The sequence below is a fragment of the Staphylococcus taiwanensis genome (genome assembly GCA_020544305.1).
Classification (GTDB): Bacteria; Bacillota; Bacilli; order Staphylococcales; family Staphylococcaceae; genus Staphylococcus; species Staphylococcus taiwanensis.
Genome location: CP058667.1, coordinates 1,730,140 through 1,845,482, shown reverse-complemented (window position 1 = coordinate 1,845,482; position 115,343 = coordinate 1,730,140). Strand labels below are relative to the sequence as shown.

General features: G+C 33.5%; 134 protein-coding genes, 1 tRNA gene, 1 pseudogene and 1 riboswitch (1 of these 137 running past the window's edge). Of the genes and pseudogenes, 112 read left to right on the top strand and 24 right to left on the bottom strand.

The window, feature by feature from the left end:
* Positions 1–46: the start of an ECF transporter S component gene (locus HYI43_08820; GenBank protein ID UDI78648.1), read on the bottom strand. It extends 530 nt beyond the left edge of the window; 46 of the gene's 576 nt are visible here — the first part of the coding sequence; it begins with the start codon at positions 44–46; the stop codon falls past the left edge of the window.
* Between the two features lie 85 nt (positions 47–131).
* A riboswitch (TPP riboswitch) is annotated at positions 132–231 on the bottom strand.
* A gap of 579 nt (positions 232–810) precedes the next feature.
* On the opposite strand from HYI43_08820, the gene HYI43_08815 reads away from it, so the two are divergent.
* From HYI43_08815 to ptsP, 5 genes are all read left to right on the top strand, one after another.
* Positions 811–2,106, top strand: a complete 1,296-nt coding sequence (locus HYI43_08815) for a hypothetical protein (GenBank protein UDI78647.1) — start codon at positions 811–813, stop codon at positions 2,104–2,106.
* 373 nt (positions 2,107–2,479) lie between these two features.
* Complete coding sequence (locus tag HYI43_08810; GenBank protein UDI78646.1) at positions 2,480–3,652, top strand: class I SAM-dependent rRNA methyltransferase; 1,173 nt, start codon at positions 2,480–2,482, stop codon at positions 3,650–3,652.
* A 57-nt stretch (positions 3,653–3,709) separates the two neighbouring features.
* Positions 3,710–4,252, top strand: coding sequence for a DUF697 domain-containing protein (locus HYI43_08805; GenBank protein ID UDI78645.1), 543 nt, complete (start codon positions 3,710–3,712; stop codon positions 4,250–4,252).
* Between the two features lie 340 nt (positions 4,253–4,592).
* Positions 4,593–4,859 carry a phosphocarrier protein HPr gene (locus HYI43_08800; protein ID UDI78644.1) on the top strand — a complete coding sequence of 89 codons (267 nt, stop codon included), beginning with the start codon at positions 4,593–4,595 and terminating at the stop codon, positions 4,857–4,859.
* Positions 4,860–4,861: 2 nt separating this feature from the next.
* A complete protein-coding gene (ptsP, locus tag HYI43_08795; GenBank protein ID UDI78643.1) occupies positions 4,862–6,577 on the top strand; it encodes a phosphoenolpyruvate--protein phosphotransferase in 1,716 nt (571 codons plus the stop codon).
* Between the two features lie 231 nt (positions 6,578–6,808).
* Here the strand turns inward: ptsP and HYI43_08790 are convergent, their stop codons facing one another.
* The gene (locus HYI43_08790) at positions 6,809–7,042 is read right to left on the bottom strand and encodes a glutaredoxin family protein (GenBank protein ID UDI78642.1); all 234 of its coding nucleotides are present in this window, start codon (positions 7,040–7,042) and stop codon (positions 6,809–6,811) included.
* Positions 7,043–7,245: 203 nt separating this feature from the next.
* On the opposite strand from HYI43_08790, the gene HYI43_08785 reads away from it, so the two are divergent.
* The 3 genes from HYI43_08785 (at position 7,246) to HYI43_08775 (ending at position 10,395) form a co-directional block, all read left to right on the top strand.
* Positions 7,246–8,598 carry a cytochrome ubiquinol oxidase subunit I gene (locus HYI43_08785; protein UDI78641.1) on the top strand — a complete coding sequence of 451 codons (1,353 nt, stop codon included), beginning with the start codon at positions 7,246–7,248 and terminating at the stop codon, positions 8,596–8,598.
* Positions 8,598–9,614, top strand: coding sequence for a cytochrome d ubiquinol oxidase subunit II (locus HYI43_08780; GenBank protein ID UDI78640.1), 1,017 nt, complete (start codon positions 8,598–8,600; stop codon positions 9,612–9,614). Before HYI43_08785 ends, HYI43_08780 begins: the two co-directional genes overlap by 1 nt.
* A 121-nt stretch (positions 9,615–9,735) precedes the next feature.
* On the top strand, positions 9,736–10,395 hold the full coding sequence (locus HYI43_08775; protein UDI78639.1) for a TrkA family potassium uptake protein: 660 nt from the start codon (positions 9,736–9,738) through the stop codon (positions 10,393–10,395).
* 86 nt (positions 10,396–10,481) lie between these two features.
* On the opposite strand, the gene HYI43_08770 is transcribed toward HYI43_08775, so the two are convergent.
* The 3 genes from HYI43_08770 to HYI43_08760 all read right to left on the bottom strand — a co-directional run bounded on the left by HYI43_08770 (position 10,482) and on the right by HYI43_08760 (position 13,443).
* Positions 10,482–12,161: a ribonuclease J gene (locus tag HYI43_08770; protein UDI78638.1), complete on the bottom strand. Its 1,680-nt coding sequence runs from the start codon at positions 12,159–12,161 to the stop codon at positions 10,482–10,484.
* On the bottom strand, positions 12,161–12,379 hold the full coding sequence (locus HYI43_08765; protein ID UDI78637.1) for a DNA-dependent RNA polymerase auxiliary subunit epsilon family protein: 219 nt from the start codon (positions 12,377–12,379) through the stop codon (positions 12,161–12,163). Before HYI43_08765 ends, HYI43_08770 begins: the two co-directional genes overlap by 1 nt.
* A 512-nt stretch (positions 12,380–12,891) precedes the next feature.
* Complete coding sequence (locus tag HYI43_08760; GenBank protein ID UDI78636.1) at positions 12,892–13,443, bottom strand: peptide deformylase; 552 nt, start codon at positions 13,441–13,443, stop codon at positions 12,892–12,894.
* A gap of 129 nt (positions 13,444–13,572) precedes the next feature.
* Between HYI43_08760 and HYI43_08755 the strand changes: the two genes are divergently transcribed.
* The 13 genes from HYI43_08755 (at position 13,573) to HYI43_08695 (ending at position 26,312) form a co-directional block, all read left to right on the top strand.
* Positions 13,573–14,199, top strand: a complete 627-nt coding sequence (locus tag HYI43_08755; GenBank protein ID UDI78635.1) for a YkyA family protein — start codon at positions 13,573–13,575, stop codon at positions 14,197–14,199.
* A gap of 169 nt (positions 14,200–14,368) precedes the next feature.
* Positions 14,369–15,481: a pyruvate dehydrogenase (acetyl-transferring) E1 component subunit alpha gene (gene pdhA / locus HYI43_08750; protein ID UDI78634.1), complete on the top strand. Its 1,113-nt coding sequence runs from the start codon at positions 14,369–14,371 to the stop codon at positions 15,479–15,481.
* Between the two features lie 3 nt (positions 15,482–15,484).
* Complete coding sequence (locus HYI43_08745; protein UDI78633.1) at positions 15,485–16,462, top strand: alpha-ketoacid dehydrogenase subunit beta; 978 nt, start codon at positions 15,485–15,487, stop codon at positions 16,460–16,462.
* A gap of 207 nt (positions 16,463–16,669) precedes the next feature.
* The gene (locus HYI43_08740) at positions 16,670–17,977 is read left to right on the top strand and encodes a 2-oxo acid dehydrogenase subunit E2 (GenBank protein UDI78632.1); all 1,308 of its coding nucleotides are present in this window, start codon (positions 16,670–16,672) and stop codon (positions 17,975–17,977) included.
* A 3-nt stretch (positions 17,978–17,980) separates the two neighbouring features.
* Positions 17,981–19,387 carry a dihydrolipoyl dehydrogenase gene (lpdA, locus tag HYI43_08735; protein UDI78631.1) on the top strand — a complete coding sequence of 469 codons (1,407 nt, stop codon included), beginning with the start codon at positions 17,981–17,983 and terminating at the stop codon, positions 19,385–19,387.
* A 195-nt stretch (positions 19,388–19,582) separates the two neighbouring features.
* Positions 19,583–19,855 carry a UPF0223 family protein gene (locus tag HYI43_08730; protein UDI78630.1) on the top strand — a complete coding sequence of 91 codons (273 nt, stop codon included), beginning with the start codon at positions 19,583–19,585 and terminating at the stop codon, positions 19,853–19,855.
* Positions 19,856–20,028: 173 nt separating this feature from the next.
* Positions 20,029–20,568 (top strand): helix-turn-helix transcriptional regulator, encoded by a 540-nt coding sequence (locus HYI43_08725; GenBank protein UDI78629.1) that lies wholly within the window; start codon positions 20,029–20,031, stop codon positions 20,566–20,568.
* A 15-nt stretch (positions 20,569–20,583) separates the two neighbouring features.
* Positions 20,584–21,678: an ABC transporter ATP-binding protein gene (locus HYI43_08720; protein UDI78628.1), complete on the top strand. Its 1,095-nt coding sequence runs from the start codon at positions 20,584–20,586 to the stop codon at positions 21,676–21,678.
* On the top strand, positions 21,671–22,474 hold the full coding sequence (locus tag HYI43_08715) for an ABC transporter permease (GenBank protein UDI78627.1): 804 nt from the start codon (positions 21,671–21,673) through the stop codon (positions 22,472–22,474). The genes HYI43_08720 and HYI43_08715 overlap by 8 nt, the downstream gene beginning before the upstream one ends.
* A 5-nt stretch (positions 22,475–22,479) precedes the next feature.
* On the top strand, positions 22,480–23,292 hold the full coding sequence (locus HYI43_08710; GenBank protein ID UDI78626.1) for an ABC transporter permease: 813 nt from the start codon (positions 22,480–22,482) through the stop codon (positions 23,290–23,292).
* Positions 23,289–24,362 (top strand): spermidine/putrescine ABC transporter substrate-binding protein, encoded by a 1,074-nt coding sequence (locus tag HYI43_08705; GenBank protein UDI78625.1) that lies wholly within the window; start codon positions 23,289–23,291, stop codon positions 24,360–24,362. The genes HYI43_08710 and HYI43_08705 overlap by 4 nt, the downstream gene beginning before the upstream one ends.
* A 72-nt stretch (positions 24,363–24,434) precedes the next feature.
* Positions 24,435–25,643, top strand: a complete 1,209-nt coding sequence (locus HYI43_08700; GenBank protein ID UDI78624.1) for a DUF4064 domain-containing protein — start codon at positions 24,435–24,437, stop codon at positions 25,641–25,643.
* A 183-nt stretch (positions 25,644–25,826) separates the two neighbouring features.
* Positions 25,827–26,312: a DUF4064 domain-containing protein gene (locus tag HYI43_08695; protein UDI78623.1), complete on the top strand. Its 486-nt coding sequence runs from the start codon at positions 25,827–25,829 to the stop codon at positions 26,310–26,312.
* Between the two features lie 69 nt (positions 26,313–26,381).
* Here the strand turns inward: HYI43_08695 and HYI43_08690 are convergent, their stop codons facing one another.
* Positions 26,382–27,728, bottom strand: a complete 1,347-nt coding sequence (locus HYI43_08690; protein ID UDI78622.1) for an Nramp family divalent metal transporter — start codon at positions 27,726–27,728, stop codon at positions 26,382–26,384.
* A 124-nt stretch (positions 27,729–27,852) separates the two neighbouring features.
* The gene (locus tag HYI43_08685; GenBank protein ID UDI78621.1) at positions 27,853–28,464 is read right to left on the bottom strand and encodes a DUF1054 domain-containing protein; all 612 of its coding nucleotides are present in this window, start codon (positions 28,462–28,464) and stop codon (positions 27,853–27,855) included.
* 182 nt (positions 28,465–28,646) lie between these two features.
* Between HYI43_08685 and HYI43_08680 the strand changes: the two genes are divergently transcribed.
* Positions 28,647–29,462, top strand: coding sequence for an inositol monophosphatase family protein (locus HYI43_08680; protein ID UDI78620.1), 816 nt, complete (start codon positions 28,647–28,649; stop codon positions 29,460–29,462).
* 79 nt (positions 29,463–29,541) lie between these two features.
* On the opposite strand, the gene HYI43_08675 is transcribed toward HYI43_08680, so the two are convergent.
* A complete protein-coding gene (locus HYI43_08675) occupies positions 29,542–29,733 on the bottom strand; it encodes a DUF5325 family protein (protein UDI78619.1) in 192 nt (63 codons plus the stop codon).
* 97 nt (positions 29,734–29,830) lie between these two features.
* Between HYI43_08675 and typA the strand changes: the two genes are divergently transcribed.
* Both typA and HYI43_08665 read left to right on the top strand, forming a co-directional pair.
* Complete coding sequence (gene typA / locus HYI43_08670; protein ID UDI78618.1) at positions 29,831–31,678, top strand: translational GTPase TypA; 1,848 nt, start codon at positions 29,831–29,833, stop codon at positions 31,676–31,678.
* Between the two features lie 519 nt (positions 31,679–32,197).
* Positions 32,198–32,833: a stage II sporulation protein M gene (locus HYI43_08665; GenBank protein UDI78617.1), complete on the top strand. Its 636-nt coding sequence runs from the start codon at positions 32,198–32,200 to the stop codon at positions 32,831–32,833.
* 88 nt (positions 32,834–32,921) lie between these two features.
* On the opposite strand, the gene HYI43_08660 is transcribed toward HYI43_08665, so the two are convergent.
* Together HYI43_08660 and HYI43_08655 are read right to left on the bottom strand one after the other, a co-directional pair.
* Positions 32,922–33,089, bottom strand: a complete 168-nt coding sequence (locus HYI43_08660) for a DUF2197 domain-containing protein (protein ID UDI78616.1) — start codon at positions 33,087–33,089, stop codon at positions 32,922–32,924.
* A 1-nt stretch (position 33,090) separates the two neighbouring features.
* The gene (locus HYI43_08655) at positions 33,091–33,576 is read right to left on the bottom strand and encodes a hypothetical protein (GenBank protein UDI78615.1); all 486 of its coding nucleotides are present in this window, start codon (positions 33,574–33,576) and stop codon (positions 33,091–33,093) included.
* Positions 33,577–33,716: 140 nt separating this feature from the next.
* Between HYI43_08655 and HYI43_08650 the strand changes: the two genes are divergently transcribed.
* The 3 genes from HYI43_08650 (at position 33,717) to HYI43_08640 (ending at position 39,298) form a co-directional block, all read left to right on the top strand.
* Positions 33,717–33,992: a YlaN family protein gene (locus HYI43_08650; protein UDI78614.1), complete on the top strand. Its 276-nt coding sequence runs from the start codon at positions 33,717–33,719 to the stop codon at positions 33,990–33,992.
* Between the two features lie 319 nt (positions 33,993–34,311).
* On the top strand, positions 34,312–35,544 hold the full coding sequence (locus tag HYI43_08645; protein UDI78613.1) for an FtsW/RodA/SpoVE family cell cycle protein: 1,233 nt from the start codon (positions 34,312–34,314) through the stop codon (positions 35,542–35,544).
* Positions 35,545–35,851: 307 nt separating this feature from the next.
* On the top strand, positions 35,852–39,298 hold the full coding sequence (locus HYI43_08640; protein ID UDI78612.1) for a pyruvate carboxylase: 3,447 nt from the start codon (positions 35,852–35,854) through the stop codon (positions 39,296–39,298).
* 142 nt (positions 39,299–39,440) lie between these two features.
* Here the strand turns inward: HYI43_08640 and HYI43_08635 are convergent, their stop codons facing one another.
* Positions 39,441–40,352 (bottom strand): heme A synthase, encoded by a 912-nt coding sequence (locus HYI43_08635; GenBank protein UDI78611.1) that lies wholly within the window; start codon positions 40,350–40,352, stop codon positions 39,441–39,443.
* Positions 40,353–40,604: 252 nt separating this feature from the next.
* Between HYI43_08635 and HYI43_08630 the strand changes: the two genes are divergently transcribed.
* From HYI43_08630 to HYI43_08615, 4 genes are all read left to right on the top strand, one after another.
* Positions 40,605–41,516, top strand: coding sequence for a protoheme IX farnesyltransferase (locus HYI43_08630; GenBank protein ID UDI78610.1), 912 nt, complete (start codon positions 40,605–40,607; stop codon positions 41,514–41,516).
* Between the two features lie 29 nt (positions 41,517–41,545).
* Positions 41,546–42,007, top strand: coding sequence for a DUF420 domain-containing protein (locus tag HYI43_08625; protein ID UDI78609.1), 462 nt, complete (start codon positions 41,546–41,548; stop codon positions 42,005–42,007).
* A gap of 750 nt (positions 42,008–42,757) precedes the next feature.
* Positions 42,758–43,822 (top strand): SCP-like extracellular protein, encoded by a 1,065-nt coding sequence (locus HYI43_08620; GenBank protein ID UDI78608.1) that lies wholly within the window; start codon positions 42,758–42,760, stop codon positions 43,820–43,822.
* Positions 43,823–43,845: 23 nt separating this feature from the next.
* Entirely contained in the window at positions 43,846–44,280 is a 435-nt protein-coding gene (locus HYI43_08615; GenBank protein UDI78607.1) for a YlbF family regulator, read from the top strand.
* A 90-nt stretch (positions 44,281–44,370) separates the two neighbouring features.
* On the opposite strand, the gene HYI43_08610 is transcribed toward HYI43_08615, so the two are convergent.
* Positions 44,371–45,315: a glycerophosphodiester phosphodiesterase gene (locus HYI43_08610; GenBank protein ID UDI78606.1), complete on the bottom strand. Its 945-nt coding sequence runs from the start codon at positions 45,313–45,315 to the stop codon at positions 44,371–44,373.
* A gap of 204 nt (positions 45,316–45,519) precedes the next feature.
* On the opposite strand from HYI43_08610, the gene HYI43_08605 reads away from it, so the two are divergent.
* Positions 45,520–45,771: a DUF2129 domain-containing protein gene (locus tag HYI43_08605; protein UDI78605.1), complete on the top strand. Its 252-nt coding sequence runs from the start codon at positions 45,520–45,522 to the stop codon at positions 45,769–45,771.
* Positions 45,772–45,874: 103 nt separating this feature from the next.
* Here HYI43_08605 and HYI43_08600 read toward each other — a convergent pair whose 3' ends face one another.
* Positions 45,875–46,264, bottom strand: a complete 390-nt coding sequence (locus HYI43_08600; GenBank protein ID UDI78604.1) for a hypothetical protein — start codon at positions 46,262–46,264, stop codon at positions 45,875–45,877.
* 70 nt (positions 46,265–46,334) lie between these two features.
* Here HYI43_08600 and rsmD point away from each other — a divergent pair, with 70 nt between their 5' ends.
* Together rsmD and coaD are read left to right on the top strand one after the other, a co-directional pair.
* A complete protein-coding gene (gene rsmD, locus HYI43_08595; protein ID UDI78603.1) occupies positions 46,335–46,886 on the top strand; it encodes a 16S rRNA (guanine(966)-N(2))-methyltransferase RsmD in 552 nt (183 codons plus the stop codon).
* Positions 46,879–47,364: a pantetheine-phosphate adenylyltransferase gene (gene coaD, locus HYI43_08590; protein UDI78602.1), complete on the top strand. Its 486-nt coding sequence runs from the start codon at positions 46,879–46,881 to the stop codon at positions 47,362–47,364. Before rsmD ends, coaD begins: the two co-directional genes overlap by 8 nt.
* A gap of 48 nt (positions 47,365–47,412) precedes the next feature.
* On the opposite strand, the gene HYI43_08585 is transcribed toward coaD, so the two are convergent.
* Positions 47,413–48,561: a nucleotidyltransferase gene (locus HYI43_08585; protein ID UDI78601.1), complete on the bottom strand. Its 1,149-nt coding sequence runs from the start codon at positions 48,559–48,561 to the stop codon at positions 47,413–47,415.
* Between the two features lie 125 nt (positions 48,562–48,686).
* Here HYI43_08585 and HYI43_08580 point away from each other — a divergent pair, with 125 nt between their 5' ends.
* The 6 genes from HYI43_08580 to HYI43_08555 all read left to right on the top strand — a co-directional run bounded on the left by HYI43_08580 (position 48,687) and on the right by HYI43_08555 (position 55,203).
* Positions 48,687–49,244 (top strand): DUF177 domain-containing protein, encoded by a 558-nt coding sequence (locus HYI43_08580; GenBank protein ID UDI78600.1) that lies wholly within the window; start codon positions 48,687–48,689, stop codon positions 49,242–49,244.
* An 80-nt stretch (positions 49,245–49,324) separates the two neighbouring features.
* Complete coding sequence (gene rpmF, locus HYI43_08575) at positions 49,325–49,498, top strand: 50S ribosomal protein L32 (protein ID UDI78599.1); 174 nt, start codon at positions 49,325–49,327, stop codon at positions 49,496–49,498.
* Positions 49,499–49,719: 221 nt separating this feature from the next.
* Positions 49,720–50,460, top strand: coding sequence for an RNA methyltransferase (locus HYI43_08570; GenBank protein ID UDI78598.1), 741 nt, complete (start codon positions 49,720–49,722; stop codon positions 50,458–50,460).
* Between the two features lie 361 nt (positions 50,461–50,821).
* Positions 50,822–51,880 carry a phenylalanine--tRNA ligase subunit alpha gene (gene pheS, locus HYI43_08565; protein ID UDI78597.1) on the top strand — a complete coding sequence of 353 codons (1,059 nt, stop codon included), beginning with the start codon at positions 50,822–50,824 and terminating at the stop codon, positions 51,878–51,880.
* On the top strand, positions 51,880–54,282 hold the full coding sequence (locus HYI43_08560; protein ID UDI78596.1) for a phenylalanine--tRNA ligase subunit beta: 2,403 nt from the start codon (positions 51,880–51,882) through the stop codon (positions 54,280–54,282). The genes pheS and HYI43_08560 overlap by 1 nt, the downstream gene beginning before the upstream one ends.
* A 615-nt stretch (positions 54,283–54,897) precedes the next feature.
* Positions 54,898–55,203: a hypothetical protein gene (locus HYI43_08555; GenBank protein ID UDI78595.1), complete on the top strand. Its 306-nt coding sequence runs from the start codon at positions 54,898–54,900 to the stop codon at positions 55,201–55,203.
* 191 nt (positions 55,204–55,394) lie between these two features.
* Here HYI43_08555 and HYI43_08550 read toward each other — a convergent pair whose 3' ends face one another.
* Positions 55,395–56,327, bottom strand: coding sequence for a ribonuclease HIII (locus HYI43_08550; GenBank protein UDI78594.1), 933 nt, complete (start codon positions 56,325–56,327; stop codon positions 55,395–55,397).
* Between the two features lie 289 nt (positions 56,328–56,616).
* Between HYI43_08550 and zapA the strand changes: the two genes are divergently transcribed.
* From zapA to HYI43_08490, 12 genes are all read left to right on the top strand, one after another.
* On the top strand, positions 56,617–56,883 hold the full coding sequence (gene zapA / locus HYI43_08545) for a cell division protein ZapA (GenBank protein ID UDI78593.1): 267 nt from the start codon (positions 56,617–56,619) through the stop codon (positions 56,881–56,883).
* A complete protein-coding gene (locus tag HYI43_08540) occupies positions 56,884–57,405 on the top strand; it encodes a CvpA family protein (GenBank protein UDI78592.1) in 522 nt (173 codons plus the stop codon).
* A gap of 74 nt (positions 57,406–57,479) precedes the next feature.
* Positions 57,480–59,192, top strand: coding sequence for a DNA polymerase/3'-5' exonuclease PolX (polX, locus tag HYI43_08535; protein UDI78591.1), 1,713 nt, complete (start codon positions 57,480–57,482; stop codon positions 59,190–59,192).
* Between the two features lie 9 nt (positions 59,193–59,201).
* Positions 59,202–61,553, top strand: a complete 2,352-nt coding sequence (locus tag HYI43_08530; GenBank protein ID UDI78590.1) for an endonuclease MutS2 — start codon at positions 59,202–59,204, stop codon at positions 61,551–61,553.
* Between the two features lie 186 nt (positions 61,554–61,739).
* Positions 61,740–62,054 (top strand): thioredoxin, encoded by a 315-nt coding sequence (trxA, locus tag HYI43_08525; protein UDI78589.1) that lies wholly within the window; start codon positions 61,740–61,742, stop codon positions 62,052–62,054.
* A gap of 149 nt (positions 62,055–62,203) precedes the next feature.
* On the top strand, positions 62,204–63,991 hold the full coding sequence (gene uvrC / locus HYI43_08520) for an excinuclease ABC subunit UvrC (protein ID UDI78588.1): 1,788 nt from the start codon (positions 62,204–62,206) through the stop codon (positions 63,989–63,991).
* A gap of 379 nt (positions 63,992–64,370) precedes the next feature.
* Positions 64,371–64,985, top strand: a complete 615-nt coding sequence (locus HYI43_08515; GenBank protein ID UDI78587.1) for a succinate dehydrogenase cytochrome b558 subunit — start codon at positions 64,371–64,373, stop codon at positions 64,983–64,985.
* Positions 64,986–65,105: 120 nt separating this feature from the next.
* The gene (sdhA, locus tag HYI43_08510) at positions 65,106–66,872 is read left to right on the top strand and encodes a succinate dehydrogenase flavoprotein subunit (protein ID UDI78586.1); all 1,767 of its coding nucleotides are present in this window, start codon (positions 65,106–65,108) and stop codon (positions 66,870–66,872) included.
* Positions 66,872–67,735, top strand: coding sequence for a succinate dehydrogenase iron-sulfur subunit (gene sdhB, locus HYI43_08505; protein ID UDI78585.1), 864 nt, complete (start codon positions 66,872–66,874; stop codon positions 67,733–67,735). Before sdhA ends, sdhB begins: the two co-directional genes overlap by 1 nt.
* Positions 67,736–67,965: 230 nt before the next feature.
* Positions 67,966–68,763: a glutamate racemase gene (racE, locus tag HYI43_08500; protein ID UDI78584.1), complete on the top strand. Its 798-nt coding sequence runs from the start codon at positions 67,966–67,968 to the stop codon at positions 68,761–68,763.
* A gap of 24 nt (positions 68,764–68,787) precedes the next feature.
* Complete coding sequence (locus HYI43_08495; GenBank protein UDI78583.1) at positions 68,788–69,372, top strand: XTP/dITP diphosphatase; 585 nt, start codon at positions 68,788–68,790, stop codon at positions 69,370–69,372.
* Positions 69,369–69,878 carry a metallophosphoesterase gene (locus HYI43_08490; protein UDI78582.1) on the top strand — a complete coding sequence of 170 codons (510 nt, stop codon included), beginning with the start codon at positions 69,369–69,371 and terminating at the stop codon, positions 69,876–69,878. The genes HYI43_08495 and HYI43_08490 overlap by 4 nt, the downstream gene beginning before the upstream one ends.
* 541 nt (positions 69,879–70,419) lie before the next feature.
* On the opposite strand, the gene HYI43_08485 is transcribed toward HYI43_08490, so the two are convergent.
* From HYI43_08485 to HYI43_08465, 5 genes are read right to left on the bottom strand one after another with little or no spacing between them, the layout of a single operon-like run.
* Positions 70,420–71,445 (bottom strand): tyrosine-type recombinase/integrase, encoded by a 1,026-nt coding sequence (locus HYI43_08485; GenBank protein ID UDI78581.1) that lies wholly within the window; start codon positions 71,443–71,445, stop codon positions 70,420–70,422.
* A gap of 58 nt (positions 71,446–71,503) precedes the next feature.
* Complete coding sequence (locus HYI43_08480; GenBank protein UDI78580.1) at positions 71,504–72,139, bottom strand: hypothetical protein; 636 nt, start codon at positions 72,137–72,139, stop codon at positions 71,504–71,506.
* Position 72,140: 1 nt separating this feature from the next.
* Complete coding sequence (locus HYI43_08475; GenBank protein ID UDI78579.1) at positions 72,141–72,617, bottom strand: hypothetical protein; 477 nt, start codon at positions 72,615–72,617, stop codon at positions 72,141–72,143.
* Between the two features lie 18 nt (positions 72,618–72,635).
* Positions 72,636–73,097: an ImmA/IrrE family metallo-endopeptidase gene (locus tag HYI43_08470; protein ID UDI78578.1), complete on the bottom strand. Its 462-nt coding sequence runs from the start codon at positions 73,095–73,097 to the stop codon at positions 72,636–72,638.
* A 14-nt stretch (positions 73,098–73,111) separates the two neighbouring features.
* Positions 73,112–73,441: a helix-turn-helix transcriptional regulator gene (locus tag HYI43_08465; GenBank protein UDI78577.1), complete on the bottom strand. Its 330-nt coding sequence runs from the start codon at positions 73,439–73,441 to the stop codon at positions 73,112–73,114.
* A gap of 157 nt (positions 73,442–73,598) precedes the next feature.
* Between HYI43_08465 and HYI43_08460 the strand changes: the two genes are divergently transcribed.
* Together HYI43_08460 and HYI43_08455 are read left to right on the top strand one after the other, a co-directional pair.
* Complete coding sequence (locus tag HYI43_08460) at positions 73,599–73,823, top strand: helix-turn-helix domain-containing protein (GenBank protein ID UDI78576.1); 225 nt, start codon at positions 73,599–73,601, stop codon at positions 73,821–73,823.
* A gap of 13 nt (positions 73,824–73,836) precedes the next feature.
* Positions 73,837–73,998, top strand: coding sequence for a hypothetical protein (locus tag HYI43_08455; GenBank protein UDI78575.1), 162 nt, complete (start codon positions 73,837–73,839; stop codon positions 73,996–73,998).
* Here the strand turns inward: HYI43_08455 and HYI43_08450 are convergent.
* A complete protein-coding gene (locus tag HYI43_08450) occupies positions 73,991–74,227 on the bottom strand; it encodes a hypothetical protein (GenBank protein ID UDI78574.1) in 237 nt (78 codons plus the stop codon). The two genes, HYI43_08455 and HYI43_08450, sit on opposite strands and share 8 nt — an antisense overlap.
* A 64-nt stretch (positions 74,228–74,291) precedes the next feature.
* On the opposite strand from HYI43_08450, the gene HYI43_08445 reads away from it, so the two are divergent.
* Together HYI43_08445 and HYI43_08440 are read left to right on the top strand one after the other, a co-directional pair.
* Entirely contained in the window at positions 74,292–75,065 is a 774-nt protein-coding gene (locus HYI43_08445; protein UDI78573.1) for a phage antirepressor KilAC domain-containing protein, read from the top strand.
* Between the two features lie 11 nt (positions 75,066–75,076).
* Positions 75,077–75,382, top strand: coding sequence for a hypothetical protein (locus tag HYI43_08440; GenBank protein UDI78572.1), 306 nt, complete (start codon positions 75,077–75,079; stop codon positions 75,380–75,382).
* Here the strand turns inward: HYI43_08440 and HYI43_08435 are convergent.
* Positions 75,379–75,549 (bottom strand): hypothetical protein, encoded by a 171-nt coding sequence (locus tag HYI43_08435; protein UDI78571.1) that lies wholly within the window; start codon positions 75,547–75,549, stop codon positions 75,379–75,381. The genes HYI43_08440 and HYI43_08435 overlap by 4 nt on opposite strands.
* A 59-nt stretch (positions 75,550–75,608) precedes the next feature.
* On the opposite strand from HYI43_08435, the gene HYI43_08430 reads away from it, so the two are divergent.
* The 56 genes from HYI43_08430 to HYI43_08155 all read left to right on the top strand — a co-directional run bounded on the left by HYI43_08430 (position 75,609) and on the right by HYI43_08155 (position 114,081).
* Positions 75,609–75,926, top strand: a complete 318-nt coding sequence (locus HYI43_08430) for a DUF771 domain-containing protein (GenBank protein UDI78570.1) — start codon at positions 75,609–75,611, stop codon at positions 75,924–75,926.
* Positions 75,927–75,928: 2 nt separating this feature from the next.
* A complete protein-coding gene (locus HYI43_08425; GenBank protein UDI78569.1) occupies positions 75,929–76,102 on the top strand; it encodes a hypothetical protein in 174 nt (57 codons plus the stop codon).
* 4 nt (positions 76,103–76,106) lie between these two features.
* Positions 76,107–76,307 (top strand): helix-turn-helix transcriptional regulator, encoded by a 201-nt coding sequence (locus tag HYI43_08420; protein ID UDI78568.1) that lies wholly within the window; start codon positions 76,107–76,109, stop codon positions 76,305–76,307.
* A gap of 73 nt (positions 76,308–76,380) precedes the next feature.
* On the top strand, positions 76,381–76,629 hold the full coding sequence (locus tag HYI43_08415) for a hypothetical protein (protein UDI78567.1): 249 nt from the start codon (positions 76,381–76,383) through the stop codon (positions 76,627–76,629).
* Complete coding sequence (locus HYI43_08410; protein UDI78566.1) at positions 76,604–76,861, top strand: DUF2483 family protein; 258 nt, start codon at positions 76,604–76,606, stop codon at positions 76,859–76,861. The genes HYI43_08415 and HYI43_08410 overlap by 26 nt, the downstream gene beginning before the upstream one ends.
* Positions 76,854–77,504, top strand: a complete 651-nt coding sequence (locus HYI43_08405; GenBank protein UDI78565.1) for an ERF family protein — start codon at positions 76,854–76,856, stop codon at positions 77,502–77,504. Before HYI43_08410 ends, HYI43_08405 begins: the two co-directional genes overlap by 8 nt.
* A complete protein-coding gene (locus HYI43_08400) occupies positions 77,497–77,910 on the top strand; it encodes a single-stranded DNA-binding protein (GenBank protein UDI78564.1) in 414 nt (137 codons plus the stop codon). The genes HYI43_08405 and HYI43_08400 overlap by 8 nt, the downstream gene beginning before the upstream one ends.
* Before the next feature lie 14 nt (positions 77,911–77,924).
* Entirely contained in the window at positions 77,925–78,602 is a 678-nt protein-coding gene (locus HYI43_08395) for a hypothetical protein (protein ID UDI78563.1), read from the top strand.
* Positions 78,595–79,392, top strand: coding sequence for a phage replisome organizer N-terminal domain-containing protein (locus HYI43_08390; protein UDI78562.1), 798 nt, complete (start codon positions 78,595–78,597; stop codon positions 79,390–79,392). Before HYI43_08395 ends, HYI43_08390 begins: the two co-directional genes overlap by 8 nt.
* A gap of 6 nt (positions 79,393–79,398) precedes the next feature.
* Entirely contained in the window at positions 79,399–79,761 is a 363-nt protein-coding gene (locus HYI43_08385; GenBank protein ID UDI78561.1) for a hypothetical protein, read from the top strand.
* Positions 79,748–80,995: an AAA family ATPase gene (locus HYI43_08380; GenBank protein ID UDI78560.1), complete on the top strand. Its 1,248-nt coding sequence runs from the start codon at positions 79,748–79,750 to the stop codon at positions 80,993–80,995. Before HYI43_08385 ends, HYI43_08380 begins: the two co-directional genes overlap by 14 nt.
* Positions 80,995–81,216: a hypothetical protein gene (locus HYI43_08375; protein ID UDI78559.1), complete on the top strand. Its 222-nt coding sequence runs from the start codon at positions 80,995–80,997 to the stop codon at positions 81,214–81,216. Before HYI43_08380 ends, HYI43_08375 begins: the two co-directional genes overlap by 1 nt.
* Positions 81,194–81,433, top strand: a complete 240-nt coding sequence (locus tag HYI43_08370; protein UDI78558.1) for a DUF3269 family protein — start codon at positions 81,194–81,196, stop codon at positions 81,431–81,433. The genes HYI43_08375 and HYI43_08370 overlap by 23 nt, the downstream gene beginning before the upstream one ends.
* Positions 81,434–81,443: 10 nt before the next feature.
* A complete protein-coding gene (locus HYI43_08365; protein UDI78557.1) occupies positions 81,444–81,848 on the top strand; it encodes a RusA family crossover junction endodeoxyribonuclease in 405 nt (134 codons plus the stop codon).
* Positions 81,848–82,042 carry a hypothetical protein gene (locus HYI43_08360; protein UDI78556.1) on the top strand — a complete coding sequence of 65 codons (195 nt, stop codon included), beginning with the start codon at positions 81,848–81,850 and terminating at the stop codon, positions 82,040–82,042. The genes HYI43_08365 and HYI43_08360 overlap by 1 nt, the downstream gene beginning before the upstream one ends.
* Before the next feature lie 4 nt (positions 82,043–82,046).
* Positions 82,047–82,217 (top strand): hypothetical protein, encoded by a 171-nt coding sequence (locus HYI43_08355; GenBank protein UDI78555.1) that lies wholly within the window; start codon positions 82,047–82,049, stop codon positions 82,215–82,217.
* Positions 82,192–82,443, top strand: a complete 252-nt coding sequence (locus tag HYI43_08350) for a hypothetical protein (protein UDI78554.1) — start codon at positions 82,192–82,194, stop codon at positions 82,441–82,443. The genes HYI43_08355 and HYI43_08350 overlap by 26 nt, the downstream gene beginning before the upstream one ends.
* An 82-nt stretch (positions 82,444–82,525) precedes the next feature.
* The gene (locus tag HYI43_08345; protein ID UDI79294.1) at positions 82,526–82,915 is read left to right on the top strand and encodes a DUF3310 domain-containing protein; all 390 of its coding nucleotides are present in this window, start codon (positions 82,526–82,528) and stop codon (positions 82,913–82,915) included.
* Positions 82,912–83,190, top strand: coding sequence for a hypothetical protein (locus HYI43_08340; GenBank protein UDI78553.1), 279 nt, complete (start codon positions 82,912–82,914; stop codon positions 83,188–83,190). The genes HYI43_08345 and HYI43_08340 overlap by 4 nt, the downstream gene beginning before the upstream one ends.
* The gene (locus tag HYI43_08335) at positions 83,187–83,651 is read left to right on the top strand and encodes a nucleoside 2-deoxyribosyltransferase (GenBank protein UDI78552.1); all 465 of its coding nucleotides are present in this window, start codon (positions 83,187–83,189) and stop codon (positions 83,649–83,651) included. Before HYI43_08340 ends, HYI43_08335 begins: the two co-directional genes overlap by 4 nt.
* Before the next feature lie 178 nt (positions 83,652–83,829).
* Complete coding sequence (locus HYI43_08330) at positions 83,830–84,222, top strand: hypothetical protein (GenBank protein UDI78551.1); 393 nt, start codon at positions 83,830–83,832, stop codon at positions 84,220–84,222.
* Positions 84,223–84,321: 99 nt separating this feature from the next.
* Positions 84,322–84,543 (top strand): hypothetical protein, encoded by a 222-nt coding sequence (locus tag HYI43_08325; GenBank protein UDI79293.1) that lies wholly within the window; start codon positions 84,322–84,324, stop codon positions 84,541–84,543.
* Positions 84,533–84,820, top strand: a complete 288-nt coding sequence (locus HYI43_08320) for a hypothetical protein (GenBank protein ID UDI78550.1) — start codon at positions 84,533–84,535, stop codon at positions 84,818–84,820. Before HYI43_08325 ends, HYI43_08320 begins: the two co-directional genes overlap by 11 nt.
* Positions 84,821–85,171: a hypothetical protein gene (locus tag HYI43_08315; GenBank protein UDI78549.1), complete on the top strand. Its 351-nt coding sequence runs from the start codon at positions 84,821–84,823 to the stop codon at positions 85,169–85,171.
* Complete coding sequence (locus HYI43_08310) at positions 85,164–85,991, top strand: hypothetical protein (protein UDI78548.1); 828 nt, start codon at positions 85,164–85,166, stop codon at positions 85,989–85,991. Before HYI43_08315 ends, HYI43_08310 begins: the two co-directional genes overlap by 8 nt.
* 5 nt (positions 85,992–85,996) lie before the next feature.
* Entirely contained in the window at positions 85,997–86,173 is a 177-nt protein-coding gene (locus tag HYI43_08305) for a regulator (GenBank protein UDI78547.1), read from the top strand.
* 1 nt (position 86,174) lies between these two features.
* The gene (locus HYI43_08300; protein UDI78546.1) at positions 86,175–86,576 is read left to right on the top strand and encodes a hypothetical protein; all 402 of its coding nucleotides are present in this window, start codon (positions 86,175–86,177) and stop codon (positions 86,574–86,576) included.
* 337 nt (positions 86,577–86,913) lie between these two features.
* Positions 86,914–87,411 carry a terminase small subunit gene (locus tag HYI43_08295; GenBank protein ID UDI78545.1) on the top strand — a complete coding sequence of 166 codons (498 nt, stop codon included), beginning with the start codon at positions 86,914–86,916 and terminating at the stop codon, positions 87,409–87,411.
* Positions 87,404–88,627 (top strand): PBSX family phage terminase large subunit, encoded by a 1,224-nt coding sequence (locus HYI43_08290; GenBank protein ID UDI78544.1) that lies wholly within the window; start codon positions 87,404–87,406, stop codon positions 88,625–88,627. Before HYI43_08295 ends, HYI43_08290 begins: the two co-directional genes overlap by 8 nt.
* A complete protein-coding gene (locus tag HYI43_08285) occupies positions 88,624–90,048 on the top strand; it encodes a phage portal protein (GenBank protein UDI79292.1) in 1,425 nt (474 codons plus the stop codon). The genes HYI43_08290 and HYI43_08285 overlap by 4 nt, the downstream gene beginning before the upstream one ends.
* Positions 90,017–90,964 (top strand): phage head morphogenesis protein, encoded by a 948-nt coding sequence (locus tag HYI43_08280; protein ID UDI78543.1) that lies wholly within the window; start codon positions 90,017–90,019, stop codon positions 90,962–90,964. Before HYI43_08285 ends, HYI43_08280 begins: the two co-directional genes overlap by 32 nt.
* Positions 90,965–91,068: 104 nt before the next feature.
* Positions 91,069–91,653 carry a DUF4355 domain-containing protein gene (locus HYI43_08275; GenBank protein UDI78542.1) on the top strand — a complete coding sequence of 195 codons (585 nt, stop codon included), beginning with the start codon at positions 91,069–91,071 and terminating at the stop codon, positions 91,651–91,653.
* A gap of 16 nt (positions 91,654–91,669) precedes the next feature.
* Positions 91,670–92,620, top strand: a complete 951-nt coding sequence (locus HYI43_08270) for a phage major capsid protein (GenBank protein UDI78541.1) — start codon at positions 91,670–91,672, stop codon at positions 92,618–92,620.
* The gene (locus HYI43_08265) at positions 92,610–92,753 is read left to right on the top strand and encodes a hypothetical protein (protein UDI78540.1); all 144 of its coding nucleotides are present in this window, start codon (positions 92,610–92,612) and stop codon (positions 92,751–92,753) included. Before HYI43_08270 ends, HYI43_08265 begins: the two co-directional genes overlap by 11 nt.
* A gap of 5 nt (positions 92,754–92,758) precedes the next feature.
* Entirely contained in the window at positions 92,759–93,109 is a 351-nt protein-coding gene (locus HYI43_08260) for a phage head-tail adapter protein (protein ID UDI78539.1), read from the top strand.
* Positions 93,110–93,120: 11 nt separating this feature from the next.
* Positions 93,121–93,450, top strand: a complete 330-nt coding sequence (locus HYI43_08255) for a phage head closure protein (protein UDI78538.1) — start codon at positions 93,121–93,123, stop codon at positions 93,448–93,450.
* Positions 93,443–93,856, top strand: a complete 414-nt coding sequence (locus HYI43_08250; GenBank protein ID UDI78537.1) for an HK97 gp10 family phage protein — start codon at positions 93,443–93,445, stop codon at positions 93,854–93,856. The genes HYI43_08255 and HYI43_08250 overlap by 8 nt, the downstream gene beginning before the upstream one ends.
* Before the next feature lie 15 nt (positions 93,857–93,871).
* Positions 93,872–94,294, top strand: coding sequence for a DUF3168 domain-containing protein (locus HYI43_08245; GenBank protein UDI78536.1), 423 nt, complete (start codon positions 93,872–93,874; stop codon positions 94,292–94,294).
* Positions 94,295–94,296: 2 nt separating this feature from the next.
* Positions 94,297–94,830: a phage tail protein gene (locus HYI43_08240; protein ID UDI78535.1), complete on the top strand. Its 534-nt coding sequence runs from the start codon at positions 94,297–94,299 to the stop codon at positions 94,828–94,830.
* Between the two features lie 59 nt (positions 94,831–94,889).
* On the top strand, positions 94,890–95,393 hold the full coding sequence (locus HYI43_08235; GenBank protein ID UDI78534.1) for a hypothetical protein: 504 nt from the start codon (positions 94,890–94,892) through the stop codon (positions 95,391–95,393).
* 47 nt (positions 95,394–95,440) lie between these two features.
* Positions 95,441–95,731 (top strand): hypothetical protein, encoded by a 291-nt coding sequence (locus HYI43_08230; protein ID UDI78533.1) that lies wholly within the window; start codon positions 95,441–95,443, stop codon positions 95,729–95,731.
* Positions 95,732–95,735: 4 nt separating this feature from the next.
* The gene (locus HYI43_08225; GenBank protein ID UDI78532.1) at positions 95,736–98,948 is read left to right on the top strand and encodes a terminase; all 3,213 of its coding nucleotides are present in this window, start codon (positions 95,736–95,738) and stop codon (positions 98,946–98,948) included.
* 13 nt (positions 98,949–98,961) lie between these two features.
* Positions 98,962–99,903, top strand: a complete 942-nt coding sequence (locus HYI43_08220) for a phage tail family protein (GenBank protein ID UDI78531.1) — start codon at positions 98,962–98,964, stop codon at positions 99,901–99,903.
* A gap of 10 nt (positions 99,904–99,913) precedes the next feature.
* A complete protein-coding gene (locus HYI43_08215) occupies positions 99,914–101,755 on the top strand; it encodes a phage tail protein (GenBank protein ID UDI78530.1) in 1,842 nt (613 codons plus the stop codon).
* A gap of 11 nt (positions 101,756–101,766) precedes the next feature.
* Complete coding sequence (locus HYI43_08210) at positions 101,767–104,433, top strand: peptidase G2 (protein ID UDI78529.1); 2,667 nt, start codon at positions 101,767–101,769, stop codon at positions 104,431–104,433.
* Positions 104,433–105,935 (top strand): BppU family phage baseplate upper protein, encoded by a 1,503-nt coding sequence (locus HYI43_08205; protein ID UDI78528.1) that lies wholly within the window; start codon positions 104,433–104,435, stop codon positions 105,933–105,935. Before HYI43_08210 ends, HYI43_08205 begins: the two co-directional genes overlap by 1 nt.
* Before the next feature lie 10 nt (positions 105,936–105,945).
* Positions 105,946–106,290 carry a hypothetical protein gene (locus HYI43_08200; protein ID UDI78527.1) on the top strand — a complete coding sequence of 115 codons (345 nt, stop codon included), beginning with the start codon at positions 105,946–105,948 and terminating at the stop codon, positions 106,288–106,290.
* Positions 106,274–106,414, top strand: a complete 141-nt coding sequence (locus HYI43_08195) for an XkdX family protein (protein ID UDI78526.1) — start codon at positions 106,274–106,276, stop codon at positions 106,412–106,414. The genes HYI43_08200 and HYI43_08195 overlap by 17 nt, the downstream gene beginning before the upstream one ends.
* Positions 106,415–106,449: 35 nt before the next feature.
* The gene (locus tag HYI43_08190; GenBank protein UDI78525.1) at positions 106,450–106,884 is read left to right on the top strand and encodes a hypothetical protein; all 435 of its coding nucleotides are present in this window, start codon (positions 106,450–106,452) and stop codon (positions 106,882–106,884) included.
* Positions 106,868–107,263, top strand: a complete 396-nt coding sequence (locus HYI43_08185; GenBank protein UDI78524.1) for a hypothetical protein — start codon at positions 106,868–106,870, stop codon at positions 107,261–107,263. Before HYI43_08190 ends, HYI43_08185 begins: the two co-directional genes overlap by 17 nt.
* Before the next feature lie 42 nt (positions 107,264–107,305).
* Positions 107,306–109,273: a glucosaminidase domain-containing protein gene (locus tag HYI43_08180; protein UDI78523.1), complete on the top strand. Its 1,968-nt coding sequence runs from the start codon at positions 107,306–107,308 to the stop codon at positions 109,271–109,273.
* Between the two features lie 50 nt (positions 109,274–109,323).
* Positions 109,324–111,501: a BppU family phage baseplate upper protein gene (locus HYI43_08175; protein ID UDI78522.1), complete on the top strand. Its 2,178-nt coding sequence runs from the start codon at positions 109,324–109,326 to the stop codon at positions 111,499–111,501.
* Positions 111,502–111,544: 43 nt separating this feature from the next.
* Complete coding sequence (locus HYI43_08170; GenBank protein UDI78521.1) at positions 111,545–111,796, top strand: PTS mannose transporter subunit IID; 252 nt, start codon at positions 111,545–111,547, stop codon at positions 111,794–111,796.
* A gap of 11 nt (positions 111,797–111,807) precedes the next feature.
* Positions 111,808–113,220 (top strand): N-acetylmuramoyl-L-alanine amidase, encoded by a 1,413-nt coding sequence (locus tag HYI43_08165; protein UDI78520.1) that lies wholly within the window; start codon positions 111,808–111,810, stop codon positions 113,218–113,220.
* Between the two features lie 200 nt (positions 113,221–113,420).
* Positions 113,421–113,636, top strand: coding sequence for a hypothetical protein (locus tag HYI43_08160; protein ID UDI78519.1), 216 nt, complete (start codon positions 113,421–113,423; stop codon positions 113,634–113,636).
* Positions 113,626–114,081: a DUF2335 domain-containing protein gene (locus HYI43_08155; protein UDI78518.1), complete on the top strand. Its 456-nt coding sequence runs from the start codon at positions 113,626–113,628 to the stop codon at positions 114,079–114,081. Before HYI43_08160 ends, HYI43_08155 begins: the two co-directional genes overlap by 11 nt.
* Positions 114,082–114,302: 221 nt before the next feature.
* Here the strand turns inward: HYI43_08155 and HYI43_08150 are convergent.
* A tRNA-Arg gene (locus HYI43_08150) sits at positions 114,303–114,376 on the bottom strand.
* 195 nt (positions 114,377–114,571) lie between these two features.
* Positions 114,572–114,888, bottom strand: a pseudogene (locus HYI43_08145) (hypothetical protein).
* Between the last annotated feature and the right edge of the window lie 455 nt (positions 114,889–115,343).

The following is a 115,343-nucleotide window of genomic DNA, read 5'->3' as shown; positions in this document are numbered from 1 at the left end:
TCAGAACGGTTACTAATATTTCTGAAAGCTTTAAACCTTTAGACATAACATTTCCTCCTAAAAAAACGCACAACCATTCCGTAGAAAGTTGTGCGTTATAAATAACAAAATTATGTAATCGTTAATAATTATTTATTTAGGCGACACTTTCCTACGCTAGTTTTAACTAGTTCAGGTTCAAAGGGTTTGAGGATACTCCTCATCTCAGTATACACACCCCTAGTGCGTTTATTATTTGATTTAATTTTAATGTATGACTTTTGAGAATTGTTGTCAAGGTAATTTCAATTATTTTGAGAGATTACTATGCAATATGTTTAGACTAACATTTATAAAATAAAAAAAGGGTAGGACAGAATTCTTATCGAATTTGTCATAACACCAACTTACTCTGATTGCAGAATTTCTAAGTGGAATTATCTATGCTAAACATTCATCTAATCACGTGGACATAACTAAAGCTGAGAAAAGCTTAGTTTAAGCTCTTTCTCAGCTTTACATTGTGTCCTTATAAATATAAATTTGTTCCAGACAAAATATGAATCTTTAAATTAATCTAAAGTGTCTTGAACGTCTTTTTTAGTTTGTTCAATATCATCAGTTTTTTCTTCTTTTTGATCTTTTTCAGCTGCTGATTTTTTAGCATCTTCATTTGTCATAATAAAAACACTCCTCGTAAGATTATTTAATACATTTTTAGTTTACCCATTAAAAAGTTGGATAAACTTAAATAGGTCTCAAGATGTATTTTATTGTTAAATAAAGACAAGATTAACATCTTCATATATAATGAATTTTGAGGTGAACAGTATGTCTTTTCTTAAGAAACACACCGAGATAATTTATAGTTATCTTATCGGTATCGTTTCACTCTTCACGGGTCTCATTATCCTTATTAATTTACCCTTAATTGATAAATTGAAGGATAAAGATAAAGTTGAATTAAGAATTCACAATCTATGGGACTTCCTTAATGCATTTTTCAGCGAAATTATTAGAGTGATGAGTAGATTCATAGGCAACTTTCCTATTATTAGTGCAGTCATCATTATTTTATTTGGTATTCTAGTTATATGTATTGGTTATACATTGTATAGAACTACGAAATATGATTACGACATCTCAATCTTCTTTTTAATTATCGGAATTTTATACTTCCTTATAACTATTACCTTAATGACGCAAGTATATGGATTTTGGGCGGTAATATTTATTATTCCATTCGTAATACATACAGGTTACATCGTTTATAAAGATGAACTTTATGTAGAAAACAGAAAAAATCACTACTTATGGATTATTATTTCATATGGAATATGTTACTTAATTACTCAAATTTCTTTATACGGTAAAATTGATGCAAATGAAATCGCACCAATTGATATTTTAAGTGTAAACACATTCTTTTTAATAATGTGGTTATTAGCCCAAGCTTCAATATGGAACTTCTTGTTCTTAAGAAGAGCATTACCATTAACAAAAGAAGAACTTGGTGAAGAAGAACCGGAATTATCAAGAACGAGCAAAGGAAATGTTTCGAATCAGTCAAAAGTCCATTTTAAACAGCTACAAGATAAAACATCAGAATATGCACGTAAGACGAGAAGAAGTGTTGATTTAGATAAAATTAGATCTAAACGCGATAAATTTAAAAACAAATTCAAAAACGTAATAAATATTGAAGAAGATGATATTCCAAATTGGATGAGAAAACCAAAATGGATAAAAACGGCCTATGTAGAAATTTTCTGTGGTTTTATTTTATTCTTATTTACTTTTATTGAATTTAATAACAGAAATTCTTTATTTGTTTCAGGTGAGTGGGAGTTATCTCAAACACAATATGTTATTGAGTGGATAACATTATTACTACTAATGTTTATCATCATTACTTATATTGCAACTACATTCACTCATTTCTTAAGAGGTAAGTTTTATTACTTACAACTCTTTATGATAAGTATTTTATTCTTTAAATTGTTAACTGAATTTGTCAATATCATGATTCATGGTCTGTTATTGTCAATATTTATAACGCCAACATTAATATTAATGTTGATAGCAGTTATCATCGCATTCACGTTACAATTAAGAGAACGTCCTTAGATTAGTCATAAATCGTGAGGATGTCATAGTGAATTAATTTATTAGCCTTAAACTAAAAAACTAGCACGAAATTTTGGTTTGCGAATATGAATTAATTTCTCTCTGAAATAAAATAAATTAAATAAGCTACTTTGCAAATTCGCAGTAGCTGACTGAACTGAGACGACACTTAAATTAAGCTTGTCTCAGATTTAGTCATTCTTGCGGGGCTAGGACAACGAGTTCGAGATGAATTCTGTCCTAGCTCCGTTTTATTTATATTGTAATTCTGTAATGAACTTTTTAAATTTGTTAGAATGAACAAGAACATACTGTGGAAAACGATTTTCAAAAGAAGAAAAATTAATATGATTTAAATAGGAGAGTCTAAAGAATGAAAATTGCAACTTTAAATAAGGGTAAAGAAACAAAGTATTTAAATCAATATCCTCTAGTGGATGAAGAAGACATTTATAATCATGATCATTTAAAAGAAGGGGATTTATTCTATTTAATGAACGGTAATGATCAATATATTGCGACTGCCTATGTAGGACGTCAACATAAAGGATTAGGATGGGTATTGAGCTATGATCAAAATGAAGTCATCAATACGCAATACTTTGAAAGTTTATTCAAACAAGCATTAGAAGAACGTGAATATTATTATCATATTGAAGGAACAAATGCGTTTAGACTGTTTAATGCTGAAGGTGATGGTGTAGGTGGTTTAACAATTGATAATTATGATGGTCACTTACTAATTCAATGGTATTCAAAAGGTATTTATAAATTTAGATATAATGTTATTGAGGCAATTCAAAAGATATTTAACTTTAAATCCATTTATGAAAAAATGCGCTTTAAAGATGCTGAATATACAGGTGGTCATGTATTGGGAGAAAGTCCAGAATTTCCGATTGTTATTGAAGAGAATTTCACTTTTTATAATGTTGATTTAAATGATGGCTTAATGACAGGTATTTTTCTAGATCAAAAAGAAGTACGTAAGAAATTGAGAGATCATTATTCTGAAGATAAACATATCTTAAATTTATTTAGTTATACGGGTGCTTTTTCAGTTGTAGCAGCTAAAAATGCTGAGAGTACAACGAGTGTTGATTTAGCTAATCGATCACGTGGATTAACAGAGGAAAATTTTGGGTTAAATGGTATTGATCCGAAGAGCCAGTATATATATGTCATGGATACATTTGACTTTTATAATTATGCAGCGCGTCATGGGAAATCATACGACACAATTGTGATTGATCCCCCAAGTTTTGCACGTAATAAGAAAAAGACATTTTCAGTGCAAAAAAATTATGATGATTTAATTAATGGTGCTTTAGAAGTGTTAGCGCCTAATGGATCACTCTTACTATGTACAAATTCAAGTGTATTTTCGCTTAAATCATTCAAAAATGTGATTAAAAAGACATTAGAAGAAGCGAATGTCGAATATGAAATTGAAGAAGTAATGGGTTTGCCAAAAGATTTTAAAACGCATCCACACTATAAACCATCTAAATATTTAAAAGCAGTATTCATAAATATTAAGCATTAAAAGAATAAAATTGGGTATAAATGATAAATGAATGAAATACGAAAGGTGTGTCTTTAAATGGGCATTATGAATAAATTTACTAATGGCGTTACAAATGAAGTAGGTAACAGAGTATTTAATATTGAGGAAATTAAAGAAAAAAGTAACCTACCTACATCACAAGAAGAAATAGCTGAGAGAAGAGCAAAAGCTGAATCAATCGTTAAGAAAAAATCATTATTATCTTCAAGTATGAGTGTCGTACCTATTCCAGGGTTGGATTTTGGAGTGGATATTAAATTAATGAGAGATATTATCGAAGATGTTAATAAAATTTATGGTTTAGATCATAAACAAGTAAATACGCTTGGAGATGATTTGAGAGAACGTATTTTAGCAGCAGCAGCTATTCAAGGTAGTACTTTCATCGGTAAAAAGGTGTCTAGTGCAGTATTAAAAGTGGTTATTCGAGATATGGCTAAACGTGCTGCAGCTAAGCAAACTAAATGGTTCCCATTCGTGGGTCAAGCAGTATCAGCTTCAATTAGCTATTATTTTATGAATAAACTTGGAAGAGATCATATCGAAAAATGTGAAAAAGTACTTCGTGATATTATTTAAAATAAAAATGTTGTAGTATAATTAAAGTGAGCTTGTAGATAAAGCCTATACTAAAATAGTTAGAAATAATTTGTCTAATACGTATAGTTAACAATGTAATTGTTAAATCGGTTCCAAAAAAGGAAAGTAAGTTAAAATATGTGATTTAATGCATATTGAAGTATGGATTCGTGATATAACAATTTAAAACACTTGTTTATTCGTATAAACGACCAGTATAATAGTATTTTCAATGTATTAGAATTGAATTTGTTAATATATTTTGGTAGTGTTATGTTATAAAATTATGTTAGATTATGACAAATTTGAATATTCTAACTTTGCGGAGGAGAAATAGATTATGGAACAAAAATCATATGTAATTATTGACGAAACAGGTATTCATGCACGTCCTGCAACTATGTTAGTTCAAACTGCATCAAAATTTGATTCAGATATTCAATTAGAATATAACGGCAAAAAAGTTAACTTAAAATCAATCATGGGTGTTATGAGTTTAGGTGTAGGTAAAGATGCTGAAATCACTATCTATGCTGACGGAAGCGACGAAGCAGACGCAATTCAAGCTATCAGTGATGTCTTATCTAAAGAAGGTTTAACTGAATAATTATGTCAAACTTAATTAAAGGTATTGCAGCATCTGACGGTGTTGCAATTGCTAAAGCTTATTTATTAGTAGAGCCTGATTTATCATTCACTAATGAAAAAGTCACTGATACTGATGCTGAAATTCAAAAATTTAGAAATGCGTTAGAAGCTTCTAAAGTTGAATTAACAAAAATCAGAAATAATGCTGAGAAACAATTAGGTCCTGATAAAGCTGCTATTTTTGATGCACATTTATTAGTTCTTGATGATCCAGAGTTAATTCAACCTATCGAAGATAAAATTGCTAATGAGAAAGTAAGTGCGCCAGAAGCACTTAACGAAGTAACTACGCAATTTATCACTATTTTCGAATCAATGGATAATGAATACATGAGAGAGCGTGCTGCAGACATTAGAGACGTATCTAAACGTGTGTTAGCACATCTATTAGGTGTAGACTTACCAAACCCAAGTATGATTGATGAAAGTGTTGTTATCGTAGGTAATGATTTAACTCCTTCTGATACAGCGCAATTAAACAAAGAATTTGTTCAAGGCTTCGTTACGAACATTGGTGGACGTACAAGTCACTCAGCAATTATGAGTCGTTCATTAGAAATTGCTGCGGTAGTTGGTACTAAAACTGTTACTAAAGAAGTAAAACAAGGTGATATGGTTATCGTCGATGGTACGACTGGTGATGTCATTGTTGATCCAACAGAAGATGAGTTGATTGCTTATCAAAATAAACGTGAACGATTCTTTGAAGATAAAAAAGAATTGCAAAAATTACGTGACGCTGAAACAGTGACAATTGATGGTGAACATGCAGAATTAGCTGCTAATATTGGTACACCTGATGATTTATATGGCGTAATGGAAAATGGTGCTGAAGGTATCGGTTTATATAGAACTGAGTTCCTTTATATGGGTAGAGATCAAATGCCAACAGAAGATGAGCAATTTGAAGCCTATAAAAAAGTGCTTGAAACTATGAAAGATAAACGTGTCGTGGTTCGTACGTTAGATATCGGTGGTGATAAAGAGCTACCATATTTAAATTTACCTAAAGAAATGAATCCATTCTTAGGTTACCGAGCAATCCGTTTATGCTTAGACCAACAAGATATTTTCAGAACACAATTACGTGCATTATTGCGTGCATCTGCTTACGGTAAATTAAATATCATGTTCCCAATGGTAGCGACTATCAACGAATTCCGTGATGCTAAAGCTATCTTATTAGAAGAAAAAGAAAATCTTAAAAATGATGGACACGATGTTTCAGATGAAATCGAATTAGGTATCATGGTTGAAATTCCATCAACTGCTGCTTTAGCAGATATCTTTGCTAAAGAAGTTGATTTCTTCAGTATAGGTACAAATGATTTAATTCAATATACTATGGCAGCTGACCGTATGTCAGAACGCGTTTCATACTTATATCAACCATACAATCCAGCTATTTTACGCTTAGTTAAGCAAGTTATTGAGGCTTCTCACAAAGAAGGTAAATGGACTGGTATGTGTGGTGAAATGGCTGGAGATGAAACAGCGATTCCATTATTACTAGGTTTAGGATTAGATGAGTTCTCTATGAGTGCGACTTCTATCTTAAAAGCTAGAAGACAAATCAATGGTTTAAGTAAAAATGAAATGGCTGAATTAGCTAATCGTGCAATTAATTGTGCGACTCAAGAAGAGGTTCAAGATTTAGTTAATAACATTTCTAAATAAATATTTATACTGTAAAGTTGCAATTGTTGACTAAACTAAGAAGATGGTTATATATAAATTTTCTCAAGTTTTGTCATTTATTCGGGTGTGAGAATGAATTCGAAATGAATTCTATCTCACATCCTTTTTTTATTGATATTATTAAAAGCACCCAACATCATTTTGTACGAAAGATGTGGGTGCTTATTTATGAATGCTACAATAATGAATAATTTAAATATTGTAATCATCTTAATGTTGTATATTAAAAACTTCATTGATTTTATCTAAATCCACATGATACATTGGTTCATCATTTAATAGAATGAAAGGCGTTGCAAAAGCATCATAATCAATCATTTCAGAACGATATTGATGATTTTCAATGTTCTTATCGGTGAAGTTAATTTGATGGTCATTCAAATAATTTTTAACGAATGTACAAGGAGGACAATCGTTTTGTGTATAAATAGTAATATTTGACACTCGGGTACGCTCCTTTATTTAACTGTAATCCTGAAAATTACTATAAATAATTTATGACAGAATTGCAAACTGTGAATATTATGTGAAAAAGATTGTAAAATTTTTTTAAAATCTAAGCAAAAGGATTTAGTTTGAAAATCTAACATAATATAATTTAAGTCTATCGAATTTTTAATTTTATATAAAGAAAAGGTGATTAATACATGGATTCTGTTGAAATTAGCCGTTTCCTAACTGGTATGACGCTTGCAGTACATATCATTTTTGCAACAATTGGGGTAGGTATGCCACTAATGTTTGCAATTGCAGAATTTTTAGGCATAAAAAATAAGGATCCTAAATATATAGCTTTAGCTAAACGTTGGTCAAAAGGATATACAATTACAGTAGCAGTAGGGGTTGTAACTGGTACCATTATTGGGTTGCAACTTTCACTTATTTGGCCAACATTCATGAAAATGGGTGGCCATGTTATCGCATTACCATTATTCATGGAAACTTTCGCCTTCTTTTTTGAAGCTATCTTTTTAAGTATCTATTTATATACTTGGAATCGTTTCAAAAATAGATGGACACATTTTATTATTAGTATCCCAGTCATTATAGGGGGATCTTTCTCAGCCTTCTTTATTACATCTGTGAATTCATTTATGAATACACCAGCAGGTTTTGAGATGAAACATGGCAAAATGGTAAATGTTCAACCATTTGAAGCAATGTTTAATCCATCTTTCTTAGTAAGAGCCTTCCATGTAGTTGCGACAGCAGGAATGACAATGGCATTTATTTTAGCATCTATAGCTGCGTTTAAACTGTTGAAAAACAAATATAGTAAAGATGCAGAATATCATAAAAAGGCTTTGAAAATGACAATGATCGTTGGATTATTATCAACATTATTATCGATGCTAGCAGGAGATATGTCAGCGAAGTTCTTACACCAAGTTCAACCCGAGAAATTGGCTGCTTATGAATGGCATTTTGATACACAGTCAAAAGCAGATTTAGTCTTTTTCGGTGTTTTAAATGAAAAAACACAGGAAGTTGAAGGGGCAATCAAAATCCCTGGAATGCTTAGTTTCTTAGCAGATAATAACATTAACACTAAGGTTAAAGGGTTAAACGCTTTTCCTAAAAATGATTTACCACCTATGATTGTCCATTATTTCTTTGATTTAATGGTTTCGATGGGTGTGTTGTGCTTTATCATTTCAGGTGCCTTTGTCTTAAGTATGTTCATTAAAAAATTACGTAAATTTCATATGCATAAAGGTATGCTATATGCTATCTTACTTACTGGTCCAGCATCATTATTAGCTATTGAATTTGGCTGGTTCTTAACTGAAATGGGACGTCAACCATGGATTGTAAGAGGATATATGCGTGTGAGCCAAGCTGCTACTCAAGCAGGTGGTATAACCCTCGTAACAATACTATTTGGATTATTATATTTAGTGTTACTCTTTACATCAGCTTATGTATTACTACGTATGTTTAAAAATAAACCTGCTCAAGATGATGTAGACAAAGTAATTGGTGAAGGGGGTCAAAACTAATGGCTTATATTGGTATAGGTATTACTGTATTGTGGACATTCCTATTTCTATATATCATTATAGCTTCAATTGATTTTGGAGCTGGTTTCTTTACATTGCATACGAAATTAACTGGAGAAGAGAAAAAGATAAATCATTTAGTTGAAAGATATTTAAATCCAGTTTGGGAAGTTACAAATGTCTTCTTCGTCTTTTTTTTCGTTGGTTTTGTAGGGTTCTTTCCTGACTCTGCCTTATATCTGGGAACAGTATTATTAGTCCCAGGTTCAATTGCATTAATATTAATTTCAATTCGAGGTAGTTTCTATGCTTTTGAACATTACGGCCAAGATACGAAATTGCCATGGATATTTTTATATGGTATAACAGGACTTTTAATTCCTGCGTCATTAGCTACAGTATTAACTATTTCTGAAGGTGGTTACATTACAGAACGTGGTTCCCACTTCGATTTAGATTGGTTCCAATTATTCCTTAGTCCATTTGCATGGGCTGTGGTATTCTTAGCAATTACTAGTGTGTTATATATTTCGTCAGGATTCTTAACATACTATGCAGCTAAGGCTAAAGATGAAGTGGCTTATAAATATATGCGACAATGGTTTATGTTTTGGGGACCTCCAATGATAATTATTTCTTTATTTGTATTCTTATCATTGAGAATTCAAAATGCAGATCATTTTTATAGTGCTATAACAAATTATTGGTGGATGTTTGCTTTAAGTTTAATTTGTTTTATCATCGCAGGTATTTTAAATTTTATAAAGAAAAAACATGGCTTAGCTTTCATCATGGTCGTATTTCAAATGGCTTTTGCCTTTTACGGTTATGGTATGAGTAAGTTACCTTATTTATTATATCCTTATATTAAGATGTCAGATTCGGGTGTTAATGCTTCAATGGGCTTAGCATTAGTAATCGTATTTATTTTAGGTTTACTTTTATTAGTTCCATCGTTAATATTATTATTGAGATTATTTGTTTTCGATAAAGCATATGTAGAAGGCAAAAAATAATTTAGATGTAGAAGGGAGCTGAGATAATAATCATCAATGTTTTTTACTGGTTATCAGTTAAAAGTATTGTGATATTATCTCGGCTTTTACTTTGTTTTTAAAGGATAGGGGTATCTGATTAATGGAGAAAGAATACGTTGTTATAGGATTAGGGCGTTTCGGTGGTAGTATTGTACGTGAACTGAATGCATTAGATATGGACGTTATGGCTATAGATAGAGACGAAGCACGTGTTAATGAATATAGTGACATTGCTACACATGCTGTAGTAGCTGATACTACTGATGAAGCTGTAATGAAAAGTTTAGGCATACGTAACTTTGATCATGTCATCGTTGCTATTGGTGAGAATATACAATCGAGTACTTTGACTACCTTAATTTTAAAGGAATTAGGGGTTAAGAAGGTTACTGCAAAAGCTCAAAATGATTATCATGCGAAGATATTAAATAAAATTGGTGCGGATACAGTAGTGCATCCTGAACGTGATATGGGACGTCGAATTGCGCATAATGTGGCTAGTGCAAGTGTATTAGACTATCTTGAATTGGCAGATGAACACTCTTTAGTTGAATTAAAGGCAAGTGAGAAGATGACAGGTCAATCTATCATCGATTTAGATATTCGAGCACAATTCGGGATTAATATTATCGCGATAAAGCGTGGTAAAGACATTGTTGTGTCACCTGATCCAAGTATGAATATTGAATTTGGGGATATTCTCATCATGATTGGACATGATAACGACTTGAATCGTTTTGAAAAGAAAATTGTCCGTTAAAGTTAACTCGTAATTCAATATAATAAAAAAATGCGCTAAAAATCATGTTCAATGAAACATGACTTTTAGCGCATTTTATTTATAGATTAATCTTCATTCACTTTCATAATTACAGGTAATATCATAGGTTTACGAGCTGTTTTTTCAAAAAGATATGGTTGAAGTGTTTCAATAATTGAAGATTTAATTTGATGCCATTGAATATCTTTATTGGAGTTTAGTTTTGTAATAACGTCAGTTTTAATTTTACGTTGTGCGTCATAAATTAGCTGACCAGATTCACGCATGTAAACGAATCCACGTGAAATAATGTCTGGTCCAGAAAGTAATTTATTTGTATTAAAGTCAATACTTACAACTACAATTACTAAACCTTCTTCAGATAGTAATTTACGATCACGGATAACCACATTACCGATATCGCCAATACCGCTACCATCAACTAAGACATTACCAGAAGGGATACGACCAGCTTTACGTGCTGAATCATGTGTTAACGCTAGTACGTCACCAATATCAAAAATAAAGACATTATCTTCGTTAACACCACAGTCAATACCTGTTTGACCATGTGCTTTTAACATACGATATTCACCGTGAATTGGTAAGAAATATTTAGGTTGAATTAAACGTAACATCAATTGTTGATCCCCTTGAGAACCATGTCCTGATGTATGAATATTCGAGATTTTACTATGGATGACATCAGCACCAGCTTTGTATAAAGCATTAATTGTACGATTGATACTTTTAGTATTACCAGGAATAGGTGATGAACTGAATACAACTGTATCATCCGGAATAATTTTAATCTGTTTGTGTGTACCATTGGCAATTCGCGATAATGCGGCCATTGGTTCACCTTGAGAACCTGTACATAAAATAAGTAACTCGTGTTTTGGAATATTATTTATTTTATTTGGTTCTACAAATGTTTCTGGTGGTGCTTTAATGTATCCTAGCTCCATACCAATCTTAATGTTGTTTTCCATTGAACGACCAAATGTAACAATTTTGCGGTTATATTTAATTGCTGCTTCAACAGCTTGTTGCACACGATAAATATTTGATGCAAATGTCGCAAATATAATTCGTCCTTTACAGTTACGGAAAATTTTCTCAACATTTTGTCCAACTTCACGTTCACTTAATGTAAAATCGGGCACTAAGGCATTTGTAGAATCTGATAATAAGCACAATACGCCTTCTTTACCTAATTCAGCCATTTTAGCAATGTTTGCTGGTTCGCCAACAGGAGTGAAATCAAATTTAAAATCACCAGTGTGAACAATTTTACCTTCAGGTGTATCTACAATAACACCATAAGCTTCTGGAATACTATGTGTAGTAAGATAAAATGAAATTGCAAAATGTTTAGATTTAATCACTGTATCTTCAGTAATTTCATTTAGTGTCGCATTACGTAATAAATTATGTTCATCTAATTTATTACGTATTAAACCTAAAGCTAATGGACCACCATAAATAGGTACATTAATTTGCTTCAATAGGTAGGGCACACCACCTATATGGTCTTCGTGTCCATGAGTAATAAACAGACCGACAATTTTATCTTGATTTTGTTCTAAGTAAGTGTAATCAGGAATTACGTAGTCAATTCCTAGTAAATTATCGTCAGGGAATTTAATTCCAGCATCAATAATGACGATTTCATTTTTATACTCAACGGCATAAGTGTTTTTACCAACTTCACCTAAACCACCTAGAGCATATACACCTACTTCATTAGAATGTAATTGCTTCATTATTGAGCATTCTCCACATTGAAGTGATCAGAGTGTTCTTTTTCATATTCTAAATGTGCGCCCTCTAATTTAGTAATGAATTCAATATTGTAATTGCGGTCTTTTAAATAACGTCTTACTTGTTCTTCTGTTTCGCCTTCAACATAAATTGTGTTTGTATTCTCACGAACGATTACTTCGCTTTTATTATGTTGGAAAAATACTTTAAATACTGCCATATTGGATAGTTCCTCCTAGATTTTAATCATTTAATTTGAATATATTAATTTGAGACCTATACGTAACAACTTTAATGAATCAAAGCTTTTGCGTCAGATATGCCATTCATTTATCAACTTAAGATTTATATGACTTACATTTGTGTTGATTAAAACGTAGAAATGCGTTCTATCATTAGTAAACATAAATTGAATTATGAGCTTTGTTCTTATTAAAAGTGAACTAATTTAAATATAAGACACTTTTAAGGTTGCTTATAGGTAATCATTAATGTCGTTCATTGTTTGAAAATTAGTATGATACTAAGATTTCAGTTACTATTCATTTTACATTATGTATATAAATAAATAAAGCAGTTTATACCTATACGTACATTCATTAACATAGATAGAGTAGACAAATACTATCAAATAAGTAAGAATTCCTTAATATTTAAAAATAAGTAAAATGAAAAGGACTTACGATGTTTACATATTACGTAACACCATAAGTCCTGTTAACACTATACCATTTAGACCTCTACTGAATCTGGTAAAGGAATTAGTGGATTATCTTTATCAATGTAATCATAAAACATAATACCATTTAAGTGATCAATCTCATGTTGGAATACTATTGCTGGATAGCCCTTTAATCTCAATTTAACTTCTTTGCCATCAATATCAAATGCTTTAATTGTTACTCTATAATGTCTATGCACTAAACCAGGTATGTTCTCATCAACACTCAAACAACCTTCGCCAGTAGGTAGATAAGCATGTTGGACACTGTGACTCATTACTTTAGGATTAACTAACATATAATCATAAGATTTTCCTTCACCATCATCTGGTAAATAAACCGCAATCATTTTTTTAGAAACATTGATTTGAGGGGCTGCCAATCCAACACCAGAACGTAAGCCATATTTTTTAGCAGTTTCTTCATCTTGACTATTAATTAAAAATTCACGCATTTCATTTAATGTATTTTTATCTTCGTCAGATAGAGGCAAACCTACGTCTTTAGCTTTTGCGCGTAACGTAGGATGACCATCTCTAATAATATCTTTCATTGTTAACATGTCATACACCTTCCTTATAATAAAATATAACAGATTGCACATAGTTAAGTATATTATCTGATTTTATTTGATTTATAAACTATCTTTCTATATTATTACAAGCGAATGACTATGAGGAGGATAACATGAATGAAATTACGTAAAACATTTGCTATTGTAGCAGCCTCAACTGTCTTATTAGCCGGATGTACGACAGATAAAAAAGAAGTAAAAGCGTATGATGAAAATGTTCAAAAGGCATTTGATAAAGAGCAATCTATTAATAGCATAGGCAAAAAATTAAATTCACTTGAAGAAAAGAAACAAGGATTATATAAAAAAGCAAACAGTAGTAATGAAAGTACTCGTAAAAAAGCTGCTGACGATATTCTTGATAATATTAAACAAAGAGAAAAAACGTTTGATAAAGAAGTTTCTACACTTGATGACTCTGAAAAGCAATTTAAAAAAGGCGAATCACATATAAAAGAAATTAAAGATGATGATAAGAAAAAAGAAGTTAAGCAACTTGATGATGCGATTAAAGATAAGTATAAATCTCATGATAAATATGCGAAATCATATAGAAACGTACTAAGCAAAGAAAAAGATTTATTTGAATTACTTAAAAAAGATGGTATAACGCAATCACAAGTTGACGATAAAAATGACGCGCTAAATAAAGCACAAAAAGATTTCCAAAGTAAATTTAAAGCTTATTCAAAAGCAATGAATGCTGTAAATAAAGAAAAACAAGATGTCGATAATCTTAAATAATTGAATGATTAATACAGTATAGTATTAAAGACTGATACAGTTGTTAAAAACTGTATCTTTTTTAGTAATACAGAACTTTATTAAATTATTTAACAGTACTAATAAATTGTGGTACACTATGAGAGGATAAAATGAATTTCTATTATATGGGAAAGGTATGGTGAATTGAATGGCTCCTAAGTTACAAGCCCAATTCGATGCAGTAAAAGTATTAAATGATACTCAGTCGAAATTTGAAATGGTTCAAATTTTAGACGAAGATGGTAATGTCGTAAATGAAGACTTAGTACCTGATTTAACTGATGAACAATTAGTAGAATTAATGGAAAGAATGGTATGGACACGTATTCTTGACCAACGTTCTATTTCATTAAACAGACAAGGACGTTTAGGTTTCTACGCTCCAACAGCTGGACAAGAAGCTTCACAATTAGCTTCACAATACGCTTTAGAAAAAGAAGACTTCATCTTACCTGGTTACCGTGACGTGCCACAAATTATTTGGCATGGTTTACCTTTAACTGACGCTTTCTTATTCTCAAGAGGTCACTTCAAAGGTAACCAATTCCCTGAAGGCGTTAATGCATTCAGTCCACAAATTATTATCGGTGCACAATACATCCAAACTGCCGGTGTAGCATTCGGTATTAAAAAACGTGGTAAAAAAGCTGTTGCTATCACTTATACTGGTGACGGTGGTTCTTCACAAGGTGACTTCTATGAAGGTATCAACTTTGCTTCAGCTTACAAAGCTCCAGCAATCTTTGTTATCCAAAATAATAACTATGCAATTTCAACTCCACGTAGTAAACAAACAGCTGCAACTACATTAGCTCAAAAAGCTATTGCAGTAGGTATCCCTGGTATCCAAGTTGATGGTATGGATGCATTAGCTGTATATCAAGCTACAAAAGAAGCTCGTGACCGTGCAGTAAATGGTGAAGGTCCAACATTAATCGAAACAATGACTTACCGTTATGGTCCACATACAATGGCTGGAGATGACCCAACTCGTTACAGAACTTCAGATGAAGATGCAGATTGGGAGAAAAAAGACCCATTAGTTCGTTTCAGAAAATTCTTAGAAAACAAAGGTTTATGGAACGAAGATAAAGAAAACGAAGTTATTGAACGTGCTAAAGACGACATCAAGAAAGCTATCAAAGAGGCTGACAATACTCCTAAACAAACAGTTATTGACTTAATGGATATCATGTACGAAGATATGCCTCAAAACTTAGCTGAACAATATGAAATTTACAAAGAGAAGGAGTCGAAATAAGCCATGGCACAAATGACAATGGTTCAAGCGATTAATAATGCGCTTAAAACTGAATTGCAAAATGACGAAAACGTATTAGTTTTCGGTGAAGACGTTGGTGTTAACGGTGGTGTATTCCGTGTAACTGAAGGTTTACAAAAAGAATTCGGTGAAGACCGTGTATTCGATACACCATTAGCTGAATCAGGTATTGGTGGTTTAGCACTTGGATTAACTGTTGAAGGATTCCGTCCTGTAATGGAAATCCAATTCCTTGGTTTCGTGTTTGAAGTATTTGACGAAGTTGCTGGTCAAATCGCTCGTACACGTTTCCGTTCAGGTGGTTCTAAAGTAGCACCTGTAACTATCCGCGCACCATTTGGTGGTGGGGTACACACTCCAGAATTACACGCAGATAACTTAGAAGGTATTTTAGCTCAATCACCTGGTATTAAAGTAGTAATTCCTTCTGGCCCATATGACGCTAAAGGTTTATTACTTTCAGCTATCAGATCTAATGACCCAGTTGTATATTTAGAACACATGAAATTATATCGTTCATTCCGTGAAGAAGTTCCTGAAGAAGAATATACAATTGACTTAGGAAAAGCTAATGTGAAAAAAGAAGGTAATGACATCACATTAATCGCTTACGGTGCAATGGTTCAAGAATCTGAAAAAGCAGCAGAAGAATTAGAAAAAGAAGGTTACTCAGTAGAAGTTATTGACTTACGTACTGTTCAACCTATCGATATCGATACTTTAGTTGCTTCAGTTGAAAAAACTGGTCGTGCTGTAGTAGTTCAAGAAGCACAACGTCAAGCAGGTGTTGGTGCTACTGTAGCTGCTGAATTAGCTGAACGTGCAATTCTTTCATTAGAAGCACCAATCGCACGTGTTGCTGCTGCTGATACAGTTTACCCATTCACTCAAGCTGAAAATGTTTGGTTACCAAACAAAAATGATATTATTGAAAAAGCTAAAGCTACTTTAGAATTTTAATAATATTTGTTTACTCAGTTGAGTTGCTGACTAATAGAAAGAAAGTAAGCTAAATGTTTACTTTTACTCTAAGTGTGAATAATTAAGTAGAAACTAGAGCGTTAGGGCATAATAATTTTAAGTGATTTGAACATTTAAATTATTCTGTCCTACCTCTATGTTATAAATTTTTAAAGATGAATATGAAATTCTTAGGAGGACAAGAACGTGGCATTTGAATTTAGATTACCCGACATTGGTGAAGGTATCCACGAAGGTGAAATTGTAAAGTGGTTTGTTAAAGCCGGAGATACAATTGAAGAAGATGATGTATTAGCAGAGGTTCAAAACGATAAATCTGTAGTTGAAATCCCATCTCCTGTAAGTGGTACAGTAGAAGAAGTTTTAGTTGACGAAGATACTGTAGCAGTTGTAGGTGACGTTATCGTTAAAATTGATGCACCTGACGCTGAAGAAATGCAATTCAAAGGTGGTCATGACGACGATTCTTCATCTAAAGAAGAACCAGCTCAAGAAGAAGCAAAAGCTGAAGAAACATCAGCTCCAGCAGCATCAGCTTCACAAGATGAAGAAGTAGATGAAAATAGACAAATCAAAGCTATGCCATCTGTTCGTAAATACGCTCGTGAAAAAGGCGTTAACATCAAAGCTGTAGCTGGATCAGGTAAAAATGGTCGTATCACTAAAGAAGACATTGATAACCACTTAAATGGTGGCGGTGCTCAAGCTGCATCAGCTTCAAATGAAAGCGCAGCTGCTTCAACATCTGAAGAAACTTCTGCACCACAAACTCAATCAGTTCCAGAAGGCGACTTCCCTGAAACAACTGAAAAAATCCCAGCAATGCGTAGAGCAATTGCGAAAGCAATGGTTAACTCTAAACACACTGCGCCTCACGTAACATTAATGGATGAAATTGATGTTCAAGACTTATGGGATCACCGTAAGAAATTCAAAGAAATCGCAGCTGAACAAGGCACTAAATTAACATTCTTACCATACGTTGTTAAAGCACTTGTTTCTGCACTTAAAAAATATCCAGCACTTAACACTTCATTCAATGAAGAAGCTGGCGAAATCGTACACAAACATTATTGGAACATTGGTATCGCAGCTGATACTGAAAGAGGTTTATTAGTACCTGTAGTTAAAAATGCAGATCGTAAATCTATCTTCCAAATTTCAGATGAAATTAACGAATTAGCTGTTAAAGCTCGTGACGGTAAATTAACATCTGATGAAATGAAAGGTGCAACTTGCACAATCAGTAATATCGGTTCAGCTGGTGGACAATGGTTCACTCCAGTTATCAACCACCCAGAAGTAGCTATCTTAGGTATTGGCCGTATTGCTCAAAAACCTATCGTAAAAGACGGTGAAATCATTGCAGCTCCAGTATTATCATTATCATTAAGCTTTGACCACAGACAAATTGATGGTGCTACTGGACAAAATGCAATGAATCACATTAAACGCTTATTAAATAATCCAGAATTATTATTAATGGAGGGGTAAAACATGGTAGTTGGAGATTTCCCAATTGAAACAGATACTATTGTTATCGGAGCAGGTCCTGGAGGTTATGTTGCAGCAATTCGTGCAGCACAACTAGGACAAAAAGTTACAATCGTAGAGAAAGGTAACTTAGGTGGTGTATGCTTAAACGTTGGTTGTATTCCATCAAAAGCATTATTACACGCTTCACATCGCTTTGTAGAAGCTCAACATTCTGAAAACTTAGGTGTTATCGCTGAAAGCGTATCACTTAAATTTGACAAAGTTCAAGAATTCAAAAAATCAGTTGTTAACAAATTAACTGGTGGTGTTGAAGGCTTATTAAAAGGTAATAAAGTTGAAATCGTTAAAGGTGAAGCATATTTCGTAGACAATAACAGCTTACGTGTTATGGACGAAAAAAGTGCTCAAACTTATAATTTCAAACACGCTATTATCGCAACAGGTTCTAGACCAATTGAAATTCCTAACTTCGAATTTGGTGAACGTGTTATCGATTCAACAGGTGCATTAAACTTACAAGAAGTTCCAGGTAAATTAGTCGTTGTAGGTGGCGGTTACATTGGTTCTGAACTTGGTACTGCATTTGCTAACTTCGGTTCAGAAGTTACAATTTTAGAAGGCGCTAAAGAAATTCTTGGCGGATTCGAAAAACAAATGGTTCAACCAGTTAAAAAAGGCATGAAAGAAAAAGGCGTTGAAATCATTACTGAAGCAATGGCTAAAAATGCTGAGGAAACTGAAAATGGCGTAAAAGTTACTTACGAAGCTAAAGGTGAAGAACAAACTATCGAAGCTGATTATGTATTAGTAACTGTTGGTCGTCGTCCAAATACAGATGAATTAGGCTTAGAAGAATTAGGTCTTAAATTCGCTGATCGTGGATTATTAGAAGTTGACAAACAAAGCCGTACTTCTATCGACAATATTTATGCAATTGGTGATATCGTTCCTGGTTTACCACTTGCCCACAAAGCAAGTTATGAAGCTAAAGTAGCTGCTGAAGCTATCTCTGGTCAAGCATCAGAAGTAGATTACATTGGTATGCCTGCTGTATGTTTCACTGAACCAGAATTAGCTCAAGTTGGTTACACTGAAGCACAAGCTAAAGAAGAAGGTTTAGACTATAAAGCTTCTAAATTCCCTTATGCTGGTAATGGCCGTGCATTATCATTAGACGATACTACTGGTTTCGTTAAACTTATTACATTAAAAGAAGACGGAACTGTTATTGGTGCGCAAATCGCTGGTAACGGCGCTTCAGATATCATTTCAGAATTAGGTTTAGCTATCGAAGCTGGTATGAATGCTGAAGATATCGCATTAACTGTACATGCTCACCCAACATTAGGTGAAATGTCTATGGAAGCTGCTGAAAAAGCAATTGGATTACCAATCCACACTATGTAATAAATGGTCTATTAGACTAAAATAATTTTAGTAATGCTTTATACAAATTAGTTTGTAAAAGCACACTAATCATCCTGTTGGGGTGGAACTTCAAGTTCAATATTTGAACTTTGTTCCATCCCTTTTTGATTATTTAAAGAGAAAAATGGGCAATTATAAATAGTATATGATTTGTAAATGAATGGAGGGTTAACGATGGAATATCAATATCCATTGGATTTAGATTGGTCTAATGAAGAAATGGTTGATGTCATTGCATTTTTTAATAAAGTTGAAAATTATTATGAAAAAAGTGTTAACGGACAAGATTTAATGGCACATTATAAACGTTTTAAAGAAATTGTTCCAGGTAAAGCGGAAGAAAAACAATTATTTAAAGAATTTGAAGAGAAAAGTGGCTATAATAGCTATAAAGTTGTTCAAGAAGTAAAAAATAATCCTGAGACAACATCATTTAGCAATCACTAATAGAGTCAAAAACTATACACAATTATTAAATAGTATTACTTTTTAAACTGTTTATTTTTAATTAATTTCTAAAAATCTATTGAAGTTAGAGCTGTATTTTGTTATTTTTATTAAGCATTAAACAAAATGTTTGATATTACTAAACAAGATACAGCTTTTTTAAGGTGATAATTATGCAAATTGGTAGTAAATTACGAAACTTAAGACGTCAAAAGAATCTAACTCAAGAAGAATTAGCGGAACGTACAGATCTTTCAAAAGGTTATATTTCACAAATTGAAAGTCAACATGCTTCTCCTAGTATGGAAACTTTCTTGAATATTTTAGAAGTATTAGGTACTTCTCCAAGTGATTTTTTCAAAGATAAATCAAAAACAAAAGTATTACATACCAAAAATGATAGAACAATTTATGATGAATATGACAGAGGGTACATACTTAATTGGTTAGTCACGAATTCCAATGAATTTGAAATGGAACCACTTATCTTAACTTTAAGACCAGGTGCGTCATATAAATATTTTGAACCATCAGAATCAGATACGTTTATTTATTGTTTAGAGGGTTGTGTGACATTAACTTTAGGTAAATCACAGTATCGTGCTAATGAAGAAGATGTATTATATTTTAGGGCTAATGAGATACATCAATTACATAATGAAACATCTAATGTAGTAAAGATACTAATTGTTGCTACTGCATCATATTTGTAGAAGGAGAGAAGTGTAATGGAGCCATTGTTATCTTTTAAAAGTGTTACAAAGGGATATGATGACGTAGTCATACTCGACAAAATGGATTTAGAGATTGAATCTGGACACTTTTATACATTACTAGGACCTTCAGGTTGTGGTAAAACAACGATATTAAAATTAATAGCTGGTTTCGAACAACCTGATGATGGGGATATTATATACCTAAATAAATCCATTGGTGATTTACCGGCAAATAAGCGCAAAGTTAATACAGTCTTTCAAGACTATGCTTTGTTTCCGCATTTAAATGTATTTGATAATATTGCTTTTGGATTAAAACTTAAAAAGCAATCAAAAAAGGAAATTAATCAAAAAGTTAAAGATGCATTAAAGCTTGTAAAATTGTCAGGTTATGAACAAAGAAGTATTAATGAAATGAGTGGAGGTCAAAAGCAACGTGTAGCTATTGCTAGGGCGATTGTTAACGAACCAGAAATTCTGCTACTTGATGAATCGTTATCTGCTTTAGACTTGAAATTACGTACTGAGATGCAATATGAGTTGCGTGAACTACAAAAACGTCTCGGTATTACATTTATATTTGTCACACATGATCAAGAAGAAGCACTTGCACTAAGTGATTATATTTTTGTAATGAAAGATGGTAAAATCCAACAATTTGGAACACCAACTGATATTTATGATGAACCCGTCAATCGATTCGTTGCTGATTTTATAGGTGAATCTAATATTGTAGAAGGTAAGATGGTAGAAGACTTTGTGGTGAATATTTATGGTCAAGATTTTGAATGCGTAGATGCAGGTATTTCTTCTGGAAAAAATATTGAAGTAGTCATTAGACCTGAAGATATCTCTCTAATTGAAGCGGATAAAGGTTTATTTAAAGCTACCGTTGATTCAATGTTATTTAGAGGTGTACATTACGAGATTTGTTGTATAGATAGAAAAGGGTATGAGTGGGTTATTCAAACTACCAAAAAGGCTGAGGTAGGAAGTGAAGTAGGTCTATTCTTTGATCCTGAAGCAATCCATATTATGGTTCCGGGTGAAACTGAGGAAGAATTTGATAAACGTATTGAAAGTTACGAGGAATTGGAAAATGCGTAATCTTAACAAATTGCTCATCACCCCGTACATCTTGTGGATGGTAATCTTTATCATCATACCAGTTATTTTATTAATTTATTTTTCGTTTATCGATATACATGGCCATTTTAGTTTTACCAATTATGAACAAGTTTTTTCAATGAAATACCTTACTATGATGTGGGATTCAATATTTTATGCTGCACTTATTACGATCATTACGTTATTAATTAGCTATCCAGCAGCATATTTCATACGTGCGTCTAAAAATCAAAATATTTGGCTATTAATACTCATTATTCCAACTTGGATTAATCTGTTATTAAAAACATATGCTTTTATTGGATTGTTAAGTCATGAAGGAATGATAAATAAATTTTTGAATTTTTTACATATTCCTTCAGCTAATATGTTATTTACGCCAGGCGCTTTTTTACTCGTAGCAAGTTATATATATATTCCATTCATGATTTTGCCGATATTTAATAGTATGAAGGCAATACCTAATAATTTATTACAAGCCTCAAGTGATTTGGGGGCCAGTCCTTTCACTACTTTTAGAAAAATAATTATGCCATTAACGAAAGAGGGCGTAATGACGGGGATTCAAGTCACATTTATACCAGCATTATCTCTCTTTATGATTACTCGACTAATTGCTGGAAATAAAGTAATCAATATTGGTATGTCCATTGAGGAACAATTTTTAGTTATTCAAAATTATGGAATGGGTTCTACAATTGCGATTTTCTTAATTGTTTTTATGGCATTTATTCTAATTATTACAAAATCGAAATCTACAGATGAAAGAGGGTGAATGAAGTGAAATGGTACGGGAAACTATATATTGGACTACTTTTAGTGATATTATATGTTCCGATATTTTTCCTTATGTTTTATTCATTTAATTCAGCGGGAAACATGATTCATTTCGAACATTTTACCTTAGATCATTATAAAAGCTTATTTCAAAATGATCGCTTAATGTCTGTAATTTTCAATACAGTGGCTGTTGCATTAATAGCAGCCGCTATTTCAACTATTATTGGAACCTTTGGTGCTATCGCATTGTATTATCTAAGAAATAAGAAATTTAAAGTTGCATTACTAACATTAAATAATGTTTTAATGGTTTCTTCAGATGTCGTTATTGGTGCCTCATTTTTAATTATGTTTACAGCATTGGGACATTTTACTGGGCTAGGATTAGGATTTGGCACTGTGCTAGCGTCACATATCGCATTTTGTATTCCAATTGTGGTCATTGTTGTGTTGCCGCAATTATATGAAATGAATAATAATATCTTAAATGCGGCGCGTGATTTAGGTGCGACTGAAACTCAAATTCTTGGCAATGTACTTATACCTAATTTAATGCCAGCAATTATTGGTGGCTTCTTTATGGCACTAACATATTCTTTAGACGATTTTACGGTGAGTTTTTTCGTAACAGGAAATGGATTCAGTGTATTATCAGTAGAAGTATATGCTATGGCACGTAAAGGAATTAGTATGGAAATTAACGCTATTTCAACAATTTTATTCGGCGCTATCGTATTAGGTATAATCGGTTATTACGCTATACAACGTTTAGTAAAGCGACGTCAATTAACTAAGCGAGGTGTACAGCAATGAAACAGTTTTTACAATTGATTATTGGTGCAATGGTTGTTGGATTAATTTGCTTAGGCATTAGTCATTGGTTTAAAGCTCAAGATAATTCTAAGATTGGCGAAAAAATTTATGTTTATAACTGGGGAGAATATATTGATCCAGATTTAATTAAGCAATTTGAGAAGGAAACAGGTATTCAAGTTGTATACGAAACATTTGATTCTAACGAGGCAATGGAAGCTAAAATTAGAAATGGTGGTACACATTATGATGTTGCTTTTCCAAGTGAATATACCGTTCAAAAGTTAAAACGTGAGAAGTTACTAGAGCCATTGGATCATAGTAAAATTCCAAATATGAAAAATTTAGATCCAGACTATATGAATATGACATATGACCCTCATAATAAGTATTCTTTACCATATTTCTTTGGTACAGTAGGGATTCTTTATAATAAAAAAGCGTATCCAAATGAAAACTTTAATAGTTGGAGTGATTTATATCAAAAAAAATATAAAAATGACGTATTACTTGTAGATGGCGCTCGTGAAATTATGGGGTTAGCTTTAAACAAATTAGGTTATAGTTTAAATGACACTAATCCTACGCATATAAAAGAAGCGGAAAAGGATTTACGTCAACTTACTCCACAAGTTCGAGGCGTAGTTGGTGATGAAGTAACAATGATGCTTCAACAAAATGAAGGTAATATTGCAGTAGTTTGGAGTGGCGTTGCTGCACCTCTAGTTCAAAATAGTGATAAGTATAACTATGTTATTCCTAAAGAAGGATCTAATCTTTGGTTTGATAATATGGTAATACCTAAAACTGCTCAAAATAAAGAGGGTGCCTATAAATTTATGAACTTCTTACTTGATGCGAAAAATAATAAGCAAAATACTGAGTGGGTAGGCTATGCAACCCCTAATAAAAAAGCACGTGAATTGTTGCCGAAAGAAGTTCGAGATGATCATCGTTTTTATCCAACTCAAAAAGAACAAAAACGTCTTGAAGTTTATAAAGATTTAGGAGAAAAATCATTAGGAGATTATAACGAAAGTTTCCTAAACTTTAAAATGTCGTTAAAATAGACTATAAATAGTAGTTATTTTATAATTAATTCGATATAATTATTTGATAAGTAAAATAAGGAGTTGTAATACATGTCAGGAGAACGATACACGCAAATCAAACGGCCTGTGAGTCGTCTGACTGAAAAGCTATTAGGTTGGTTTAGTTGGATTTTCTTACTCATTTTGACGGTTATTACAATGTTTATTGCACTCGTGTCATTTAGTAATGATACATCAATTCAAAATCTTGAAAACTCAATGAATAATAATGAGCTAATTCAACAAATTTTGACAAATAATAGTTTAAACACTACTCAATTTGTTATTTGGCTTCAAAATGGGGTGTGGGCGATTATTGTCTATTTCATAGTGTGTCTGCTAATTTCATTTTTAGCACTTATTTCTATGAATATTAGAATTCTATCTGGATTCTTATTCTTAATCGCAGCAGTGATTACATTGCCATTGATATTATTATTCGTACCATTAATTATTCCTATTTTCTTCTTTATCATTGCAATCATGATGTTTGCAAGAAAAAGCAAAGTTGAAACTGTTCCGGCGTATGGACCAGCTCAAGGATATTATCCTAATGATGATTATCCACGAGACGAATATGGTCATCAGGGGCGTTATCATGAAGAAGATAGATATGATAATGATGGTTATGATTATGACGAACGTAATAGATACGATGAAGAAGAATATGTTGAGCCACCTCGCAAAACTAAGAAATCTGAACGTCGTACACGTCGTAAGCAACCCTATTACGATGAAGACTACGATAATAATTATCGTGATAACAACTATGAAGAAGAACAGCAAAGTAATTACAATGATGAACAAGATTTAGCAACTGACACTGAGGAAGATAAATATAATCAATATCCTAAACGTGCTGTTACTGGTGAGTATAATTCTGAAGCGGATGATGTCGAAAATACAGGTGTCCTTTCTAGACAAGCTAAGTATAAACATAAATCGAATAAAAAGCCTCAATATGATAGTAACAACGCGAATGATGAATCTTATGATTTTGCTGAGAACGTAGTTGACACTGAACCTAAGGTTGATAAAAAAGAAGAAAAAGCACAACGTAAAAGAGAAAAAGCTGAAATTAAAGCTAAGAAAAAAGAAAAGCGCAAAGCTTATAATCAACGCATGAAAGAACGTCGTAAAAATCAACCTAGTGCAACAAGTCAACGACGTATGAACTATGAAGAACGTAAACAAATCTTAAATAAAGATGACGTTCAAACAGAAGATGAATCTGAAAATGTAGAAGATAAAAATGAATAGACGCATTTAAGTAGAAATGCTTAAGTCAAACATTAGAAACTCTTTACAAAGTAGACATTGAAAAATGAAAGCTTTGTAAGGAGTTTTTGCATTTAATACTGTTTCAAAGTGTTAAGTTAGTCGCAAATCACTAATATTTTTAGTATGATTTAAGTAAAAAGAACAACATTGGAGGGAAACATAATGAATCGCAAAGTTGAAGTCATACTTGCATGGGTTGCTAGTGGTTTAAGTGTGATTTATTTAATCATGTCTTTAATATCCTTTTTTGTAGTTAAAAATAATAATAATACTGAACAATACAATCAAATGATGAAACAACTTGGAAATCAACAAGTTAAAGTAACACCTGAAATAGTTCATTTAGCCATGACTTTTTCAATAGGTACTTTAATTTTTTCAACAATCTTAGGTATTATTGGAACACTAATTATCAAAGGTCGTCCGATATTAGCAGGTAGTTTATTAATCGTAGCTGCATTAGTAGGTATCATCAATATGAGCCTTATCGCTGGGGTACTATGGATTGTTGTTGCAATTATGCTTTTCGTGAAAAAAGATCCAAATAAACCGCAACGCAAAAATAATGCTAAAACAGACGATTTTGATAAATGGCAACCAGAAAAAGAATATAATGAACGTAAAAAAGACGATCCTTATATTTATTAAAAAATAACCTCACAATATTAGAGAATGAATTCTAATATTGTGAGGTTATTCTGTATTAGATTGGTAAACTTAAGCAAAGAAATCTTTAAACGTTTCAATAATTAAAAAGACATTCAGTAAGCTTAAAACTACGATTAATGACCATGCACAAATATTAATCCAAGTTTTGTTACGAAAAGTACCCATTAATTTTTTATTACTTGTGGCCAACTGTAACGGTATCAATGAAAATGGTAATGCAATACTCAAAAATACTTGTGAAAAAACGAGAAGTTGTTCCATTTTAGCTTCATTACCATGAAAAATAATTAAGCAAGCAATTATCGGTATCACAGCTAAACCTCTCGTAATAAGACGACGCACCCAGTTAGGAATAGATAATTTTAAAAAGCCTTCCATTACGATTTGACCTGCGAGTGTACCTGTTATTGTTGAATTTTGACCTGAAGCTAAAAGTGCTACCGCAAACAACGTGCTCATTATACTGCCTAATGCTGCACCCAACATTGGTTGTGTTTTAAGTGCATGATATAAATCATAAAATCCACCTAATTGAGAAGTATTAGTTCCATAAAATAGTGCAGCACCTAATACTAATAATAAACAATTGACTACAAAAGCGACACTTAATTGTATATTGGAATCAATCGTTGCATATTTAATCGCTTGTGCTTTATCATATTGGCTTTTACGGTTATATTTACGTGATTGAACGATTGATGAATGCAAATACAAATTGTGAGGCATGATTGTGGCGCCAATAATACCTAATGCAATATATAAAATACTATGATTGGTAATGATTTGGTGATGTGGTATAAAACCATTAAGTATATCCACTAATTGAGGTGATGATATATATACTTCAAATAAGAAAATAATCAATACCGTAAATATGAGCGTGCCTACAATTGCTTCAATTTTACGGAATCCGAATTTCATAATAAATAACAGTAAGAACACATCAAAAACAGTTATAAGTGCTCCAATTAGTAAAGGGATATCGAATAATAAATCTAACGCAATGGCACTCCCAATAACTTCTGCGATATCTGTCGCAATAATCGCGAGTTCAGCTATAATCCAGAAAATGATAGCAACAGGTTTATTTAAAAATTGTCGTGTCATTTGTGCTAAATCATTACCAGTAGCAATTCCTAAACGTACCGTCATACTCTGTAATAGCATTGCTGATAAACTAGAAATGAGTATAACAAATAATAAGGTGTAACCAAATTGTGCGCCACCTTGCATAGATGTTATCCAATTACCAGGATCCATATAACCCACAGCCACAAGTAATCCAGGACCTAGAAATGCTAAAAATTTCTGACTCGTACTTTTATCTCCGCTAAAATCAACAGTATTATTAATTTCATCTAAACTTAATTGTTGTTGCTTATCTTTTGTACCCATAATAAAACTCCTTAAATACTATGTCATTATATTAACCTAATGTTTTTTTTAGGTCAACCTAATAAAATTGTAGATAAAAAATAGATAAAGTTGATTTCAACTTTATCTATCTAACAATTTTCATTTATTCATAGAATTTAAGAAATTCATCAAATGTTTCTTTTACAAAAGCTAAAAAATCTTTATCCGATTTTAATCGTGAATCACTTGGTTCTAATGTACGAGCTACAAAGAATTCACCTTTTTTAACATTTTTAACTCGATCAATTGCCTGATGTAATTCATCATCACTCATATCTTTGATGTATGATTTTTCTTGTTTCATATGATCTAAACTTACTTTATAATCTTCAGGTAAGTCTTTTAATATATCAAAATGCTTATCAAATACTTTCACGCGTTCAGCTTTATCTTTACCTTCATGCATTACACCAAACATTAAAAATAATTCATTTCTGAATAAGCCAATTTGAAAATGGGGAAGCATTTTATATCCACGTTTGTTAGGTGCGAAAGCGACCCAAGTATCAATAGGAGGATTGACACTTCTACGTGCATGTTTTGCAACATGAGGATAAAATGTATCGCCAGTTTGTGATGTGAAATAGTCGCTAAAGTAATCACCAAGTTTATTTAATTGAGGTCTAACGTATTCATTTAATGCTTCCATACGAGCATCTAAACCATCTACGTCAAACGCTTTAAAATCTTTAGGCTTAAAAGTATATTGCGTCATAGGTGGGTCTCCTTTTTCAGAAAAATTAAGTTATAGATATTGTAGCATAGAACGATGTCTTCATTCCAAAAGCGGAATTTATAAGTGACAGGGTTTAAACTAGATAGAATAAGGTATACAAAGATGTATAGATTAAAACGACAAAAAGTACTGTATAATAGGAAGCAACAGGAGATGATAAGATGTCACTATACGAATTTGCCCAAGGTTTAGTGTTAGAAGCTGGAAACCAAGTTAGAACGATGATGAAAGAAGAATTGCGTATTGAAACTAAGTCGAATCCAAATGATTTAGTAACGAACGTAGATAAAGCCACAGAGAATTATATATATGACGCTATTTTAAAAAATTATCCTGACCACCGTGTTATTGGTGAAGAGGGACACGGTCATGATATGGATAATATAGAAGGTGTTGTCTGGGTAGTGGATCCAATTGATGGTACGTTAAATTTCGTTCATCAAAAAGAAAACTTCGCGATTTCTATTGGGATTTATCGAGATGGTAAACCATATGCAGGACTCGTTTACGATGTGATGAAAGATGTATTGTACCATGCTAAGTCTGGTGAGGGTGCATTTGAAAATAAACATCAATTACAGCCTATTGAGAACACATTATTAAAACAAAGTTTAATAGGAATAAATCCCAATTGGGTTACAAAACCTAAAATCGGTCCTATTTTCTCTGAAATTGTTAATCAATCAAGAAGTTGCAGAGCATATGGAAGCGCAGCTTTAGAAATTATTAGTGTTGCAAAGGGACAACTTGCTGCATATATCACACCAAGATTGCAACCATGGGATTTTGCAGGAGGACTCATTATTTTAAATGAAGTTGGTGGCGTCGGTAGTAATTTGTTAAATGAACAACTTACTATTGCGAGTGCAAACTCAATATTAATTGGAAATTCAGACATTCATAAAGAAATAGTAGAAAACTATCTCAATCCGCACCTTGAGGTACTAACAGAAGTACATCAGCGTTTTAAAAAATAAAAATGTCTCGGTAAGTCATCAGTTGAAAGCGTTAATTACTTCCAATTATGAATTACCGAGACTTTATAGGTTTAATTTATTATAGCCAGTCGTTTTCACGATATTTCTTTTTAAGCATGAAACCGCCGCCAAATGTTGCAATGAAAAGTATAAATGTTAAAATCATCATTGGAATACTACCAGCACCAACGCTGAAACTAAAAAGCACTAAGAATATAACAGCTATAATGGATAGCACCCAAAATATGCCTTTAGATTTTGGTTTTTCCATCCCATACCCCACCTTTTTGTTATCTTTTACTAATAATATGATATAATAAAAAAGTTGTAATTAAAAGTGGGAGTTTACTCGAGAAAGGAATTATAAAATGACTAATAGAAGAGAAGATGTACGTAATATCGCAATTATTGCTCACGTCGACCATGGTAAAACGACTTTAGTTGACGAATTACTTAAACAATCTGGTATTTTCAGAGAAAATGAACATGTTGATGAAAGAGCAATGGACTCTAACGATTTAGAAAGAGAACGTGGTATTACAATTCTTGCGAAAAATACTGCAATTGACTATAAAGGTACAAGAATTAACATCTTAGATACACCTGGACACGCTGACTTCGGTGGCGAAGTTGAACGTATTATGAAAATGGTAGACGGTGTTGTACTCGTTGTAGATGCGTATGAAGGTACAATGCCTCAAACACGTTTCGTGCTTAAAAAAGCACTTGAACAAGACTTAAAACCTGTTGTGGTTGTAAATAAAATTGATAAGCCATCTGCTAGACCTGAAGGCGTAGTAGATGAAGTCTTAGACTTATTCATCGAATTAGAAGCGAATGATGAACAATTAGATTTCCCAGTTGTATACGCTTCAGCTGTTAATGGTACTGCAAGCCTTGATTCTGAGAAACAAGACGAAAACATGCAGTCTTTATATGAAACAATTATTGATTATGTACCAGCGCCAATTGATAACCACGATGAACCATTACAATTCCAAGTTGCATTATTAGACTATAATGACTATGTTGGACGTATCGGTATTGGTCGTGTATTTAGAGGTAAAATGCGTGTAGGTGACAATGTATCACTTATTAAACTAGATGGTACAGTTAAGAATTTCCGCCTAACTAAAATCTTTGGTTATTTCGGATTAAAACGTGAAGAAATTGAAGAAGCACAAGCTGGTGACTTAATAGCAGTTTCAGGAATGGAAGATATTAACGTTGGTGAAACAGTGACACCAACTGATCATCAAGAAGCATTACCTGTATTACGTATTGATGAACCTACACTTGAAATGACTTTCAAAGTTAACAATTCACCATTTGCGGGTCGTGAAGGTGATTATGTTACTGCACGTCAAATTCAAGAACGTTTAGATCAACAACTTGAAACAGACGTTTCATTAAAAGTAACACCAACTGATTCTCCAGATACATGGATCGTTGCAGGTCGTGGTGAATTACATTTATCTATTTTAATTGAGAATATGAGACGTGAAGGTTTCGAACTTCAAGTATCTAAACCTCAAGTAATTTTACGTGAAATCGATGGTGTATTAAGTGAACCGTTTGAACGTGTACAATGTGAAGTACCTTCTGAAAATGCCGGTTCAGTTATCGAATCATTAGGTGCACGTAAAGGTGAAATGTTAGATATGTCGACTACTGATAACGGTTTAACACGTTTAATCTTCATGGTACCTGCACGTGGTATGATTGGTTATACAACTGAATTTATGTCTATGACTCGTGGTTATGGTATTATCAACCATACTTTTGAAGAGTTTAGACCTCGTGTAAAAGCACAAATTGGTGGTCGTCGTAACGGTGCACTAATTTCTATGGACCAAGGTCAAGCAACTGCATACGCTATCATCAACTTAGAAGATCGTGGCGTTAACTTCATGGAACCTGGTACTGAAGTATATGAAGGTATGATTGTTGGTGAACATAACCGTGAAAATGATTTAACCGTTAATATTACAAAAGCGAAACACCAAACTAACGTGCGTTCAGCTACTAAAGACCAAACACAAACAATGAACCGTCCTAGAATTCTTACACTTGAAGAAGCGTTAGAATATATTAATGACGATGAGTTAGTAGAAGTTACACCTCAAAATATTCGACTTAGAAAGAAAATATTAAACAAATCATTACGTGAAAAAGAAGCAAAACGTGTAAAACAAATGATGCAAGAAGAACAATAAAATAAAAAATATATTTGCTTCTTAGAAGTTCATAAATGTTTTAGATTGCTGACAAAGACTACGCCTTTGTCGGCAATTTTTGTTATAAAAGAAATGTAATAGGATTGATTATCATTAACAGGTAAGCGATAGGGAGAATAATTTCAAGATAGTGATTTTAGGTGGCCAGGCCATAAAGATTATATTTTTGAAAAAATGAAAAGTAGAGCGTTTGAGACCAAAATAATGTTATGTGTTATGAGGTTACAATGAAAATTCGCAGTGGCTGACTGAATTGAGAAGGTGCTTATATCAAACTTTTCTTAACTCAATTCAACCCTGTAAGGTGAGGTGCCTATATAGAAAATCTCAAAAAGAGATTTTATAAGCAAAGTAAGTTGGGAGACTTGCTCACGAATTGATAAAAATTTGAGAAACAATTTTGTTCATTGTACGGTTCTGCTCAAATTTTTAAACGCTTTTGTCCTGACCTCAGTTTGATATGGTATAGTGAAGGTAATTAAATTAGGAGGGATATCATTGATTCATTTAGATCTTTCATCATTCATGAAAAGAACCAATCAATTTATGATATTTAATCTTAGTTTGTGTGCAGTGATTGCCATTATATTTTATATTATTGGATTGAATATTCATGATTATAGTGACTATCCTAATGCCAAGTTAAACGGCAATGTTGATAATCGTTTTAGTGGGTTAATAGAAATATTTGTTAATAATGCTTTCATAGTACCTTTGGTTTCACTTATTATTGCAATCATCCCTATACCTTATTTATATTTGATTCCGACAATATCTACACTGTTTTCACTATCAATGTCTATTGGTATTCAATTTGCTTATAAAACCAATGAAGGAATAGCTCTTTTGATAGGCATATTACCGCATAGTTTATTAGAAATTTATATTATTAGTTTAGAACTTTCAATATTATTTGTTGTAAATAGATATTTTAGAAAAGTATTAATTAACTTATTTAAAAAGGAAAAAGGACATGTACCGCATTTATTATGTATAATCAAGTTTATAGTTAAATACTATTTAATGTTTATAGTACCGTTTGCCTTTATTTGTGCGTTTATTGAAGTTTTTATTACACCTAATTGGTATAGCTTACTAAAAAAGATATTAGTTGCTCAATCAATATATTTTTAATAAGTAGTTATAAATTCATACATATGAAAAATAGAGGCGGAACAAAATTCTTTTTGAATTCATTGTCCCGCCTCTGCATGTTTGATAGTTACATATTATGATTTAAATGTAAACGTTGTTTTGGTTTGTCCAAACGGCTTTTACAATCATCACACATAAATGTGCGAATCGGGTTATTGCGCAATCGTTTAGCTTCAACTGTATTTTCATCAATTAAAACCTTACTGTCACAAATCATACATTGAACTTCACGCAAACTAAATCACCTCGATATGCGTTACATACTTAAATTCGTACGCATAACCTTTATCATCTGGATTGTAAACAAAACTATCTACAGAATTATCGTCATATAAGCGTTTACCATCTTTCGCAAATTGGAAGAATAAGTATGGTAGTAACTCTATTGGAACTTCAATTGAATCTTTGTCATTAGATAGTTTGATTGCAGTAGCGTCGTCTTTTGGCTCTGCATTTTTAAAGAAAGGTGTCATATTAATCGCAAATGAATCTTCAAGAACAGAACGTTTACGATATTTAATTTCTGAATTTAATGTTGGCGGATTAGTTTGACCTTCTAAAATTGCTCTATTCCACTCTCTATTATCATCAAATTTAATTGGTTTTGTTCCCTCAAATACGCCACTTTCAATATCTTCTATTTTTACTTTTCTATCATCAAATATCCAAGTTGTACTATCTAAAGTGATAGGGAACTTGACTGCTCCTTTAATTTGAATCATTTTATGCCCACTCCCTAATTTCGTTCTATTCACTATTTTATCACATTTAATTTATGCTATTCACTGAATAAACTTGCTTTTTAAAATGTAGTAAGATAAACTTTTTATATGAAGATATTTAATGATAGGGGGAGTATGTGATGCCGAAGCAATCGAAGATGAGTAATGTGGCATATGAACAATTAAATCAAGATGCTGATAGAATCTTACACTTAATTAAAGTTCAAATGGACAATTTAACATTACCATCATGCCCATTATATGAAGAAGTTCTCGACACACAAATGTTTGGCTTACAAAAAGAAGTGGATTTTGCGGTTAAACTAGGTCTAGTAGACAAAGAAGACGGTAAAAATTTAATGCTTCGTTTAGAGAAAGAATTGTCTAAATTGCATGAAGCTTTCACAAATGTGTAATTAATTATTAAATATATTAGCAACTCATTGCTATTTCGTTTATAAATTGTGAGATGTGTGTGCCTTATACATACTGTGAAACTCACCATATGAGTGACTGAAATATTATGACTATAATATTTTCAGTCATTTTATATTTTTAAGGAATTTATTAAATTAATAAACTATTTAAATAATACATCTAGAAATACTAAATCTATGTTTATATTTGTGAAACAGTTAGTACAAAGTATATAATAGTTTAGACAGAATTTTAGTTTTAAAAGTAATTTCAAAGAACATAAAATTTTTAAAATTTTAGAATTGGATGATCATTTTTATGAATAACTTGAAAAAAATCTTTCGATATGCGGGTAAAACGTCTAAGTTTATCGATTATCCATTATTAATTACATATGTTATTTTATGCCTATTAGGTTTAGTCATGGTATATAGTGCCAGTATGGTGGCCGCCACTAAAGGAACGTTAACGGGTGGAATAGAAGTGTCAGGTACATACTTCTATAATAGACAACTTATATACGTAATCATGAGTTTTATAGTGGTGTTTATTATTGCATTTATGATGAATATCAAGATACTTCAAAACTCGAGAGTTCAAATGTGGATTATGTCTGCTGTTTTTATATTACTTTGTTTAACTTTAGTTGTAGGTAAGAATATTAATGGTTCAAAGAGTTGGATTAACTTGGGCTTCATGAACTTACAAGCATCTGAATTATTAAAAATAGCATTTATCTTGTATATTTCTTATGTAATAAATAGAAAATTACCTCAAGTAAGAGAAAAATTAAAAGTAATACGAGCACCACTGTTTTTAATTGGTGCAAGTTTATTTCTAGTATTGTTACAAGGTGACATTGGTCAAACATTATTAATCATTATCATTATTGTTTCAATGTTTATCTTTGCAGGCATTGGTGTACAAAAACTCGTTCGTGGTCCGGTCCTTTTAATTATAGGTAGTTTTATTGCTATTGCAGGATTTTTCTTGATCAGCGGTTTGATGCCTCACTATTTAAAGGCTCGTTTCAGTACATTAATGAATCCGTTTAGTTCAGAATCTGGTACAGGTTATCATTTATCTAACTCATTGATGGCAATTGGTAATGGCGGATTGTTTGGACGTGGTTTAGGTAATGGTATTATGAAACTTGGATACTTACCTGAGGCACACACTGACTTTATCTTTGCAGTGATATGTGAAGAATTAGGTTTAGTAGGTGGATTATTTGTAATTTGTGCATTATTTTTCATTGTATATCGTGCATTTATGTTAGCTACAAAAACACCATCTTATTTTTATAAATTAATTTGCGTTGGCGTAGCAAGTTACATTGGTAGCCAGACTTTCGTTAATTTGGGTGGTATTTCAGCAACGATTCCATTAACAGGTGTTCCATTACCATTTATAAGTTTTGGTGGATCATCTATGTTAAGTTTAAGTATTGCGATGGGCTTATTGCTATTAGTTGGAAAACAAATCAAAATGGACGAAAAGCGTGCGAAGAATAATAAGAAACAAAAAATTGATATACCTAGACAATATTAATTAACCAAAACCTTTATATGACGTTAAGTGTAAACACAGCGTCATATAGAGGTTTTTTATTTATGTGAAAAATAATCTACACTTTTGTGTATAAAGTAGAAATGATTGTAATCTAATGATAATATAAAGTTATAACTAATGATAATTTTTAGTGATGATAATATACATTCTTACTCTATTAATAAACTTTATACTATTTATTCTTATTAAATACACGAAAAAATAAATATAGCTTTATTTTTAGAAGTAGTATAAAATCTTATTATCTAATTAGTTAGAATATTCAAACTTTAAAGGGGGATTCCTTTTGAACCACATAAAAAAGATATTAGTAGCCAATCGTGGTGAAATTGCAATTAGAATTTTTAGGGCAGCAACAGAATTAGATATTCAAACGGTAGCAATTTATTCTAATGAGGATAAAAATTCTTTACATAGATATAAAGCAGATGAATCTTATTTAGTTGGTAAAGATTTAGGACCAGCTGAAAGCTATTTAAACATAGAACGTATTATTGAAGTAGCTAAGAAAGCAAATGTTGACGCAATTCATCCAGGTTATGGTTTCTTAAGTGAAAATGAACATTTTGCGCAACGATGTGAGGAAGAAGGAATTACATTTATTGGTCCTCATTTAGAACATTTAGATATGTTTGGTGACAAAGTAAAAGCAAGAACCACTGCTATAAAAGCTGAACTACCTGTTATACCTGGTACAGATGGTCCAATTGAAAGCTACGATGCTGCTAAAAGATTTGCACTTGAAGCAGGTTTCCCTTTAATGATTAAAGCCACAAGTGGTGGTGGCGGTAAAGGAATGCGTATCGTCCGTGAAGAGAGTGAATTAGAAGATGCCTTTTATCGCGCTAAATCAGAAGCGGAGAAATCTTTTGGAAATAGTGAAGTTTATATTGAAAGATATATTGATAATCCTAAGCATATTGAAGTACAAATCATTGGCGATGAATATGGCAATATCGTGCATTTGTATGAAAGAGATTGTTCAGTTCAGCGACGACACCAAAAAGTAGTTGAAGTAGCACCTTCTGTTGGCTTATCAGATGATTTAAGAGAACGTATTTGTAATGCAGCACTGCAATTGATGCACAAGATAAAATACGTTAATGCAGGAACAGTTGAATTTTTAGTGTCTGGTGAAGAATTCTTCTTTATTGAAGTAAATCCGCGTGTACAAGTAGAACATACGATTACCGAAATGATAACAGGTATAGATATAGTTAAGACACAAATATTAGTAGCTGATGGCGCAAATTTATTTGACGAACGTATTGCTATGCCGAAACAAGAAGATATTCAAACATTGGGATATGCGATTCAATGTCGTATAACAACGGAAGATCCTGCTAATGATTTCATGCCTGATTCAGGTACTATCATTGCTTATCGATCTAGTGGTGGATTCGGCGTACGTTTAGATGCGGGTGATGGTTTCCAAGGTGCTGAAATATCACCATATTATGATTCTTTATTAGTTAAATTATCAACACATGCTGTTACTTTTAAACAAGCGGAAGAAAAAATGGAACGTTCTTTACGCGAAATGCGAATTCGTGGTGTTAAAACGAATATCCCATTCTTAATAAATGTAATGCGCAATGATAAGTTTAGAAATGGTGATTATACTACTAAATTTATTGAAGAAACGCCCGAATTATTTAATATTGCGCCAACGCTCGATAGAGGAACTAAAACCCTAGAATATATTGGGAATGTGACGATAAATGGTTTTCCTAATGTAGAAAAACGTGCGAAACCAGACTACGAAACAACGACAATACCACAAGTATCACAAACTAAAATTCATAGTTTAAGTGGTACGAAACAATTATTAGATCAAAAAGGGCCAAATGCAGTTGCTGAATGGGTACGAGAACAACAAGATGTATTAGTTACAGATACAACATTTCGTGATGCACACCAATCTTTATTAGCTACACGAGTACGAACTAAAGATATGATGAATATTGCATCTAAAACGGCTGAAGTATTTAAAGATGGTTTCTCTTTGGAAATGTGGGGTGGTGCAACATTTGATGTAGCATATAATTTCTTAAAAGAAAATCCATGGGAACGATTAGAAAGGTTACGTAAAGCTATTCCAAATATTTTGTTCCAAATGTTATTGCGTGCTTCTAATGCTGTAGGATATAAAAACTATGCTGATAATGTCATTGAAAAATTTGTTAAAGAGAGTGCAAACGCTGGCGTAGATGTATTCAGAATTTTTGATTCACTGAATTGGGTTGACCAGATGAAAGTGGCTAATGAAGCGGTACAAAAGGCGGGTAAAATTTCTGAAGGTGCAATTTGCTATACTGGCGATATTTTAAACCCAGAACGCTCAAATGTATTCACTTTAGATTATTATGTAAATTTAGCTAAAGAACTTGAACGTGAAGGGTTCCACATACTAGCGATTAAAGATATGGCAGGGTTGTTAAAACCAAAAGCTGCTTATGAATTGATTGGAGAATTGAAGGCAGCTGTTAACCTACCAATACATTTGCATACACATGATACAAGTGGAAATGGACTGCTCATTTATAAAGAAGCAATTGATGCTGGTGTCGATATTATTGACACAGCTGTTGCATCGATGAGTGGCTTAACAAGTCAACCAAGTGCGAATTCATTATATTATGCATTGAATGGATTTAACCGTAATATGCGTACAGATATTGAAGGTCTTGAGGAACTTAGTCATTATTGGGGTACTGTGCGACCATATTACAATGATTTTGAAAGTGATATTAAATCTCCAAATACTGAAATATATCAACATGAAATGCCTGGTGGTCAATATTCTAATTTAGGACAACAAGCTAAAAGTTTAGGCTTGGGCGAGCGTTTTAATGAAGTGAAAGATATGTATCGACGTGTTAATTTCATGTTTGGCGATATTGTAAAAGTAACACCTTCTTCTAAAGTGGTAGGAGATATGGCACTTTACATGGTACAAAATGATTTAGATGAGCAAGCAGTTATTGAACAGGGTAATAAATTGGATTTTCCTGAATCAGTTGTTTCTTATTTTAAAGGAGACATTGGTCAACCAGTTAATGGCTTTAATAAAAAATTACAAGAAGTCATTTTAAAAGGACAGAAACCTTTAACAGAACGACCTGGTGAATATCTAGAACCTGTAAACTTTGACGCTATACGACAAGAACTGATTGATAAAAGTTATGGGGAAGTAACTGAACAAGACGTGATCAGTTATGTATTATATCCAAAGGTATTTGATCAATATATTCAAACGAAACAACAATATGGTGATTTGTCGTTGCTTGACACGCCTACTTTCTTTTTTGGAATGCGAAATGGTGAAACCGTAGAAATTGAAATTGATACTGGTAAGCGGTTAATCATTAAATTAGAAACGATTAGTGAAGCAGATGAAAATGGTAATCGTACGATTTATTACGTAATGAATGGACAAGCACGTCGTATTACCATTAAAGACGATAATATTAAAACGAATGCGAATGTCAAACCGAAAGCTGATAAATCAAATCCTAACCATATTGGTGCACAAATGCCTGGTTCAGTAACGGAAGTTAAAGTGGCAGTTGGAGATGAAGTGACAGTAAATCAACCCTTACTTATCACTGAAGCTATGAAAATGGAAACGACAATTCAGGCACCATTTAATGGAACTATTAAAAAAGTCACAGTAGTGAGTGGAGATGCAATCGCAACTGGTGATTTATTAATAGAAATTGAAAAAGCTTAAACTCAGATGATTTAACTACACATCATATGTCAATTTGAAATAAGCCAGTTTTCAACCTATTCATATTCAATATAAATTAATGTTAAAAAATATCACTTTAAGGCAAAATATAACATTGCCCTAAAGTGATATTTTAATGTTATTAGTCTTTTTTACTTCTGATTGAGCGAAGCATTAGCATGATAAAGTATGCTATCATACCGAATAAAATAGTAATACATAATGCATGTATTAAAGCAATAAATAGATTAACATGTGTCATTACAGATAGTGCCCCTGTAATCACTTGAATGATAATTAATATAAATGCAGTCGTATAACCATATCTAATTGTACGATTTTCAGAGTAATTCTTAACAGCATGGATAAATGTAATCATAATCCATATGAATGTAATAAATGCCATACCACGGTGGGCAAATTGAACCCAATCTTGTTCAGTATGAGGCACAATATCATTAAATGGTAATGGCCAACCGCCATAGGCTAAACTAGCTTTAGCATGTCGTACTAATGCACCAGTATAGATTGTTAAATATACAACACCAGTCATAATCCAAGTTAGCGTTCTTAAAGGCTTTCTTATAAATAGTTCATCAGCTTCATATTTTTTATCTACATCGAAAATGATAAGCATCAATACAAATACAGAAGAGAAACTGATTAATGAAATACCAAAATGAAGCGCTAAAACATATGAGTTTTGTTGCCAAATAACAGCTGCTGCACCTATCAGTGCTTGAACCAATAAAAATGCAATACTAATAATTGCAAGTGGTTTAACTTCTTTGATATACCCGATATTTTTCCAAGCAGTAATAGCTAGCCAAAGTACTACGATTAAAGATATGCCAGACACAGCACGATGACTTAATTCTATAATTGTTGCTATCGGTAAATTCTGTGGTAATAAAGCACCGTGACATAATGGCCAAGAAGCGCCGCAACCGTCTTCTGAGCCTGTCTTAGTAACTAGCGCACCACCAAGTTGAACCAATGCCATAATAATAGTCGCTAATACTGATAACCATTTAAGGTTTCGTTTGTTAAACAATGTTAAACACCCCATCATTAATTAAGAGTCACATTTAACTATCAAAAGTTAAAGGCAATATTTAGCTCTCAATTAATGTCTATATTTTTAAAGAATTAATATTATTAAAACAAGTATACAACATTACAAAGAAACAAAAAATTAGTGAACAAGAATGTCGCTAAAGTGTCACAATTAAATTTGATATAAACTAGTCAATTACAAATAATTGCTATATCATAGTATTATATGGAAAAAATAAGGAGGGGGATCATGAGCAAAGAACAAATAATGTCACAACAATCAAGCCGTGTATCTTTCAAAGAATTGCAACAAATTATTAAGATGGGCTTGGTTCAAGGTAACTTAATCCCTGCATTTGCAGGTGCTTGGTTAGCTGTTGTGATGACAAATCATTCCTTCCTATCGTCAATACCTCAAATTCTATTAATGTTGATTGGTTCAACATTAATTATGGGTGGCGCTTGCGCATTAAATAATTACTATGACCAAGATATAGATAGTATTATGCCAAGTAAGCAAAATAGACCGACAGTTAATGATAGAATTTCAGATAAAAATTTATTGTTTTTAAGTTTCGGTATGATGTTAGTAGGAGAGGCTTGCTTATTCTTATTAAATATACCATCAGGAGTATTAGGACTTATTGGCATTGTGGGTTATGTGTCTTATTATTCTATTTGGTCTAAAAGACATACAACTTGGAATACAGTAGTTGGAAGTTTTCCAGGCGCCGTACCACCATTAATTGGATGGGTTGCTATAGACGGTAATATAAGTCTTGTAGCTTTTGCATTATTTTTAGTTGTCTTTTGTTGGCAACCAATTCATTTTTATGCTTTAGCTATTAAGCGTAGTGACGAATATTCATTAGCTAATATTCCTATGTTACCATCTGTAAAAGGATTTAAACGTACACGTGTTAGCATGTTTATTTGGTTAGTATTTTTACTTCCATTACCATTCTTATTATCAAGTCTAGGTACTACATTTGTAGTATTAGCAACTTTGTTAAATCTAGGATGGATGTATGTAGGTCTAACATCATTTAAGAAAAATACTGATCAAACTAAATGGGCAACTAAAATGTTTATATACTCACTAAATTACTTAGTCGTATTTTTTGTTTTAGTAGTTGTCATTTCTCTAATAAAAATGATTTAAAATATAAAAAATAAACAAGGATGAAACTTATGAATTTACCAATTCTACCAACGATTAGTACAAGTTGTATTGTAATTAGTGCTATCTTTGTGGCAATTGGCTGGTGGCAAATTTGGCATCGCCGTATTGATAAGCACAAGAAAACAATGCTATGGGCAGCAGTTTTTGCATTAACATTCTTTATTATCTATGCAACTAGAACAATATTTTTAGGTAATACAGATTTTGGGGGACCAGATTCAGTAAGAACTTATTATAAAATCTTTTTAATTTTCCACATAAACCTTGCCACAATTGGTGGGATTTTAGGTTTAGTACAAATTATTACTGCATATAAAGATAAATTTAAATGGCACAGAAAAGCAGGTCCAGTTGCTTCGGTAATTTGGTTCTTTACTGCAATTACTGGTGTTGCAGTTTACTTACTTTTATATGTATTTTATCCAGGTGGGGAGACAACTTCTTTAATTAAAGCCACTTTAGGTTTATAAATGAATCATTAAAAGTAAAAATTAAATATTTTTGAATGGCTTTGAAGGAGCTCTGACATTAAGTCTTTGAACGAGTGGAAAGACAATTTCTATTGAAATAATATAGAAATTGTCTTTTTTATAATCATTTTGTTTTTATACAGTTCATTGAGCTGTTTTTTTATATTAAGTTCATTAAAATAAAGTATTTTAGCGAGAATTTTGGTGTTAATTATATTGAATATAAGTGCAACTGCACTTACATAAAGTGTTCTAAGATAGGTTACGAGGTGTAGTTGTGAAGAACTCCTAGGGTAGCAGTATTTTCAATGAGAGCCTGGGACATAAATAATATGATGATGCTATTTTGCAAATTCGCAGTAGCTGACTGAACTGAAAAGGCGCTTAAATCAAGCTTTTTCCAGTTCTAGTCATCCTTGCGGGCGGGGCCCCAACAAAGAGATTTTCAACATGAAAATCTACAAGTAAAGCAAGCTGGAGTTGAGGAACTTAAGTGTTTACACACTTAAGTAAGTAGTTCTAATGATTAAAATCAAAGAACTACTTTACAAGATTGCGGCTCGACCCAGCCCCTAGGCAAGTATCTCAACTTAAGTGAGTGATTATCTATCAAAGAACGCCTTTAAAGGACTACTGATTGAAGTTTTCCCCTTATTCAAAAATTTACAAACGAACTTAAAGTATAGATGTCTTGATTGTTAAAATGGTTATTTTGTACAATAGATATAATTCTTATTAGGTGGGTGAAAGATGGCAAAATTAATTATTAAGGTTTTAGGTGTGATTTTTCTTATCATATTTCTTATATATTTATTTTACTCACCACGATTAAAATTCGATGTGTTAGAAAATCCTAATAAATCAACTACTACAAATCATACACAACAAACACCACGTACACACAATAATACAGAGAACCCAGCACCCAAAAAAGGTGTAGGAACATGGATTGGTAAAGATGTAAGCTATCTAACGAAAAGATTTGGACAAGCAAGTCGTACTTATCCTTTTAAAGGGCATTATATGAATTACATATTTAAAAAAGATAATCAATATTATATTGTATCGACAAAGCATCAAAAAATTAAAGCTGTATATGCTACTGGTCGAAATGCACAAATCTCTCCATTAAAAATTAATGAAAGTGCATCGCATATTTTCGAAAATACAAGCATTAATCCCGATCCTTCAATAAAAGTAAATGGACATAGTTATAACTTTGAATTATCAGATGAAGATATTAAAACTCAAACTTTAATAAAATATGGAAATATATATGCACAAGTTTATGTAGACCAACAATCTAATCAAATTATGGGTATACGTTATTTAGATAAAGAAGCACTTGCATTTTTAAAACCGTATCAATTAGCAGATGAATCAAATGATGAAAACAATAATGATAATTCATCTTTTGAAAAGAATAAAAAAGATACATTACCTTATGAACAAAATCCTAACCAACTTATGACATTATATGAAATTACAAATGAAATGCGTAAATTAAAAAATGTGAAACCGTTAAAAGTGAATTCAAATATTGCGCACATCGCTTCAGTCAACTTATATGAAGCAACTGGAACAGATGATGTTGAATTTACTGAGGACGCACTTAAAAGTCAATTAAGCAATGAAAATATCACCTTCAAGTCTACAAGCCAAAACGTTGGTTATGACTTTGATGATGTACCGACGCTCATTCATAGTTGGATGAATTCTGATATGCACCGTTCTCGTATGTTAAATAATAAATATGAAGAAATGGGTGGAGAGGTAATGAGAAATTATTATTCACTTATTTTCTTAGAAAAATAATAAATAGAAAGGAGAATAATTAAATGTATACTGAGGAAACAATGACGATATTAGATGAAATCGAAGAATTGTCAGATATGATTGCACAATCAGAACTATATTATAAGTTCCGCCAAGCTCAAAACAAATTAAATAATGATGATGAAGCCCATTTAATGTATCAAGCCTTTATGAAATCAAAAATGACATATGATGAAGTCATGAGATTTGGTAAATATCATCCTGATTATCAAAAAGTAATGATGGAAACACGTAGACGAAAACGTGCTTATGAGATGTTACCTGTCGTTATGGATTATAAATCTAAAGAAGTAGCACTCCAAAATTTGATTGATGAAGTAATAAGTAAGATAGCTTATTCAGTTTCAGAAAATGTAAAAATTGAAGCGGGTAATCCGTTTTTTAAAACAGGACATGACGGCTGTGCTACGGGTGGTTCTTGTCATTGTAGTTTATAATATCAAAAAGGCTTTAAGATGAGTGAGTTAAATTATCATCTTAAAGCCTAATATTTTGCGTTTATAAGTTATTTAAATTGAACAAGATCTTCAATTAATATTTTTGTTATTAGTTAAAGCAGACTTAAATTGTTTGCCTAAATCTGGACGGTCAGTGACTAATGTATGAACACCTTTGTCATACAAATCAGTCATAACATCAATACTATTAATACCATAGAAACCAGGAACAATATTTAGAACATTAAGCCATTGAATAAATCGTTGTGATGTTAGTGGTATGCCTTTAAATTTAGTTGGCATTTGGAAAGTATCAGCTAAAGGATGAAATGTTTGACCAAATCCAGAATTGAATTTAATAAAGCCTTCAGCAACTTCTTGTTGGCTTGCGCCGATAGCAATTTCTCCATTACTTATCGCTCTAAAGCGGTCATTTTGTTCTTTATAAAAACTAGTAACAAGCACCCGATGTTGTGCATTATTATTAACAATTGTTTCATACATTTTTTGAGGTGCTACCGTTCCTTCATAGCTTTTAGGTGTATCTTTTAAATCCACATTAATATACATATCTGGATACATTTTTAAAAGTTCATCGAACGTTAAGATTTTAGCGTTTTGATGTCCACGATAAGGATGACTACCATTAATGTCACTAAAGTGATAGCCGGCATCTAAATGTTTTAATTCAGCAACTGTATAATCACATACGAGCCCTGAACCATTTGTAGTACGATCTACCGTAGCATCATGAAAGACGACTAATTGCTCATCTTTCGTTAATCTGACATCCGTTTCAAAGCCATCTAGTTCATGAATGACTGCATTATCAAATGCCAATTGTGTTTGCTCAGGTCTAACTGCCATACCACCTCTATGCGCAAAGATATAAGGCGCTTGACCATCAAAGAATTTTGGTAATTTTTTAATATCATTATCTTTGTTTTTATTTCTCTTATTTATGAAAAAAAGGCTACCTAATAAACCCAAGCTAGCTAAACTTAAATTGAAAGCCCATTTTTTGTTATTTGTCATTAGACAATACCTCCTCAAGGTTATTGTACTAAGCGTACCAAAATTTCAACGTTGGCAAAAGAAAAGTGACGTTAAAATGAATATGAGTTTGTAAAAGTTAAAAACGATGTATGTAGCACCTTTATAACTAGCAATTTTAAATATTTTATAAAATTCGTTGTCATGGTATAGTTATTATGCATAAAAAAACGGAGTGAGAAAGATATGGAGTTAGTTCAAAGAGTAAGTTTGATTGTTTATTTAAAACATATTAAACATGAACGACAAATACGTAAGTATGGTCACATTGTATATACAAATAAACAACGTAAATATGTTGTTTTATATATAAATGAGTTAGAAGCCGATACAATTATTCATAAACTAATGAAGTTAAAATACGTCATTGATATTGATGGATCACCTTATAAGTATTTGAAAAAAACATATGAAAAAGAAAAGCACGAAGTTATGTAATAATAATCAATGGATAATATTTCATAACCTCATGCAGAGAACATAAGCGATTGCGTATTAACTATTCATTTACTCTTGCAATGCACGCTTATGAGAATGTGAATTACTGTAATGGTGGTATCCAATTTTGTAAGCGTAGAACACTGATTAAATATTTAAAATATTGATCATGTGAATGAAAAGCATCTGGTGGTTGAACATCTATACCTAAAATGGGAATATTGTAGCGTTGTGCTTGTGTATTAATAAGTTCGAATTTCTTATTTTTTGTAGGGTATGGATAGTTAAGTGCATTTAACATGATATACATTGCTTGAAAGTGATTTCCAGATGTAGGATTCATTATAATAGCAACTGAAGATAATTGTTTTTCAGATTGTGGTGTATGAAAATATACAATCTTATTGATTCGTGGATAATTATATTCCATTAAAGTAGTGAATTCGAACAAGTCGGTTAAACCTTCACCTAAAACGATAAATGATTGTTTCATAGTTTAATTATTCTCCTTTTTCACAACAAATTATAATAAATAACGAGATGGAATGGAAGTGTAAGTCGCAATGAGAGTGATCGCAGGAAAACATAAAAGTAAACCTTTAGAAAGTTTGGAGGGGCGTAATACACGTCCTACGATGGATAAAGTTAAAGAGGGAATCTTTAACAGTTTGCATGAAGTTCATGGGCTAGGTTTAGATTTATTTGCTGGAAGTGGTGCGTTAGGTATCGAAGCATTGTCTCGAGGCATGGACAAAGTGATATTTGTAGATCAAAATTTTAAAGCTGTCAAAGTGATTCAAGCGAATTTAAAACAACTTGATTTAATTAATCAATCTGAAGTTTATAAAAACAACGCTGATCGTGCACTGAAAGCACTCAATAAACGTGAAATTCAATTTGATTTTATCTTCTTAGATCCTCCATATAAAAAAGGATTAATTGATAAGGCTTTAGAACAAATTGATGAGTTTAATTTATTGAAAGAAAATGGTATCATCATCTGTGAGTTTAGCAATCAAGAAGATATCGACACCAAAGGATTCCAAGTGATTAAACAATATCATTATGGTCTCACTGATACTTTGTTACTAGAAAAAGGAGAGCAAAATGGCTAAAACCAAAGCAGTCATTCCAGGAAGTTTCGATCCTATAACTTATGGACACATAGATATTATTGAAAGAAGCTCAGGTCGTTTTGATGAACTTCATATTTGTGTGCTTAAAAATAGTAGTAAATCAGGTACGTTTAATATTGATGAACGTATGGAATTAATCAGAGAATCTGTTAAGCATTTACCTAATGTTGAAGTACATAACTATAACGGATTACTTGTAGATTTTTGTGATAAAATTGGCGCTCAAACTATCATACGTGGACTAAGGGCGGTTAGCGACTTTGAATACGAATTGCGATTAACTTCAATGAATAAAAAGCTTAACAATAAAGTTGAGACAATGTATATGATGACGAGTACCAATTACTCATTTATTAGTTCAAGCGTTGTAAAAGAAGTGGCACAATACAAAGCTGATATATCTGATTTTGTCCCACCTAATGTTGAAAAAGCATTAAAAGAAAAATTTAAAAAATAATAAATGAGTTTAAAATAACTTCATTCATAAAAAATGAGCCAGGATTAATCATCGTGGCTCATCTTTTTGCATTATCACAGGTGTATTAAAATCATTAGCTTCTTGACCTGATAATAAATTATAAATATGTGTAGCTTTAATTTCATTTTCGAATAAAGAAGTGGTTTTCATATTTATATTAGTAATAAATGCGCGCTCAGGATAATGAGTTTTTAAATATTTTAAATATTGTTGGCCTTTTTCGTTCATTCCTAAAATACGAACACCCTGAATTGTATCTTTGAAATCATATGTAGTGATATTTAATAAGATATTCATTAAAACGCGTTGTAAATGAGTGTATGTAAAACGTTTCGTCTTAATTAAAGTCATGAATGTTTCAAAATCTTTCGCTTGTTGAATATTAGATTTCAGACGATATTCTAACCCTTCAGACATCGTATACATTTGAGATAATTCATTTATTGAACGACTTAAAATATGATACTTGATAAAATCAAACGTTTGCTGTTTTGTAAGATGAGGCTTTTCATACAGATTTTCAATTTTTGAGGGGACTACAGATTTCCATGACGAATCGTTATTCAATAAGGCGTTACGAATTGCCGAACCACTTGCAAATGTTTCGTGCTTAATTTCTTGGTCATGGTGTGTTGTAGATTGACGTTTAATAGCCAACCCTCGAATTTCAGGAGCTATTTGATTTATTGCTTTTAAGTAGGAAATACCAAGAATGTTGTTAGGAGAACGTAATATTTCTTGATCTAAGATTGAATCATGCACTATTTTCGCGTAGCTCTTGCCTTGTTTGGTAAGTTTTTGAAAATGAGACGACTGTTCTAATGAAGTGATTTCAGTAGCTACTTTTTCAAGACGAGAAATATCATCGATTTCACTACCAAATGCAATCGTATCAATATCTAAATATTGAGCAACTTTAATCGCAAATGTAGCAAAATAATCACTCGAAGATAAACTAGCAATCGTAGGTAGTTCGACAACTAAATCAACACCGGTCAATGCCATTTTAGAACGTAAAAATTTATTATACAATGCGGGTTCACCTCGCATAACAAAGTTTCCACTCATAATGGCAATTGTCACATCGGCGTTAGACTGTATGCGAGCTTGTTGAGCATGATATAAATGCCCATTGTGAAATGGATTATACTCAGTAATCAGTCCAACACTTTTCATTTGCATTTCGTCCTTTCAGTATTCATTATTAGTATTGTAACAGAAGAAGTATGTTAAGAAAAAATCTTGACAACTTATACTTGTAAAGTTAAAATAAATTTTGTGTTTGTTAGAGGTGAAGCCATATGAAATGGTCAATAACGCAATTAAGAAAATATCAAGTTAAGCCATTTGAATTTAATCAAACGGCAAATTTTGAACATTTAATAGAACCCTTAGGTTTGATTGATTTATCAGAAATTCATGTTGAAGGTGAATTAACCGTCAAATCAAGCGAAGTTATCGCAGATATACATGTTACTGGAACATATACGATGCCCTGTGCACGTACATTAGTACCTGTAGATGTTCCTCTAGACATTCGTTCATCTGAGGTGTTTGATTTAGAAGGTTATGATAACTATGCCGATGAAGAAGTAGATGAAGATGAGCATTATCATCTCGCTACGGATGGTATGATTAATATCCGAGACATTGCTGAAGAATTGGTTATTATTGAAAAGCCGATGCGTGCATTTTCTGAGAATAGCGATCAAATGCTTACAGAAGGTAACGGTTGGGAAGTTATTGACGAAGATCAAATGATCGAACTTGAAAAAGAAAAAGACAATGATGATTCCCAAACGCAACAAGTTGATCCTAGGCTTCAAAAATTACAACAATTATACGATAAAGAGCAATAGCAGGTTGTTTAAAATTATAGTATAATGATTGAATGACCTAACACTATAAGATATGTGTTTAATTTTAAGGAGGATATATCATGGCAGTACCAAAAAGAAGAACGTCTAAAACAAGAAAAAACAAACGTCGTACGCACTTCAAAATTTCAGTACCTGGTATGACTGAATGCCCAAGTTGTGGCGAATACAAATTATCTCACCGCGTATGTAAAAACTGTGGTTCTTACAATGGTGAAGAAGTCGTTTCTAAATAATCGACGAGTTGTACTTAAAGAAGCATGGAACAATATTATTTGTTCTATGCTCTTTTTTTATTATATTTTAAGATGATTCATAGAAATTATGCCAACCCAACATAGATTAATTAGTGTCTATATTAAAATTAGAGATAGTAGATTCTTCCTAATCATTTAGGTTATGTTAATATGAATTTGTAAATAGTACGTATTATAACACTTAATTAATGGAGAGATATATGGAACAAATTACATCTGCTCAAAATAGTAAAATCAAAAACGCAAATAAGCTAAAGAAGAAACGTGATCGAGATAAAACAGGCCAAGCACTTATAGAAGGTATACATCTAATTGAAGAAGCGTACCAAAGTGGAATTACGATTAACCAATTATTTGTAATCGAGCCAGATAGAACAGATGGTGCACTTATCGATTATGCACAAGAAACATTTGAAATTAATATGAAAGTTGCAGAGTCATTGTCTGGGACAATGACTCCTCAAGGATTTTTTGCAGTAATTGAAAAACCTGAATACGATGTTACTCAGGCAAAGCAAGTGTTATTAATTGACCGAATTCAAGATCCTGGTAATTTGGGAACATTAATTCGAACTGCTGATGCAGCAGGTCTTGACCTAATAGTTATGGAAAAAGGAACTGCCGATCCATATCAAGATAAAGTTTTACGTGCGAGTCAAGGTAGTGTATTTCATATACCAGTTGTAACAAGGGATTTAAAAACATTTATGTTGGATTTTAATGGCCCTGTATATGGTACGGCGCTTGTAAATGCAAAACCATATAGAAATATTGAATCTCAAGATACTTTCGCCTTATTATTAGGAAATGAAGGTGAGGGGGTTAGCAAAGATTTATTAAACGAGACATCACAAAACTTAACTATCCCGATCTATGGTAAAGCAGAAAGTTTAAATGTTGCTATTGCTGGTAGTATTTTACTTTACCATTTGAAAGGTTGACCCTTTGAATTAAAATCGGCTATACTTAGATGTACACAATGAATAAGACAAATGAACCAACTTATAAAAAAATGAACAACAACCTATAAAAAGACCTTAATTAATAATATGAATTGCTCAGGGAGAGTAAACGTGACTGCAATTTACTCCAATTCTAATTAGTTTCTTTCATCTTTTTGGTTACTTAAAGAAATTTAAGTCGGAGTACGTCTTCGTTAACAACGTAAACAAGTGTATGCTTAGGCATAAATTTGGGTGGTACCACGGAAAGACTTTCGTCCCAGTTACAGGGAGGAAAGTCTTTTTTTATGAAGAAATTAGTATAAATAAATATTGAACATAACATGAGAGGTGTAAGTCAATGACTCAAAACGATTCAATGGCAGAATTAAAACAACAAGCACTTGTTGATATTAATGAAGCTCAAAATGAACGCGAATTACAAGATGTTAAAGTTAAATACTTAGGTAAAAAAGGTTCAGTAAGTGGCTTAATGAAAAATATGAAAGATTTACCTAATGAAGAAAAACCAGCTTATGGTCAAAAAGTAAATGAACTACGTCAAACCATTCAAAATGAATTAGACGAAAAGCAAGAATTGCTAAAAAATGAAAAATTAAACCAACAATTAGCTGAAGAGACAATTGATGTGACACTACCAAGTCGTCAAATCAGTATTGGTTCTAAACACCCTTTAACAAGAACAGTAGAAGAAATTGAAGACTTATTCTTAGGATTAGGTTATGAAATTGTTGATGGTTATGAAGTCGAGCAAGACTACTATAACTTTGAAGCATTAAATTTACCTAAATCTCATCCAGCACGAGATATGCAAGATAGTTTTTATATTACTGATGAAATATTGATGCGTACGCATACGTCTCCCGTTCAAGCACGTACAATGGAAAAACGTAATGGGCAAGGACCTGTAAAAATAATTTGTCCTGGTAAAGTTTATCGTCGTGATTCAGATGATGCGACACATAGTCATCAATTTACACAAATTGAAGGCTTAGTGGTCGATAAAAATATTAAAATGAGTGACCTAAAAGGAACATTAGAATTAGTTGCGAAAAAATTATTCGGTGCTGATCGTGAAATTCGTTTACGTCCAAGTTACTTCCCATTCACTGAGCCTTCTGTAGAAGTAGACGTATCTTGTTTCAAATGTAAAGGTAAAGGATGTAACGTATGTAAACACACAGGATGGATTGAAATTTTAGGTGCGGGTATGGTGCATCCAAATGTACTTGAAATGGCTGGTTTCGATTCAAATGAATATTCTGGTTTCGCATTTGGTATGGGTCCTGACCGTATCGCGATGTTGAAATATGGTATTGAAGATATACGTCATTTTTATACCAATGATGTTCGATTCCTTGAGCAATTTAAAGCTGTTGAAGATAGAGGTGAAGCATAATGTTGATTTCTAATGAATGGTTAAAAGATTACGTTAATGCTGGTGTTTCAGTAGAAGACTTAGCAGAACGTATTACGCGCACAGGCATTGAAGTGGATGACATTATTGATTACACGAAAGACATTAAAAATTTAGTAGTCGGTTATGTTCAATCTAAAGAGAAACATCCTGATGCTGATAAATTAAATATTTGCCAAGTAGATATTGGCGAAGAAGAAGCAGTTCAAATCGTTTGTGGTGCACCCAATGTAGATGCTGGCCAACATGTGATTGTTGCAAAAGTTGGAGGTCGTTTGCCAGGAGGCATTAAAATTAAACGTGCTAAACTACGTGGTGAACGTTCTGAAGGTATGATTTGTTCACTTCAAGAAATAGGTATTTCAAGTAATGTCGTACCTAAAGCATATGAGAATGGGATTTTTGTTTTTCCTACAGAAATTAAACCAGGAACAGATGCTTTAACAGCGTTGTATTTAAATGATCAAGTAATGGAATTTGATTTAACACCGAATCGCGCGGACGCATTAAGTATGGTTGGGACTGCGTATGAAGTAGCTGCATTATATCAAACTGAAATGACGAAACCAGCTACTCAAAGTAACGAAACTTCAGAATCTGCAACAAATGAATTATCAGTAACTATTGATAATCCTGAAAAGGTTCCATATTACAGTGCACGTGTTGTTAAAAACGTAACAATTGCACCATCTCCAATTTGGATGCAAGCACGTTTAATTAAAGCAGGTATTCGTCCAATTAATAATGTTGTTGATATTTCAAACTATGTATTATTAGAATACGGACAACCATTACACATGTTCGATCAAGACCATATTGGTTCAAAAGACATTGTCGTACGTCAAGCTAATGATAAAGAAACGATGACGACACTAGATAATACTGAACGCACATTAGTGGACACTGATATCGTTATTTCAAATGGTCAAGAACCTATCGCATTAGCAGGTGTAATGGGCGGAGACTTTTCAGAAGTAACTGAACAAACTACTAACGTAGTAATTGAAGGTGCAATATTCGATCCTGTATCAATTCGTCACACATCACGTCGTTTAAACTTACGTAGTGAAGCTTCTAGTCGTTTCGAAAAGGGTATCGCCACTGAATTCGTTGATGAAGCGGTAGACAGAGCATGTTACTTACTACAAACTTATGCTTCTGGTGAAGTGTTACAAGATAGAGTAAGTGCCGGAGATTTAGGTTCATTAGTGACACCAATTGATATTACTGCTGAAAAAGTAAATCAAACAATTGGTTTTGAGTTAACTAGTGATGAAATTAAAGCTATCTTTGAACAATTAGGTTTTGAAACGCAACAAGATGGTGAAACATTAACGGTGAATGTACCATCACGTCGTAAAGATATTACGATTAAAGAAGACTTAATTGAAGAAGTCGCACGAATTTATGGCTATGACGAAATACCTTCTTCGTTACCAATTTTCGGAGAAGTAACAAGTGGAGAATTAACAGACCGTCAACATAAAACACGTACGGTTAAAGAAACACTTGAAGGTGCTGGATTAAATCAAGCCATCACTTATTCGTTAGTGTCAAAAGATCATGCGAAAGACTTTGCATTACAAGAGCGCCCAACAATCAGTTTATTAATGCCAATGAGTGAAGCACATGCTACATTACGTCAAAGCTTATTACCTCATTTAATTGAAGCAACTGCGTATAATGTCGCACGTAAAAATAAAGATGTGAGATTATATGAAGTTGGTCGAGTATTCTTTGGTAATGGTGAAGACGAACTTCCAGATGAAGTAGAATACTTAAGTGGTATTTTAACTGGCGAATATGTAGTGAATACTTGGCAAGGTAAAAAAGAAGAAATTGATTTCTTTATCGCCAAAGGTGTTGTAGACCGAGTAGCTGAAAAATTAAACTTAGAATTTAGTTACAAAGCCGGAGAAATTAAAGGTTTACACCCAGGACGAACAGCGATTATTTCATTAGAAGGCAAAGAAATTGGCTTTATTGGTGAATTACATCCTCAAGTTGCTGCAGATAATGATTTAAAACGTACGTATGTGTTCGAATTGAATTATGATGCAATGATGGAAGTAGCAGTGGGATATATTAATTATGCACCAATTCCTAGATTCCCTGGCGTTACACGTGATATTGCTTTAGAAGTTAATCATGAAGTGCCATCATCAGAATTGAAACAAACGATTCATAATAATGGTGAGGATATCTTACAAAGTACATTAGTATTTGATGTTTATGAAGGTGAACATTTAGAAGAAGGCAAAAAATCCGTAGCAATTCGATTAAACTATTTAGATACTGAAGATACTTTGACGGATGAACGCGTATCCAAAGTTCATGATAAGATTTTAGCAGCATTACAAGCACAAGGTGCTACAATTAGATAATAGTGTAACAGGCTAAGACATCAATTCAAAAATAATGGCACTAAGTTGATTAATAAAATAATCATCTTAGTGCTTTTTTTATACTCAATACTTCGTATTGTATGGCTACGCTTTCCGAGGGTACAGTTTCAGCCAGAAATACTACACAGATAAATCTGTGAGTATTTCTAAGGTCTTCAACTAGTACTGTTCCCTCAGGAGTCTTGCCATAAATACTACGTATTCATATGTGATTTTACATTAAAATCCTCTGAAGAAAAAAAGCCCTTCCTTAAATTTATTACTAAACTAATTAACAAGGGGACATATATAGTTTATAACATGTCTCAACTTTCACTACCAATGGAAACTTCAATTCTTATTAGTGCTTTTTCTAGTCTATACTTCGTATTGTATTGCTACGCTTTCCGAGGGTACAGTTTCAGCCAGAAATACTACACAGATAAATCTGTAAGTATTTCTAAGGTCTTCAACTAGTACTGTTCCCTCAGGAGTCTTGCCATAAATACTACGTATTTAAATGTAATTTTACTTTAAAATACTCTGAAGAAAAAAGGCCTTTCGTATAATTAGATAAATATTATTGGGGGAGTTACATCATTTAATCTTAAAATGATGAAAATTATAATTGGGAAAATTCAAAAGCTCAAATCAATCAAAAATTTTTTGAACCAGAAACAAAAGAGAGCTACAAATAAAAAAATGGACGTGGAACTAGTTTTTGAATTTATGATGGCTATTTTGGGTTTCACTCGAATGTCAGCTTGGTGGATGAATAAAGGTAGAAGAGAAATAGGATTTGTATTAAGGGCACTAAATATAAGAAAAGTAGTAGTTCAACGAACTGAAAATAATAATGAAAGAGCCTGGGACATAAATAATATGATGATGCTATTTTGCAAATTCGCAGTAGCTGACTGAACTGAAAAGGCGCTTAAATCAAGCTTTTTCCAGTTCTAGTCATCTTTGCGGGCGGGGCCCCAACAAAGAGAATTTCACTAAGAAATTCTACAAGCAAAGCAAGTTGGGAGTGGGACAACGAATTTAAAAAGAATACTATCCCACTCCCTTTTTAATTTATTCAAGAACTTTATGTCATGGGCACAAATATTTTATTTATACTTTTTAGTTACTAAGTTTTGAGCTTTTTCTCGATTTTTAAAATGCTTTTTTGAAATATTATCTAGCGTTTCTATGCCATATTTTTCAATGATTTTCGCGGCAGTTAAATCTACTTTATTGCTGGCACCTTTAGGGACATCTTGTTTCATTTTATGAGATATATGATCCATATGTTTAACAAAAGCATATCTAGAAATAATGCTTGCTGCAGCAATAGCTAGTGATTTCGACTCGCCTTTAGTTTCGAATTTTGTTTTATCAGCGAATGGAAGTTCACTTAGAGCATAACGCTGATAAACACCACGTACAGCAAATTGATCGATAACAATATAATTTAAATCAGCAGTATTAATTTTTTGAGTCACATTTTTAATAGCTTCGTTATGAAGTACAGCTTTCATTTTAACTTGTGACCAACCGATGGATTGTCTATCGTTATATTTTGGATTATCAAGTGTTAGCAATGAATGCGGTATAAACGTTATTAACTGTTCTGCTAGTTCAATGATTTTTGTATCTGTTAATTTTTTTGAGTCATCGACACCTAATGTCTTCAGAATTTGAACATTTTCTTTAGATACGTATGCAGCACACACCGTTAAAGGTCCAAAATAATCACCACTGCCTGCTTCATCACTACCTATACAATTATAGTGATTATATGCAATGGTAGAGGTAGTATCTTTATGGGAAGATGTACTTTTTGAAGTAGTGCTACTATGTTGTGGCAATAATTGTTCTGCCACTATCTCAGCATTTTTACCCTGAAACAGTACTTTTCCAGAATGATAAATATTGATTACTGCTTGATTGTATTTTGCACGTGCTTTCATACCATTGGGTAATTGTGATGTATCGAAGTTTATTTTTTGCATTAATTGTTGTATTTCTAAATTGGATAACTTGTGAACGACATTTGCCATTGCCTTCGTGGACCTCACTTTTCAAAAATCTATTAAAACATATTTAAGCATAACATAATTGATTAATAACAACAGTGAAATTAATTAATGCATATTACTAAAACATTTAAAAGTGTTATGAATAGCTACTTACAAATTTAAGTATCCTAATGTATAATATATTGTGATATTCTACTATATAAAATAGATATAATTTGCATTTAATTTTTACAACATTTCTAACTAATTTATGTTAAATGCGCTATCATTATATGCTAAAAGAATAAAAACAATGTCAGGAGTTAGTGCTATGGGAGAATTTAAAAATCGAATTAATGTAACAATTAACGATCAGAATTATACAATAATCGGTGAAGAAAGCCCGGAGCATATTCGTTATGTAGCACATTTAGTGGATGAAAAGTTATTAGAGTTAGGACGAAAATCCACTGGATTAGATACAACTAGAAAGTCAATTTTAACAGCGGTTAACATTATGCATGAAAAAGTGAAATTGGAAGAAGAAAATCGAAAATTATTACAAGAAATTAAACAACTTCAACAAAGAGAAGAATAGATGATTATAGATTTTATCATTTTATTCATAATGTTTTATTATTTAATCATTGGTTTTAGAAGGGGCGCATGGTTAAATAGTTTGCATTTACTTGCATCGGTAGTAGCGTTAATAGTGGCCCATCATTTCTACCGTGCTCTTTCTAAGCAACTAGTTGTATTTTTACCGTATCCTAAGACTGTCGCATTTGATACGCAATTTGCTTTTCATTTTAATGACTTACAACAACGATTTGATACGATTATAGCTTTCATTACTATCGCTATAGTTAGTAAGTTGCTTTTATATCTTATTATTGTCACTTTTGATAATATAGTGACGTATCAAAATATTAAGCGATTAAGTAGAATTTTTGGTTGTATGTTAAGTATTATAATGGCTGTAATAGTGATTCAATTGCTACTTTATGTCTTGTCAATTTATCCCGTTGATTGGATACAAACAAGTTTAAAGCATTCTTATTTAGGTAGCGTTATTTTATTTAACACACCTTTTTTCTCGTCTTACATTTTAAATTTATAAAACAAAACTGATATAAGGTCAGGACAAGGCTACTTTGTTAAATGTCCTGGTCTTCTTTTTATGGGGTGAGCATAATGACTAAAAAAGATGTTATTCAATTATTAGAAAAAATAGCAACATATATGGAATTAAATGGAGAAAATACATTTAAAGTATCTGCCTATCGAAAAGCAGCTCAGAGTTTAGAAATAGATGAACGACCTTTAGATGAAATTGAAGATGTGACTGAATTAAAAGGTATAGGTAAAGGTGTCGGCGAGGTTATTAATGAATACCGTTCAACAGGCACGTCAACTTATTTAGAAGAATTGCAACAACTTGTGCCTTCAGGTTTAATTCCTTTAATGAAAATACAAGGATTAGGTAGTAAAAAGATTGCTAAATTATATAAAGCACTTAACATCACTGATAAAGAAAGTTTACAATCTGCATGTGAAGCAGGTAAAGTGAGCGAATTAAGTGGATTTGCCAAAAAAACTGAACAAAATATTTTAGAAGCGGTTAAAGCATTAGGTGCAAAAAAAGACCGTTATCCGATTGACTTAATGCGAGGTTTGAATAAAACAATCGTTGACTATCTAGAAACATTGGAAGCGATTGACAAGTATTCAGAAGCAGGTAGTTTCCGTCGATATAAAGAAATGAGTAAAGACTTAGATTATATTATTAGTACAAATGAACCTGAGAAAGTACAACAACAGCTACTCGATATCCCTAACAAAGTGAAAGATGTTGCGGTAGGTCAAACTAAAGTATCTTTAGAATTAACATACGATGATGAAACCATTGGTGTTGATTTTCGTCTTATAGAACCAGCCGCTTTTTATCATACATTACAACATTTTACAGGTTCTAAAGAACATAACATACGTATTAGACAATTAGCTAAAGCGCAAAATGAAAAGGTCAGCGAGTATGGCATTGAACAACAAGATGGAACGCTTTTACAATTTCAAAGTGAGGCAGAAATTTATCAACACTTTGGTAGTGAATGGATTGCACCTGCAATGCGTGAAGATGGTAGTGAATTTGATAAAAACTTAAATAATATTATTACTTTAAATGATATGAATGGTGATATTCATATGCATACCACATACAGTGATGGTGCTTTCTCAATAAGAGATATGATTGAAGCAAATATTCAAAAAGGCTATGAATTTATGGTTATCACAGACCATTCTCAAAGTTTAAAAGTAGCCAATGGTTTACAAGTAGAACGTTTGTTACGTCAAAATGAAGAAATTAAAAAGCTAAACGAGGAATATAACGAAATAGATATCTATTCGGGAACAGAAATGGATATTCTTCCTGATGGCTCACTCGATTATGATGACGATGTATTAGCACAACTAGATTACGTGATTGCCGCAATTCACCAAAGTTTCAATCAATCAGAAGAAGAGATAATGAAACGTTTAGAGAATGCGTGTCGTAATCCATATGTAAGACACATCGCTCACCCAACAGGACGTATTATTGGACGACGTGATGGTTATAAACCTAATATAGAACAATTAATGTCATTAGCTGAAGAAACCAATACGATCATGGAAATTAATGCGAATCCTAAACGCTTAGACTTAAATGCAGAAACTGTTCGAAAATATCCTAACGTTAAATTAACCATTAATACAGACGCGCATCATGTGGATCATCTTAACTTTATGAAATATGGTGTGGCTACAGCTCAAAAGGGCTTTGTTACTAAAGATAGAGTCATTAATACGATGTCTCGAGAAGCGTTTAAAGACTTAATCGAAAACAATATTAAATTGAAGAAATAGAGGGATTGTATGAGACAAAAAACATTAGACGTCTTAGAATTTGATAAAATTAAATCATTTATTGCTTCTGAGACTATTAGCGACTTAGGACGTGAAAAAGTGTCTAACATGTCTCCGGCAACTGATTTTGAAACAGTTGAATTTCAAATGAATGAGACAGATGAAATCTCACAAATTTATAATAAACATCGCTTACCAAGCTTAAGTGGTTTAGCCAAAGTGTCTCCACATATTCATCGTGCCACAATTGGTGGGGTATTAAACGTTACCGAATTGAATTTAATTAAACGTTTAATTCAAGTTCAAAATCAATTTAAGACATTTTATAATCAATTACTTGAAGAAGATGAAGGTGTAGTTAAATACCCTATCTTGAATGATAAGATGAACCAATTGCCAGTACTGTCAGACCTTTTCCAAGAAATAAATGAAAAATGTGATACACACGATTTATATGATAGTGCTAGCTATGAATTACAAGGTATCAGAAGTAAAATTTCTAGTACAAATCAACGTATACGTCAAAATTTAGACCGTATCGTTAAGAGTCAGGCAAATCAAAAGAAATTATCCGATGCCATTATTACTGTTCGTAATGACCGTAATGTTATTCCTGTAAAAGCTGAATATCGTCAAGACTTTAAAGGTATTGTTCATGATCAATCTGCGTCAGGTCAAACGCTCTATATTGAGCCGTCATCGATAGTGGAAATGAACAACCAAATTAGTCGTCTACGAAATGAAGAAGCCGTAGAACGAGAACGTATATTAACAGAATTAACTGGTTTAGTAGCAGCTGATGCTGATGGTTGTCTCGTGGCAGAGTCGGTTATGGGTCATATCGATTTCTTAACTGCTAAAGCACGTTATGCACGTTCAATTAAAGGGACCAAACCTACTTTTTATAAAGAAAGAACGGTTTATTTACCTAATGCGTATCACCCACTTTTAAACAGGGATACCGTCGTAGCGAATACCATTGAATTTATTGATGATATCGAAACGGTGATTATTACTGGTCCCAACACAGGTGGTAAGACTGTAACGTTAAAGACACTTGGTTTAATCATTGTCATGGCACAATCAGGATTATTGATTCCTACTTTAGATGGTAGTCAGTTAAGCGTCTTTGAAAATGTCTATTGTGATATTGGCGATGAACAATCAATTGAACAATCTTTATCAACTTTCTCATCTCATATGAAAAATATCGTTGAAATCTTAAAAGAAACAGATAAAAATAGTTTGGTATTATTTGATGAGTTAGGTGCCGGTACAGATCCGAGCGAAGGTGCTGCTTTGGCGATGAGTATTCTGGATTATGTGCGTGATATTGGATCACTGGTTATGGCAACGACGCACTACCCTGAATTAAAAGCTTATAGTTATAACCGTGATGGTGTCATGAACGCTAGCGTTGAATTTGATGTAAACTCACTCAGCCCTACGTATAAATTATTGATGGGTGTACCAGGGCGTTCTAATGCATTCGATATTTCTAGAAAATTAGGCCTCGGTTTAAGTATCATTAATAAAGCGAAAACAATGATTGGTACGGATGAACAAGAAATTAATTCAATGATTGAATCACTTGAGAAAAACTCAAAACGTGTAGATGAACAACGTATTGAATTAGAAAGACTTTTAAGAGAAGCAAAAACCACACATGATGACTTAGAACAGCAATATGCACAATATAAAAATTATGAGAAAAAATTGATGGACGAGGCCAAAGAAAAAGCCAATCAACGTGTGAAATCTGCAACTAAAGAAGCAGATACTATATTAAAAGAATTAAGAACACTAAGAGATCAAAAAGGCGCAGATGTAAAAGAACATGAATTGATTGATAAAAAGAAACAGTTGGATGATCAATATGAGGCGAAATCAATCAAGCAAAATGTTCAAAAACAAAAATATGATGCAATTCATGCTGGCGACGAAGTTAAAGTCTTGTCATATGGTCAAAAAGGTGAAGTGTTAGAACTTGTTGGCGAAGATGAAGCTGTAGTTCAGATGGGAATTATTAAAATGAAATTGCCAATTGAAGACTTAGAAAAAACTAAAAAGCAAAAAGAAAAACCAGCTAAAATGGTCACGCGTCAAAATCGTCAAACTATTAAAACAGAACTTGATTTACGTGGTTATCGTTATGATGAAGCGATTAGTGAACTTGATCAATATATTGATCAAGCAGTCTTAAGTAACTATGAACAAGTTTATATCATCCATGGTAAAGGTACAGGTGCTTTACAAAAAGCAGTACAAAATCATCTGAAAAAACATAAGAGTGTTAATTCTTTCCGTGGTGGTATGCCAAGTGAAGGCGGTTTTGGTGTCACAGTAGCAGAATTAAAATAAATTCTTAAAGCTTCTATATTGATTTTTGGTCAATTTAGAGTACAATAGTGCCAGTGAAAATGTAGTGAAGCTTTCTTTACTGCATAATATAGACAGAAATTTAATAAATGAGCAATAGCGATGCAGTTACGACTAAAGTCTGTTATAATTTGCTCATCATTTAATATTTAAGGAGGATTGGCATTTATGGCAATCGTAAAAGTAACGGATTCAAACATTGATGAAAATATTCAATCAGGCGTTAAATTAGTAGATTTTTGGGCAACTTGGTGTGGCCCATGTAAAATGATTGCTCCAGTTTTAGAAGAATTAGCTGGGGATTATGATGGTAAAGCTGATATTTTAAAATTAGACGTTGATGAAAACCCATCTACTGCTGCTAAATTTGAAGTTATGAGTATCCCAACTTTAATCGTATTTAAAGATGGAGAACCTGTTGATAAAGTTGTAGGTTTCCAACCTAAAGAAAACTTAGCTGAAGTATTAGATAAACATCTATAAGCATTTAAAGAATTTAATTATGACAAAGTCTGAGACATAAAATGTGTCTCAGATTTTTTTAGCATTCTGACAAAAGCGAGCTATGACTGAATTGTACGTTTGGTTGCACCAAATCATATAAACAAATTTATTAAGAAAGGAGGACAAATATGACAGACTACAAAGATAAAATTAAAGATAAATTAAGTGTCGTTCCATTTGAACCAGGTTGTTATTTAATGAAGGACCGAAATAATCAAGTGATTTATGTTGGTAAAGCTAAACGACTTAGAAATCGATTACGTTCTTATTTTACTGGTGCACATGATGCCAAAACTACAAGACTAGTAAGTGAGATACGTAATTTTGAATTTATTGTAACTTCTAGTGAGACGGAATCACTTTTATTAGAGTTAAATCTAATAAAGCAATATCAACCTCGTTACAATATCTTATTAAAAGACGATAAAAGTTATCCTTTTATTAAAATAACTAAAGAAAAGCATCCAAGGTTAATCGTTACAAGAACTGTAAAAAAAGGAACAGGCAAATATTTTGGACCATACCCCAATGCCTATTCAGCACAAGAAACAAAGAAATTATTAGATCGCATCTATCCGTTTAGAAAATGTGATAATATGCCAGATAAATTATGCCTTTATTATCACATTGGGCAATGCATGGGTCCATGTGTATATGATGTAGATCAACAACAATATGCCAAAATGACGCGTGAAATCAGTGACTTTTTAAGTGGAGAAGACAAAACAATTCTTAAAAATCTTGAAGATCGCATGCTAGACGCTAGTGAGAAACTAGATTTTGAACGTGCAAAAGAATATCGCGATTTAATACAACATATTCATAATTTAACTAAGAAACAAAAGATTATGTCCTCCGATAATACAGTACGTGATGTTTTTGGATATAACGTTTCTAAAGGTTGGATGTGTATTCAAGTTTTCTTCATTAGACAAGGGAATATGATTCAACGTGACGCTACAATGATTCCATTACAACAACAAACTGAAGAAGAAGAGTTTTATACGTTTATAGGCCAATTCTATAGTTTAAATCAACATATTTTGCCAAAAGAAGTACATGTACCTAAAAACTTAGATAAAAATATGATTCAGTCAGTAGTAGACACTAAAATTGTCCAACCAGCACGTGGTGCCAAGAAAGAAATGGTAGATTTAGCGAATCATAATGCTGAAGTCGCATTAGACAATAAATTTGAACTTATTGCTAGAGATGAATCTCGAACAGTCAAAGCTATTGAAGAATTAGGAGAGCGTATGGGCATTCAAACGCCAATTCGTATTGAAGCGTTTGATAACTCTAATATTCAAGGTGTAGATCCCGTTTCTGCGATGGTTACATTTGTAGATGGTAAACCTGATAAAAAAGGATATCGTAAATATAAAATTAAGACGGTCGAAGGACCTGATGATTATAAATCAATGAGAGAAGTAGTTCGTCGTCGCTATACACGCGTTTTAAATGAAGGCTTGCCATTGCCTGATCTTATCATCGTTGACGGAGGTAAAGGTCACATGTCGGGTGTTATGGATGTGCTTGAAAATGAGTTAGGCTTAGATATTCCAGTTGCGGGTTTAAGAAAAAATGATAAACACCAAACATCAGAATTACTATACGGTTCGAGTGCTGAAGTAGTACCAATGAAGAAAAATAGCCAAGCATTCTATTTATTACATCGTATTCAAGATGAAGTTCACCGTTTTGCAATTACTTTCCATCGTCAAACTCGACAAAAAACAGGATTACAATCCGTGTTAGATACTGTTGATGGTATTGGTAGTAAACGTAAAACTAAATTATTGCGTACATTTGGCTCTATTAAAAAAATGAAAGAGGCGAGTGTAGCGGATTTAAAAAATGCTGGTCTTCCTGAAAAAGTAGCTAAAAATTTACAACAAGCGCTAAAAGATAACTAATTTTAAAAAAAGGGGTATGAGAATTATTCTCATACCCCAAAAGCATGTAAAAAATGTTACAATATAGTTAACAAAAAGCTTATTTTTTTAAGAAAGTATGGAAGCGTTTTCTAATTGAGAGTCATTATCATTTAAATGTTAATTTATATGATTAATGTAAAATATGCATTTATCATTAAAAAAATATATATAAATGTATTTACTTTTTTAAGTCCTACTTGTTTACATAGTTGAATTTATACGAGCAATATAAGATATGCTCAACACTGACAAGTACTAAATAAAATAGTAAATATTTTTGATTATTTTTACTCTTAATTAGCGTAATTTTCTTAAAGAAAAGCGATTTAAATTAATTGTTTTACAGGGGGGACTCCTTTTGGCAAAGTCTAAAAATGAATTTTACCTAAGACGTATTCACTCGTTACTAGGTATTATTCCAATTGGTGCATTCTTAATTGTTCACTTAGTTGTGAACCATCAAGCGACACAAGGGGCAGATGCTTTTAATAAGGTAACTGGCTTTATGGAATCAATTCCATTTTTATTAGCAGTTGAATTTTTATTAATTTATATTCCAATTTTATACCATGGTTTATATGGTATTCATATCGCGTTTACAGCAAAAGAAAACATCGGTCACTATTCATTATTTAGAAACTGGATGTTTGCATTACAAAGATTCTCAGGTATTGTGACATTCGTATTTATCTTCATGCATTTATGGCAAACTACAATTCAAAAATACTTCTTTGGTAAAGCAGTTGATTTTGAATTGATGCACAAAACACTTGAAAATCCATTGTGGGTTGTTATCTACATGATTTGTGTTGTATGTGTTATTTTCCATTTTTCAAATGGTCTATGGTCATTCTTAGTTACATGGGGATTCTTACAATCTAAAAAATCTCAACGTGTATTTACTTGGGTTTCTTTAATTGTATTCTTAGTTCTTGCGTACATTGGAGTAACAGCAATTTTAGCATTCGTATAAAACGTTAATTGAAATAATACTTAATATTTTAGATAAGTAACATTAGATTTTTGTTACTTATCGAGCGGGCTTGCGTTTAAACGTTAAGTTATAGATATATTTTAGGGGAGTGACAATTCTATGGCAGAGAAAAAAATTATTGTTGTCGGTGGAGGACTTGCCGGTCTGATGTCAACAATTAAAGCTGCAGAACAAGGTGCGCACGTAGATTTATTCTCAATCGTACCTGTTAAACGTTCGCACTCTGTATGTGCCCAAGGTGGTATTAACGGTGCGGTAAATACCAAAGGTGAAGGTGATTCACCTTGGATTCACTTTGACGATACAGTTTATGGTGGTGACTTCTTAGCAAACCAACCACCTGTTAAAGCTATGGCAGAAGCCGCACCATCAATTATTCATTTATTAGACCGTATGGGCGTTATGTTTAGTAGAACAAAAGAAGGTCTATTAGACTTCAGACGTTTTGGTGGTACGTTATATCATAGAACAGCTTTCGCAGGTGCCACTACTGGTCAACAACTTTTATATGCACTTGATGAACAAGTACGTTCATTTGAAGTGGATGGTTTAGTAACGAAATATGAAGGTTGGGAATTCCTAGGTATTGTTAAAGATGAGGAAAATGCTGCAAGAGGTATTGTTGCTCAAAATATGACTACTTCTGAAATTAAATCATTTGGTTCAGATGCTGTTATCATGGCTACTGGTGGTCCTGGTATCATCTTCGGTAAAACAACAAACTCAATGATTAATACAGGTTCAGCAGCGTCTATTGTTTACCAACAAGGTGCTAAATATGCCAATGGTGAATTTATCCAAATCCATCCAACAGCGATTCCTGGTGACGACAAACTACGCTTAATGAGTGAATCAGCACGTGGTGAAGGTGGCCGTATTTGGACGTATAAAGACGGTAAACCTTGGTACTTCTTAGAAGAAAAATATCCTGACTATGGTAACTTAGTACCACGTGATATCGCAACACGTGAAATTTTTGATGTGTGTATTAATCAAAAATTAGGTATCAATGGTGAAAACATGGTATACCTTGATTTGTCTCATAAAGATCCACATGAGTTAGATGTTAAACTTGGTGGAATCATTGAAATCTATGAGAAATTTACTGGAGATGACCCACGTAAAGTTCCAATGAAAATTTTCCCAGCAGTTCACTACTCAATGGGTGGCTTATATGTTGACTATGATCAAATGACTAACATTAAAGGTTTATTTGCAGCCGGAGAATGTGACTTCTCACAACATGGTGGTAACCGTTTAGGTGCTAACTCATTACTATCTGCAATTTATGGTGGAACAGTTGCTGGACCGAATGCGATTAAATATGTTGAAAACGTTGAAACAACATATACTGATTTAGATGAAAGTATATATCAAAAACGTGTTGATGAAGAACAAGAACGTTTCGATAAATTATTAAATATGCGTGGTTCTGAAAATGCATATAAACTTCACCGTGAACTAGGTGAAATTATGACAGCAAATGTAACTGTTGTACGTGAAAACGATAAATTATTAGAAACTGACAAAAAAATTGTAGAATTGATGAAACGATATGAAGATATTGATATGGAAGATACACAAACTTGGAGTAACCAAGCAGTATTCTTTACGCGTCAATTATGGAACATGCTAGTACTAGCACGTGTTATTACAATTGGTGCATATAACCGTAATGAATCACGTGGTGCACATTACAAACCTGAATTCCCAGATCGTAATGACGATGAATGGTTAAAAACAACGTTAGCTGAATATCAAAGTAAAACAGAAGCACCTAAATTTACTTATGAACCAGTTGATGTAAGTTTAATTCCACCACGTAAACGTGACTATACTAGTAAGTCTAAAGGAGGTAAAAAATAATGGCTGACACTCAATCAGTAAAAGAAACTCCGGAAGAATTACGCAATAATGACACTCAAAGCACTCAGAAAAATCAAGATAAACAAGAGCAAAAAGAACCAAAACAAAAATCAATTAAATTAATTATCAAACGTCAAGATAATCAAGAATCTAAACCTTATGAAGAAACGTTTGAAATTCCATATAAAGAAAACATGAACGTCATTGCATGTTTAATGGAAATAAGACGTAATCCGATTAATAGTAAAGGTGAAAAAACAACGCCTGTTACTTGGGATATGAACTGTCTAGAAGAGGTTTGTGGTGCTTGTTCAATGGTTATTAATGGCCGTGCTAGACAATCATGTTCAGCAATCGTTGATCAATTAGAACAACCTATCCGTTTAGAACCAATGAGTACTTTCCCAGTTATTCGTGATTTACAAGTAGATCGTACTAGAATGTTCGATAACTTAAAACGTATGAAAGCGTGGATTCCAATCGATGGTACCTATGATTTAGGACCTGGTCCACGTATGCCTGAGAAAAAACGTCAAACGGCATACGAATTATCTAAATGTATGACTTGTGGTGTATGTTTAGAAGTTTGTCCAAACGTTACACCTAATAATAAATTTGTTGGTGCACAAGCAATTTCTCAAGTACGTTTATTTGATTTACATCCTACTGGTGCAATGACAAAAGATGAACGTTTAGATGCATTAATGAGTGCAGGTGGTTTACAAGCTTGTGGTAACTCACAAAACTGTGTAAATGCTTGTCCAAAAGGTATTCCATTGACAACGTCAATTGCAGCGATGAACAGAGAAACAACATTCCATATGTTTAAATCATTCTTTGGTTCAGACCACAAAGTAGATTAAATTATTAAAGTATAAAGATGACTAAACATAGAAACATGTTTATATCATGTTTCTATGTTACTGTCAGACCCAATGAAGTGGAACAATGAATTCATTATGAATTCTGTTTCACTTCTATTTTTATACTTTGAATTGTGTGGGTCACTTTTAAAAGAAAAAAACAGATTAGTCAAACTCTACTAACGTCTATGGTAAAATAAATTTATTATGTGTTATAAGGATGAATGTAAATGAATAAACCAATAGGTGTTATAGATTCTGGTGTGGGAGGCTTAACTGTAGCTAAAGAAATTATGCGACAGCTTCCTAATGAGACTATCTATTATTTAGGAGATATAGCAAGATGTCCCTATGGTCCACGACCTGGAGATGAAGTGAAAAAGTTTACAACACAATTAGCTAAAAAATTGATGGAATTTGATATTAAAATGTTAGTAATTGCCTGTAATACTGCAACTGCTGTAGCTTTAGAGCATTTACAACAGATATTACCTATTCCAGTGATTGGTGTTATTGAACCCGGTTCAAGAACTGCAATTATGACAACTAAAAATCAAAATGTACTCGTATTAGGCACTGAAGGGACAATTAAATCTGAAGCCTATCGTCATCATATTAAACGTATTAATCCAAACGTTCATGTCTATGGTGTAGCTTGTCCTGGTTTTGTACCTTTAGTAGAACAAATGCGATATGATGATCCCACTATAACGAGTATAGTGATTCATCAAACTTTAAAACAATGGCGAAATACCGATGCAGATACCATTATATTAGGCTGTACACATTATCCATTACTTTATAAACCCATTAAAGATTATTTTGGCGGTGAGAAAAAAGTCATTTCTTCAGGACTAGAGACGGCTCGTGAAGTTAGTGCGTTACTCACTTTTAGTAATGAACATGCAAGTTATACTCGCCATCCTGACCATCGTTTTTTCGCAACAGGTGACACGATGCACATTAAAAATATTATTGGACAATGGTTGAAACTAAACGTCGACGTTGAACGAATTAGCGTTGAATAATAAAGCTTGGAGGTACAATTAATTATGGCTGATATAGTAATTGCTTCAAATAATAAAGGCAAAATTAATGATTTTAAGGCAATTTTCCCGAAAGATAATGTGATTGGTATTTCTGAAGTTATTAAGGATTTCGATGTAGAAGAAACAGGTACCACTTTTGAAGAAAATGCACGATTAAAATCGGAAGCGGCAGCTAAAGCGCTAAATAAAGCAGTCATTGCTGATGATAGTGGATTAGAAGTATTTGCGTTAAATGGAGAACCAGGTGTTTATTCAGCTCGATATGCTGGACCAAATAAAAGTGATGAAGCTAATATAGATAAACTATTACAAAATTTAGAAGGTATTAGTGAGAGAGAAGCACAATTTGTTTGTGTTATAAGCATGAGTACGCCTGGCGAAGAGACACGTACCTTTAAAGGAACAGTATCAGGTGTGATTACAAATGAACGACAAGGAGAGAATGGCTTCGGATATGATCCTATCTTCTTTGTTCCTGAAAAAGGAAAAACAATGGCACAACTCACTACAGAAGAGAAAAGTGAAATTAGTCATCGAGGCAATGCGATTAAGAAATTAAATGCGTATTTGGAGAGTGAATTGTCATGACAAAGTGGCTTATAGTAAGTGACAATCATACAGAAGCAGGTATTTTATACCATTTATACGAGCAACATCAAGATGCTAATGTGTTTATACATTTAGGTGATTCTGAATTTGACTATAATGATACAGAATTGAGCTTGTACCATCGTGTGAAAGGGAATTGTGACTTTTATCCAGAGTTCCCAATGGAAGAAGTAATAGAAAACAATGGCATTAAAGCTTTTTACACACATGGACATCTATATCAAGTTAATCAAACACGAATGAAATTAGCCGAAAAAGCGAAATCAATGGAATGTCAATTCGCATTTTATGGACATACACATGTCGCAAAATACGAAAATATAGGCGGCGTACATGTAATCAATCCTGGTAGTATTTCTCAATCACGGAGTAATATAGAAGAAACTTTCGCAGAATTGATAATTGAAGAACGAAATAATAGCGCTACTTTAAATTATAGAAACCGTGACAATCATATTATAGAAGCTATTGAATTTGAGATTTAATTTAAAAACACTTAGGCATTTAAATAAATTTTAATAGATTGATTCAATTGTAATTATGTAAAATAGTTACAAGTTTTAAGATATAATAAAGAAGGGGTTCTCAAAATGAGAAGTGAAAAACTAACCACTATAACGTTTTATTTATCAATAATTGCATTGTTGATTTCAATTATTAATTTAATACTTACATTCTAAATAACGCTAAATTTTTAAATTTATAAAGTGAGTATAAATTAGATTTAAAAGTGTCAAGCACGTGTCAAAAGTTTATGAATAATGCAATTAAATTTCTAAGTCTTAGAAACTCGTCATATATTGGCGAGTTTTTTTGTGCTAGGTATTTGGGTCACTATAAAAGCAGTTAAAATGCAGTTTTCTAAAGTGTTTCATTAAAAGGCAAAATAAAAAGAACGCTATCATAACAGCGTTCTCAGTCTAAAAATGTATGTAATTTTTAGTTAATGACGTCCTGGGAGGGATACTATAAACCTTATAACAACGGGTTTCATGGGGTTTTGGGTCCCTAATGGGTCCCTAAAAATCACATTGCACTTATAATCTGTGTTGCTTTTTCATCTTCTTCTTTGTAAGTTTCTTCAAGTAAATGTGAATAAACTTCTGTGGTTACTGATATATTTTTATGACCTAATCTTTTTGAAATGTAATATATAGAAATGCCTTTAGCTAATAAATATGAACAGTGAGTATGACGTAAAGCATGTGAAGTAATCTCTTTGATACCTAGATTGTTACAATATACTTTCAAACGTTTATTAACTGCATTGTTTGTTAGTTCACCAAATATAGTTCCGTCGATAGTTCTAGGTAATTGATCAATAGACTTAATGATATGGTTCATATCTTTTTGACTAATAGACACGTAACGTGGCGACGAATCTGTTTTATGCTCATCAATATATATTTCACTTTTAACTTGGTTAATATAATCTCGTTTTAGATTTAAAGCACCACTTATGCGACAACCAGTACAAATCATGATGAATAATACAAGTGATGACGCATTGTCTTTAGTCATCAAATGCTGTTTTAATAATTCATAGTCTTTTAGATTGATATACTTGCTATCCTCACTTTTATTCGGGTTACTAGCTCTATAACTCACTTTAAATGTAGGGTTCTTTGCAATAAGCCCTTCGTATACTGCATCGTCTAAAGATGTTCTAATATAACCGTTTAGTTTTCTAATAGATTCTTTCGAATGATGTTTTGAAAACTCATTAATAAAATCTTGATAATGATATCTGGATAAGTCTTTCAGCCTCTTTTTACCGATAGGATGATTGTTGATATGTTCAATTGCAGAGGTATAGGACTTATATGTTTTAGGTGTCACTGTTGATTTTTTAAACGTTTCACACCAGGTTTTAAAATAGTCATATAGCGTTAAATTAGGTTCGTACTCGATGCCTTGTTTTAATTCATTTAACTTATCTAACCCTGCAGAGTTTGCCTCACGTTTCGTTCTAAAACCTTTCTTTCGATACCTCTTACCATCATATTTAAACTCATATTGCCATTTTTTACCGTCATAACATCGTGTTTGCATGCTATCCCTCCTCAAAAAAGGTAAAAAATAATAAGGGTAGGTGGACTACCCATAAAATTTATTGAGCTGGCGTGTTTTGTACCTCTTGTTGTCTTTTAGCCCAACTGTCGTAACCTTCGTTTTTACCTACCCAGATTGGACCACCTACATGAGCGTTAGGGTCATCCCAAACTTGCTCGCTTGCTTTACGCGCCTCTTCATATTCCGCACGTCCATATCCCATTTGCGACTCGTTATGTGTAGTAGGCTTGTTTTTATTCCATTCGTTAATTTCATCTTGTGTCATATAATCATTGTTATTTTGTGATTGTTGATTGCTACTTTGTTGTTGGTTGTTGTTAGCTTGTTGCTGGTTGTTTTGTTGCGTTGGTTGAACTGTCTTACCTTGTGGACGTTCATTATTACCGTTAGCATTTTGAGTTTTCCCATTATCGTTTTTAGATGTGCTTTCAGATTCGTTGTTAGCAGTATCGTTATTACTATCATCTGAACTATCTTGTTGTTTATCATCATTAGCGTTTTTGTTCGATTTATCTTTGTTTTCTAATTTTTTATCTTTCTTTGGATCATTAGACTTTTTGTCTGATTTACTTTCTGACTTTTTATTATCATCTTTATTCGAGTTATCCTCATCTTGTCCACATGCACCTAATACTAATAAACTTGCAAATATTAAAAATAAAAACTTTTTCATTCTACATTTCTCCTTTATTAGCTATTTGTTTAAGTAAACTGATAATTTCGTTATTTTGTTCTATTATCTTTTTATTTTGTTTCAGTTGTTCATCTAATATTTTTATAACGACAAAGTTTTGATTGATTAACTCATATGTGAAAACAGTTGTTCCATCTTTTGTTGTCGAAAAACTACTTAATCGCGTCATAAAACTGTCGATATGTTTGCCTGGTTCGTTTTTTAAAAGAGCATTTTCTGTAATAGAAGTCACTTCGTCTAAACCATGTTTTAACATAGTGCGTTTCATATAATCGAATAAGCTAACTTTGTCGTCCTTTTGCGGTGTAGAAGCGTTGAAATCATTTAATACTTTTCTTTTTTCTTCAACAGATAATTTTTTATAACGAATTTTTTCTTCTTTAGTTATTGTCGTCAGATATTTGCCTTCTGTCATACTCTCTTTAAATGTAAGTCTATTATGCGGCGGTTCTTTCATTCTACATTTCTCCTTTGTTTATATTTCTTTATATTTAAAAACCCTCAACGGCTCAAACGTAATAGAGTAATCGCCATAGTGAGTTCCAATACCATGTTTTTGTTTGTAATGTTCCAATATTTCTAATACGTGTTCTTCACTTAACTGAACGTATTCCGCTAGTTCGTATAAGTTACTTACACCGTAGTGATGTGCCTCTACAATAATACGCAAGGGCAGTGCGGCCTCGTATCCATGACGTCTTGCGTAGTTTTCAAATTTGCGATTTATGTCTTTAGATTGATCTAAGATATTCCCATATGTAAGTTTGTGATGTGCTAGTTCCTCGTATAAGACTTCGGCTTTGCGTGTTTCGGATAGGTCTTTATCTATAAGAATTATTCCATCCTTATAGAAACCACTATACCCATCAGGTAGCGAATGTGTATCTTTAATTTTAATGTGTTCATTCTCAGCAAGTAATTGTTCGTAACGTGACATTAAAACCAATCCCTTTATTTATCTTCGTTTTTAAATCTATCAATTAGACTCATTATGTAATCAACATCTTCTTGTTTAAGTTCACCCTCTAGATGCGCTGCTAATGTTTGGGGTTCTTCTGTTGATTCTTCTTTAGGAAAGAAATCATTAATACTGCATTTTAAAATATGAGAAAGTTCAAAAAGTGTATCTTGATTAGCCTTTCTTAAACCTTTTTCATATCTACTTACAGCTTGTCTACTAACATTTAATTTATCAGCTAAACCTTGTTGAGTTAAACCACGTTTTTCTCTATGTTCTTTTATCTGATTTCCAACATAAATTGCTAGTTCTTCTTGATTCATTTTTAATTTCCTCCGTTGTTTTGTTAAATTAATTATACATTATATGTCACCATTTTGGTAGCCTGAATTTTACAAAAACACAAAAAAATTTGCAAAAGACTATTTACATGTCACCGTATTGGTGCTATAGTTGTATTTGTCAGGAGGTGCTAACGCAATGCAACATAAACTATATGGCTTGAGAAAAGGGAAATATACTCAAGATGAAATGGCGAAAATTTTAAATATAAGTAGAAATTCTTATATCAATAAAGAACAAAGCAAGACGCCATTTAATTTAGATGAGATGTTTATAATCTCAAAATTATTCAATAAAAATATGGAAGATATTTTTTTACCTAGATGTCACCAAAATGGTAACAAAGAGCACCAAAAAACTTAAAGGAGGATAACAAATGCAAGATTTAAAAAAGATTCATGAAATAGCAGTAAAAATCATCGAACTAGCAGAAAAAGAAAAATGGAGCAAAGAGGAATTGCTTACGACAATCGACCTCTTACATCTCCAAAATAAAAATACATTGTCTTTAACTGTTGATGGTAAAAAAATTATTTAGGATTTTTTGTATTCATATCAACATCAAAAGTTAAAGGGTTTTCATCAACCGAAATTAATCGGTGACTTGAACGTATATCAATATTATTGCCGTCAACGTGGATTGTTACGACCAAACCATTTTCGTAAGCTAATCGAACACCTTTGCTACCATCTACAAATTCACATGGTGTTTCTTCAAACTTACCGGCATTTCTAACATTGATACTAAAGTTATAGTTAGGTTTCAATCTTATCACCACCCACCATCGCAGTAGCGATAACTAAATTATACACGAAAGGAGCATAAACAATATGCAAGCATTACAAGAAATACAAATTGAAAACAATTCAGAATTAGGAGCAGTTGTTTCTAGTCGAGTAGTAGCAGAGGAATTAGAAAGAAGACACGATCATGTAAAAAGGGATTTAGAGAACATTTTAAAATCTCAGTCCCCAAATCTGGGGAGTGAGATTATCCCAAACACTTATAAAAGCGAAAGAGGTAGAGAATATAAAGAATACCTATTAACTAAAGATGGTTTCACTTTATACATGTTCAATATTCAAGGTCACAACGATTTCAAAATGGCTTACATTAATAAATTTAACGAAATGGAACGTCAAATCGCACAACCTGTCGCAAGTTACATGATTAAAGACCCAGTCAAACGTGCTGAACTTTGGATAGAGGAACAAAAAGAGAAACAACAGCTACAACTTGAAAACAACATGCAAAAGCAAAAGATTGCTGAATATGAACCTAAAGCATCTTATCTAGACACAATATTAAACAATAAAAATTTAGTTACAGTCGGTCAGATTGCTAAAGATTACGGAATGTCGGCTCAAGCATTAAACAAGTTACTGCATGAACTGAAAGTTCAATATAAACAATCTGGTCAGTGGTTACTATATTCTAACCTACATGCTAAAGGCTACACACATTCATCTACTACTGAGATTGAACATAAAGACGGTAGCACATCGGTTCGCATGAATACTAAATGGACACAGAAAGGTAGATTGTTCATTTACGAATTACTAAAAGACAACGATATTTTACCCACAATCGAACAAACAACTTAAAGGAGGTCGCTATGAATATCGATGTATGTGGTGTGAAATACAATGTATTTCAAATTGAAGAAGTTGACAATGATCCAAGTTGCTTAGGTTTGTGTATCTATAGAGAAAGCGTAATACAAATTAAAAGAAGTTTGTCAACCGAACGTAAGAAGCAAGTTTTAGTTCACGAGATGTTACATGCAATGTTGTATGAAGCTGGTTATGACGAACACGATGAAGAACAAGTAAAAAACTTATCAATAGTGTTTAACCAAGTTTTAAATCAAAACAATTTAAAAGCCACTCTAAATGAATTAGAGCAGCTTTCATCAAGTTAACGTTCTTTACGAACTCCCTTAAACGGTTTTGAATCTGATTTCATATCCATAAATCTACCAGTTTTAGAATCACGTTTAACATAACGTTTTGTTTTAGGGTTTTTAACTTGAGAACGACTTTTCACCGCACCTTTACGGCGTCCGTCTTTAGGTGGATTCTTAGCCATAGGCAACACCTCCTTTCTATAAGGAGATAACCAAATTATACACGAAAGGAGTATCTAAGATGACGCAAACTTTAACCGTATCTGTACCAATACCCGACACACACGTGCTTGTCTCTAAAGATGAATACGACGAGTTAATAAACTACTCATTAGACCCAGTCTGGGACTTAAAAGAATTGAAACGCAAATTGAAAATGTCATCTGACGACACTATTAAAGACAGATTACTATTCAATCCTAAGTTTGAGAAATTACTCAAAAAGCAAGGCATCGCACATTATCCGGATGAAAGTTTAAATCGTTGGAGATTCAACGCTAGAAAGATGAGCAAATTTATCGACGAACATTTTGAAGAAATTCACGGAAAGGGGAGATAAACATGAAATCACACGATAAAGCATTCTTAATCTCAGGCATGATGTTCAACGTAACATTTTTTTTATCAATGATGCTAAACATATTCATCACAAACGCAGTAGCAATAGCAATGGTTACAGCAGTAATCACATACTTGTTTTTCGAATATGAATTTTTTCAAGTAAAGGAGAATTAAGAAAATGAAAAATGAATTTAGAATTTTGTTAGCTATTAGAAAATTGAAAATAAAAGATGTATACAAAGGTACCGGAATATCACGAACAACTTTACAAGGACTTTATTATGAAACAACGCCACATCCAAGCGCAACGACTATTCTAAAGATTTGCGACTTTTTAGAAGTAACTCCAAATGACTTTTTTGGCATAAAAAAAGACTGAAACTCACGGCAATGAGTAACAGTCAAACACTTAACAAAAATTTCATCTTAATCATATAACGGGAGGCACATATATGCAAGAGGTAACTATATCTTTAAAAGAATATAACAACTTGCTAAAAGATAGCAAAGACTTAGTTTTAATCAGTTTAGAAAACAAACATCTAAAAAGACAACTAGATACTGCTAAAGAGCATATTAAAGATTTAAACGACAATATCAATTTATATATTACCCTGTATCAAAGCGCTGATGCTAGATCAGACAGGGCTGACCGACGATGGGAGGAGTACGTGAATGCAAGAGCCAATATTAAATTGTGAAGTAGAGTATCGCATTAAAGATAATTACTTTGGGCGCTGGATCACTAATAAACCTACTGCTCAAGAATATGCTAATTACAATGCTTTAAGACGTAATGCTCGTAAATTCGATGGTTTGCAAGATATAGACATTGACTGGGATAAACACTTGATTGAAGTATCAACGATTGAAACGAAAGAAACGCGTAAAGTATACAGTTTTAAAGATTTGGAGGAGGTAAACGATGGCTGAACAACTTAATTTATTTCAAAAGATAGCAGATGTTAAAGCCAATATTGATGGTTTTACTAAAGACACCAAAGGTTACAACTATTCTTACGTAAGTGGCTCTCAAGTCCTTCATAGAATAAGAAACAAGATGATTGAACATAATTTATTACTTGTACCATACACAGAAAACGAAGAAGTAACTGAAACCACAAATGCGAAAGGTAAGCCAGAACATATTATTAAATTGAAACTGACTTATAAATGGATCAATGCAGATAATCCACAAGAAATTTTAGAAGTACCTTTCTTCGCAGTAGGCCAACAAGACGATGTATCGAAAGCACATGGTACTGCATTAACTTATGCGGAAAGATACTTCTTAATGAAATTCTTCAATATTCCAACCGATGAAGATGATGCAGATGCTAAACAAAAACAAGAAAAATATAACAAGGTAAGTAGTAAAACGGTTGGCGTTCTAAAACAAGAAGTGTTTGATTTTGTTGATTTGATGAAGTCATTAGGAAAAGACGTAACGCAACAACAAGCAGAAAGTACATTTGGAATACAAGATTACACGTCAATGTCTGAACAACAAGCAGTAACTACAATCAATAACATTCAAGCAATGGCGAAAAAATATAAGGAGAATACGAATGACTAATTTAACTATTTTAACAGGACGTATCACTAAAGATTTAGAACTAAAACAAGCAGGACAAACTCAAGTAACTAACTTCTCATTAGCAGTAGATAACCCATTCAAAAAAGATGACACTTCATTCTTCGACATTGTAGCGTTTGGTAAAACTGCTGAACTACTTAATAACTATTGTGGTAAAGGTAGCAAAATCTTAATCGAAGGCAACTTGAAACAAGATAGATTTCAAGACAAAGAAGGAAACAATCGTTCAGTAGTACGAGTGATTGCTAACAGAATTGAATTCTTAGATAGCAAAGGTAGCAACCAACAAAACGGCCAACCTCAACAACAAAGAGGACAAGCAACAGCAGGAAATAATCCATTTGATAATGGTACAGACATCGATAACTCAGATTTGCCTTTCTGATTGGACTGATATAGATGCCGATTATTAAAAATTACATCATTCAAGACGACGGTACAACTACCGTTGTCATTGAGGGTGTAGAACTAGATAACAAGACATCGCTATTACTCGATAACGGTTTTGATGTAGAAGTTGATGTCATTCCAGTTGATCCATTCAGAATAACCGACAAACAACGTCGTAAGATATTTGCACTTGTAAAGGACATAGAGGCTCATACTGGAACGCCTATGGATTACATGAGGCATTTATTCATCGAATACGTTCGGACGTACTACGGCTACGACGAGTGTATCTCATTAAGTGATTGCACACGTACACAAGCAAGCCAAATTATCGAGGTTACATTGGACTGGATATTTCATAACGATATACCACTTGCATATAAAACGAGCGACTTACTCAAGCAAGATAAATCATTTTTATATTGGTCGACGGTCAATCGTAACTGTGTAATTTGTGGCAAACCACATTCAGATTTAGCACATAGATACGCAGTAGGTAAAGGTCGTAATCGTAACAAAATAGATCATGTAGGTAATCAAGTATTAGCGCTATGCAGAAACCACCACACCGAACAGCACCAAATAGGCATGGATACATTCAACAATAAATATCACTTAACAGACAGTTGGGTTGATGTAGATGAGCGACTAAATAAGATGCTTAAAGGAGGTAGTAATATTGGCTGAAGTATCATGGATAAAATTAAAAGTAGGAATGTTTGATGATAGCAAAATTAAATATATAGAGGCATTGCCAGAACGTGACACGATTATAACCGTTTGGGTTAAGTTGCTAACGCTTGCTGGTAAATACAATGAACAAGGTTACATCATGCTATCAGAAAACTTACCTTACAACGATGAAATGTTAGCTAACGAATTTAATCGACCTATTAACTCAATCAGATTAGCATTACAAACTTTTAAAACTTTAGGAATGATTGAAGATGTGCAAGGTATTTACAAAGTTACTAATTGGGAAAAGCACCAAAACATTGAAGGTCTTGAAAAAATCAGAGAACAAAATCGATTGAGAAAGCAAAAACAACGTGAAAAAGAGAAAAGATTACTCAACAAACCAGAAAGTCACGTGAAGTCACGTGACAGTCACGCAACAGATATAGATAAAGAAGAAGATAAAGAATTAGAAGAAGATAAAGATAAAGAGATAGATAAAGACGACGTCTTTAAAACATCAATTAATTACATCATGGATAACTTATCTAATAACTTAACATCTAATCAAATGGAATTAATTGGATACTCTATTGATGATATTGGAGAACAAGCTGATGAAGTAGTAAAAATAGCAGTTGATTATACAAAAGAAAAAGGAACTCATGTTGGTTATTTAATTAAAGTTTTAAATAATTGGGCTAAAGAAAATGTAAAAACTAAAGAAGATGCTCAAAACAAAGTAAAACCTAAACAACAAGTAAAAGGAACTTTACTAGACGACATATTGAATGAGGAGTGATAACAAATGCCTATGACTAAAAAAGAGGCTGCAATCATTCTTAATAAAATCAATACTATTTACAATATGAAATTCGATAGTGACGAACAAGTTTTAAAAGAATGGCTACACCTATTAATAAAATACGGGGACTATCAACCGACATTATTAAAAACAGAGCAATACATCAGAGAAAAGAAATATAAACCAACTCTATCTGACATATTAGCTTATAAACCCAAAACAAAGGTAATCGACACGATACCTAAAGAACAAACTAAAGCATACAAATTACAGCATGACCCAGAATACAAAAAACGTCATGAAGAACGTAAGAAAAAATGGGCGCAGATGAAACAAGAATGGGGTGTTGTAGATGAAGAATATTGATGTTTTATCAACTGAACACGCTATTGTTTCAAATCTGATGAACTACCCTAAATTGTTAAGTAAGTTAAAACTCAAACCGGCAATGTTTACAGATGTTACTGCTCAAAAGTTTATCGAGTATGTACTTGAAAAAGGCAAAGTGGATGTAAACGAGATTTACTACAAAAGCAGAGAAGATGTTGAATTTATATCAACTAAGGTATTAACTCAACTGTATAACTCAAAAGGTACAGATAAAGTGTTTTTTATGCAGGATCAACTAAACATCTTAAACAACTACATTTTGAATAAAGCTAGGGTCGAAGTTAGTGAGTTTCAATCAGTACCAACGAAAGAAAATTTTACTTATCTAATCGACCAATTAAAAGGGCTAAGTGAGTTAAACATCGAGAAAGATAACCCAACAGACCAATTTTTAACAACTGTTATGGAAAACATCTTATCAGACGCACCTAAGACGTTTATAACGACGAGTTTTAATAAGTTAGATGAAAAGATACACGGCTTTGAAGAAGGACAATTAAACGTGCTTGCAGGACGCCCTAGCACTGGTAAAACTGCACTAGCATTAAATATGATATGGAATTTAGCGCAACAGGGTTATCCTACCACTTTCTTTAGCTTAGAAACTGGAGGTAACAATATAGTGGAACGACTGACTTCTGCAATATCTGGAGTGCCACTATATAAAATTAAAAAATCAGATGGGTTAAACGATGATGAAGTCGAAAGAATAATGTCAGCAATCAACGATATTAAACAACACAGCAACTTCAGAATTGAAGACCATGCTCAAATCACACCACAAGATGTTAGAGAAATTGCAATGCGAGATAGCGATAAACCACAAATTATATGTATAGACTACTTGCAGTTAATGAAATCTGACTTGCCGCAAAAAGATAGACGTTTGGAAGTTGAAAAAATTAGTCGTGATTTAAAAATTATAGCCAAAGAAACAGGTTGCTTAATCATAGCTTTATCACAATTAAGCAGGGGTGTTGAAAGCAGGCAAGACAAACGCCCTTTGATGTCTGATTTAAGAGAAGCTGGAGGCATTGAGCAAGACGCTAATATGATATTTATGCTTTATCGAGATGATTATTACAATCGTGAACTTGCAGATGATGAAACTGGTAAATCAGATATTGAGTTAAACGTCGCTAAAAATAAAGACGGCGAGACAGGTGTTGTTGAACTTGAATTCTACAAAAAAACGCAGAGGTTTTACTAATGATTATTGCAGAATTACAAACATTATTAGGCGACTTATACCGTAACGATTACAAAGATGACCCACTTATTCAAAAAAGTATTTTAGAAATGGGTTGGGCAGTAGATAGATTACTAAAAAGTGAAGAAATAACCTTTTTTGATGATTACGATAACGTTAAATCAAAAATATTAGATGAAACAAAGTGGAGGTGCAGCGATGGGACTTATAGAAGGTGCTAACAACCAATACAACCTATTTACCAAAGACGGAGATATAGCATTTACAGTGTACCCACTAGCGCCTAACTCAAATTGCGTAGTTAATCAAAGTGGTTGGCGCTATACAAAAGAAAGTTCATTTAACTTAGGTGACACTGAACTTACTAACTTTAAAAGCAAACACAATTTTTACTTAGAACATGAACTCAATATGCAGATGAGTATATTTGATTTATAGGAGTGAACACATGCAACTAGAGATTAAATTCAATTCAACGTACGAGGCACCTATTGGCTCGCCTCGTCCACGTTTCAGTAGACGTGGTAGTTTTATTCAAACATACATGCCGGCGTCGTATACAGCACATAAACAGTATATACAGAGCCAGTTACCAAAAGAGATGTTGAATACACAACTTAAAGTATCACTTTACTTTTACTTTAAACCGCCGAAGAGTTGGTCGAAAAATCAGAAACTGATAGCGATAGGTCAATATAAACGTACTAAGCCAGATATAGATAATTTAATTAAAACTGTGCTAGATGCAGCGAATGATCACTTATGGAAAGACGATAACCAAATTGTAGAGATACACAGTTTTAAGCAGTATGCAGAAGAGCCAAAAATCATTTTAGAAGTGGAGGAAGTGTAATGCAAGAAGAAACATTAAAACTCACATTCGATTTAACAGTTGAAGTAGAACAACCGGTGTGGGTAGGCAAACACGAAGATAGAGAGAACTATATCGAATACTATACCGAACGTTACAAAAACGACGCTGACGACTTACTAGATAACATCAAAAACGTTACTGACGTTAGTGTTAGTTACGCAGATTGGAAGTGATACTATGCCGAAAGTGAATATAAACGGCAAACGTTACAGATTATGTGATGTATATAAATATTTTGATGTATCTGATAGCACAGTTAGAAAGCGTTATGCAGAAGGTTTACGTGGACCAGAACTAATACACGGCAAAGGAGTATATGAATATGGTGCAGACGTACGAAAGAAATGAAAAGCAATTAACAGCTAAGCAGTTGTACGAGATACAACAAGCAGAAATTAGACACGAAAGAGCGTTGAAACGTAAACGTAGAGAAGAACGTATTGCTAGGGCTAAACGTGCAGAACGTGAGGTTGCTAAGCACAGAGTGAACACTAGATACTTTAAAAATCTAGTACAAAACAATCTTATGGTTAAAGTCAAAACAGATCAATACGGCAATGTGCAGAGGGGGTAGAGGAATGGAAAATGTAAGGATAATTGATTTGAAAGTAGATAATATTGTTCAGTTCCAAGCAGGATTTAAAGGTATTACTGCTATGCAAACGGCCATAGTCAATCGTGTGTATGCAAAAGAAAAAGGTTTGAAAACAGTTTGGTATGCAGAGGTTGAGAATGCAGGTGGTTATAAATTCACACTTACAGATAACGATGACTTTGTGAGAGTTGATGAGCCATTCACACGTAAGGTGGACGTGAAGGAAGGACAAGACAATAATATACCTGACCATTATAAAGGTAGTGAAAATATAGATGTTATCGACTTCTTGTATCAACAATTACCATTCGAACAGTTCAAAGGTTTTATGAAAGGTAATATGATTAAATATCCAGTTCGTGCAGGTCGAAAAGATGATGAGCTAGCAGATTTCAAAAAAGCTAGAGATTATGCAGATAGATTAATCGAAAAAATGGAGGCAAAACAATGAAAATCAATATTGAAAATAATATTACAGCTGAACTTTTACTGCAAGGAGTTAAATTTCATAGAGAAACCAATAAAGATATAGAAGCGTGTAACAGAATAAAAGAATTAGAAGGGCTACTTGTAAATATAATAGGTTACTTAGGTTATCTCAGATATGAAACAACGACAGAATTCAAAAATGCGAGCGGTAAAGATATTAGAGAGAAGATCGATAACTTAATTAAAAGTGTTGAAAATGAAATTTACGAAATTAAAGAAGAAGAGGCAGAACAATGATCTATTTAGGCGGAGATATGTTGAGTATAGGACAACAAATGCGTCGTGAATGGGAGAAACAAGAGTTACAACGATTAGGCTTTAAAGTCTACGCACCACATGACGATAAGGACATCAATGATAAAGCTAATGCTAATCAAGATAAGTTAGCAGAACGTATCGTATTTAATGACACATTAGGCATGGAAACAAGCGATGTTATGATATTCGACTATTTACCACATGCACAAGGGACAATTTGCGAAATGGGTTATGCACAGCACCTTAAAAGAGCAAGTGAGAAGGACATTAAGATTTATGTTCAATGCACCGACATTAGACAAGGAACAGGACATATTTCGGAAGAACAAGATCGTGCAGAGTTCAGTATCAATCAATATGTGTATGGCGTAATCATGGATATTACAGACGGTAGAGGTATTCAAACGTTTGATGAGATATGTGAGGAGTTAGTCTCATGATACTTAGCGATACAATCAACCAACGCTATCGCTACAACACACAAGGCAAGACACCTACACAGATACAACAGGAATTACGCAAGCTAGGTGTCAACGGCTTTGTGGTTAAGGTGGCAGGAAGTAGAGTAACGATGAAAGTAGCACGGGAACATATGAATAAGAACAGGGAGTGTTTGAGATGATACCTAAATTCAGAGAGTGGGATAAAGAAAGACACGATACAGAATATGCAGAGGGTATGAGCTATGGTGAGCAAAAAGATTTTGATATGGGTTTTTCTATTTGGTTTGACCATATGGAAGATTTAGATTTAGTCAATGGTGACGGTAGCATAGATAGGGTTGTTATGATGTCGTCTGGTTTAAAAGACATGCGCGGTGTCGAAATATACGAAAAAGATATTGTCAGAGATATTTATGGAGATAAATATTTAATTGAATGGTTAGACGGAGGATTTGTCTTAACTGAGTTTTATATTGGTGGCTACGACCATTATAACATTGATGATTCGACTGAATATGAAGTTATCGGCAACATCTACGAAAACCCAGAGTTATTGGAGGGCGATTAAATGGTACATGATTCAAAAGAATACTACCAATTGCAATCAGAATACTGGTTTAACGAATGTTGTAAATGTACAAACGCATGCAATGAACTCATCGATGATATGGAAGAAGTGAAGAGGAAGGCAGAGGCGTGGATAGATTTAAAGAAAGAAATGGTTGAAATGTATCCAGTGTTAGTAAACGATGTTGAAATAACCAGTGGTGAATGCGAAAAAGGTATGTTGTATCAATTAGGTAAGCATTTAAGACGCATGGACGAACTCGACGGGACACATGAGTTTCAAAATTTATTAGATGATTTGGAGCGTGGTAGTGATGAGTAAGTGGCAAACGATTGAAAAATTAAAGAAGCATCACACAGTTAAAAATAAAAATTTAAAAGCGATTTTTATTGATGATAACAATGTTGAGCAAGTACAAAAGGAAACAGATTGTTTTTCTATATTTCCTAACAAAAAGTTACTTATTGGCGCTTTATCTTTTATCAGTTATCCGTGTTACATCATTTGGATAAACCCTACCTCACATGAAAGGTCAAAATATTACTTTACAGATGAATATGAATTCGAAGAGTATTTCAAATTTAAGGAGGAACAATAAATGACAAATAGATTAGGTCAATTAAAAACAGAAAACTTTGGCAGTTTAGATCAATTAGTAGAACAAGTACAACAATGGAGTATTGATAAAGATTTACACAATGGCAATTCAGATAGACAAGCACTTAAATTCTATGAAGAAGCAGGCGAAGTTGCATCAGCCTTATCTCGTGGTCAAATGGACGCATTAAAAGACGGTATAGGTGATACAGTCGTTACATTAATTATATTGGCACAACAACATGATATGACGTTACAGGAGTGTTTACAGTATGCGTATGACGAGATTAAAGGGAGAAAAGGGCGTACTATAAACGGTACTTTTATTAAGGAAAGTGATTTGAATGGTTAGAGTACATTCAAATGTTGATGGCTTCCCTTTAGCTGAAACGCCTACAAAAATGAAAGTTAATATTTTAGGACAAGTTTTTGGGAAATTAAAACCAGTTGAAAGAATTGTAAAAATAAGACCTAATGGTAAAAAAGTAATCTGTTACGATTGCGAATGTGAATGTGGTAACACCGTACTATTTCCTATGCAATATTTAACATCCGGAAGAAGAAAAGATTGTGGTTGTGTTAAACGAATTGTTCATTTGGATATTGTAGATAGAATATCTAAGGGTAATGATTACCACAAGAATTATAGACGTGAATATACAAAAACTGAGTTTGGTTTTTTGAATAAATTATACTATGCAATGGCGTCAAGAAACAGAGAAAAAGGGTTTGGAGAATTACCGTTCAGCGTGCAAGAATTTACTACAAAATTTATTAAACATTATTCGTTTGTGAAGCTATTCGAAAATTATAAAAATAGTGGGTTTGATAGAGGTTTAGCACCGAGTATAGATAGAATTAACCCTAATTTAGGTTATTTTTATGAAAATATGCAATTTGTTACTTCTAAAGAAAATGCAGAAAAAGGATTGCAAGAGTTTAAATTAGTTAAAAGTAGACCTATATCTATGTACGATTATAAAACTAAAGAGTTGATTATGAAATTTGATTGTGTAAAAGACGCTGTAACATACACAGGTTTACAACAAGGAAATATAAGTAAAGTTTTAAATGGCAATAGAAATAAAACGGGTGGTTATTATTTTGAATATGATCAGAAAGAAGATAGCGATGTACTAACTAAAATTAAACAAATGCTAGGTAAGGAGTGAAAGGAATGATTAAACGCATACTAAAAATATGGTTCATCATCGGAATGTATGAACTTAGTAAATATCTAACTAACGAACTTATCGTTAAGTTGCAGAGTGAAGACGATATTGATACTGCACCTAAGGACTTTGCTAGAGAGAGTGATCAATACGATATTAACGATTTGGCAGGTGGGTATTAACTTGTACAGTAAAGAGGCTATTATCAATATGATTGGTACACACAAAATGAAATGTAATGTTATTGCAGATGCTATGCCAGATTATGATAGCAATTCAATTGCACAATACGGTATACAAGCGACATTACCTAAACCACAGGGACAAAATAGTAGCAAAGTGGAAGATGTGGTGATTAAGTTAGAACGAACTAATAAACGTTATGCACAGATGTTACGTGAGATTGAATTTATTAATCAATCACAACAGAAATTAGGGCATGTAGACTTTTGTTTTCTAGAGTTACTCAAAAAAGGGTACAAGCGTGATGATGTGATTAAAAATTTGCCTAATTCTAAATTGAACAGAAATAATTTTTTAGCGCGACGTGATGAGTTAGCGGAAAAGATATATTTATTACAGTGACAAAAATGACGAAAATGACTGAAATGACACTATTTTGAAAGGGTAAAATTATTTTATATAATTGTTGTGTAAGCACTATCCACACGAACCCTCGTTTTGAGGTAGCTGGTTAGTTCTCAATGAAAGTGATTAAGTTTGGTAATGGTCGTATTGGCCAGCCACTGATTGCTTGAGTGCCTATCCGTTGGGTAGGTACTTTTTCTCCTTTCTGGATAAACTTGATTTTGCATTATTAATTACCTCCCATAGTGACTATTCGAGAGTAACTCGGGTAGTCTTTTTTTATTACAAATTTAAAGAGTATTTAACGTAAAGGCGTGTGATACAGTGAAAACAATTGATTAAATTAACACCCAAACAAGAGAAGTTTGTTTTAGGACTTATAGAAGGTAAAAGCCAACGCAAGGCATACATTGACGCAGGCTATTCGACCAAAGGTAAGAGTGGCGAATACTTAGATAAAGAAGCAAGTACACTTTTAAAAAATCGGAAGGTTTTCGGAAGGTACGAAGAATTGTGTCAAGAAGCTGCTGAGCAATCAAAATGGACACGCCAGAAGGCTTTTGACGAATATGAGTGGCTTAAAAACATATCTAAACAAGATATAAATAATAATGGTTTAAAGAAGTCATCAGCAGATGCATTTGTAGCTGGTTTAGATGGCATGAACAGAATGATGTTAGGCAATGAACAACTAACTAACAAAAAGATTGAAGCAGAAATTAAGATGCTTGAAAAGAAAATCGAGCAAATGGATCGTAACAATGAAACGAGCACCGAAGATAAGATATTACAATTACGTAAATCTATAAAGGATGTGTTGATAGATGAGTAGATTAGATGCACTATACACACCTAAACAGATTGATATATTAAAAAATACTTCAAAGCGTGATTGGTTTATGCTTATCAATCATGGTGCCAAACGTACAGGAAAAACAATATTGAACAACGATTTGTTTTTAGATGAATTAATAAGAGTTAGACAAATAGCTAATAAAGAAGGTGTAGAAACGCCTCAATATATTCTAGCTGGTGCAACGCTAGGAACGATTAGTAAAAACGTACTTGTAGAATTAACTAACAAATACGGTATTGAGTTTGAGTTTGATAAATACAATAGTTTTACTCTGTTTGGCGTTAAAGTGGTTCAAGTCGGACATAGTAAAGTAAGTGGCATTGCTGCAATACGTGGTATGACGTCGTATGGCGCATATATCAACGAGGCGTCTCTCGCTCACGAAGAGGTCTTCGATGAGATTAAATCACGTTGTAGTGGTTATGGCGCAAGGATATTAGTTGATACGAACCCGGACCACCCTGAACATTGGTTATTGAAAGACTATATCCAGAATGATGATCCGAAAGCTGGTATATTATCTTACCAATTTAAACTAGATGACAACACTTTCTTAAACAACCGTTACAAAGATTCTATTAAGGCGTCGACACCAACAGGAATGTTCTACGAACGTAACATTAATGGCGAATGGGTGTCAGGTGACGGCGTTGTATATGCAGATTTTGATTTGCAACTTAATACGATTTCAAAAGAAGAAATGGCGACCATTCCAATAAAAAAATATTTTGCAGGTGTAGATTGGGGATTTGAACACTTTGGTTCAATTGTCTTGTTAGGTCAAGCAATAGATGGAAAAATCTATCTAATCGAAGAATACGCTTATCAACACAAGTTTATTGATGAGTGGGTAGAAGTAGCGAAAATGTTAATAGGCAAATATGGAAATATTAACTTCTATTGTGATACTGCTCGACCTGAATATCTAACCGAGTTCAGACGTCATGGTATTAGAGCAATTAACGCAGATAAAGCCAAATTATCTGGTGTCGAAGAAGTTGCTAAACTTTTTAAACGTCGAGATTTAATGGTTGTTTATGAATCTATGGAAAGATTTAAACAAGAAATTTATAAATACGTTTGGAACGAAACAACTGGTGAACCTATCAAAGAGTTTGATGATGTACTGGATAGTCTCAGATACGCAATATATACACACTTTAAACCCGAAAGGTTAAGGAGGGCGAGATAAATTTGTATAAACTGATTGATGATATTAAAGCGCAAGGTGTACTGCCAAAGCATATAGAAGCCCTTATAGAGTCTCACAAAGACGATAGAGAGCGTATGGTTAACCTTTATAACAGATATAAAACACATATTGATTATGTACCAATATTTAAACGTCGACCCATCGAAGAAAAAGAAGATTTTGAGCGTGGCGGTAATGTTAGACGTTTGGATATATCTATAAATAATAAGTTAAACAATTCGTTTGATAGTGAAATTGTAGATACTCGTGTGGGTTATTTACACGGTGTGCCAATTACTTATGATTTAGATGAAAGTAACAAAACAAATGAGAGGCTTAAAGAGTTTATCACTGATTTTACTATACGCAATAGTATTGATGATGAAGATTCAGAAATCGGCAAGATGGCCGCTATTTGTGGTTATGGTGCTAGATTGACTTATATTGATACTAATGGTGACATTCGCGTAAAGAATATTGATCCTTTTAACGTAGTGCTTGTCGGCGAAAGTATTACAGAACCAACATATTCACTACGTTATTTTTATGAAGAAGATGACGACAATGGCACTGAGTATGTTTACGCGGAATTTTATGACGACACATATTACTACGTGTTCCGTGGTGATGGCATAGATGCATTGCAAGAAGTTGGTCGTTACGAACATCTATTTGACTACAACCCACTGTTCGGTGTACCTAATAACAAAGAAATGATAGGAGACGCTGAGAAAGTTATCCACTTAATCGATGCTTATGACTTAACGATGAGTGATGCGTCTAGCGAGATTAGTCAGACGCGTCTTGCTTACCTAGTATTACGTGGTATGGGGATGAGCGAGCAAATGATACAAGAGACTCAAAAGAGTGGTGCGTTTGAGTTATTCGATAAAGATATGGATGTTAAATATCTTACTAAAGATGTCAACGATGGTATGATAGAAAACCACTTGGATCGTATTGAGAAAAACATCATGCGTTTTGCTAAATCAGTTAATTTCAACTCTGATGAGTTTAATGGAAACGTTCCTATTATTGGTATGAAATTAAAATTAATGGCGTTAGAAAATAAGTGTATGACCTTTGAGCGTAAAATGACAGCAATGTTGAGATATCAATTCAAGGTTATTCTATCTGCATTAAAACGTAAAGGTTACAACGTAGATGAAAACAGTTACCTAAATCTTATATTTAAATTCACGCGTAATATTCCAGTAAACAAATTAGAAGAGTCGCAAGTGTTAATTAACTTAAGAGGGCAAGTATCTGAACGTACAAGACTAGGACAATCACAACTGGTCGATGATGTTGATTACGAGCTTGATGAGATGGAGCGAGATAACTTCGAAATAAATAAAAACATTCCTGATATAAATGAGGGAAACGACGATGGCAGAACGCAAGATAACCAATCAGAATGATATTGATAATTACATTGAAAAGTTAAATGCACAAGCTGAAAAAGAAATAGAAATATTATTTGCCAACCGTTTGAAAGTTATCAAACTGGAATTGGCAGATATGTTTGAAAAGTACCAGTCCGATGACGTTCATGTAACATGGACTGAATTTAATAAATATAATCGCTTAAATAAAGAATTGGAACGAATAGGACAAATGCTGACCGACGATTACAATCAAATAGCTAAAGCAATTAAACAGACTCAACATAACGCTTACATTGAGAAGTATATGATGAGTCTTTATTTGTATGAAATGGCTAGTCAAACATCTATGCAGTTTGATGTGCCTACTGCGTCTGTAATCAACAAAGCAATCGAGCAACCAATTGAGTTTATTAAATTGGTGCCTACATTACAAAAGCATCGCGATGAAGTGCTTAAAAAGATACGTATACACATCACACAAGGCGTTATGAGCGGTGAAGGTTATTCTAAGATAGCTAAAGCGTTACGTGATGATATAGGCATGACAAAAGCACAATCACAACGTGTAGCACGTACAGAGGCAGGTAGAGCAATGTCACAAGCCGGACTAGATAGTGCAAAAGTTGCTAAAGATAACGGATTTAAGATGAAAAAACGTTGGTCTGCTACTAAAGATACTCGCACACGTGATACACATCGTCACTTAGATGGTCAGTCGGTGGATATAGATGGCAACTTTAAATCTAGTGGTTGCGTAGGGCAAGCGCCACATCTATTTGTTGGTGTAGCTAGTGCAAAAGAGAATATTAACTGTCGTTGTAAGTTATTGTATTACATTGATAAAGATGACTTACCTGGTGTCATGCGTGTGCGTAATGACGATGGCACAACAGAAGTGATACCACACATGACATATCGTGAGTGGGAAAAACAGAAATGCAAAGGATAGCAACCTAACTGCTCGACCTGAAGTATGTCGCTAAACTGCTTTTTTATTATGCACTTTTCGGGCTGTTACGGTACGCAAAGGGCGAAAAAAAGGAGCAATGATATATGAATGTCGAGGATATTAAGTCGTACTTTGAAGAACATAAAGACGACAAAGACGTAAAAGAGTATCTAAGTGGACTTAAGACGGTGTCTGTTGATGACGTTAAAGGCTTTTTAGATACAGAAGAAGGTAAGCGATTTATCCAACCTGAATTAGATCGTTATCACACAAAAGGTTTAGAAAGTTGGAAAGAAAAGAACCTTGAAAACTTGATTGAAAAAGAGGTTCAAAAACGAAACCCTGAACAATCTGAAGAACAAAAACGCATCACGGCACTTGAACAAGAACTCGAAAAACGTGATGCAGAAGCTAAACGCGAAAAATTGAAAAGCTATGCGTTAAGCAAAGCGCAAGAATTAAACGTTCCATCTTCTTTAGTAGATAGATTTGTAGGCGAAAGTGACGAGGATACTGATGCAAACTTACAATCTCTGAAAGAAACTTTTGACAAACACATTCAAAAAGGTGTCGAGTCTAAATTTAAAGCAAGTGGAAGAGATGTGAGAGATGTTCAAGAAAATAACACTACACCTCCACATGTAAAGTCTATTGAAGAAATGGCGCAAGAAGTAAATATTAGAAAATAAAGTGAGGTTATAAAATATGGCAGTACCAAATTATACTCCGAGTAATGTAATTTTATCGGATTTTAAAAATGGTGTAATTCCTGAAGAACAAGGTTCTTTAATTATGAAAGATATCATGGCTAATTCAGCGATTATGAAATTAGCTAAAAATGAGCCGATGAATGCTCAAAAGAAAAAATTTACTTATTTAGCAAAAGGTGTAGGAGCATACTGGGTATCAGAAACTGAACGTATCCAAACTTCTAAACCAGAATATGCTCAAGCAGAAATGGAAGCTAAAAAGATTGGTGTAATCATTCCATTATCTAAAGAATTTTTAAAATGGACTGCGAAGGATTTCTTCAATGAAGTTAAACCTTTAATTGCAGAAGCGTTCTACAAAGCGTTTGACCAAGCTGTTATCTTTGGGACTGAATCACCTTATAACAAAGATACAAGTGGAAAACCGTTAATTACTGGTGCAGAAGAAAAAGGTAACGTTGTTAAAGATACAAATGATTTATACGTAGACCTTTCTGCTTTAATGGCAACAATCGAAGATGAAGAATTAGATCCAAACGGTGTGTTAACTACTCGTTCGTTCCGTAGCAAAATGCGTAATGCACTAGATGCTAACAAGCACCCGTTATTCGATGCTAACGGCAACGAGATTATGGGTCTTCCGTTATCTTATACAGGCGCTGATGTGTACGACAAGAAGAAATCGTTAGCATTAATGGGTGATTGGGATTATGCACGTTATGGTATTTTACAAGGTATCGAATATGCAATCTCTGAAGATGCAACGTTAACGACATTACAAGCGTCAGATGCATCTGATAAGCCAGTATCTCTATTCGAGCGTGATATGTTCGCGTTACGTGCTACAATGCATATCGCATACATGAATGTTAAACCTGAAGCATTCGCTACATTACAACCTAAAGGTGAAAATACAGGAGCGGGAGTTGGTACAGGTGAACAATAAAGCTGAAGTAATTAAAGTAAAATGCGATGGACAAGAGTTGGCAGTAACTCGTAAAGCGTTTGAAGCTTATTATAGTCATGTAGGCTTTGAAGAGGTTAAGAAACGTCGTTCAACATCTAAAAAGAACGGGTGATTGATATGACACTATACGAAGAAATTAAACTTCTTCTAAAAAGAAATGGTATAGAAATCAAGGAAGATGAAGAGTCGTTGTTCGTTATGGAAGTTGATGGCATTCTTGATGATGTTAAACATGTAACGAATAATGACTTTGTTGTTGATGGGCAAACTAATTATCCATATGCAATAAAAAAATATGTTGCAGATGTGATCGAATATTATCAACGCCCAGAAGTTAGAAAAGGATTAAAATCTAGAAGTATGGGGACAGTATCGTACACATACAATGATGGCCTTCCTGATTATATAAGTGACGTGTTAAACAGATATAAACGTGCTAAATTCCACGTTTTTAAACCCATAAGATAGGAGTGTTAATCGTGTTCGACCCATACGACGAGTTTCCACATGCTATTTCAAAAGGTCAAATTGAAGTTGTAGGCGATTTCAAGTTTAAAAAAGAGCGCTACAAAAGCGAAAAAATTATAAAAGGTTTTATGGATACGCCTACTACTTCAGAACAACTTAAATATCATCAAATGTCATCTGAATACGACAGAAACCTATATGTACCTTATGACCTACCAATAAACGATAACGATTACTTTAAATACGAGGGTAAAATCTTTGGTATTGTAGGTGAGCCTGTAGATCAAGGTGGCCAACATGAAATTAAGTTAATTCGACTTAAAGAGGCACCTTATGGCTAAAGTGAAATATGGTGCAGATAGTTTAGTCGTTGAGGTGGAACGGTACCAAAAAAACGTCGAGAAGTGGGCAAAAAAAGGTATAGCTAAAACCACAATGAAGATATATAACACTGCCGTAGCATTAGCGCCAGTTGACTTAGGATTTTTGAAAGAAAGTATTGATTTCAAATTCACTAATGGTGGTTTGACCGGTGTTGTTAGTGTGGGTGCCGATTATGCTATATATGTTGAATATGGTACAGGTATTTATGCGACGGGTCCAGGGGGTTCTCGTGCTAAAAAGATACCGTGGTTTTATGAAGACGCTGACGGTGAAGGTCATTTAACTTACGGTCAAGAGGCTCAACCTTTTTGGAACCCTGCTATTGACGCAGGTAGAGAAACATTCAATAAGTATTTTTCATAAAAGGCGGTTAAAAATATGTGGGTATCGGTTGAACCTGAACTTACAAGTAGATTATACGAAACATTAAAAACAGACCCTATCATTAACGAATTAGTTGGTGATAGGGTTTTTGATGTCGTTCAAGATGATGTGCGATCCCCATATATTGTTGTGGGTGAGAGCAACGTCACTAATAACGAAAGTAGTGCAAATATGCGTGAGACGGTAGGTATCGTCTTTCATGTATATTCGCAATATCCAACGCAGTACGAGGCCAAGCTATTAATTAGCGCGATTGGTTATGTGTTGAACAAACCAATTGAAATAGATAATTACGAATTTAGATACAGTCGAATTGATAGCCAATCAGTATTTCCTGATATAGATAGGTTTACTAAGCACGGCACAATTCGACTTTTATTTAATTTCAGACATAAAACTAAGAGAGAGGAAGTGTAAGCATGGCTCAAAAGAATTACTTAGCAGTAGTTAGACCAGCTAAAGATAAATTAGATCCAACTGATGCTTTGCTATTAGCTGACTTACAAGAAGGTGGCCACACAATTGAGAATGACTTGGCTGAAATCATTCGTGGCGGTAAAACAGATTATGGTGTAAATGCCGTTTCTGAAGAGTTTAAACTCACTATCGGTAATATTCCTGGTGACAAAGGAATTGAACAAGTTAAAAAAGCAATTAAAAATGGCGAACAACTGCGTGTATGGTTGTATGAACGTAACAAACGTGATGACGGTAAATATCATGGTGTATTTGCCTACACAGTGCCGGAAAGTTACGAAATGTCGTTCGATGATGAAGATAACAAAATTGAATTAACGTTAAAAGTTAAATGGAACTCAGCAGAAGGAACTGAAGCTAATCTACCACCAGAATGGTTTGAAGCAGCAGGCGCACCTACTGTTGAATACGAAAGTTTTGCAGAAAAAGTTGGTAGCTTTGAGGACCAATCTAAAGCTAAAACAACGAGTTCTTAATATTAGGGGGCATCTGTCCCCTTATTTTTTTATATAAAATTTGAAAAGAGGTATACATTTTGACTGAATTTAATCCAATTACAACGCTTACAATCAATGATAATGAAGTAGAAGCTAAAGCATTATTTGCGTTTGACATTAAAGCAAAGAAGTTTGCAGAAGATACAAAAGATAAGGACGGCAAAACGGTTACTACACCTGGTTTTAATGTGATTTACAACGGTATTTTGGAACGTGACACGGTTGCTATTGCTAACTTTTGGGAGTGTGCTACTGCATATCTAGGTAAAAATGCACCTTCTAGAGATGAAATTGAAACAGCTTTAATTGAAATCATTGAAGAAAAAGAAGACACACTCGAATTATTACAAGGTGCTTTAGATGTATTAAATAATAGTGGTTTTTTCAAGCAAAAATCTCGAGGGTTCTGGACGCAAATGAACAAAGCGCCTCAAATGGCGAAGGGCGAGGACAAAGAAACAACGAAAGCTGGTATCGAGTTAATGAAAGAGAACTACAAAGAAATCATGAACGTGGAACCTTACTCAACTATTCAGAAATAAGACAATTAACGAGTAGGTTTATAGGTTATCTACCTGATAATGAGTTGATGATGATGACACCTAACGAATGGAAAGATTGGATAATAGGTGGTCAAGATAAATATTTAGATCAGAAAGAGTTAATGATACAAGTTGCACAAGCTAATGGCCTTGTACAAGCTGGTAAATCATTAAAACGAATGACTAGAGATATTGAACGTCAACGATTTGAAATACGCAACCCTGGTAGTTATGAACGTATTAAACGAGCAGAACTTGAACATGAAAAACGTAGACGAGAGTTATTCAAATCAGGTACTAAACGTTGGCTAGAAGAACAAAAACAGAAAGGAGAGTGAATAAGTGGATAAAAATTTTATGGTTCGTATCATGGCTAATATACGTGATTTTCAGAACAACGTTAGAAAAGCGCAGACTTTAGCTAAAACATCTATTCCAGATGAGATTGAAACTGATGTGAAAGCCAATATCAGTAAATTTCAGCGTAACCTTCAAAGAGCCAAAGCAATGGCGCAACGTTGGCGAGAGCATAAGGTGGAAATCGATGGAGACACCAACCCTATTAAGCGCGCAATATCTTTTGCCAAAGCAGAATTGCAAAGATTACGCGATAAACAAGTCGATATCAAAGGTGATAATGACAATTTAAAGCGTGCAGTAATAAGCGCTAAAGTAATGTTGGCATCATTACATGATAAAACGGTACACGTTAACTTTGATACACGGGGCATGACAAGAGCGCAAGTATTAACTAAAGCGTTAGGTAAGTCTTTAGATGAATATGGCAATAAAATGGACGCTTTAGCTACCAAAATAAGAACGTTTGGCACTGTCTTTAGTCAACAAGTCAGAGGGCTAATGATAGCTAGTATTCAAGGCTTAATACCTGTTATTGCTGGTTTAGTACCAGCGTTAATGGCTGTATTAAATGCAGTTGGCGTGTTAGCAGGCGGTATATTAGGTTTGGCAGGTGCATTTAGTATCGCTGGTGCAGGTGCTTTTGCGTTTGGTGGTATGGCAATTAGTGCTTTGAAAATGCTTAAAGACGGCACACTGCAAGCTACCGCAGAAACTAGACGATATCAAGCGTCTTTAGATCAAGTTAAATCTACTTGGGAAAGTATCATTAAACAAAATCAAGCGCAGATATTTAATACTTTAGCTAACGGTTTGAACACAGTTAACGTTGCTTTAAGCCGTATGAAGCCATTCCTTGCAGGCGTTTCTAAAGGTATGGAACAAGCGTCACAGAGCGTCTTAAAATGGGCTGAGAACAGTCAAACAGCTAGCAAGTTCTTCAACATGATGAACACTACTGGCGTTAAGACGTTTAACACATTATTAAGTGCAGCAGGACGATTTGGCGATGGTTTAATCAATGTATTCACTCAACTGGGTCCATTATTCTTATGGACTGCTAAAGGTTTAGATAACTTAGGTAAGAAGTTTCAAAACTGGGCTAATAGTGTTGAAGGACAAAACGCTATTAAGTCATTTATTGAATACACAAAAGAGAACTTACCTAAAATAGGTCAGATATTCGGTAATGTATTTGCTGGTATCGGCAACTTAATGAAAGCATTCGCTCAAAACAGTTCTAACATTTTTGATTGGTTAGTCAAAATGACTAGCAAATTCAGAGAATGGTCTGAGCAAGTTGGTAAATCAGAAGGCTTTAAAAAGTTTGTGCAATACGTACAACAAAACGGACCGGTGATTATGCAATTAATTGGCAACATTGTACGTGCATTAGTTGCATTTGGCACTGCTATGGCACCTATTGCAAGTGTGATTTTACGTGTGGTAACTGCGTTTACTGGCTTTATCGCAAAATTATTCGAAACACATCCGGCTGTTGCTAAGATGGTTGGTATTGGTATGATACTAGCCGGCATTATGTGGGCATTACTAGCACCAATTATTGCGGTTAGTACGTTTATAAGCAGTGGTTTCGTTGCTGCGTTGATACAAGCGGTTGGACACATAGGAAGATTTCTAGGTGCTGGAAGAATACTTCAAGGTATTTTAAACATCTTACGTGGTGCATTTAGCTTATTAGTTAGTCCAATAGCTAATATAGGCAGATTATTACCATTATTAGGCACTGCATTTAGTGCTTTAACTGGACCAGTTGGCATAGTCATTGGCGTTATATTAGCTTTAGTCGGTGTTATCGTATACTTGTGGAAAACGAATGAAGGCTTTAGAAATATGATTATCAACGCTTGGAACGGTATTGTTTCTGCAATTAGTGGCGCAGTAAATTCTATCATTAACTGGTTTACTCAATTGTGGGCATCTATCCAACAAACATTACAACCTATCATGCCATTACTACAACAACTAGGACAACTGTTCATGGAAGTTCTAGGTGGTTTGGTTATGGGTGCCATTCAATTAGTGATAGGTGCGTTCCAGTCTTTATGGCTTGCCGTATCAGTGATATTTACTGCGATAGGTGCAATTGTTTCTTCAGTAGTTCAATTGCTCGTCGGCTTGTTTACTGCGTTTATTCAATTGTTAACTGGCGACTTTAGTGGCGCGTGGTTAACTTTACAAACTACAATACAAAACGTAATGATGACCATTTGGAATGCGATTGTTTCAATTTTCACTCAGATTTCCGAATTTATATTCAACACGCTAAATTCTATACTCGGTACGAATATCACAAGTTGGTCTCAAATTTGGTCGGCAATCGTTCAATATGTCACTCAAATTTGGAATAGTGTAACGCAATGGTTTGGACAAATGGCACAGTCCGTTTGGAACAAAATGGTACAAGCCTATAACTATGTTGTATCAACTGGTGCGCAATGGGTAAGTTCTATCATAAGCACTTTAGCCAGATTTGTATCATCTGTGATTAGTGGTTTTATCAGAGTGGTATCAGCTGTTGCATCATATATGGCTCAAGCGTTATCAAGAGTGATATCTGGAGGCGCACAATGGGTATCTTCAATTATTAATGCAATGGCTAGATTTGTACAAAGTGTAATAAGTGGCTTTATCAATGTGGTTAGTCAAGTACAGGCAGGAATGTCACGGGCAGTTAACGCAATACGCAACTTCTTCAGTCAATTTTCAGAAGTTGGACAGTATCTAATGCAAGGTTTAGCAAACGGTATCAGAGCCGGTATTGATTGGGTAGTAGACGCAGCTAAAGGTGTAGCAGAACGTGCAGTAAATGCAGCTAAAAGTGCATTAGGTATTGCGTCCCCTTCTAAAGTGTTTAGAGGCATTGGGGAGTATGTATCTCAAGGATTAGGAATGGGTATCTTAGCTGACCAACACAAAGCAGTGAATGCAGTCCGTAGTGTAGCTAGTAATTTAACTGAGGCATTTGCCCCAGAATTATCAACAGACCTAACAGACAGTTTAGGCGGTTCGTTAAATGGTAGTGTGGACGCTCACATGACTAAAGATGTACAACACAGCATGCAAGAAAATAATCGACCTATCGTTAATATAACTGTGCGTAACGAGGGTGATGTTGATTATATTAAATCTTACATTGAAGAACAAAACGGTAAAAACAATAGTATGGGCTTGTAAAGGAGTGTTATTATTGATTGCTCACGACATAGAAATAATTAAAGATAATAAAAAGTATAAAGTCAGTAATAACACTTTTACTGGCTCAGTTTTAGAAGTAGTATCCTATGACGTTAAAGGTTCAGGATATGATCGTGAATACAGTACAGTTAATGGCGCGCAAGGTAGATTTTTTAACTCTGTCTATGAAGAAAAGAAAACAGTTAGTCTCAGATTGCGATATCAAGTAGACAAAATGGCTCAAGTGACACATCTTAAGTCAAATTTACAAGCATTATTACGTGGTCATTATTATTTGCGTGAATTATCTACACCGGACACATCTATTAAATATGAAGATATATTCAACACGAAACCTCAAGAGTTTGAACTTGATTATGTAGACGGTAGACAAATTTTTGTTGGTCTAGTTAATGCGATTTCAATCGATACTACGCAAACGGCTGGTGAGTTTGAACTTGAATTTGAAACCATTGAGCTACCTTATTTTGAAAGCATCGCATATAGTACTGATTTAGAAAGTGAAAGTAGAAGTGTTGAAAAATGGGCGGTATCGGATAACTTACCGTTTAATGTAAATGATAATAAACGTAATTATACTTTCCACGATACAAAAATATGTAATGTTTATTATGCAGGTACGGTTGAAATCAATCAAATTAATCAAGATAGCACAGTTGAAGTGACTTTAGCGGAAAACGTATCTAAAAATGATAAAAACGGCACTACTTTTTATATGGTTGAAAGTGGTGATGTTATTAATATCAAAGGCTTAGAGTTGAAAGCGGGCGATACTATCAAATTTGACGGTATTCACACTTTTAGAAACGGTTTAAACATTGATGCCTATAATGTGAGCCGACGCAACCCTACTTTAATACCTGGTTGGAACACGTTTAGAAGTACCAAATTGATGCAAAAAGTCGTGTTCAAACACAAAGAATATTACATGTAGGGGTGACGATATGACGGTATTACTAAAAACATTACAAGGTTACGGTCAAAATCTACCAGTCGAAACCGAACTGAACATTAAATTATCGGACACAGATAGTACGTTAACAATTGTAATTGACGAAAATAAGGGTACGTTTGATGCTATTGGTGCGATTACAAAAATGTGGACGATAACAGGCGTTGCTGGTCCTGAAGATGAAAACGAGTATCGCATTGTAATGCTAGATAAAGAAACTCGAGGTCAAAAAAGCAGATTAACGATAAAAGCTAGACCAGTAGAAATTGACGACCTAAACAATAATCGTATTTACGAAATTTATAACGGTAGTTTTACTGGCAAAGCATATTTCGATTTAGTTTTTAAAGGTACAGGATACAAATATAACTTACATGCTAAAGTATCATCTTCGAAATTTGAAAATCTTGGTAATTGCGATACAAATCTTGATTTATTTAAAAAAGGTTTGGAACGATATTCACTAGAATATGAATATGACGCAAAAACTAAAACCTTCCATTTATACGATTACATCGAATACAAACCAGAGTATTGGATAAAAGCAGGTGTAAACGCTAATAATATCAAAATACAAGAAGATGCTACTAAATGTTTTACGTTTATAAAAGGTTTTGGTGGTTATACAGATCAACAAACTTACAATGAGGCGAGTTTGCAATTTGAATATACATCACCGTTAGCTGATGTTATCGGCAAAAGACATGCGCCACCTGTTCAAGATGGAAGAATTACAAAAGAAGATACTTTAAAAAAGAGTATGGAAAAGGTTATTAATGATAGTATCAAAACATCTGTAACACTCGATTTCGTTTTATTAAAAAAGTATTTTAAAAATGCTATACCTAGGGTTGGCGATGTTGTTAAAGTGATTGATGATTTAATGGGCTTAAATGTCGATTTAAGAATTATCGAAATCACAACCAAACGTGACATAAATGGAAATATCATAAAAATGGACTTGGTACTAGGTGAATTTAGATTGCAAGATAGATATGTAAAAGCGGTTGGTAAAGCTGCTAAATATGTTACTAACCTAAAAACAAATAACCCTGCTAAAACACAACAAGAAATGCAATCTCAGACAAACGCCAATACAAAAACTACACAAGATTTATTGGGTAAAACAGATGATTTACAAGCGAAACTCGATAAAGCAAATGCCAAAAGCGTAACTACTTCAAACGGAACAATTGTACATGATTTCTCAAGCAAATCTAGTATCAAGAAGGTTAAAACCATAGGTACAATTGGCGATAGTATTGCTAAAGGGTCATTAGCAAAAAACAACTTTACTCAACAATTAGCTAAAAAGATTAAAGCAAAATATACTAATCTTGCTGAAAGTGGCGCTACCATGAGTGATATTTACCAACAAGCTACTAAAATCAAAGGCGATTTAATTATCATACAAGGTACTGATGATGATTGGGTCAAAAACATAGATATAGGCACTGATAAAACGGATACTAAAACGTTTTACGGTGCCTTTTATAGTGCAGTAGAAATTATCAAAAAGAATAACCCTAAAGCGAAATTATTGGTAATGACATCTGCAAGACAGTGTTATATGGAAGGTTCTAAAGTTAAACGTAAAGATACTGATAAGAATGATAAAGGTAAAACTTTGATTGATTACGTTAACGTACAAGTAGATATTTGTAACGACTTAAATATACCTGTATTCGACGCTTACCGATATGAAGGTTTTAAACCATACAGTCCAGCTTTTAGAAAATCTAGCATGCCTGACGGCCTTCATTTTAATGATAAAGGGCATGAAGTGATTATGTACGAATTAATTAAAGATTACTATCAATTTTATGATGAATAAGGAGGTTGTGTATGTTATCCGAATTGAAAACAAAACTACATTCGTTATTTGGTTCAGATTTTATATCTCAAGTCGAACAAAACTTTGAAACAATAAAATCATGGGCTGATAAAAAAGATAGCGATTACCAAAACCATGTTACAAATCAAAAGAACGCTCACAAATCATCACAAATTAAGCACACAATAAAAAGTGGGCAAGATGTTAATTTACAGGACCATGAACGTTATCAAGACGAGCAAATTACTAACTTAGTGCTTGGACATAACGGTGACGGAGTTCAAGAGTTGAGAGCGAGTAGAACATCGATGGACGCACAAAACTTTGATGACCTATCCAATCGTTTATATCACGATTTTTTACGTGAGAATAACGAAAGAGAAAAGTTACGTGCCGAATTGCTCAAAAAGATACAACGTATTGTAAATGTAGATGACTTCGGTGGTGACCCAACTGGTCAAAAAGACAGTACAAAAGCTTTTCAAGACGCGTTAGGCACTGGCAACGTACTTGTAACGATGAGTGCAGGTACTTATTTAACAACTGGTATCAAAATGCCTAACAACTCAAGATTAGTCGGACAAGGTAAAGACATCACCACTATTAAATTTATGGATAGTACACCAGCTGAGAACATTGGTATCACTAACTTAAAAATGAGTGGTAATGCTAAAAATATTAGTTTAGAGAACTTTACATTTGACGGTAATAAGTTTAGACAAGATAAAAAACTCAAACCTACTGGTGGTTCACGTTCAAGCAATATTCGATTTGCTGGTGTAACGAATGGTTACATTTACAACGTTAAATCGCATAGCGCTTTATTACATTGTATTGACGTAACTTATGCAAATGATGATTACTACTATGAAGGTGATGGAAATAGAGTTCCATACGCATTAGAAAGTAAACATATTCATATTGATAATTGTGAAACATACGCTTGTGGTGATGACTCTATCACTACCCATCATTCACGTTATATCACGATTACTAATTGTTATGCTCATCATCCAACAATTACTGGTGGGAATAACAACGGTATTGAAATTGATGACGGTTCACAATTTGTGTTCTTATCAGATAATAGAACAGAAGGTAACTTCGGTGGTGTTGAAATCAAAGCCCATGCACCTGCAAGTGCACCAAGATGCGTGTTTGTAAATAATCATTTATCAATTGAGGATACAAGAGCTTATAACATTAGACATATTGGCCACCACAGAGCAAAAACGGACGCTAAATCTAAAACAGCCTATGATGTATCATTAAACAACTGCGTGGCTCTACGACCTAAATACAACGGCGTATATCCAGGTACAACGCCTAGAGCATTGTTAACTAGTGCTTACAAAAACGTTTCGGTTAATAATTTTACCGCTATCGGCGATAGTGATTTTAGTAAATTAGCAAACGGTAAAACTGACAGTAATTTACCTGCTATCGCGGTTCAGTTTATGTCTGAAAACGTAATTCTTAACAATATTACAGTTACTGGTTTTACAACTGCCGGTCAAGATATTAAATTCTTCGGCGGAGATAATCGAGGCGAGCGTTTTATTTTAAGTAATGTTAACATCTACAATTCATCACCTAAAGTTGGTATTGCGAGTGGTGGTGGAATTTACGATTTAAAAATTATCAACGGTAATTTAAAAGGTCGTGGCACAGGAAATGGTATTGAAACATACAACAATACAACTATGATAAGTGGTATTACTGCAGATAACTATTCAAACGCCGCAGTTATTGCAAACGAAAAGTATAAAACAGTACCTACCGTATTAAAAGGTGGCTTAAGTGCAGGTTCAACAGGTTCTGCTGCGGTAGATCCTCGAAGTGTAGTTTTAGCAACAACTGGTAATAGTAGAGCGTATAGCCCACGTTCATTCGTTTTAGGTTCTGGAATGAGTTCTAAAGCTTATGGGTCACGAAGTGGAGTTATTAATTCGTTATCATCAGAAACATCTAAAGAGAGCCATACGCAAACGGTATTCAATAGTAGAAATGTAAAATCGCCTGGCAGTTACAGAGTGGTTGCAGGTTACTCTAGTACAGGTAAACCTTCTACCGCAAACATTAAAGTAGATCTTAACACGTTACATGGTAACCTTAACTTAGCTGGTAAATTAACGCAAAATAACGCCGATATCGCAGAGTTGTTTGAAAGTCAAAGTGGTAAACCTATTGAGTTAGGTACCATTGTTACTTTAGACGGTGATAAAATCAGAAAAGCGCAACCGAACGATGAACCGATTGGTGTTATATCGGGTACTGCTGCACTTGTGGCCAACGATAAAACATATCATCATAAAGATAGATATTTACAAAATGAGTATGGCATGACGTTGACTAAGCGTGTTCAAAGAGAATTTGAAGATGTAGACGGCAACACAGTGTTTGAATGGCGAGATGAACCAATCGAGAACCCTAATTATAATGAAGATTTACCTTACGTATCACGTTCTGAACGTCCGGAATGGAATACAGTAGGGTTAATTGGTCAAATATATACAAACGTCGAAAAAGACGTCATAGCAGGCGATTTAATCAATGGTAAAGCTGGAATTGGATATAAAGATAATGTGAACGGTAAAGGGCGTGTAATGGCCATTACAACGCCGTATAATGAAGAACGCGGTTTTGCGATTGCATTAGTATTGTGGGGTGTTAAATAATGGAATTAGAAAAAGTGGCTAAAATTGATTTAGAAGAAGAAGCGTATTTAAAACCGATATCGGATAGGGGTATCGGTTTTTATAATTTAGATAAAAATACAGCACAGTTCCAATTTAGGGTAACAAAAGATAATCTACCCTTACTAATCAGTACAAACAATGTTAAAGGGTACGCTTTTTTTAGACAGATTACTGTAAAAAATGGTGATAGACCTTCTACATCTGGCGTTTTAGATGTTGAATTTATCGACCCTATGACAGGTTTGATTGGTGTAACAGTGCCACCTTGGTTTTTGAAAAGTGTTACAAATTCAACGGTGTTAGGTGAGATTTATCTATCGCTCAATGATTATAAAAATGAAGATAAAGACGATACAGTCGTTTTAGGTACTTTCCAATTTGAAGTGAAAGATAGTTTGGTTAATCAAATTAGTAGCGATATCAAAGTGAGTTACATTCGCATGTTTGATGATTTGCGTGACGAATTAGAAAAGAAAGTAGAACAACTCAAAAAAGATATTGGCAGCACTCAAAGTTTGATAGATACAATCAAACAACTATCTACAAGCGCAACACAAGCTATTCAAAAAGCAAAAGATGATAGCATCAATTTAATCAATACAAATAAAACTGATGCTTTAAATAACATAGAAGAGCAAACAACGTTATCTTTAGCACAAATTGATAGTAAAAAGAATGATGTACAAAGTGGTTTTGAAGTTGCTAAAACCGCGTTTCAAAACTCAATAGATCAAAACACACAAACTTTTGACGCAAAGGTAACAGATGCTAATAACTTGATTGATGAAAAAGTAAACGACTTTCAAACGAATGGTGCTTTAACTAAAAGCGATGTAGATAACCTTATGGGTAGTTATGATTGGCAAAAAGTTGCATTGACACAAGATAACGGTGCAACGATACCTATTTACGATTTAGATTTTGATGATCCTACACAAATTACTAAATCTGGTTTTTATTACTTGTATAACGCTACAAACGGACCAGCAACTAAACGAAATGGTATGCTTATCGTAATTTACACAAATGCAAATTATATGAAATTTATATACACTCCATACGATTCAAATGAGGTACACATTCGCACAAAATCAGGAGACTGGTTACCATGGCAATCGATAAACGATTTTAAAGATACGGGTTGGATAAACTTACCTTTAGTCAATGGAGCGTATGCTAACACTGAATATACAGATAGAAATGGTTATCCTTGCTCATACAGAATAGTAACTCAGAATGGTGTAACAACGAACCATTTACGTATCAACGCTAGCAACCTTTTTAGCGGTCAAATATTCGCAAGATTGCCACAAGATATGGTTAAAAACGCGCAATCATTTTCTGTCAGAACGCCGACAGGTAAACCGGGTTGTTTTTTAGTTATTAACCCTACTGGCGATGTCTTGTTTTATAAATCATCAGTTACTGGAGATTGGACAGAAAAAGATTATATCTACGCTCAGGTAAGTTGGATAAATTAGGAGTGATATTTTGAAAATAGTTTATTTATGGAAAAACGGACAACCGGTCATTGTAACGATGAATGAAGAGGGCGAATATGAGTACCCTTCTGAGAAATGGACGGAAAACAAACCAGATGACGGTATGTACACGCCGATTTACTTTGACGGTCAGAAATGGATAGGCCAGTCAAAAGAGGTTTTTGAAAAAGAATTGCCACCTGAACCGATTGACGATAAAGATGTTCTTATCGCTAATCTGTCGGAGCATTTACTAAACACACAATTAGAAATCGAAAACGTCAAAAAAGATATGGCTACCGTATTAGAATTATTGGTTGAAAAAGGAAGTGTTGATGATGTACAGAATAGTTGAACGATACTATAAAATGGGGTTATTCCCGTTAGAAAAAGTTAAGCAATCTGTTACAGTCAAATGGATAACAGTAGATGAATATAAAGAAATTACAGGTCAAGATTACGAACCACTAGCTGAATAGCTGGTGGTTTTATTTTGGATAAAAGCAGGTGTTATATGAAAAACAATATGAAAGATTTGACACTGGCCGAAACCATAGCAGCAATAATGGTTTTTAGTTATGGTTTTAGAGAGTTTTTAAGAGGCTTCTTTTGGTTCAAAGAACAAGATGACGTTTTAGATGATAGTTCTTTTTATCTAGCGTTACATCATATTATGCCTATTTGGGGTTGGGGAATTGTTGTGATGTTTGCAGGTTTAATCGTAATGATTTCATCAATATTCCTTGCATCAAGTGATCAAAACACTAAATTTAGCAAACTTATTACATTGGGTGGTTTTTTGTCAGCTATTCTTTATTTTTTGATGACCAGTGCAAGTATTTATCACTCAATCAACTGGTTAACCACTGCGCATATGGGGCTAATGTCAGCAACAGGTTTTGTTGCGTCCTTTGTTGGAGGTGCTGACTTATATGCCAGACGAAAATAATTATGTACTACGTCATGAGTGGGTCAAATCAAATGGCGATATTTATGAAAAGATTAACGAAAATGATAAAAAGAACATCAAAGAAATAGGCGAGTTAAAAACGAAAATTGAGACGCAAACCACTTTACAACGGCAAACCTACGAAGCTCAAAAAGAGACTAATTACAATATCAAAGATTTAACAAAAGTTATGACCAACGTAGGTAATGAAATGACTGATATTAAGTACAAAGTCATGTCTCATGACGAAAAAATAGAAACTATTCAAGGGACAATAGAAACAAAACAAAAAGGTAGTGTTCAAATCATTGTAGCGCTCATAGGTTTGGCCGGTACTTTAGTGGGCGCTGCCTTTGCGTTTGCACAAGTCTTTTTTTAAGTCGACTTTAACTAGTCGGCTTTTTATTTTGGAGGTGGATAAATGGGATTACCAGACCCGAAAAAAAGGAAACCTACTGCGTCTGAAGTTGCAGCATGGGCAAAAGCGACTATAGGAAAAAGAATAGATTTACCCGGGTCCGGAGGAGGTCCACAATGTTGGGACTTACCAAACTATATATTCGAAAAATACTGGGGTTTTAGAACATGGGGTAATGCAGTTGATATGGCTTATTACAAATACCCCAAAGGCTTCAGATTTATAAAAAACACGCCTGATTTTGTCCCTTTACCTGGCGATATCGCAGTTTGGCACCCCGGTAACGGTATCGGGTGGGCAGGGCATACAGGTATTGTAGTAGGTCCTAGCAACAAAAAAACGTTTAGATGCGTGGATCAAAATTGGGTCCACAAAGAATATCCGCCAAACTATAATTGGGGAAGCGCAGCAGCATACGTAACGCATAGTTATACAAGCGTTACAGGTTTTGTGCGTCCAGCTTATCGAAAGGAAGTTAGAAAGGCGGGGACTAAACACGAAACGACCAAACCTAAAACGCCGACAGACGTTAAACCGGAAATTAAGCCACAAGATAGCTCTAAAGATGTTACGTCAACTGGCGATGCTAAAAAACCTCACTTTAAAGAAATTAAAAAAGTACAATATACTGACTTTCTATACTCTCTAGATAAAGAGTTAGAATACAACGACCATTTAATCGTAGATGACGGTAATTTGATGAGCAAGCCTAAAGGTATATACATCAAAGAATGTCCTCATTTGCGCGATGTTGAAGAGTTGTATCTGCAACGTAATAGATTTGTCAGCAAAGATGAATATCCACACGTTTATATTGACCGTGAACAAATATGGACGCCTAGACCACCTGACACAGAGGCACCCTCACATCCAGGTTGGTTAGTGATAGAAGTTTGTGGCGCACAAACAGAAAGTAAACGCCAATTCATGCTAAACCAACTACAAGCGTTGATATACGGTGTATGGTTGATGAGTTGGTCAAAAATCAAATTATCAGAAAGCACAATTAAAGCAGACCCTAATATTTGGCGTTCGATGAAAGATTTAATCGATTACGACATGATAAAGAACGGCATTCCTGACGAAAGTAAGTACAAAGAAGTTGAGAGTAAAATTATTGAAATGTACCTCAAAAAAGATAAGTTACTAAAAGAGAAAATAGTAACAACTACAAGTACAAAAATAATTAAAATTAAATCTGACAAAGAAGCTAAAACAACTAAACCGACAGTTACTACGCCATCTACTTCTAAATCTAAAAAAATTACGCCACCAAAACAAACTAAAGCTAAGGTTACAGTAGAAAAGAGTGGATTTACATTTACTCAAGCACTTAACTTACAAATGAGTAGAGGGTACCCACAAAAAAGTAATGGTTATAGTTGGTACTTCCCTAGCCGTTCAGCTGTTAGTGCAGCAATGAACCCTACATCTATATGGAATAGTTCATCACAACGTTACCAGATGCTTAATTTAGGTAAGTATCAAGGTATTAGCGTATCAAAATTGAACGTTATCTTAAAAGGACGTGGAACGTTATCAGGTCAAGGCAAGGCGTTTGCAGACGGTTGTAAAAAATATAACATTAATGAGATATATTTGATTGCGCATGCGTTGCTGGAAAGTGGTAATGGTACAAGTAACTTTGCAAGTGGTCGTTATGGTGTATATAACTACTTTGGTATAGGCGCTTATGATAACAATCCTAACAATGCTATACCTTTTGCACGTAGAAGAGGTTGGACAACACCGGCAAAAGCTATCATCGGTGGCGCTAAATTCGTTAGACAAGATTACATCAACAAAGGGCAAAACACATTATACCGTATGCGTTGGAACCCTAAAAACCCTGCTACACATCAATATGCAACAGACATTCGTTGGTGCGAACATCAAGCAAGCACAATATACAGTTATTACAAAAAAATAGGGTTAAAAGGACTTTATTTTATACAGGATAAATATAAGTAAGGCTATTCACTGACAGTGGGTAGCCTTTTAAAATTAAAAGAGGTGTATATATGTTACAAAAATTGACAGATGTATCTACAAATATCAATGTTAGCACGGCTGAGAACGGTTTTATTGGTGCTAATTTTTACACCGAAGATGACGGTAGTGCATACATTAGAATTACAATTAAAGATAATAACCAAGTTTTAGATTTTAATAAAACAGATATGTTACCTAGATTAGATCTATTCTGTTCAGACGGTTCAATTTTTACGAATGAGCCATTAGATATTGTGATACCTGACAAAGGTGTTATTCAATATAAGGTATCAGATAACGTTATTGCACATCCTGGTAGAATGGACGCCAAACTATTTTTAGCAAACAAAAGTGATAGTATCCACGTTGCTAACTTTTATTTCACAATTACAGATAGCGGTATGACTGGACCTATTGGAAAAGAAGTACATGTAGATTCATTACAAGAATTAGTTAAAAACGTAATGAAAGAAAATGCAGTTGGTTTGTTGGATGATAGTTTTAAATCTAAGTTAGAAAAAGACTTACAAACATACGTTACAGAAAACTCAAATTTATTTAGAGGCGAAAGAGGAGAACAAGGTGTTCAAGGTATTCAAGGACCACCGGGCAAAGTCGGCGAACAAGGTCCACAGGGTGTTCAAGGTGAAAAAGGTGAAGATGGCAAGGATGGAGTTAATGGACTAGACGGAAAAAATGGAATAGACGGTAAAGATGGCGTAGATGGTGCAAATGGAGAAAAAGGTGAAAAAGGAGAAAAAGGAGAAAAAGGTGATCCTTTCACTTTCGACGACTTCACACCAGAACAACTACAATCTCTAAAAGGGGAACCCGGTAAAGATGCAGACATGACACTTTTACAACCTAATTTTTCTGAAGAATTGAATAAATTATCTACAATTAAAGGGAATATGACGGTAAGTATTGTGCATGCACCTTCACAAACATTTCACGTTGTGCAACCTATAAGTGACAATAGAGCCTTAAGAATTTGGTTCAGTAAAAATCAAAAAGATGACTACATCATTTTTCGAGAAACAGAGATAGGCGACTATAAAAATGAAAACAAATCGATAGGCTATCAAAATTTAGAAATGGTTGACAGTAGTATGTTTAATACATCTTATGCGCCTAACTATTTTGCAACTACCGTAGGTGCCACACTTAAAGGTACAGTTATTGCCGATAAAATCAATTTTACATCGTATTGTACAAATGTTGGTGGTATTTGGGAAGCTACACTTGATGAAGGAACTACAAATGAGAAGAAAACTACTGTATCAACGTATAGCGATACTAATAAAGTTGATAACGAACAACTACTATTCGATAATCTTGAATACAAAAAACATACATTGAAATTAGTTTTTAAAGGGCAAGATCCAGACCACCCAACTACATCGCCAAGAGGGTGGTTTAATTTCGGTGGAACACGTCCACAAGATGTTAAAGGTACGATAAATATATTTAAACTAGTACCAGTTGTTACAAATGTAACTCAGTCACTTTATAGCTATTCAAACAAAGACATTGCAATGCAAATCAGAGATGCAAATAATACTAGTGGGGAACAATTTGTACCAGAACACAACGGAATAGGAACAGCTTTCAAAAATAAAGATGCTAAATTATTAGGAGACAACAAAGAATTATCATTTGTTACGGATAAAGTTTATACAGACATACAAAATGTTAGCTTGGTTCAAAATGTTAACGGTAGAGTAGACAATAACGATTTAGTAAATATCATCACAAATCACTCAATTAAAAATGGTGCAATTTCGGTATATGGAAATGTTAAGTTTTTAAAGAAAACATATGTTAAAACTGCATACGCTGGCATGGTTCCGTATTTTACTAAAAACGTTAACAAAATTAAATCGTCACTGAACAACACATATAAACCAGATGTGAGTGGAACGTATAGAATTGAGAATATACCAGAAAAATTACAAGCAAACTCATATCTGTTAAGTAATGACACAAATGATGTTATTACGGCTTTTGAATTTGAAAATATTGTCAAAACAAACAGAATTAACGAAAATGCGATAAAAGGCGATACATGGATAGAACACCGCAACGCAGACATGGGCAAGATTTATAACCAACAATTCAAAGAAGAAACAATTGAAGCTGGTTATGAATGGCAATTCAAACTTAATTACAGAACGACAGAAATACCATACGCAAATATATTGATCTAAAGCTGACCTTTTTAGGTCGGCTTTTTATTTTGGAGGAATAAAGATGACATCAGATAAATTAAAACAATATATCGGTTTAATCGGTGGTATGTTAGGCGCTTTATACCTTGCTTTGAAAGCAAGTGGTATAGAAGTTCCTTTTTTAATGCCTGAAAAATTAGACGCATGGCAAAATTTTGCTACTTCAGCAGTACCATTTGTCATTGCAATTTATGGTGTTTATAAAAACACATATGTTATTCATTCGCATTCAAAAGCGCAAGAAGAATATCTGAAAGAAAATAATTTAAAATAGGAGTGTTGTAAATGGCTACTGAAAACTGGAAAGGCGTTAAAGTACGCTATGATTTATTGACTAAAGGAACACGACGCTATGGTGAACAATTAGATGGAGGCAAACCACAATTCATCGTAGCACATGATACAGGTAACCCTAACACATCTGCACAAACTAACGTTAACTATTACGAAAATACGCATAATATACCGTGGAACCAAGTAGCGAGCGCGCATATCTTTGTAGATGATAAAGAAGCTATTATTTGTATTCCTACAACTGAAAAAGCATGGCATGTATTATATGACGCACCAACTGATAACCTTTGGTATGGTAAAGATGCAAATGATGTAGCGATTGGTGTAGAAATTTGTTACTTTGATAATAAAGAACGCTCGTTGAAGGCACTAGATAACGGTGCTCGTGTGTTAGCTTACTTAGCAGAATATTGGAACATTGATTATAAAACGCATATGCCAGGCCACCAAGATATTCAAGCAGATAAGCAGGATCCGGGTAATTTATTACAAGCATGCGGATATAGTCGTGATACAAGCAATCTAGACAAGCATGTAGCTAAGTATTATAAAAAAGATGTTAAGGTTAAAGCTACACCTACACAAGTTACAACAGGCGCTACACCATATACGAGAGACCAATTTGTAGATTGGTTGAAATCAACAGAAGGCAAACAATATGACTACGATTGTTATGCAGCGTTCCAATGTTTTGACTATGCCAATGTAGGTTGGGACCATTTATTTGGTCATGGTTTAAAAGGCGACGGCGCTAAAGATATTCCATTTAATAAAGTTAATCTAGAAAACTTCAAAAAAGAAGCGACTGTTCACAAAAACACACCTAAATTCTTAGCTAAACCAGGCGACTTAGTTGTTTGGGGCGCTCAACTTGGTGGAGGTTGGGGACATGTTGCTTGGGTTGTTGAAGCAACGCTTGATTATATTGTTGTCATCGAGCAGAACTGGCTTGGTGGTGGTTGGACTTCTGGGCCAATCAATAATGGTACTGGTTGGGAAACTGCTACACGACGTAAACATGAGTATGAAACTGAAATGTGGTTTGTTCGACCTAACTTTGCTACTAAAACAAAAACAAACACACTATCAAATAAAATGAAAAGCAAAAAAGAAGAAAAGAAAATCACGTGGAACTGGAAAGGTCGCTTTGTTGCTAATACAACTATTAAAGTTAGACGTTCAGCAGGTTTGCATGGATCAGTTGTAGATAGCAATTCATGGTTACTTAAAAACCAATGGGTAGACTTTGTATCTGTAACTAAACGCAATGGTTATTGGTGGGCTAAGTTTAAATATCCGACTAACCCTAGTGCCGGTTACTTCTACTGTGCTTTATGTAAAATTACAGATAAACAAGAACGTATTAAGAAAGAGAAGTATTTTGGCAAGATATCTTGGAAATAATATGATATAATACACTCAGATGACATTTCACTATTAGTTCGTAAAGGGATAAGCATAACGGTGCTTGTCCCTGTTTTTTTATGTTATAAAATATCGTACCTTTTTAAGTAGTTGTGCCCATTTTTAATTTTATAATCATAAATTTGTTGTTATTTTTACGTTTACATATTAATATGTAAATATATTAGGAGGAGATCTTTATGCAAAAAATTTTCAAAACAATAGCCACAGCATACATGATTTCTGGAGATATGAATGGATATTATGGTAAAAAAAGAAATGAATTACGTAAAAATAGCTTACAATCGAGAAGTGATATAAATCAATTAGAAAGTGATTGGTACGCTACAGGTGCAGATATGCAAAAAGCTTTAAACGCATATCCAAAAGTAAAGGAACTAAATCATGGATACTGATACAAAACAGTCTAACGATGCAGAAGTGTTAGAAAGAAAACTAGAGAATGCTAATAATAGTGATGAAAGACGCGAAATTATAGCACGTGAAATTTCTTTAACTAAAAGTGGACCTCTTCCAGACCCTGAGGATTTTAAAAAATATGAAGAAGTTTTACCAGGTTCAGCTAACAGGATTATGGAAATGGCTGAAAAGAACCAGCAGCATAGAATGAACTTAGAAATTGTGGAGCAAGAAAAGTACTACAAAAGTAATGATTCAATTACGACAAAAGGAATTAATTCAAGTACGATTATTTCCATCGCGGGGATTATAGGATCAGTAGTATTAGGTATATTTGGAAAAGAATGGGCAGCAGGCATTATTGGGACTTTATCTTTGGGAAACATAGTGGTAAGTATGATTAACGCTACAGTAAATAATATAAGAAGAAAAGAGGACTAGTAACCGTATCTTAATAGGTACGGTTATTTTTTTATGCGTAATTTTCAAAAAAAATACAAACCATGTTCTTATGAGCGTGGTTTTTTCATGTGAGGGACTCGGGTCCCTAAAAAGTCCCTAAAAATTTGTATTATATGGTGTGTTATTAATAGGCAAAATAAAAAGAACCCCGTCGTTATGGGATTCTTAATTTCGAAAAGTGTTTAATTTTCGGTTAATAGCGTCCTGGGAGGGATTCGAACCCCCGACCGATGGCTTAGAAGGCCATTGCTCTATCCAGCTGAGCTACCAGGACATGAATTTTTAACACAAGAATTATTATAGCTAAAGAAACCTTATTTAGCAATAGCTTTAATATAAAAAAAGTTTATATTTTTCACTAATTATGTGTATTTGTTACTCATTTAAATTATCTGAAAGCTAAGTAATACATAAAGACAATGGATTTAAATAAAATCAATAAGTCAGATAAGCACATAAATAATCGCATTCAAAAAATAATAAAAATTATTAATAAACAACTATGAACGAATGAAACGATAAACGACCATACGTTTTAAAGCGATTCTTAGATATTATTCCTACAACGCCATCCAATAATTGAACGATAATCATCAAAATAGATAACGAAATTAAGAGACTATTGTTGGTAATTAGTATCGTTATAAAGGCTAACAGTGCAATTGCTAAACTGCGTGAAAAGGCGTAGAATGCGTTCACTTGTTTTGTTTGTATACATGATTGCATTGAGAAGCCTAGACTTGTAAATGCACTTATTATAGTGAAAACCGACAATATATAATACATAAGTATATACTTCTTAAATTAAATCCTTCTTAAATGATACCAATTATTAATTCAAAATACACCTTAATCTATACATGTTATCGAACTGCAAGTTAGAATGCATTTGTTTGAAATTTGAGTATAAACATAGCGCTTAGTTATTTAGCTCACCATTAAAATCAGGTCAATTTTAAATTAATTTAAAGCCAATGTAAAGCTATTGTAAACGTTTGCAGAATTGTCAGATTTTGTACAACATATATGAATTCCTAAGTGTAATTAACGTTACTAACGACTTACAGTTTTGATGTCTTATTTTTGAGTTAAGAAAGATAGGACTCAAAAGCGTTAAATCGATATATAGTATAAGTAACAAAACGATAGGTAAACAAAAAACCTAATTATCGTTTTAGTTTTTAAGAAAAGCTTTAAGCTACTTAAAGTTAATAACTACATTTCGAATTTATTAAATAAGG

What these genes read in the sequence shown, in the direction of transcription:
- HYI43_08260 (UDI78539.1), top strand. Translation starts at nt 92,759, where the DNA reads ATGACACTATACGAAGAAATTAAACTTCTTCTAAAAAGAAATGGTATA.
- HYI43_08745 (UDI78633.1), top strand. Translation starts at nt 15,485, where the DNA reads ATGGCACAAATGACAATGGTTCAAGCGATTAATAATGCGCTTAAAACT.
- HYI43_08760 (UDI78636.1), bottom strand. Translation starts at nt 13,443, where the DNA reads ATGTTAACAATGAAAGATATTATTAGAGATGGTCATCCTACGTTACGC.
- HYI43_08395 (UDI78563.1), top strand. Translation starts at nt 77,925, where the DNA reads ATGCCGATTATTAAAAATTACATCATTCAAGACGACGGTACAACTACC.
- HYI43_08485 (UDI78581.1), bottom strand. Translation starts at nt 71,445, where the DNA reads ATGCAAACACGATGTTATGACGGTAAAAAATGGCAATATGAGTTTAAA.
- HYI43_08695 (UDI78623.1), top strand. Translation starts at nt 25,827, where the DNA reads ATGAATCGCAAAGTTGAAGTCATACTTGCATGGGTTGCTAGTGGTTTA.
- rpmF (UDI78599.1), top strand. Translation starts at nt 49,325, where the DNA reads ATGGCAGTACCAAAAAGAAGAACGTCTAAAACAAGAAAAAACAAACGT.
- HYI43_08555 (UDI78595.1), top strand. Translation starts at nt 54,898, where the DNA reads ATGAAAATTATAATTGGGAAAATTCAAAAGCTCAAATCAATCAAAAAT.
- HYI43_08195 (UDI78526.1), top strand. Translation starts at nt 106,274, where the DNA reads ATGTACAGAATAGTTGAACGATACTATAAAATGGGGTTATTCCCGTTA.
- HYI43_08730 (UDI78630.1), top strand. Translation starts at nt 19,583, where the DNA reads ATGGAATATCAATATCCATTGGATTTAGATTGGTCTAATGAAGAAATG.
- HYI43_08655 (UDI78615.1), bottom strand. Translation starts at nt 33,576, where the DNA reads ATGATTCAAATTAAAGGAGCAGTCAAGTTCCCTATCACTTTAGATAGT.
- HYI43_08720 (UDI78628.1), top strand. Translation starts at nt 20,584, where the DNA reads ATGGAGCCATTGTTATCTTTTAAAAGTGTTACAAAGGGATATGATGAC.
- HYI43_08610 (UDI78606.1), bottom strand. Translation starts at nt 45,315, where the DNA reads ATGACAAATAACAAAAAATGGGCTTTCAATTTAAGTTTAGCTAGCTTG.
- HYI43_08625 (UDI78609.1), top strand. Translation starts at nt 41,546, where the DNA reads ATGAATTTACCAATTCTACCAACGATTAGTACAAGTTGTATTGTAATT.
- pheS (UDI78597.1), top strand. Translation starts at nt 50,822, where the DNA reads ATGACTCAAAACGATTCAATGGCAGAATTAAAACAACAAGCACTTGTT.
- HYI43_08410 (UDI78566.1), top strand. Translation starts at nt 76,604, where the DNA reads ATGCAAGAGCCAATATTAAATTGTGAAGTAGAGTATCGCATTAAAGAT.
- HYI43_08435 (UDI78571.1), bottom strand. Translation starts at nt 75,549, where the DNA reads ATGGCTAAGAATCCACCTAAAGACGGACGCCGTAAAGGTGCGGTGAAA.
- HYI43_08290 (UDI78544.1), top strand. Translation starts at nt 87,404, where the DNA reads ATGAGTAGATTAGATGCACTATACACACCTAAACAGATTGATATATTA.
- HYI43_08280 (UDI78543.1), top strand. Translation starts at nt 90,017, where the DNA reads ATGGCAGAACGCAAGATAACCAATCAGAATGATATTGATAATTACATT.
- HYI43_08155 (UDI78518.1), top strand. Translation starts at nt 113,626, where the DNA reads ATGGATACTGATACAAAACAGTCTAACGATGCAGAAGTGTTAGAAAGA.
- polX (UDI78591.1), top strand. Translation starts at nt 57,480, where the DNA reads ATGACTAAAAAAGATGTTATTCAATTATTAGAAAAAATAGCAACATAT.
- HYI43_08770 (UDI78638.1), bottom strand. Translation starts at nt 12,161, where the DNA reads ATGAAGCAATTACATTCTAATGAAGTAGGTGTATATGCTCTAGGTGGT.
- HYI43_08160 (UDI78519.1), top strand. Translation starts at nt 113,421, where the DNA reads ATGCAAAAAATTTTCAAAACAATAGCCACAGCATACATGATTTCTGGA.
- HYI43_08180 (UDI78523.1), top strand. Translation starts at nt 107,306, where the DNA reads ATGGGATTACCAGACCCGAAAAAAAGGAAACCTACTGCGTCTGAAGTT.
- HYI43_08810 (UDI78646.1), top strand. Translation starts at nt 2,480, where the DNA reads ATGAAAATTGCAACTTTAAATAAGGGTAAAGAAACAAAGTATTTAAAT.
- HYI43_08685 (UDI78621.1), bottom strand. Translation starts at nt 28,464, where the DNA reads ATGACGCAATATACTTTTAAGCCTAAAGATTTTAAAGCGTTTGACGTA.
- HYI43_08415 (UDI78567.1), top strand. Translation starts at nt 76,381, where the DNA reads ATGCAAGAGGTAACTATATCTTTAAAAGAATATAACAACTTGCTAAAA.
- HYI43_08605 (UDI78605.1), top strand. Translation starts at nt 45,520, where the DNA reads ATGGAGTTAGTTCAAAGAGTAAGTTTGATTGTTTATTTAAAACATATT.
- HYI43_08210 (UDI78529.1), top strand. Translation starts at nt 101,767, where the DNA reads ATGTTATCCGAATTGAAAACAAAACTACATTCGTTATTTGGTTCAGAT.
- HYI43_08270 (UDI78541.1), top strand. Translation starts at nt 91,670, where the DNA reads ATGGCAGTACCAAATTATACTCCGAGTAATGTAATTTTATCGGATTTT.
- lpdA (UDI78631.1), top strand. Translation starts at nt 17,981, where the DNA reads ATGGTAGTTGGAGATTTCCCAATTGAAACAGATACTATTGTTATCGGA.
- HYI43_08455 (UDI78575.1), top strand. Translation starts at nt 73,837, where the DNA reads ATGCAAGATTTAAAAAAGATTCATGAAATAGCAGTAAAAATCATCGAA.
- coaD (UDI78602.1), top strand. Translation starts at nt 46,879, where the DNA reads ATGGCTAAAACCAAAGCAGTCATTCCAGGAAGTTTCGATCCTATAACT.
- HYI43_08315 (UDI78549.1), top strand. Translation starts at nt 84,821, where the DNA reads ATGACAAATAGATTAGGTCAATTAAAAACAGAAAACTTTGGCAGTTTA.
- HYI43_08530 (UDI78590.1), top strand. Translation starts at nt 59,202, where the DNA reads ATGAGACAAAAAACATTAGACGTCTTAGAATTTGATAAAATTAAATCA.
- HYI43_08205 (UDI78528.1), top strand. Translation starts at nt 104,433, where the DNA reads ATGGAATTAGAAAAAGTGGCTAAAATTGATTTAGAAGAAGAAGCGTAT.
- HYI43_08310 (UDI78548.1), top strand. Translation starts at nt 85,164, where the DNA reads ATGGTTAGAGTACATTCAAATGTTGATGGCTTCCCTTTAGCTGAAACG.
- HYI43_08615 (UDI78607.1), top strand. Translation starts at nt 43,846, where the DNA reads ATGTATACTGAGGAAACAATGACGATATTAGATGAAATCGAAGAATTG.
- sdhB (UDI78585.1), top strand. Translation starts at nt 66,872, where the DNA reads ATGGCTGACACTCAATCAGTAAAAGAAACTCCGGAAGAATTACGCAAT.
- HYI43_08560 (UDI78596.1), top strand. Translation starts at nt 51,880, where the DNA reads ATGTTGATTTCTAATGAATGGTTAAAAGATTACGTTAATGCTGGTGTT.
- HYI43_08715 (UDI78627.1), top strand. Translation starts at nt 21,671, where the DNA reads ATGCGTAATCTTAACAAATTGCTCATCACCCCGTACATCTTGTGGATG.
- HYI43_08340 (UDI78553.1), top strand. Translation starts at nt 82,912, where the DNA reads ATGAAAATCAATATTGAAAATAATATTACAGCTGAACTTTTACTGCAA.
- HYI43_08335 (UDI78552.1), top strand. Translation starts at nt 83,187, where the DNA reads ATGATCTATTTAGGCGGAGATATGTTGAGTATAGGACAACAAATGCGT.
- HYI43_08680 (UDI78620.1), top strand. Translation starts at nt 28,647, where the DNA reads ATGTCACTATACGAATTTGCCCAAGGTTTAGTGTTAGAAGCTGGAAAC.
- HYI43_08375 (UDI78559.1), top strand. Translation starts at nt 80,995, where the DNA reads ATGATTATTGCAGAATTACAAACATTATTAGGCGACTTATACCGTAAC.
- ptsP (UDI78643.1), top strand. Translation starts at nt 4,862, where the DNA reads ATGTCAAACTTAATTAAAGGTATTGCAGCATCTGACGGTGTTGCAATT.
- HYI43_08370 (UDI78558.1), top strand. Translation starts at nt 81,194, where the DNA reads ATGGGACTTATAGAAGGTGCTAACAACCAATACAACCTATTTACCAAA.
- HYI43_08470 (UDI78578.1), bottom strand. Translation starts at nt 73,097, where the DNA reads ATGTCACGTTACGAACAATTACTTGCTGAGAATGAACACATTAAAATT.
- HYI43_08425 (UDI78569.1), top strand. Translation starts at nt 75,929, where the DNA reads ATGAAATCACACGATAAAGCATTCTTAATCTCAGGCATGATGTTCAAC.
- HYI43_08815 (UDI78647.1), top strand. Translation starts at nt 811, where the DNA reads ATGTCTTTTCTTAAGAAACACACCGAGATAATTTATAGTTATCTTATC.
- HYI43_08775 (UDI78639.1), top strand. Translation starts at nt 9,736, where the DNA reads ATGGAGAAAGAATACGTTGTTATAGGATTAGGGCGTTTCGGTGGTAGT.
- HYI43_08445 (UDI78573.1), top strand. Translation starts at nt 74,292, where the DNA reads ATGCAAGCATTACAAGAAATACAAATTGAAAACAATTCAGAATTAGGA.
- uvrC (UDI78588.1), top strand. Translation starts at nt 62,204, where the DNA reads ATGACAGACTACAAAGATAAAATTAAAGATAAATTAAGTGTCGTTCCA.
- racE (UDI78584.1), top strand. Translation starts at nt 67,966, where the DNA reads ATGAATAAACCAATAGGTGTTATAGATTCTGGTGTGGGAGGCTTAACT.
- HYI43_08495 (UDI78583.1), top strand. Translation starts at nt 68,788, where the DNA reads ATGGCTGATATAGTAATTGCTTCAAATAATAAAGGCAAAATTAATGAT.
- HYI43_08325 (UDI79293.1), top strand. Translation starts at nt 84,322, where the DNA reads ATGGAAGAAGTGAAGAGGAAGGCAGAGGCGTGGATAGATTTAAAGAAA.
- HYI43_08765 (UDI78637.1), bottom strand. Translation starts at nt 12,379, where the DNA reads ATGGCAGTATTTAAAGTATTTTTCCAACATAATAAAAGCGAAGTAATC.
- typA (UDI78618.1), top strand. Translation starts at nt 29,831, where the DNA reads ATGACTAATAGAAGAGAAGATGTACGTAATATCGCAATTATTGCTCAC.
- HYI43_08400 (UDI78564.1), top strand. Translation starts at nt 77,497, where the DNA reads ATGACTAATTTAACTATTTTAACAGGACGTATCACTAAAGATTTAGAA.
- HYI43_08645 (UDI78613.1), top strand. Translation starts at nt 34,312, where the DNA reads ATGAATAACTTGAAAAAAATCTTTCGATATGCGGGTAAAACGTCTAAG.
- HYI43_08570 (UDI78598.1), top strand. Translation starts at nt 49,720, where the DNA reads ATGGAACAAATTACATCTGCTCAAAATAGTAAAATCAAAAACGCAAAT.
- HYI43_08350 (UDI78554.1), top strand. Translation starts at nt 82,192, where the DNA reads ATGGTGCAGACGTACGAAAGAAATGAAAAGCAATTAACAGCTAAGCAG.
- HYI43_08805 (UDI78645.1), top strand. Translation starts at nt 3,710, where the DNA reads ATGGGCATTATGAATAAATTTACTAATGGCGTTACAAATGAAGTAGGT.
- HYI43_08630 (UDI78610.1), top strand. Translation starts at nt 40,605, where the DNA reads ATGAGCAAAGAACAAATAATGTCACAACAATCAAGCCGTGTATCTTTC.
- HYI43_08215 (UDI78530.1), top strand. Translation starts at nt 99,914, where the DNA reads ATGACGGTATTACTAAAAACATTACAAGGTTACGGTCAAAATCTACCA.
- HYI43_08780 (UDI78640.1), top strand. Translation starts at nt 8,598, where the DNA reads ATGGCTTATATTGGTATAGGTATTACTGTATTGTGGACATTCCTATTT.
- HYI43_08430 (UDI78570.1), top strand. Translation starts at nt 75,609, where the DNA reads ATGACGCAAACTTTAACCGTATCTGTACCAATACCCGACACACACGTG.
- HYI43_08585 (UDI78601.1), bottom strand. Translation starts at nt 48,561, where the DNA reads ATGAAAAGTGTTGGACTGATTACTGAGTATAATCCATTTCACAATGGG.
- HYI43_08275 (UDI78542.1), top strand. Translation starts at nt 91,069, where the DNA reads ATGAATGTCGAGGATATTAAGTCGTACTTTGAAGAACATAAAGACGAC.
- HYI43_08355 (UDI78555.1), top strand. Translation starts at nt 82,047, where the DNA reads ATGCCGAAAGTGAATATAAACGGCAAACGTTACAGATTATGTGATGTA.
- HYI43_08690 (UDI78622.1), bottom strand. Translation starts at nt 27,728, where the DNA reads ATGGGTACAAAAGATAAGCAACAACAATTAAGTTTAGATGAAATTAAT.
- HYI43_08345 (UDI79294.1), top strand. Translation starts at nt 82,526, where the DNA reads ATGCAAACGGCCATAGTCAATCGTGTGTATGCAAAAGAAAAAGGTTTG.
- HYI43_08480 (UDI78580.1), bottom strand. Translation starts at nt 72,139, where the DNA reads ATGAAAAAGTTTTTATTTTTAATATTTGCAAGTTTATTAGTATTAGGT.
- HYI43_08385 (UDI78561.1), top strand. Translation starts at nt 79,399, where the DNA reads ATGCCTATGACTAAAAAAGAGGCTGCAATCATTCTTAATAAAATCAAT.
- HYI43_08620 (UDI78608.1), top strand. Translation starts at nt 42,758, where the DNA reads ATGGCAAAATTAATTATTAAGGTTTTAGGTGTGATTTTTCTTATCATA.
- HYI43_08360 (UDI78556.1), top strand. Translation starts at nt 81,848, where the DNA reads ATGCAAGAAGAAACATTAAAACTCACATTCGATTTAACAGTTGAAGTA.
- zapA (UDI78593.1), top strand. Translation starts at nt 56,617, where the DNA reads ATGGGAGAATTTAAAAATCGAATTAATGTAACAATTAACGATCAGAAT.
- HYI43_08405 (UDI78565.1), top strand. Translation starts at nt 76,854, where the DNA reads ATGGCTGAACAACTTAATTTATTTCAAAAGATAGCAGATGTTAAAGCC.
- HYI43_08305 (UDI78547.1), top strand. Translation starts at nt 85,997, where the DNA reads ATGATTAAACGCATACTAAAAATATGGTTCATCATCGGAATGTATGAA.
- HYI43_08800 (UDI78644.1), top strand. Translation starts at nt 4,593, where the DNA reads ATGGAACAAAAATCATATGTAATTATTGACGAAACAGGTATTCATGCA.
- HYI43_08705 (UDI78625.1), top strand. Translation starts at nt 23,289, where the DNA reads ATGAAACAGTTTTTACAATTGATTATTGGTGCAATGGTTGTTGGATTA.
- HYI43_08580 (UDI78600.1), top strand. Translation starts at nt 48,687, where the DNA reads ATGAAATGGTCAATAACGCAATTAAGAAAATATCAAGTTAAGCCATTT.
- HYI43_08460 (UDI78576.1), top strand. Translation starts at nt 73,599, where the DNA reads ATGCAACATAAACTATATGGCTTGAGAAAAGGGAAATATACTCAAGAT.
- HYI43_08330 (UDI78551.1), top strand. Translation starts at nt 83,830, where the DNA reads ATGATACCTAAATTCAGAGAGTGGGATAAAGAAAGACACGATACAGAA.
- rsmD (UDI78603.1), top strand. Translation starts at nt 46,335, where the DNA reads ATGAGAGTGATCGCAGGAAAACATAAAAGTAAACCTTTAGAAAGTTTG.
- HYI43_08785 (UDI78641.1), top strand. Translation starts at nt 7,246, where the DNA reads ATGGATTCTGTTGAAATTAGCCGTTTCCTAACTGGTATGACGCTTGCA.
- HYI43_08185 (UDI78524.1), top strand. Translation starts at nt 106,868, where the DNA reads ATGCCAGACGAAAATAATTATGTACTACGTCATGAGTGGGTCAAATCA.
- HYI43_08540 (UDI78592.1), top strand. Translation starts at nt 56,884, where the DNA reads ATGATTATAGATTTTATCATTTTATTCATAATGTTTTATTATTTAATC.
- HYI43_08600 (UDI78604.1), bottom strand. Translation starts at nt 46,264, where the DNA reads ATGAAACAATCATTTATCGTTTTAGGTGAAGGTTTAACCGACTTGTTC.
- HYI43_08650 (UDI78614.1), top strand. Translation starts at nt 33,717, where the DNA reads ATGCCGAAGCAATCGAAGATGAGTAATGTGGCATATGAACAATTAAAT.
- HYI43_08170 (UDI78521.1), top strand. Translation starts at nt 111,545, where the DNA reads ATGACATCAGATAAATTAAAACAATATATCGGTTTAATCGGTGGTATG.
- HYI43_08175 (UDI78522.1), top strand. Translation starts at nt 109,324, where the DNA reads ATGTTACAAAAATTGACAGATGTATCTACAAATATCAATGTTAGCACG.
- HYI43_08245 (UDI78536.1), top strand. Translation starts at nt 93,872, where the DNA reads ATGTGGGTATCGGTTGAACCTGAACTTACAAGTAGATTATACGAAACA.
- HYI43_08490 (UDI78582.1), top strand. Translation starts at nt 69,369, where the DNA reads ATGACAAAGTGGCTTATAGTAAGTGACAATCATACAGAAGCAGGTATT.
- HYI43_08230 (UDI78533.1), top strand. Translation starts at nt 95,441, where the DNA reads ATGATGATGACACCTAACGAATGGAAAGATTGGATAATAGGTGGTCAA.
- HYI43_08165 (UDI78520.1), top strand. Translation starts at nt 111,808, where the DNA reads ATGGCTACTGAAAACTGGAAAGGCGTTAAAGTACGCTATGATTTATTG.
- HYI43_08755 (UDI78635.1), top strand. Translation starts at nt 13,573, where the DNA reads ATGAAATTACGTAAAACATTTGCTATTGTAGCAGCCTCAACTGTCTTA.
- HYI43_08240 (UDI78535.1), top strand. Translation starts at nt 94,297, where the DNA reads ATGGCTCAAAAGAATTACTTAGCAGTAGTTAGACCAGCTAAAGATAAA.
- HYI43_08475 (UDI78579.1), bottom strand. Translation starts at nt 72,617, where the DNA reads ATGAAAGAACCGCCGCATAATAGACTTACATTTAAAGAGAGTATGACA.
- HYI43_08380 (UDI78560.1), top strand. Translation starts at nt 79,748, where the DNA reads ATGAAGAATATTGATGTTTTATCAACTGAACACGCTATTGTTTCAAAT.
- trxA (UDI78589.1), top strand. Translation starts at nt 61,740, where the DNA reads ATGGCAATCGTAAAAGTAACGGATTCAAACATTGATGAAAATATTCAA.
- pdhA (UDI78634.1), top strand. Translation starts at nt 14,369, where the DNA reads ATGGCTCCTAAGTTACAAGCCCAATTCGATGCAGTAAAAGTATTAAAT.
- sdhA (UDI78586.1), top strand. Translation starts at nt 65,106, where the DNA reads ATGGCAGAGAAAAAAATTATTGTTGTCGGTGGAGGACTTGCCGGTCTG.
- HYI43_08550 (UDI78594.1), bottom strand. Translation starts at nt 56,327, where the DNA reads ATGGCAAATGTCGTTCACAAGTTATCCAATTTAGAAATACAACAATTA.
- HYI43_08190 (UDI78525.1), top strand. Translation starts at nt 106,450, where the DNA reads ATGAAAAACAATATGAAAGATTTGACACTGGCCGAAACCATAGCAGCA.
- HYI43_08675 (UDI78619.1), bottom strand. Translation starts at nt 29,733, where the DNA reads ATGGAAAAACCAAAATCTAAAGGCATATTTTGGGTGCTATCCATTATA.
- HYI43_08440 (UDI78572.1), top strand. Translation starts at nt 75,077, where the DNA reads ATGAATATCGATGTATGTGGTGTGAAATACAATGTATTTCAAATTGAA.
- HYI43_08365 (UDI78557.1), top strand. Translation starts at nt 81,444, where the DNA reads ATGCAACTAGAGATTAAATTCAATTCAACGTACGAGGCACCTATTGGC.
- HYI43_08465 (UDI78577.1), bottom strand. Translation starts at nt 73,441, where the DNA reads ATGAATCAAGAAGAACTAGCAATTTATGTTGGAAATCAGATAAAAGAA.
- HYI43_08420 (UDI78568.1), top strand. Translation starts at nt 76,107, where the DNA reads ATGAAAAATGAATTTAGAATTTTGTTAGCTATTAGAAAATTGAAAATA.
- HYI43_08250 (UDI78537.1), top strand. Translation starts at nt 93,443, where the DNA reads ATGGCTAAAGTGAAATATGGTGCAGATAGTTTAGTCGTTGAGGTGGAA.
- HYI43_08725 (UDI78629.1), top strand. Translation starts at nt 20,029, where the DNA reads ATGCAAATTGGTAGTAAATTACGAAACTTAAGACGTCAAAAGAATCTA.
- HYI43_08700 (UDI78624.1), top strand. Translation starts at nt 24,435, where the DNA reads ATGTCAGGAGAACGATACACGCAAATCAAACGGCCTGTGAGTCGTCTG.